The sequence below is a fragment of the Hymenobacter edaphi genome (assembly GCF_003258365.1).
GTDB lineage: Bacteria > Bacteroidota > Bacteroidia > Cytophagales > Hymenobacteraceae > Solirubrum > Solirubrum edaphi.
In genome coordinates, this window is sequence record NZ_QHKM01000001.1 from 801,052 (window position 1) to 912,734 (window position 111,683).

General features: G+C 65.8%; 103 protein-coding genes (2 of these 103 only partly in view). 43 read left to right on the top strand and 60 right to left on the bottom strand.

The genetic code is table 11. The annotated features are described in order from the left end of the window. The 3 genes from DLM85_RS03205 to DLM85_RS03215 form a co-directional block, all read right to left on the bottom strand. Positions 1-1,178, bottom strand: partial view of a T9SS type A sorting domain-containing protein gene (locus DLM85_RS03205; protein WP_111476614.1) — the beginning only. Its footprint begins 1,405 nt before the window's first position; 1,178 of the gene's 2,583 nt are visible here — the first part of the coding sequence; its start codon is at positions 1,176-1,178; the stop codon falls past the left edge of the window. A gap of 176 nt (positions 1,179-1,354) precedes the next feature. Then, positions 1,355-1,900 (bottom strand): hypothetical protein, encoded by a 546-nt coding sequence (locus DLM85_RS03210; RefSeq protein WP_111476615.1) that lies wholly within the window; start codon positions 1,898-1,900, stop codon positions 1,355-1,357. A gap of 13 nt (positions 1,901-1,913) precedes the next feature. Then, positions 1,914-3,068 carry a zinc-dependent alcohol dehydrogenase gene (locus tag DLM85_RS03215; protein ID WP_111476616.1) on the bottom strand — a complete coding sequence of 385 codons (1,155 nt, stop codon included), beginning with the start codon at positions 3,066-3,068 and terminating at the stop codon, positions 1,914-1,916. Positions 3,069-3,389: 321 nt separating this feature from the next. On the opposite strand from DLM85_RS03215, the gene DLM85_RS03220 reads away from it, so the two are divergent. Then, positions 3,390-3,992 (top strand): SET domain-containing protein, encoded by a 603-nt coding sequence (locus DLM85_RS03220; RefSeq protein WP_111476617.1) that lies wholly within the window; start codon positions 3,390-3,392, stop codon positions 3,990-3,992. A 76-nt stretch (positions 3,993-4,068) separates the two neighbouring features. Next, on the top strand, positions 4,069-5,430 hold the full coding sequence (locus tag DLM85_RS03225; RefSeq protein WP_111476618.1) for an MATE family efflux transporter: 1,362 nt from the start codon (positions 4,069-4,071) through the stop codon (positions 5,428-5,430). A 59-nt stretch (positions 5,431-5,489) separates the two neighbouring features. Here the strand turns inward: DLM85_RS03225 and fahA are convergent, their stop codons facing one another. Next, positions 5,490-6,770, bottom strand: coding sequence for a fumarylacetoacetase (gene fahA, locus DLM85_RS03230; protein WP_111476619.1), 1,281 nt, complete (start codon positions 6,768-6,770; stop codon positions 5,490-5,492). A gap of 396 nt (positions 6,771-7,166) precedes the next feature. On the opposite strand from fahA, the gene DLM85_RS03240 reads away from it, so the two are divergent. Beyond that, entirely contained in the window at positions 7,167-7,841 is a 675-nt protein-coding gene (locus DLM85_RS03240; RefSeq protein WP_111476621.1) for a hypothetical protein, read from the top strand. An 18-nt stretch (positions 7,842-7,859) separates the two neighbouring features. Further along, positions 7,860-8,144, top strand: a complete 285-nt coding sequence (locus tag DLM85_RS03245) for a hypothetical protein (protein ID WP_133256862.1) — start codon at positions 7,860-7,862, stop codon at positions 8,142-8,144. A gap of 111 nt (positions 8,145-8,255) precedes the next feature. On the opposite strand, the gene DLM85_RS03250 is transcribed toward DLM85_RS03245, so the two are convergent. Both DLM85_RS03250 and DLM85_RS03255 read right to left on the bottom strand, forming a co-directional pair. Further along, positions 8,256-8,585, bottom strand: a complete 330-nt coding sequence (locus DLM85_RS03250) for a NifU family protein (protein ID WP_243635854.1) — start codon at positions 8,583-8,585, stop codon at positions 8,256-8,258. 158 nt (positions 8,586-8,743) lie between these two features. Further along, complete coding sequence (locus tag DLM85_RS03255; protein ID WP_111476623.1) at positions 8,744-9,844, bottom strand: Mrp/NBP35 family ATP-binding protein; 1,101 nt, start codon at positions 9,842-9,844, stop codon at positions 8,744-8,746. Positions 9,845-10,357: 513 nt separating this feature from the next. Here DLM85_RS03255 and DLM85_RS24885 point away from each other — a divergent pair. Both DLM85_RS24885 and dnaG read left to right on the top strand, forming a co-directional pair. Continuing rightward, positions 10,358-10,873: a hypothetical protein gene (locus DLM85_RS24885; RefSeq protein ID WP_133256863.1), complete on the top strand. Its 516-nt coding sequence runs from the start codon at positions 10,358-10,360 to the stop codon at positions 10,871-10,873. Further along, positions 10,789-12,885 carry a DNA primase gene (gene dnaG / locus DLM85_RS03265; RefSeq protein WP_111476625.1) on the top strand — a complete coding sequence of 699 codons (2,097 nt, stop codon included), beginning with the start codon at positions 10,789-10,791 and terminating at the stop codon, positions 12,883-12,885. The genes DLM85_RS24885 and dnaG overlap by 85 nt, the downstream gene beginning before the upstream one ends. 12 nt (positions 12,886-12,897) lie before the next feature. Here the strand turns inward: dnaG and DLM85_RS03270 are convergent, their stop codons facing one another. Together DLM85_RS03270 and DLM85_RS03275 are read right to left on the bottom strand one after the other, a co-directional pair. Next, a complete protein-coding gene (locus DLM85_RS03270; protein WP_111476626.1) occupies positions 12,898-13,407 on the bottom strand; it encodes a hypothetical protein in 510 nt (169 codons plus the stop codon). 46 nt (positions 13,408-13,453) lie between these two features. Beyond that, a complete protein-coding gene (locus DLM85_RS03275; protein ID WP_165821987.1) occupies positions 13,454-14,620 on the bottom strand; it encodes a metallophosphoesterase in 1,167 nt (388 codons plus the stop codon). Between the two features lie 103 nt (positions 14,621-14,723). Here DLM85_RS03275 and DLM85_RS03280 point away from each other — a divergent pair, with 103 nt between their 5' ends. The 5 genes from DLM85_RS03280 to DLM85_RS03295 all read left to right on the top strand — a co-directional run bounded on the left by DLM85_RS03280 (position 14,724) and on the right by DLM85_RS03295 (position 20,281). Next, positions 14,724-15,746, top strand: a complete 1,023-nt coding sequence (locus DLM85_RS03280; protein WP_243635855.1) for a potassium channel family protein — start codon at positions 14,724-14,726, stop codon at positions 15,744-15,746. 190 nt (positions 15,747-15,936) lie between these two features. Next, positions 15,937-17,169 carry a glycosyltransferase family 4 protein gene (locus DLM85_RS03285; protein ID WP_133256864.1) on the top strand — a complete coding sequence of 411 codons (1,233 nt, stop codon included), beginning with the start codon at positions 15,937-15,939 and terminating at the stop codon, positions 17,167-17,169. Further along, positions 17,166-18,341, top strand: a complete 1,176-nt coding sequence (locus DLM85_RS03290) for a glycosyltransferase (protein ID WP_111476629.1) — start codon at positions 17,166-17,168, stop codon at positions 18,339-18,341. Before DLM85_RS03285 ends, DLM85_RS03290 begins: the two co-directional genes overlap by 4 nt. An 87-nt stretch (positions 18,342-18,428) precedes the next feature. Continuing rightward, the gene (locus tag DLM85_RS24890) at positions 18,429-18,863 is read left to right on the top strand and encodes a hypothetical protein (protein ID WP_165821988.1); all 435 of its coding nucleotides are present in this window, start codon (positions 18,429-18,431) and stop codon (positions 18,861-18,863) included. A gap of 149 nt (positions 18,864-19,012) precedes the next feature. Beyond that, positions 19,013-20,281 (top strand): bifunctional 3,4-dihydroxy-2-butanone-4-phosphate synthase/GTP cyclohydrolase II, encoded by a 1,269-nt coding sequence (locus DLM85_RS03295; protein ID WP_111476630.1) that lies wholly within the window; start codon positions 19,013-19,015, stop codon positions 20,279-20,281. Between the two features lie 86 nt (positions 20,282-20,367). Here DLM85_RS03295 and DLM85_RS03300 read toward each other — a convergent pair whose 3' ends face one another. Continuing rightward, positions 20,368-22,386: an FG-GAP-like repeat-containing protein gene (locus tag DLM85_RS03300; protein ID WP_111476631.1), complete on the bottom strand. Its 2,019-nt coding sequence runs from the start codon at positions 22,384-22,386 to the stop codon at positions 20,368-20,370. 186 nt (positions 22,387-22,572) lie between these two features. On the opposite strand from DLM85_RS03300, the gene DLM85_RS25310 reads away from it, so the two are divergent. Both DLM85_RS25310 and DLM85_RS03310 read left to right on the top strand, forming a co-directional pair. After that, on the top strand, positions 22,573-23,382 hold the full coding sequence (locus tag DLM85_RS25310) for a hypothetical protein (RefSeq protein ID WP_111476632.1): 810 nt from the start codon (positions 22,573-22,575) through the stop codon (positions 23,380-23,382). A 63-nt stretch (positions 23,383-23,445) separates the two neighbouring features. Then, a complete protein-coding gene (locus DLM85_RS03310; protein WP_165821989.1) occupies positions 23,446-24,174 on the top strand; it encodes a hypothetical protein in 729 nt (242 codons plus the stop codon). A 7-nt stretch (positions 24,175-24,181) separates the two neighbouring features. Here DLM85_RS03310 and DLM85_RS03315 read toward each other — a convergent pair whose 3' ends face one another. The 5 genes from DLM85_RS03315 to DLM85_RS03335 form a co-directional block, all read right to left on the bottom strand. Continuing rightward, complete coding sequence (locus tag DLM85_RS03315) at positions 24,182-24,721, bottom strand: hypothetical protein (protein WP_133256867.1); 540 nt, start codon at positions 24,719-24,721, stop codon at positions 24,182-24,184. 50 nt (positions 24,722-24,771) lie between these two features. Continuing rightward, a complete protein-coding gene (locus DLM85_RS03320) occupies positions 24,772-25,539 on the bottom strand; it encodes an ABC transporter permease subunit (protein ID WP_111476635.1) in 768 nt (255 codons plus the stop codon). 23 nt (positions 25,540-25,562) lie between these two features. After that, positions 25,563-26,468 carry an ABC transporter ATP-binding protein gene (locus tag DLM85_RS03325; protein WP_111476636.1) on the bottom strand — a complete coding sequence of 302 codons (906 nt, stop codon included), beginning with the start codon at positions 26,466-26,468 and terminating at the stop codon, positions 25,563-25,565. A gap of 83 nt (positions 26,469-26,551) precedes the next feature. Next, positions 26,552-26,893, bottom strand: a complete 342-nt coding sequence (locus DLM85_RS25315) for a hypothetical protein (RefSeq protein ID WP_111476637.1) — start codon at positions 26,891-26,893, stop codon at positions 26,552-26,554. A 2-nt stretch (positions 26,894-26,895) separates the two neighbouring features. After that, positions 26,896-28,659: a M14 family metallopeptidase gene (locus DLM85_RS03335; RefSeq protein ID WP_111476638.1), complete on the bottom strand. Its 1,764-nt coding sequence runs from the start codon at positions 28,657-28,659 to the stop codon at positions 26,896-26,898. Between the two features lie 188 nt (positions 28,660-28,847). Between DLM85_RS03335 and DLM85_RS03340 the strand changes: the two genes are divergently transcribed. After that, positions 28,848-29,249, top strand: coding sequence for a RidA family protein (locus tag DLM85_RS03340; protein ID WP_111476639.1), 402 nt, complete (start codon positions 28,848-28,850; stop codon positions 29,247-29,249). A gap of 15 nt (positions 29,250-29,264) precedes the next feature. Here the strand turns inward: DLM85_RS03340 and DLM85_RS03345 are convergent, their stop codons facing one another. Together DLM85_RS03345 and DLM85_RS03350 are read right to left on the bottom strand one after the other, a co-directional pair. Then, positions 29,265-29,699, bottom strand: coding sequence for a DoxX family protein (locus DLM85_RS03345; RefSeq protein WP_111477486.1), 435 nt, complete (start codon positions 29,697-29,699; stop codon positions 29,265-29,267). A 123-nt stretch (positions 29,700-29,822) separates the two neighbouring features. Beyond that, positions 29,823-30,488, bottom strand: coding sequence for a hypothetical protein (locus tag DLM85_RS03350; protein WP_111476640.1), 666 nt, complete (start codon positions 30,486-30,488; stop codon positions 29,823-29,825). Positions 30,489-30,628: 140 nt separating this feature from the next. Here DLM85_RS03350 and surE point away from each other — a divergent pair, with 140 nt between their 5' ends. Both surE and DLM85_RS03360 read left to right on the top strand, forming a co-directional pair. Further along, complete coding sequence (gene surE / locus DLM85_RS03355; RefSeq protein WP_111476641.1) at positions 30,629-31,504, top strand: 5'/3'-nucleotidase SurE; 876 nt, start codon at positions 30,629-30,631, stop codon at positions 31,502-31,504. A gap of 40 nt (positions 31,505-31,544) precedes the next feature. Next, on the top strand, positions 31,545-32,318 hold the full coding sequence (locus DLM85_RS03360; protein ID WP_133256868.1) for a hypothetical protein: 774 nt from the start codon (positions 31,545-31,547) through the stop codon (positions 32,316-32,318). A gap of 98 nt (positions 32,319-32,416) precedes the next feature. Here the strand turns inward: DLM85_RS03360 and DLM85_RS03365 are convergent, their stop codons facing one another. Both DLM85_RS03365 and DLM85_RS03370 read right to left on the bottom strand, forming a co-directional pair. Continuing rightward, positions 32,417-32,689 carry a hypothetical protein gene (locus DLM85_RS03365; protein ID WP_111476643.1) on the bottom strand — a complete coding sequence of 91 codons (273 nt, stop codon included), beginning with the start codon at positions 32,687-32,689 and terminating at the stop codon, positions 32,417-32,419. An 84-nt stretch (positions 32,690-32,773) separates the two neighbouring features. Continuing rightward, the gene (locus DLM85_RS03370) at positions 32,774-35,707 is read right to left on the bottom strand and encodes a hypothetical protein (RefSeq protein WP_133256869.1); all 2,934 of its coding nucleotides are present in this window, start codon (positions 35,705-35,707) and stop codon (positions 32,774-32,776) included. Positions 35,708-35,961: 254 nt separating this feature from the next. On the opposite strand from DLM85_RS03370, the gene DLM85_RS03375 reads away from it, so the two are divergent. From DLM85_RS03375 to DLM85_RS03400, 6 genes are all read left to right on the top strand, one after another. Continuing rightward, complete coding sequence (locus DLM85_RS03375; RefSeq protein WP_424321688.1) at positions 35,962-36,951, top strand: DUF1028 domain-containing protein; 990 nt, start codon at positions 35,962-35,964, stop codon at positions 36,949-36,951. Positions 36,952-37,032: 81 nt separating this feature from the next. Further along, positions 37,033-37,584 carry a histidine phosphatase family protein gene (locus DLM85_RS03380; RefSeq protein ID WP_111476646.1) on the top strand — a complete coding sequence of 184 codons (552 nt, stop codon included), beginning with the start codon at positions 37,033-37,035 and terminating at the stop codon, positions 37,582-37,584. Positions 37,585-37,594: 10 nt separating this feature from the next. Continuing rightward, complete coding sequence (locus DLM85_RS03385; RefSeq protein WP_111476647.1) at positions 37,595-38,770, top strand: RsiV family protein; 1,176 nt, start codon at positions 37,595-37,597, stop codon at positions 38,768-38,770. 153 nt (positions 38,771-38,923) lie between these two features. After that, complete coding sequence (locus tag DLM85_RS03390; RefSeq protein ID WP_111476648.1) at positions 38,924-40,315, top strand: M28 family peptidase; 1,392 nt, start codon at positions 38,924-38,926, stop codon at positions 40,313-40,315. A 65-nt stretch (positions 40,316-40,380) separates the two neighbouring features. Beyond that, the gene (locus tag DLM85_RS03395) at positions 40,381-40,878 is read left to right on the top strand and encodes a DUF4275 family protein (protein WP_133256870.1); all 498 of its coding nucleotides are present in this window, start codon (positions 40,381-40,383) and stop codon (positions 40,876-40,878) included. Between the two features lie 7 nt (positions 40,879-40,885). Next, positions 40,886-41,458 carry a 2'-5' RNA ligase family protein gene (locus tag DLM85_RS03400; protein WP_111476650.1) on the top strand — a complete coding sequence of 191 codons (573 nt, stop codon included), beginning with the start codon at positions 40,886-40,888 and terminating at the stop codon, positions 41,456-41,458. A gap of 75 nt (positions 41,459-41,533) precedes the next feature. Here DLM85_RS03400 and DLM85_RS03405 read toward each other — a convergent pair whose 3' ends face one another. After that, positions 41,534-43,477, bottom strand: a complete 1,944-nt coding sequence (locus DLM85_RS03405; RefSeq protein ID WP_111476651.1) for a sensor histidine kinase — start codon at positions 43,475-43,477, stop codon at positions 41,534-41,536. Positions 43,478-43,857: 380 nt separating this feature from the next. After that, positions 43,858-44,691, bottom strand: coding sequence for an OmpA/MotB family protein (locus DLM85_RS03410; protein ID WP_243635856.1), 834 nt, complete (start codon positions 44,689-44,691; stop codon positions 43,858-43,860). Between the two features lie 164 nt (positions 44,692-44,855). Here DLM85_RS03410 and DLM85_RS03415 point away from each other — a divergent pair, with 164 nt between their 5' ends. From DLM85_RS03415 to DLM85_RS03425, 3 genes are all read left to right on the top strand, one after another. After that, entirely contained in the window at positions 44,856-46,712 is a 1,857-nt protein-coding gene (locus DLM85_RS03415) for a S8 family serine peptidase (RefSeq protein WP_165821990.1), read from the top strand. A gap of 129 nt (positions 46,713-46,841) precedes the next feature. Next, the gene (locus DLM85_RS03420) at positions 46,842-47,552 is read left to right on the top strand and encodes a hypothetical protein (RefSeq protein ID WP_133256871.1); all 711 of its coding nucleotides are present in this window, start codon (positions 46,842-46,844) and stop codon (positions 47,550-47,552) included. 138 nt (positions 47,553-47,690) lie between these two features. After that, positions 47,691-48,296 carry a hypothetical protein gene (locus DLM85_RS03425; protein WP_133256872.1) on the top strand — a complete coding sequence of 202 codons (606 nt, stop codon included), beginning with the start codon at positions 47,691-47,693 and terminating at the stop codon, positions 48,294-48,296. A gap of 109 nt (positions 48,297-48,405) precedes the next feature. Here DLM85_RS03425 and DLM85_RS03430 read toward each other — a convergent pair whose 3' ends face one another. Next, positions 48,406-49,761, bottom strand: a complete 1,356-nt coding sequence (locus tag DLM85_RS03430) for a M23 family metallopeptidase (protein ID WP_133256873.1) — start codon at positions 49,759-49,761, stop codon at positions 48,406-48,408. A 466-nt stretch (positions 49,762-50,227) separates the two neighbouring features. Here DLM85_RS03430 and DLM85_RS25320 point away from each other — a divergent pair, with 466 nt between their 5' ends. The 5 genes from DLM85_RS25320 to DLM85_RS03455 all read left to right on the top strand — a co-directional run bounded on the left by DLM85_RS25320 (position 50,228) and on the right by DLM85_RS03455 (position 54,048). After that, positions 50,228-50,950, top strand: coding sequence for a helix-turn-helix domain-containing protein (locus tag DLM85_RS25320; protein WP_165821991.1), 723 nt, complete (start codon positions 50,228-50,230; stop codon positions 50,948-50,950). A 133-nt stretch (positions 50,951-51,083) separates the two neighbouring features. Beyond that, on the top strand, positions 51,084-52,058 hold the full coding sequence (locus DLM85_RS03440) for a hypothetical protein (RefSeq protein ID WP_111476656.1): 975 nt from the start codon (positions 51,084-51,086) through the stop codon (positions 52,056-52,058). An 86-nt stretch (positions 52,059-52,144) separates the two neighbouring features. Next, entirely contained in the window at positions 52,145-52,996 is an 852-nt protein-coding gene (locus tag DLM85_RS03445) for a hydroxymethylglutaryl-CoA lyase (RefSeq protein WP_111476657.1), read from the top strand. Positions 52,997-53,007: 11 nt separating this feature from the next. Continuing rightward, a complete protein-coding gene (locus DLM85_RS03450) occupies positions 53,008-53,280 on the top strand; it encodes a hypothetical protein (RefSeq protein WP_111476658.1) in 273 nt (90 codons plus the stop codon). Between the two features lie 30 nt (positions 53,281-53,310). After that, the gene (locus DLM85_RS03455; protein WP_111476659.1) at positions 53,311-54,048 is read left to right on the top strand and encodes a (Fe-S)-binding protein; all 738 of its coding nucleotides are present in this window, start codon (positions 53,311-53,313) and stop codon (positions 54,046-54,048) included. A 237-nt stretch (positions 54,049-54,285) separates the two neighbouring features. Here the strand turns inward: DLM85_RS03455 and dapA are convergent, their stop codons facing one another. After that, on the bottom strand, positions 54,286-55,173 hold the full coding sequence (gene dapA / locus DLM85_RS03460) for a 4-hydroxy-tetrahydrodipicolinate synthase (RefSeq protein WP_111476660.1): 888 nt from the start codon (positions 55,171-55,173) through the stop codon (positions 54,286-54,288). Between the two features lie 128 nt (positions 55,174-55,301). Between dapA and DLM85_RS03465 the strand changes: the two genes are divergently transcribed. Beyond that, complete coding sequence (locus DLM85_RS03465; protein WP_207890947.1) at positions 55,302-56,243, top strand: polysaccharide deacetylase family protein; 942 nt, start codon at positions 55,302-55,304, stop codon at positions 56,241-56,243. Positions 56,244-56,318: 75 nt separating this feature from the next. Here DLM85_RS03465 and DLM85_RS03470 read toward each other — a convergent pair whose 3' ends face one another. The 5 genes from DLM85_RS03470 to DLM85_RS03490 all read right to left on the bottom strand — a co-directional run bounded on the left by DLM85_RS03470 (position 56,319) and on the right by DLM85_RS03490 (position 61,241). Next, positions 56,319-56,918, bottom strand: a complete 600-nt coding sequence (locus DLM85_RS03470) for an IPT/TIG domain-containing protein (protein ID WP_165821992.1) — start codon at positions 56,916-56,918, stop codon at positions 56,319-56,321. Between the two features lie 65 nt (positions 56,919-56,983). Continuing rightward, the gene (locus tag DLM85_RS03475; protein WP_111476662.1) at positions 56,984-57,364 is read right to left on the bottom strand and encodes a rhodanese-like domain-containing protein; all 381 of its coding nucleotides are present in this window, start codon (positions 57,362-57,364) and stop codon (positions 56,984-56,986) included. Positions 57,365-57,446: 82 nt separating this feature from the next. Continuing rightward, the gene (gene ligA, locus DLM85_RS03480; protein WP_111476663.1) at positions 57,447-59,501 is read right to left on the bottom strand and encodes an NAD-dependent DNA ligase LigA; all 2,055 of its coding nucleotides are present in this window, start codon (positions 59,499-59,501) and stop codon (positions 57,447-57,449) included. 283 nt (positions 59,502-59,784) lie between these two features. Beyond that, positions 59,785-60,345 (bottom strand): DUF4920 domain-containing protein, encoded by a 561-nt coding sequence (locus DLM85_RS03485; RefSeq protein WP_111476664.1) that lies wholly within the window; start codon positions 60,343-60,345, stop codon positions 59,785-59,787. A gap of 50 nt (positions 60,346-60,395) precedes the next feature. Continuing rightward, on the bottom strand, positions 60,396-61,241 hold the full coding sequence (locus DLM85_RS03490) for a TapB family protein (protein ID WP_111476665.1): 846 nt from the start codon (positions 61,239-61,241) through the stop codon (positions 60,396-60,398). A 174-nt stretch (positions 61,242-61,415) separates the two neighbouring features. On the opposite strand from DLM85_RS03490, the gene DLM85_RS03495 reads away from it, so the two are divergent. The 3 genes from DLM85_RS03495 to DLM85_RS03505 all read left to right on the top strand — a co-directional run bounded on the left by DLM85_RS03495 (position 61,416) and on the right by DLM85_RS03505 (position 62,791). After that, a complete protein-coding gene (locus DLM85_RS03495; RefSeq protein ID WP_111476666.1) occupies positions 61,416-61,670 on the top strand; it encodes a hypothetical protein in 255 nt (84 codons plus the stop codon). Then, on the top strand, positions 61,663-62,001 hold the full coding sequence (locus DLM85_RS03500) for a hypothetical protein (RefSeq protein ID WP_111476667.1): 339 nt from the start codon (positions 61,663-61,665) through the stop codon (positions 61,999-62,001). Before DLM85_RS03495 ends, DLM85_RS03500 begins: the two co-directional genes overlap by 8 nt. Before the next feature lie 145 nt (positions 62,002-62,146). Then, positions 62,147-62,791, top strand: coding sequence for a cytochrome c oxidase subunit 3 (locus DLM85_RS03505; protein WP_111476668.1), 645 nt, complete (start codon positions 62,147-62,149; stop codon positions 62,789-62,791). A gap of 189 nt (positions 62,792-62,980) precedes the next feature. On the opposite strand, the gene DLM85_RS03510 is transcribed toward DLM85_RS03505, so the two are convergent. Beyond that, positions 62,981-65,230, bottom strand: coding sequence for a T9SS type B sorting domain-containing protein (locus tag DLM85_RS03510; protein WP_133256874.1), 2,250 nt, complete (start codon positions 65,228-65,230; stop codon positions 62,981-62,983). Positions 65,231-65,432: 202 nt separating this feature from the next. Here DLM85_RS03510 and DLM85_RS03515 point away from each other — a divergent pair, with 202 nt between their 5' ends. Next, entirely contained in the window at positions 65,433-67,505 is a 2,073-nt protein-coding gene (locus DLM85_RS03515; RefSeq protein ID WP_111476670.1) for a M1 family metallopeptidase, read from the top strand. Between the two features lie 76 nt (positions 67,506-67,581). Here the strand turns inward: DLM85_RS03515 and DLM85_RS03520 are convergent, their stop codons facing one another. The 4 genes from DLM85_RS03520 to DLM85_RS03535 all read right to left on the bottom strand — a co-directional run bounded on the left by DLM85_RS03520 (position 67,582) and on the right by DLM85_RS03535 (position 70,465). Then, positions 67,582-68,184, bottom strand: a complete 603-nt coding sequence (locus DLM85_RS03520) for a hypothetical protein (protein WP_133256875.1) — start codon at positions 68,182-68,184, stop codon at positions 67,582-67,584. 75 nt (positions 68,185-68,259) lie between these two features. Continuing rightward, positions 68,260-68,712: a DUF2147 domain-containing protein gene (locus DLM85_RS03525; RefSeq protein ID WP_165821993.1), complete on the bottom strand. Its 453-nt coding sequence runs from the start codon at positions 68,710-68,712 to the stop codon at positions 68,260-68,262. A gap of 126 nt (positions 68,713-68,838) precedes the next feature. Beyond that, positions 68,839-69,276, bottom strand: a complete 438-nt coding sequence (locus DLM85_RS03530; RefSeq protein WP_111477489.1) for a DUF2147 domain-containing protein — start codon at positions 69,274-69,276, stop codon at positions 68,839-68,841. A 655-nt stretch (positions 69,277-69,931) separates the two neighbouring features. Then, the gene (locus DLM85_RS03535; RefSeq protein ID WP_133256876.1) at positions 69,932-70,465 is read right to left on the bottom strand and encodes a C40 family peptidase; all 534 of its coding nucleotides are present in this window, start codon (positions 70,463-70,465) and stop codon (positions 69,932-69,934) included. A gap of 218 nt (positions 70,466-70,683) precedes the next feature. Here DLM85_RS03535 and DLM85_RS03540 point away from each other — a divergent pair, with 218 nt between their 5' ends. Then, positions 70,684-72,489, top strand: a complete 1,806-nt coding sequence (locus tag DLM85_RS03540; RefSeq protein ID WP_111476674.1) for a M61 family metallopeptidase — start codon at positions 70,684-70,686, stop codon at positions 72,487-72,489. Positions 72,490-72,604: 115 nt separating this feature from the next. Here the strand turns inward: DLM85_RS03540 and DLM85_RS03545 are convergent, their stop codons facing one another. After that, complete coding sequence (locus tag DLM85_RS03545) at positions 72,605-74,188, bottom strand: S8 family serine peptidase (protein ID WP_133256877.1); 1,584 nt, start codon at positions 74,186-74,188, stop codon at positions 72,605-72,607. 228 nt (positions 74,189-74,416) lie between these two features. Here DLM85_RS03545 and DLM85_RS03550 point away from each other — a divergent pair, with 228 nt between their 5' ends. After that, positions 74,417-74,875, top strand: a complete 459-nt coding sequence (locus DLM85_RS03550) for a hypothetical protein (RefSeq protein WP_133256878.1) — start codon at positions 74,417-74,419, stop codon at positions 74,873-74,875. Positions 74,876-74,953: 78 nt separating this feature from the next. On the opposite strand, the gene DLM85_RS03555 is transcribed toward DLM85_RS03550, so the two are convergent. The 4 genes from DLM85_RS03555 to DLM85_RS03570 all read right to left on the bottom strand — a co-directional run bounded on the left by DLM85_RS03555 (position 74,954) and on the right by DLM85_RS03570 (position 79,504). Further along, a complete protein-coding gene (locus DLM85_RS03555; protein ID WP_111476677.1) occupies positions 74,954-76,927 on the bottom strand; it encodes a KUP/HAK/KT family potassium transporter in 1,974 nt (657 codons plus the stop codon). 93 nt (positions 76,928-77,020) lie between these two features. Then, positions 77,021-77,581: a hypothetical protein gene (locus DLM85_RS03560; protein ID WP_111476678.1), complete on the bottom strand. Its 561-nt coding sequence runs from the start codon at positions 77,579-77,581 to the stop codon at positions 77,021-77,023. Positions 77,582-77,700: 119 nt separating this feature from the next. Continuing rightward, positions 77,701-78,333, bottom strand: coding sequence for a BamJ family beta-barrel-assembly machinery protein (gene bamJ, locus DLM85_RS03565; protein WP_111476679.1), 633 nt, complete (start codon positions 78,331-78,333; stop codon positions 77,701-77,703). A 166-nt stretch (positions 78,334-78,499) separates the two neighbouring features. After that, positions 78,500-79,504: an alpha/beta hydrolase gene (locus DLM85_RS03570; RefSeq protein ID WP_111476680.1), complete on the bottom strand. Its 1,005-nt coding sequence runs from the start codon at positions 79,502-79,504 to the stop codon at positions 78,500-78,502. 161 nt (positions 79,505-79,665) lie between these two features. Between DLM85_RS03570 and DLM85_RS03575 the strand changes: the two genes are divergently transcribed. Together DLM85_RS03575 and DLM85_RS03580 are read left to right on the top strand one after the other, a co-directional pair. Next, positions 79,666-80,553 (top strand): ABC transporter ATP-binding protein, encoded by an 888-nt coding sequence (locus DLM85_RS03575; RefSeq protein ID WP_111476681.1) that lies wholly within the window; start codon positions 79,666-79,668, stop codon positions 80,551-80,553. Between the two features lie 85 nt (positions 80,554-80,638). Further along, entirely contained in the window at positions 80,639-84,310 is a 3,672-nt protein-coding gene (locus tag DLM85_RS03580; RefSeq protein WP_111476682.1) for an ABC transporter permease/M1 family aminopeptidase, read from the top strand. Positions 84,311-84,409: 99 nt separating this feature from the next. On the opposite strand, the gene DLM85_RS25325 is transcribed toward DLM85_RS03580, so the two are convergent. The 4 genes from DLM85_RS25325 to DLM85_RS03595 form a co-directional block, all read right to left on the bottom strand. Further along, on the bottom strand, positions 84,410-84,547 hold the full coding sequence (locus DLM85_RS25325) for a hypothetical protein (protein ID WP_165821994.1): 138 nt from the start codon (positions 84,545-84,547) through the stop codon (positions 84,410-84,412). A 252-nt stretch (positions 84,548-84,799) separates the two neighbouring features. Continuing rightward, entirely contained in the window at positions 84,800-85,465 is a 666-nt protein-coding gene (locus DLM85_RS03585) for a methylated-DNA--[protein]-cysteine S-methyltransferase (protein ID WP_111476683.1), read from the bottom strand. 171 nt (positions 85,466-85,636) lie between these two features. Next, positions 85,637-86,458 carry a polysaccharide deacetylase family protein gene (locus DLM85_RS03590; protein WP_111476684.1) on the bottom strand — a complete coding sequence of 274 codons (822 nt, stop codon included), beginning with the start codon at positions 86,456-86,458 and terminating at the stop codon, positions 85,637-85,639. Positions 86,459-86,491: 33 nt separating this feature from the next. Next, entirely contained in the window at positions 86,492-87,391 is a 900-nt protein-coding gene (locus DLM85_RS03595; protein ID WP_111476685.1) for a DUF6438 domain-containing protein, read from the bottom strand. 200 nt (positions 87,392-87,591) lie between these two features. Here DLM85_RS03595 and DLM85_RS03600 point away from each other — a divergent pair, with 200 nt between their 5' ends. Next, on the top strand, positions 87,592-88,104 hold the full coding sequence (locus DLM85_RS03600; RefSeq protein WP_133256879.1) for a hypothetical protein: 513 nt from the start codon (positions 87,592-87,594) through the stop codon (positions 88,102-88,104). Further along, positions 88,101-89,501, top strand: coding sequence for a M64 family metallopeptidase (locus DLM85_RS03605; RefSeq protein WP_111476687.1), 1,401 nt, complete (start codon positions 88,101-88,103; stop codon positions 89,499-89,501). Before DLM85_RS03600 ends, DLM85_RS03605 begins: the two co-directional genes overlap by 4 nt. A 65-nt stretch (positions 89,502-89,566) precedes the next feature. Here DLM85_RS03605 and DLM85_RS03610 read toward each other — a convergent pair whose 3' ends face one another. From DLM85_RS03610 to DLM85_RS03640, 7 genes are all read right to left on the bottom strand, one after another. After that, entirely contained in the window at positions 89,567-90,718 is a 1,152-nt protein-coding gene (locus DLM85_RS03610) for an OmpA family protein (protein WP_111476688.1), read from the bottom strand. Positions 90,719-90,799: 81 nt separating this feature from the next. Then, positions 90,800-91,279, bottom strand: coding sequence for a hypothetical protein (locus DLM85_RS03615; protein ID WP_133256880.1), 480 nt, complete (start codon positions 91,277-91,279; stop codon positions 90,800-90,802). 27 nt (positions 91,280-91,306) lie between these two features. After that, positions 91,307-92,182: an aldo/keto reductase gene (locus DLM85_RS03620; protein ID WP_111476690.1), complete on the bottom strand. Its 876-nt coding sequence runs from the start codon at positions 92,180-92,182 to the stop codon at positions 91,307-91,309. A 40-nt stretch (positions 92,183-92,222) separates the two neighbouring features. Further along, on the bottom strand, positions 92,223-92,801 hold the full coding sequence (locus DLM85_RS03625) for a hypothetical protein (RefSeq protein WP_111476691.1): 579 nt from the start codon (positions 92,799-92,801) through the stop codon (positions 92,223-92,225). Between the two features lie 45 nt (positions 92,802-92,846). Beyond that, entirely contained in the window at positions 92,847-94,673 is a 1,827-nt protein-coding gene (locus tag DLM85_RS03630) for a peptidoglycan D,D-transpeptidase FtsI family protein (RefSeq protein ID WP_111476692.1), read from the bottom strand. Between the two features lie 231 nt (positions 94,674-94,904). Then, a complete protein-coding gene (locus DLM85_RS03635) occupies positions 94,905-96,686 on the bottom strand; it encodes an insecticidal delta-endotoxin Cry8Ea1 family protein (protein ID WP_111476693.1) in 1,782 nt (593 codons plus the stop codon). A gap of 290 nt (positions 96,687-96,976) precedes the next feature. Continuing rightward, positions 96,977-97,669: a hypothetical protein gene (locus tag DLM85_RS03640; protein ID WP_133256881.1), complete on the bottom strand. Its 693-nt coding sequence runs from the start codon at positions 97,667-97,669 to the stop codon at positions 96,977-96,979. A gap of 29 nt (positions 97,670-97,698) precedes the next feature. Between DLM85_RS03640 and DLM85_RS25330 the strand changes: the two genes are divergently transcribed. Then, positions 97,699-97,842, top strand: coding sequence for a hypothetical protein (locus DLM85_RS25330; protein ID WP_165821995.1), 144 nt, complete (start codon positions 97,699-97,701; stop codon positions 97,840-97,842). 270 nt (positions 97,843-98,112) lie between these two features. Here the strand turns inward: DLM85_RS25330 and DLM85_RS24895 are convergent, their stop codons facing one another. From DLM85_RS24895 to DLM85_RS03675, 11 genes are all read right to left on the bottom strand, one after another. After that, positions 98,113-98,736, bottom strand: a complete 624-nt coding sequence (locus tag DLM85_RS24895; RefSeq protein WP_207890948.1) for a hypothetical protein — start codon at positions 98,734-98,736, stop codon at positions 98,113-98,115. Positions 98,737-98,974: 238 nt separating this feature from the next. Then, entirely contained in the window at positions 98,975-99,850 is an 876-nt protein-coding gene (locus tag DLM85_RS24900) for a hypothetical protein (RefSeq protein ID WP_133256883.1), read from the bottom strand. Positions 99,851-99,981: 131 nt separating this feature from the next. Next, positions 99,982-100,773 carry a hypothetical protein gene (locus DLM85_RS24905; protein ID WP_133256884.1) on the bottom strand — a complete coding sequence of 264 codons (792 nt, stop codon included), beginning with the start codon at positions 100,771-100,773 and terminating at the stop codon, positions 99,982-99,984. Positions 100,774-101,067: 294 nt separating this feature from the next. Beyond that, a complete protein-coding gene (locus DLM85_RS03645) occupies positions 101,068-104,535 on the bottom strand; it encodes a methylmalonyl-CoA mutase family protein (RefSeq protein WP_111476695.1) in 3,468 nt (1,155 codons plus the stop codon). Positions 104,536-104,719: 184 nt separating this feature from the next. Further along, positions 104,720-105,208 carry a hypothetical protein gene (locus tag DLM85_RS24910; RefSeq protein ID WP_133256885.1) on the bottom strand — a complete coding sequence of 163 codons (489 nt, stop codon included), beginning with the start codon at positions 105,206-105,208 and terminating at the stop codon, positions 104,720-104,722. Between the two features lie 24 nt (positions 105,209-105,232). Beyond that, positions 105,233-105,835: a Uma2 family endonuclease gene (locus tag DLM85_RS03650; protein ID WP_207890949.1), complete on the bottom strand. Its 603-nt coding sequence runs from the start codon at positions 105,833-105,835 to the stop codon at positions 105,233-105,235. A gap of 62 nt (positions 105,836-105,897) precedes the next feature. Further along, the gene (locus tag DLM85_RS03655) at positions 105,898-106,644 is read right to left on the bottom strand and encodes a DUF434 domain-containing protein (protein ID WP_111476696.1); all 747 of its coding nucleotides are present in this window, start codon (positions 106,642-106,644) and stop codon (positions 105,898-105,900) included. A 129-nt stretch (positions 106,645-106,773) separates the two neighbouring features. Further along, positions 106,774-107,625, bottom strand: a complete 852-nt coding sequence (locus DLM85_RS03660; RefSeq protein WP_111476697.1) for a carboxypeptidase-like regulatory domain-containing protein — start codon at positions 107,623-107,625, stop codon at positions 106,774-106,776. A 114-nt stretch (positions 107,626-107,739) separates the two neighbouring features. Continuing rightward, a complete protein-coding gene (locus DLM85_RS03665) occupies positions 107,740-108,141 on the bottom strand; it encodes a GlcG/HbpS family heme-binding protein (protein ID WP_111476698.1) in 402 nt (133 codons plus the stop codon). A 27-nt stretch (positions 108,142-108,168) separates the two neighbouring features. Beyond that, entirely contained in the window at positions 108,169-108,522 is a 354-nt protein-coding gene (locus tag DLM85_RS03670; protein WP_111476699.1) for a hypothetical protein, read from the bottom strand. Between the two features lie 72 nt (positions 108,523-108,594). Beyond that, positions 108,595-110,442 carry a glycoside hydrolase family 15 protein gene (locus tag DLM85_RS03675; protein WP_111476700.1) on the bottom strand — a complete coding sequence of 616 codons (1,848 nt, stop codon included), beginning with the start codon at positions 110,440-110,442 and terminating at the stop codon, positions 108,595-108,597. 148 nt (positions 110,443-110,590) lie between these two features. On the opposite strand from DLM85_RS03675, the gene DLM85_RS03680 reads away from it, so the two are divergent. Then, positions 110,591-111,313, top strand: a complete 723-nt coding sequence (locus tag DLM85_RS03680; RefSeq protein ID WP_111476701.1) for a hypothetical protein — start codon at positions 110,591-110,593, stop codon at positions 111,311-111,313. Between the two features lie 6 nt (positions 111,314-111,319). Here DLM85_RS03680 and DLM85_RS03685 read toward each other — a convergent pair whose 3' ends face one another. Continuing rightward, a protein-coding gene (locus tag DLM85_RS03685) for a hypothetical protein (RefSeq protein ID WP_111476702.1) crosses the window boundary here: on the bottom strand, positions 111,320-111,683 show its 3' portion. 488 nt of this gene lie beyond the right edge of the window; only the last 364 of its 852 coding nucleotides appear in the window; its start codon lies beyond the right edge, outside the window; its stop codon occupies positions 111,320-111,322.

Here is a 111,683-nt window from a genome sequence, read left to right on the forward strand (position 1 = left end):
CCGCCGGTGCTCAGGCGGGCCAGGGCCGGCTGGCTGCTGCCGCCGTACTGCGTGAAGTTGCCGCCGATGAGTAGCTGCCCGCCGCTGGTTTCCGCCAGGGCCTGCACCATCCCGTTGGGCCCGGCCGCTGGGGCAAACCCCGCGTCGAGCACCCCGTCGGCGGATACGCGGGCCAGGCCGTTGCGGGGCACGCCGTTGTATTCGGTAAACGTGCCGCCCAGCAGCACCGCCCCGGAGCTTTGCTGCGTCAGGCACATGACTAAGCCGGGAGTGGTTCCGGCCCCGGCCGTAAACGTGTTGTCAACGGCGCCCGAGGACAGCAGGCGCACCAGGCTCTGCGCCAGGTTGTTGACGGTGAGCGTGCCCGCCACCAGCAGCTTGCCGCTGGCCTGGCGGGCGAGGCTGCGCACGAAACCAATGCTCATCCCGCCCGCGAAGCTGAAGCTGGTATCCAGCGACCCATCGGCGTTCAGGCGCATCAGGCTGCCAGTGAACTGGCCGTTGAACGTGGAAAACGAACCGCCCACCAGGATTTTGCCGTCGGGCTGCACCAGGAGGCTGTAGACGTAGCCGCTATCGGCCCCGGTGCTGGGCGTGAAGCCGGTGTCGCGGGTGCCGTTGGCGTTCAGGCGCACGAAGCTGCTCATGAACTCGGAGCGGGCCAGGTTATAGTCGGCGCCGCCTACCAGGATTTTCCCGTCGGGCTGCACGGCCAGGCTTGCGGAATAGACCGGCGCGCCGCTGCCCTGGCTGGAGAAAGTGTTGTCGAGGCTGCCGTTGGCGTTGAGCCGCACCACGCCCGTCACGGCGGTACCGTTGAAGGTATTGAAGCCGCCCGCCGCCAGAATCTTGCCGTCGGGCTGCACGGCCACGGCTGTCACCGGGGCGTTGGCGCCGGTACCGGCGTTGAAGGTAGCGTCCACGGTGCCGTCCGGGTTGAAGCGCTGCAGCTTGCCCGTGAGCGTGCCGCCCACGAAATCAAAGGCGCCGCCCACCAGAATTTTGCCATCGGGCTGCACCGCCAGCGTCTTCACCCCCGAATTGGAGGAGGCAGTGAAGGGCGCTTTGAGGGTAGTCGGCAGAAACGTGGGGTCCAGGCTCTGCGCCCGCAGGGCCGCGCCGGGGTAGAGCAATAAACCACCGCACAGCGCCAGGGCGAGGGGAAAACGTTTTCGCATAAAACAAGCAATGGAAGAATAACAACGGGCCCCGCAGAGCCGCCGCGCTACCGCACGAACGGGTAAAATTATCACGCGGGGCCGCAATTTTCATGGCCGGCCGCCGGGGAAAAGCACAAAAAAAGTCCGGCTGGCAAATGCCAACCGGACTTCGCAAAAAAGGACGCTGGGGCGGCCTACTCCTCGTAGTACGCGCCGCGGTAGTGCTTGCGCTTGTCGGCCTTCTTGTCGCCGGAGCTGAGCAGCACGACGGCGCCCGCAGCCACGGCGGCCACGGCCGAAAGCTTCAGGATCAGGCTGGTGCGGTTGTGCTTCCACTCCACGTCGTAGCCTTTCTCGGCCCAGATGTTGGGCAGCTTGCCGTGGGCCAGGTCTTCGATGATGCCCTCCACCACGTTTACGCGGTCGGCCAGCACCAGCGGCAGCCAGTGGCGGTAGCGGTTTTCGCTGTAGTGGAAGGCCGCCCGCCGGATCATGCCGCTCAGGCCGCTGGGCGGCTCGGGCGTGCCGAACACGGCCGACACGTTGGGCCGCTCGATGGAGCGCAGCACCTCGGTATCGACGGGCTGCAGCGACTGGGGGCGGTGCTTGCTGTCCGGGTCCTGGCCCACGTTCATGCGCTGGCGCATGGGGTAGGTCGGGTCGTTCTTAGGGTCGGCGTCGATGCCCCAGCCGGGAATCTGCTTGGGGTCGATGGGCGTGTTTATCACGTTCTGTTCCATGAGTCGGGCGGCGTTAGTGGCTGGCGGTAGGGGGCAGCAGCACGGTTTTGATGCAGTTGTCGAGCTTGGCGGAGAACATGCGGTAGCCATCGGCCACTTCCTCCAGCGGCAGGCGGTGCGTAATCAGCCCTTTGGGGTTGAGCACGCCGTTCTGCACGTGCTGAATCAGGCGGGGCAACAGGCGCTTCACCGAGGCCTGGTTGGCCCGGATGGTGAGGCCCTTGTTGAGCACGTTGCCGATGGGCACCAGGTTGTCGGTGGGCCCGTACACGCCCACGATGCTCACCACGCCGCCCTTCTTCACCGAGTTGATGGCCCAGTGCAGCGCCGTGGCCGAGCCGGCCTGCAGCAGCAGCTTGCGGCCGGTAATGGTCTGCATCGTGTTGCCAGCCGCCTCGGCACCCACCGCATCGATGACCACGTCGGCCCCGATCCAGTCGGTGATTTTCTTCACGAACACGACCGGGTCGTCCATTTCCTTGAAGTTGTAGGCTTCGCAGTAGGAGTAGTTGCGGGCAAAATCGAGGCGGTAGTCTTCCTGATCGATGATGATGACGCGGCCGGCGCCGAACAGCCAGGCGCAGCGGGCGGCCATGATGCCGATGGGGCCGGCGCCGAAGACCACCACCGTGTCGCCGTTCTGAATACCGGCCATTTCGGCGGCCTGGTAGCCGGTGGGCACCACGTCGGTGAGCAGCACGGCGTCGTCCAGGTCCATGCCCTCGGGCACGATGACCGGGCCCACGTTGGCGTAGGGTACGCGGCAGTACTCGGCCTGCCCGCCGTTGAAGCCGCCGGCGGTGTGCGAGTAGCCGAAGATGGCGCCCACGGCCGTGGCCTCGGTGTTCGACTCGTGGCAGTTGCCGAACATGCCCTGGCGGCAGAAGTGACACTCGCCGCAGGCGATGTTGAAGGGTACGATGACCCGGTCGCCGACTTTCACCTTGGTGACTTCCGCGCCGGTTTCCACCACTTCGCCCACGAACTCGTGGCCGAAGGTGCTGCCCACGCGGGTGTCGGGCACGTTACCGTTGTAGAGGTGCAGGTCGGAGCCGCAGATGCAGGTGCGCAGCACCTTCACGATGGCGTCCTGCGGGTGCTTGATTTCCGGCATCGGCTTCTGCACGGCGCGGACCCGTTTCGGGCCGCGGTAGTCCATTGCTAGCATATACTTGGTGTTTTGGGTGAGGGTGAAGCGCGAGGGAAGGACGCCGGGCCGGGGCAGCGGCCGGGAATCGGGCCTGGCCGGCACCGGCAGCGCCGCCGATGGGGGTAGTACGCCGGGAAGGTGAGAACCGGCGTTTCGGCAAGCGGAAATACGTGTTTCGCGCAGGGTTTTCGCGCGAAAGTCGTAGGCCGCCGCCGGCCGGGGCGCCACCGCTCCCCAACCGGCTGAGGGCGCCCGGGTTAGGGGGCAAAACGGACCGCTGGCACCGTCGCCGGCTTTTGGCTACTATTGCGTTTCTCCGCCTCCTGCTCTCCCTCTCTCATGATTCATCCCGACACCGAACTGCGCTTTATCTCCCCCGAAATCGGCTACGGCGTGGTAGCCACTCGCTTGATTCCGAAGGGCACCATCTGCTGGATTTTCGACGCCTTCGACCAGACCTTCAGCCCCGAGCGGGTGCGCGGGCTCGACCAGCTGCACAAGGACATCCTCAACAAGTACAGCTACCGCGACGCGCAGGGCGACTTCGTGCTCTGCTGGGACAACTCCCGCTTCGTCAACCACTCCTTCAACAGCTCCCTGGTGTCGACGGCCTACAACTTCGAGCTGGCCGTGCGCGACATTCACCCCGGCGAGGAGCTGACCGACGACTACGGCTACCTGAACGTGTGGGAGCCGTTCGACTGCCTGCCCGAGCCCGGCAGCGCCCGTACCCAGGTGCTGCCCGACGATTTGCTGAACTTCCACCCCGAGTGGGACGCCAAGCTCACGGACGCCTTCCGCCACTTCAACCAGGTGGCCCAGCCCCTGCGGCCCCTGCTCGAAGCCCGCTACCAGGCCAAAGTGGAAGCCGTAGCCGCCGGCCGCGCGCCCATGGACTCCATCCTGAACTGCTACTACCGCGGTGAGGTGGTGAAATTGTGAGGTGGTGAGTTGACGTTCAACGGGCCCATTTCAGAACATCAACTCACCATTTCACCACCTCACCACCTCACCGCCCATGTCCCGTCGCCGGCGCCCGGCGTCTTACCGCGCCATTCTCGACATTGCGGCGCCCATCATGCTGGGCAGCCTGGCGCAGAGCGCCATTTACCTGACCGATTCGGTGTTTGTGGGGCGGCTGGGCCAGGTGCCGCTGGCGGCCGTGGGCCTCGGCGGACTGCTGTTCTACCTGCTCACCACCGTGGGCGCGGGCCTGGCGGTGGCCCTGCAGATTCTCACCGCCCGCCGCATCGGGCAGGGGCGGCGCCGCGCCGTGGGCCGCCTGTTCGACAACACGCTGTACCTGAGCTTGGGGCTGGCCGTGGGGCTGGCCGGGCTGGGCTTCGTGTTGGCGCCGTGGCTGGCCGCCCGCCTCGTGGCCGATGCAGCGGTGAGTGGGCAGATGCAGCTGTACCTGCGCGCCGTGGTGTGGGCCCTGCCGGCCAGCTTTCTGTGGCACTGCCTGGCGGGCTTTTTCACCGGCATTGCCCGCACGCGCGTCATCAGCCTGAGTACCCTGCTGATGACCCTGGCCAACGTAGTGCTGAACTACGGCTGGGTGTTGGGCGGGCTGGGGCTGCCGCGTCTGGGCATTGCCGGCTCGGCCTGGGCCTCGGTAGTATCGGAGGCGGCGGGGGCGGCGGTGCTGCTGCTGGCGCTGCGGCGGCCCGGGCTGCGGCACCGCTACGCCCTGCTGCGCCACGCCCCCATGCGGCTGCCGCTGCGGCGCCTGCTGCTGATTGGGGCGCCCATTGTGGGCAAGCAGCTGGTGGAAACGGCCGGCTGGTTTGGCTTTTTCGTGCTGGTGGGTGAGCTGGGTAGTCAGGCGCTGGCCGTGTCCAACATCGTGCGCAGCGTGTACACCGTGGTCAGCCTGCCGTCGTTGGCCCTGGCCTCGGCCATCTACACGCTCACCAGCCGCTACCTGGGCCAGCGCCGCCCCGATTTGCTGGCCCCCGTCATTGCCCGCACCATCGTCCTGAGCCTGCTGGCGACCCTGCCGCTGGCCCTGCTCATCAGCCTGCTGCCGGTGCGCGTGGGCGGGCTGTTCACCTCCGAGCCGGCCCTGAACGCCGCCCTGGTGCCCCTGGCCCCGGTGCTGACGCTGATTCTGACCTTGTTTGCGGCCAGCAACATCCTTTACAACAGCATTATCGGCCTGGGCGGCGCGGGCCGGGCGTTCCAAATCGAGGTGGTGGCCATCGGGGCCTACCTGCTGGCGGCTTACGCGGCGGTGCACTGGCTGCGCCTGCCGCTGGCTGCGGTGTGGGCCACCGAGCTGGTGTACTGGCTGGTGCTGGGCGGGCTGGCCAGCAGCTTCCTGCTGCTGCGCCGCTGGCGCCGCCTGCGGGCGGAAAAGCGGCGCGAATCTGTGATTTAGTGAGTGATGCTCTGTTCGCGCGGACGCCAACGCCATTTCACTAAGTCACTAAATCACGCCTACTCCGCCGCCGGCAGCACCGTGCCGCGTACTTCGCCAAAGCCGATGCGCAGTTCGCCCTGCTGGCAGAAGCCGCGCATCACCACCGTGTCGCCGTCCTGGATGAACTTGCGCTGCGCGCCGTCGGCCAGGGTCAGGGGCTTGGTGCCGCGCCAGGTCAGCTCCAGCATCGAGCCGTAGGAATCGGGCGTGGCGCCGCTGATGGTGCCCGAGGCGTATAGGTCGCCCACTTCCAGCGGGCAGCCGTTCGAGGCGTGGTGGGTGAGCTGCTGGGCCATGCTCCAGTACATGTCCCGGAAGTTGGTGCGGCTGATGACGGTTTCGGGGCCGCCCTGCGGGGCCAGGCTCACTTCCAGCTGAATGTCGAAGTTGTGGGCGCCGGTTTGCTGCAGGTAGGGCAGGGGCTCGGGCTCCTGCGCCGGGCCCGCCACCCGGAAGGGCTCCAGCGCGTCCAGCGTCACCACCCAGGGCGAGACGCTGCTGCCGAAGTTTTTGCCCAGAAACGGCCCCAGCGGCACGTATTCCCAGCTCTGCAGGTCCCTGGCCGACCAGTCGTTGAACAGGATCAGCCCAAAGATGTGGTCTTCGGCCTCGGCCAGCGGCACCGTCTGGCCCATGCCGGTGGCTTGGCCCACCACCAGCGACACTTCCAGCTCGAAGTCCAGCTGCTGCGAAGGCCCGAAGGTCGGGGCGGCGGCATCGGGGGCCTTGCGCTGCCCGTTGGGACGGCGGATATCGGTGCCGCTGACCACGATGCTGCTGGTGCGGCCGTGGTAGCCGATGGGAATCCAGCGCCAGTTGGGCAGCAGGGCGTTGCTGGGGTCGCGGAACATGGTGCCCACGTTGGTCGCGTGCTCGATGCTGCTGTAGAAGTCGGTGTAGTTCTGGGGCTTCACCGGGCGCAGCATCTGCACGTCGCGCTGGCGCAGCAGGCACTCGCGCATGGCTTCTTCCTGGTCGCGCAGCTCGCCGTTGTCGTGGCGCAGAATCTCGCTCACGCGCTGGCGCACGGCCCGCCACGCCGGCCGCCCCAGCTTGATAAACGCGTTCAGGGACCGGCGCCGAAACACCTTGGGCTCGGTGGGCAAGTCCAGCCCGCGGAAGTAGCCGAACTGGCTTACCGCGTACAAATCCAGCACGTACTCGCCAATGGCCACGCCCACGCGGGTGCCGCGCTCCTCGGTGTAAAACACGCCGAACGGGAGGTTCTGGAGGGGAAAGTCGCTGTGGGGCGGAATGTCAATCCAGGAGTGCAGGGCGGGGTCGTTGGGGTTGGCCATGTGCGGAATCAGCAGGGTGGTGTGGGGGCAAAGGTAGAAGCGAGGCGGGAATTGGCAGAAACCGTGGCGCCGGAAGCTGAGGCTTGGTTCGAAAGCGGCTGGCTGGCTACCTTATGAGGCTGCCATTCGGGCGGATGGTAGGCTTTAGAGCCAGAAAATAAGTAGTCCCAACCCGGCTACTGCCGACTATCATCCCGCTAGAAAATGAAAAAAACATTGCTCCTGATCCTGGCTTTAAGCAGCTGCTGCAAAGCATATTCCCAGAAGATACTGACTTCGTGGAGTCAGCAGAACATAGAAAACTATACCAAAGAAATGTATGACCAAGCCCAGAGGCTAACGGCTGCCGAGCTTCTGCAGAAGAACCTGAATGATAAAAGCTGAAGCGAGGTATTTTTGACGCTGAATGCTTCCGCTAACAATTATGCAAAAGATACTGCCTATTTAAAGGCCCTTGCGGAGCGGATAACCAACAAAAAAGAAACGAAGCTTCAAGGCACGAGCAGATTAGTTATCTGGGATAGGATAACCAGCGGGGATATCACGTTCGAGGGCAAGGGCCTGGTTATCGATAACGATTTGTTTACGGTTGGCGGGCGGGCTAATCAGCTGCTGCAAAGCCTCACGAACAAGAATTTCGGCTTCGTAATCATTCATTCCAGCGACGTAGAGCTGAAAGCTATACGGGAAAAATGGCTTGGCTATTTGTCGGGTAAATCAATAGTGGAATATAAGCCTGCCGACCAGCCGAATGCCAAGATTTCGGAAATAAGTGGTCTGCCGGCAGTGGAGACCCTGATTATTTCGTTGCAGCCAAATTCAGTCAAAGATCAGCTTACCAAGAGCTGTCTGAAGCAACTCTATAATTTAGATGAAATGCCCAGGGAAAGAGGTGCACAGGCTAGCTATTGCAGCCCCGATACCTATACTTTCGCGTACCTTGGGATGTTATTCGGGGATAAGACACTGGTTGAATCCAAGGATGCGAAATGGTGGAATAACTTTTGGGCGACCAATCATGGTAAATTGGTGTGGAACCCGGGGGCTGGAATTTATGAGGTAAAGAAATAATCGGCTGAACTAAAAAACATGGCCCTAATATTCCTCGGCTCAACGTCCTGCGCCCTCTGCGGCAAAACCTTGCTGGAAGGCGACGACATCCGCGGCCTGCCGGCCTTTGCCCCCGCCGGCCACCCACTGTACGCGTATTCCGACGCGGGCTTTCACGCCGCCTGCTTTGAGGCCTGGCCGGAGCGGGAAGAAGCGCTGCGGCAGATTGAGGCCCTCGATCGGGAGCTTATCAACTCCGACCGATTCAAAGAATGGGTCGCCAAGCACGGCTGGCCCGACTGGCTGAAAAAGCGGGAAGGTTGAATAAGAAGGCTATTTTAAAACCACCGCGCCCCGCCTCCGCCGAAATTGGCAGAAGCGGGGCGCTGCTGTTGGTACTTTCGAAAAACGAAAAACCAACGACGAAAAGCGAATCTAGTTGGGCGTCGGTACGGGTGTGGGAGGCTGCGGGCGGCCTTCCTGCCCGGCGGGCTGCAGCGTCGCGTTGCCGTTGACGGCCTCCACGCTGCGGATTTCGGGCACGGCGCGCTTCACCGATTCCTCCACGCCGGCTTTCAGCGTCATCGGCGACATGGGGCAGGTGCCGCAGGCGCCGAGCAGCTCCAGGCGCAGCACCATGTCGTCGGTGATGTCGAGCACGCGGACGTTGCCGCCGTCAGCTTCCAGGTACGGGCGGATGCCGTCAAGCGCCTGTTCGATGCGCGGCAGCAGAGGATGTTCTAAAACGGGAGCAGTTGCAGACATAGTAACAAGACACGGGTCCGGGCCGTGAAGTTCGGAAAAAGAACGGGGATAAGCGGGCTCGGACTCCCGGATCTGCCCTGAATTCGCAAATCACGAAGCCCGGCCCCGCCCTACGGTTGAGCTTACAATCCCCCGAATCCGGGCCGTAAGCGGCGGATTTACTTCATTTCGACCACCTGGGTGCGCGGGGCCACGTTGTTGCGGATGGACACGGCCCGCGCCACCGACTCGGCCAGCTGCTCGAAGATGGGCGCCACCGCCGACGTGGTCTGCAACACCGCCGGAATGCCCTGGTCGCCGTTTTCGCGGATGCCCTGCACCAGCGGAATTTCGCCCAGCAGCGGCACCTCGTGCTTCTGCGCCAACGCCGCGCCGCCGCCCTGCCCGAAGATGTAGTACTTGTTGTCGGGCAGCTCGGCGGGCGTAAACCAGGCCATGTTCTCGATGATGCCGAGCACCGGCACGTTGATCTGCGGCTGCCGGAACATCTGCAAACCCTTCTGCGCGTCGGCCAGGGCCACTTTCTGCGGCGTCGTCACGATGACGGCGCCCGTCACGGGCAAGGTCTGCACCAGCGTGAGGTGAATATCGGAGGTGCCGGGGGGCATGTCGAGCAGCAGGTAGTCCAGCTCGCCCCAGTCCACCTCGGTGATGAACTGCTTCAAGGCCGACGAAGCCATGGGCCCGCGCCACACGATGGCCGACTCGGCCGGGGCCAGGAAGCCGATGCTCATGATTTTGACGCCGAACCGCTCGATGGGCTCGATCAGGTTGCGGCCGTCTTCGGTCTGGAACACGTGCGGGCGCGAGTCCTCCACGCCGAACATGACCGGCATCGAGGGGCCCGAAATGTCGGCGTCGATCAGGCCGACTTTGGCGCCGGAGCGGGCCAGGGCCACGGCCAGGTTGGCCGTCACGGTGCTTTTGCCCACGCCGCCCTTGCCCGAGGCAATGGCAATGATGTTTTTGACGCCGGGCAGCACGTCGCGGTTCTGGCGCATCGACGTCACGCGCGAAGTCATGTTCACCGTCACCTCGGCCTCTTTGTCGACCATCGTGTGGATGGCGCGCACGCAGGCGTTGTGAATCAGCTCCTTCAGGGGGCAGGCGGGCGTGGTCAGCACCACGGTGAACGAGACGCTGCGGCCGTCGACCTGCACGTCCTCAATCATGTTGAGCGTGACGAGGTCCTTGCCCAGATCGGGCTCCTCGACGTAGCTCAGGGCTTTCAGGACGGCGTCCTTGGTAATCGTGGCCATTGTATGGTAGGAGGGAAGAGACGAATGGAAGGCACAAAGATAACCAGCAAACGGGGGCAAGGTTAGGCCCGGGCTGCCCCGCCCCGGTGGCGGGGGCCTAAACGCGGCGCCCCAAGGTGTACGTGGCCGAAATCGACCGGTACCAGGCCCGCGACCTGAGCCGCCTGGCCGCCCAGTCCGGCCCGCCGACGGCGTTTTTGCGCCAGTACCCGATGGCTCTGTCGTGCTACAGCTGGGCCGAGGAATTTGAGCTGGCCCGGGCGCTGCGGGCGCGGGGCACGGCGCTGGTGGGGGTGGAGCAGGTGGGCTTTGCCGCCTCGGGCCGCCTGCTGGGGCTGATGGCCGACGAAACCAAGAGCAAGCCGGCCCGCCGCTACCTGCGCCGGCAGGCCGCCGCCACTCAGGCCCACGACCGCGCCGCCCTGGTGGCCGGCCACTACGGCGCCATCAGCATCAACGGGCTGCGCCCCGCTCGACAGCCTGCGCACCCTCACCCGCCAGGACGGACCCGCCGTGCAGCAGATGCTACGCGACCTGGAAGCCAGCGGGGCCATCTTCAAAACCAACGCCGCGGGCAAGCCCGGCGGCCACCAGGCCCGCATCAACCTGATGAAGCGCAACCTGCTCGCGGAGCTGCAGCCCTACCAGGTGCCCGGGCAGCCGCTGCCGCCTATGCTGTTTAAGTTTGGGGCCTACCACCTGGGCCGGGGCCGCAGCATCTGGGGCGACATCTACGACGTGGGCAACCTGGCCGTGAACCTGGTCGACGCCCACGACCAGAAAACCCTGCACATCTTCATCATCGGCAGGCCACCCTGCTCGGCTACGATTACGTGGTCATCATTCCCGAAACCACCGCCAGCCGCAACTTTCAAGCGGGGCCGGGACTTTGTGGGTAGCTTTGTAGTCCCGCCGCTCCTGTCACCACCTATTGCCCCCGCGTTTTGGCCCTCATCCCGAAAGAAACCATTGACCAGGTCCTCCACTACGCCGACATCGTGGAGGTGGTGGGCGACTTTGTGTCGCTGAAAAAGAAGGGCCAGAATATGTGGGCCTGCTGCCCGTTTCACCACGAAAAGTCGCCCTCCTTCTCGGTGGCGCCGGCCAAGGGCATCTACAAGTGCTTCGGCTGCGGCAAGGCCGGCGACGTGGTGCGCTTCGTGATGGACATCGAGTCGGTGAGCTACCCGGAGGCCATCAAGTGGCTGGCCAAGAAGTACGGGGTCGAAATCAAGGAGGAGGAGCGCACCCCCGAGCAGCAGCTGGCCCAGAACGAGCGGGACTCGCAGTACATCGTGTCCGACTGGGCCAAAAACCGCTACAAGACCCTGCTGCGCGACTCCGAAGAAGGGGAGAGTATCGGCTGGGCCTACCTCAAGGAGCGGGGCCTGAACCAGCAGACCATCGACACCTTCGAGCTGGGCTACTCGCTGGACAAGTGGGACGACGTGCTGAACGCGGCCCAGCAGGCGGGCTTCGACGTGAAGTATCTGGAGAAAACCGGCCTCGTCATCAAGCGCGAGGAGGACGGCCGGCGCTACGACCGGTTCCGCGGCCGGGTGATGTTCCCGATTCACAACATTTCGGGCCGCGTGGTGGGCTTCGGGGCCCGCACCCTGCGGCGCGACGAAAAGGCCGGGGCCAAGTACCTGAACTCGCCCGAGTCGGAGATTTATCATAAATCCGACGTGCTCTACGGCCTCTACCAGGCCAAGCAGGCCATCCGGCAGGAAGAGCTGTGCTACCTGGTGGAGGGCTACCTCGACGTTATCAGCCTGCACCAGGGCGGGGTCAAGAACGTGGTGGCCTCGTCGGGCACCTCGCTCACCGAGGGCCAGATTCGCCTCATTGCCCGCTACACCGACAACGTAACGGTGCTCTACGACGGCGACGCGGCCGGCATCCGGGCGGCTCTGCGCGGGCTCGATATCATCCTGGAAAACGGCCTGAACGTGCGCGTGGTGCTGTTTCCCGACGGCGACGACCCCGACAGCTACATCCGCAAAGTGGGGGACCAGCGGTTCCGGCAGTTCGTGGAAGAAAACAGCCAGGACTTTATCAGCTTCAAGACCCGGCTGGTGGCCAAAGACGCCGCCAACGACCCGGTGAAAAAGGCCGAGGCCATCCGCGAAGTGCTGCAGAGCATTGCCAAGGTGCCCGACCCGCTGAAGCGCCAGGTGTTTCTGCAGCAAACCTCCGTCACCTTCCACATCGACGAGCAAGTGCTCATCGACGCTTACAACAAGCAGGTGAAGCAGGCGGCGCCCGGTCCGCGGCCCGGCGGCGGCCATGCGGGCAGCGGCGCCGGCGGCACTCGCACCAGCGGCCCCGCCCCGCGCCCGGCCAGCAGCGGCGCCGCGGTGCAGCCCGGCGGCCAGCTCACCGGCCTGAATCAGCCGTCGGCCCCGCGGCCCGCCACCAGCCCCGGCTACGACGACTCCATGCCCGACGAGGCCTACGGCTTCATGGGCGACGAGGAGCCCGGCGAAGGCGACGCCCTCGACCTGGAGCCGGTGCCCGACGTGCAGCAGAGCTGCGAGCGGGAGGTTATCCGGCTGATTCTGAACTACCCCGCCCAGGCCCTGGCCGACGGCGTGCCCGTGGCCGAGTACCTGCTCAGCCAAGTGGACGAGACGCCTTTCCGCACGCCCATCTACGCCGACCTGCTGCACCTCTGCAACCAGGCCGTGCAGGCCGGCCGCTTCCCCGACGCCCGGGAGCTGGTGCGCCACGAGCGCGGCGACATCCGCGCCGCCATTACCGATATGGTGTCGGAAATGCACGAGCTGAGCCCGAACTGGATTACCCACCAGATTTACGTGCCCCGGGAGCTGGACCAGCTGCAGCAAGCCTGCGAAAACGCCATTCTGCGCCTGAACAAGTGCAACGTGGAGCGGGAGCTGACCGAGTGCCTGAACACCATGAATTCCCTCAATCCCAGCAACGTGGAGGAGTACCTGGCGCAGATGGCCATCTTCAAGAGCCTCAAGCAGCTGGACATGCAGCTAGCCGGGCTGCTGGGCACCATTATTTCGCGGTAGGAGTGGGGCTGCCTACCACCGCGGAAAGACGATGGGCAGCGTGAGCGTATCGGCTTTGGCGGCGGGGGCAAAGTGCAGGGCCCCCAGGACGCGCGTGGCCTCGGCTGCCAGGGCTTGCACCATGCTGGGCTTATAAGCCGATTCGGCCAGGGTCAGGGCGCGGGCGGTCAGCGTGGGGGGCTGCGTGCTGCCGTCGGGGTTCACTACGAACCGGAAGCGGAACAGGTCGGAGGGAATTGCCCAGCCCTCGGAGTCGCGAAGTACCTGCACCGGGTAGCGCAGCTGCTTCTGCAAGTGCGCGTGCAGCCGTCGGTAGGCCGCCACGCGTTGCGCGGAATCGGAAAGGGCCCAGTAGCGGGGCAATACCACCGGCGGCTTGGCCGGGCTGTAAGCTGCGGGCTGCCCCCGTTGCAGCAGCAGCGGCTTACCGGGGGCTGTGTGCACGCTGCCGGAGCGCGTTTGAGCCAGTAGGGGCAGGCTCGGCACCAGCAGACTCACCAGCAGAATAGTAGAAAGCTGCATGGCTGAAAAGACGCTTGGACAAACCGTTCAGAGAACTAGTGACCAGCTACAACGCCCGCTTCCGCCCCTGATTATCCACCACCGAAAACTTCCCGCTCTCAATCCACAGCGCCTGCATTAAGCCCTGGCCGGTAGTTTCCTGGTGCGGCAAATCAATGGCCACGACCTGCCCGTCGTAGAGCGGCGTAATCTGCTCAACGGGCGTGTGGGCAATGACCAGGCGCCTGGCCCCGTACTGCCGCAGCACCGCCGCTACGTGCGTCGCCGGGGCGTCTTCCTGGGCCAGGCCCCGGTACCAGTCGGGGCTGAGCTTGGGGTTGCGCGCCAGCTTTTCGGCGGCGTTGCGGCCGGTGGTATCGGGCGCGTCGAGGCTACGGCGGGTGAGGTCGTTCAGAGCCGGCAGGGGCAGGCGCAGGGCGGCTGCTTCGGGGCTGAGGCCGCCGTGCACGAACAACGTAGGGCCGATGCGCTCCACCACGTTCTTGGTGCGCAGCCAGCGGCCCAGCTCGGTGTCGGGGGCGTACCAGCGGGCGTATTCCACCCCGAGCGAGTCGGCGTTCTTGCGGTATTTGCGGCGCAGGTACTTGTAGTGGCCGGTCAGGTTCATCACCTCGTGGTTGCCCAGGATGAAATGCACCTTGCCGCCGGCCTGCGCGGCCTCGTGCTCCAGCTTGTAGAGCAGCCACAGGCACTCGGTCACCTGCAGGCCTCGGTCGAACAGGTCGCCGACGAACACCAGGTGGCCGCGGCCGAACCGCCAGCGGGCTTGCGCGTCCGTCACGCCGGCGCCTTGCAGGATCAGCTGCAGCCCCTTGAAGTTGCCCTCGATGTCGGACACCACCAGCATCTTTTCCGGCGCCGGGTACTCGGCGGCTTCGGCGGCGGGGAAGGCGTGGCGCGGAAAGCGGAACGTGAGGCCGGTTTCCTGCACGAAGCAGGTGAGCGAGTCGGTAGGATGGTGCAGTGTATCGAGCTGGATGGTGAAGCCCGCACCTTGCGGGACGATGCGCCGGCTCAGGGCCGTGCCATCGGGCCGGTACTGCACGAGCGGGCCGTCGGGGGCGAAGGTCGATTTGTCGGGCATGGGCCGCTTAATGGCAAAGCCCGGGAAAAAATAGACCCGGTCAATAACCTCCACATAAGCCAGGGCCAGGCCGCCCGCGAGGTAGAGGATATAAAGGCCGACCAGGGGCAGCAGGAGGCGTTTGGCCATGAAGGGATAGGTGAGGGCAGAATATTTGGCTGCGAGATACGCAAAGCCCGCGGCAGGCACAACAAAGCCCCGCCGCCCGCTACCTTCGCCTCCACCCAGCAATATGTGGAAACGCGCCAACCTCAGCCGGCTTATGCTGGCCATCATCCTCTCGATCCTCAGCATGGGCATCGGCATGGCCGGCTTCATGCTCATCGAAGGCTACACCTGGTTGCAGGCCTTCTACATGACGGTCATTACCATCAGCACCACGGGCTTTGAGGAAGTCAAGCCCCTGTCGGAGCGCGGGGAGCTGTTCGTCTCGCTCTACATCCTCTACAACCTGGTGGTGGTGGCCTACCTCGTGTCGGTGCTCACCCAGTACCTCTTCGACGGCGAGCTGCGCAACCTCTTCAAGATGTTTATGACCGATCAGGAAATCCGCCACATCCACGGCCACGTCATCGTCTGCGGCTTCGGGCGCAACGGCAGCAAGGCCTACCACGAGCTGCGCGCCAACGGGGCCAAAGTCGTCATCATCGAGCAAAGCCAGGAGCTGATGCGCGCCAATGCCGAAGCCCTGGGCAACAGCGCCGTGCCGGTGGTCTTCGGCGACGCCACGGCCGACGAGACGCTCAAGCAAGCCGGCATCGAGCGGGCCAGCGCCCTGATTTCGGCCCTGCCCAAGGACGCCGACAACGTGTTCGTGACCCTGACGGCCCGCGGGCTGAACCCGCAGCTGAAAATCATTGCCCGCGCCTCGCTCAAAACTTCCGAGAGCAAGCTGCTGCGCGCCGGCGCCGACTCGGTGGTGATGCCCGACGAAATCGGCGGCTCGCACATGGCCAACCTGGTGATGCGCCCCGAAGTCATCCGCTTCCTGGAAATGATCAGCGGCCTGGGCCCCAACCGCCTGCGCCTGGAAGAGCTGGCCTACCAGGACCTGCGCCCGGAGCTGCGCGGCCGCTCCATCCGCGAGCTGGACGTCCGCTCGCGCACCGGCGCCACGGTCATCGGCCTCAAGGACAGCGCCGGCCGCTTCGAAGTCAGCCCCGCCGCCGACTTCCGCCCCGCCCCCGGCGACATCCTGCTGCTGCTCGGCACCGACGAGCAGATCCTGCGCGTGGTGCAGGAGTTGCGGAGGTGATTGGGAGAGCGGTAAGAAGAACGTCATTCAGAGCGCAGCGCAGAATCTCGCGTGTTTGGTCAGATAGTAACCTTGGTGGAGAAATTACTATCGGGAGTCAGCAAGCGAGATTCTTCGCTGTGCTCTGAATGACGGTCAACCCTCATTCCCCTATTATCTTTGTAGTCCACCCGTCCAGCCGTTTCGGTCCGTGAACGTCCTTCAGCTCTGTCCCCGCGTCCCGTTTCCGCCCACCGACGGCGGCGCCATTGCCATGTACGACGTGGCCGCCGGCCTCGTGCGCGCGGGCCACACCGTCACGCTGCTGGCCGCCAACACGCCCAAGCACCAGCAGGCCGCCGACGCGCTGGCCCACCTCGGCCCCGGCCTGCGCCTGGTGACGGTGGACGTGGACACGAGCCTCTCGCCGCTCAAGGCCCTGCGCAACCTGCTCTTCAGCCCGCACCCCTACAACGTGGAGCGCTTTATGTCCGGGGCGCTGGCGGCCAGGCTCACCGAGCTGCTCACCACCGAGCACTTCGACGTGGTGCAGATGGAAGGCACGTTCGTGGCCTGGTACGTGGACGTGGTGCAGCGCGTGGCGCCCGGCGTGCCCACGGTGCTGCGCGCCCACAACGTGGAGCACGAAATCTGGGACCAGCTGGCCCGCAACGAGCGGCAGGGCCTGAAGGCCGGCTACCTGCGCCACCTGGCCCGCCGCCTCAAGCGCTTCGAGGCCCGCTACCTGCCGCGCTTTTCGGCCGTGGCCGCTATTACCGAGCCCGACCAGCGCCGTCTGCGCCAGCTGGGCTGCCCCGAGCCGGTGGTGTTTATCCCCGCCGGCGTCGATCTGACGCGGGTGCAGCCCGATGCGGCCATCAAGGCGAAGCCCAAGACGCTGTTTTTCCTCGGCTCCCTCGACTGGCGCCCCAACGTGGAGGGCCTGGAGTGGTTTCTGGAACACGTGTGGCCCGAAGCTCGCAAAAACCACCCCGAGCTGGAGCTGCAGGTGGCCGGCAAAAACATGCCCGCCCACATCCGCGCGCTGCGCGTGCCGGGCGTGCGGGTCCACGGCTTCGTAGCCTCGGCGCCGGTGTTCATGCAGGAGTACGAGGTGATGATAGTGCCCCTGCTCTCGGGCGGCGGCATGCGCGTCAAAATCATCGAGGGTATGGCCCTGGGCAAGTGCATCATCAGCACCGGCCTGGGCTCCGAGGGCATTGCCGTGCGGCACCTGCACGACATTCTGGTGTGCGACGACCCGCAGCAGTGGATTGAGGTGCTCGGCCAGTACTGCCACGGCGAGTTTTGCTACAAGGGCGTGGGCGAGCAGGCCCAGCGCACCGCCCAGCTGCTCTACGACAACGACAAGGTGGTGCAGCGCTTTGTCGAGCTGTACCGGCGCGTGGGTGCGGGCCAGGCCGTAGCTTTGCCGCCCCGATGAAGCTTCTCGTCCTGCTGTCCCGCTTTCCCTACCCGCTCGACAAGGGCGACAAACTCCGCGCCTTTCACCAGCTGCGCTACCTGGCCCGTCACTTCGAGGTCTGCCTTTTCGCCCTCTCGGACGAGGACGTGACGCCCGAGGCCCACGCGGCCGTGGCCCCGCTCTGCCGGGGCGGCGTGCACGTGCACCGGCTCCGGAAGCCCGGCATTGCCGCCAACATGGCCCTGGCCGCCGTGCAGGGCCAGCCCTTCCAGGTCGGTTACTTCCACGACGCGGCGGCCCAGCGCCGCCTGGCCGAGGTGGTGCGGGCGTTCCGGCCCGAGCGCGGCTACTGCCAGCTGATTCGCATGGCCGAGTACGCCCGGCCCCACGCCACGGCCGTCCCGTTCACGCTCGATTACATGGACGTGTTTTCGACCGGCATGCAGCGCTGGGCGGGCAAGGCCCCGCTGTGGCAGCGTCCCGTCATGGCCCTCGAAGCCCGCCGCCTGCAGCAGTACGAGGCCCGCGCCTTCGACTGGTTCCGCCACCACACCATCATCAGCGACCAGGACCGGCAGCTCATCGACCACGAGCAGCGGCAGCGTATTCAGGTGGTGCCCAACGGCATCGACACCGAGTTTTTCCGCCCCGGCGCCGTGGCGGCCGACGAGCCGTTTGAGCTGGTGTTCTGCGGCAACATGGCCTACCACCCCAACGTGGAAGCCGCCGAGTGGCTGGCCGAGGGCATTTTGCCGGCCGTGCGGCGCCGCCACCCCGCGGCGCGGCTGCTGCTGGCCGGCACCACGCCCGCAGCCCGGGTGCTGGCGCTGCAGTCGGAGCACGTGCGCGTGAGCGGCTGGTTGCCCGATATCCGCACGGCCTACGCCTCGGCGCGGGTGTTCGTGGCGCCCATGCGCACCGGCACCGGCCTGCAAAACAAGCTGCTCGAAGCCATGGCCATGGCCCGCCCCTCGGTGACCACCCCGCTGGCCAACAACGCCCTCGGCGGCACCCCCGGCCAGCACCTGCTCGTCGGGGCCGATACCGACGGGCTGGCCGAGAGCATCTGCCAGCTGCTCGACCATCCTGCCGAAGCCGAAGGCCTGGCTGCGCAGGGCCGCGAGTTCGTGCGCGAGCGGTACACCTGGGAAGGCACCACCGAGCGGCTGGTGCGGCTGTTGGCGCAGTAGGAGCGGTGCCACGAATTCCAGTTCCGGCACGACTACGTTTATAACAAACAACTCAGCGGGCTGAACAGCCCGGCGTTACTGCCTATGATGGGTGTCGAAATTCACGGCGATGTAAACAGCCCGTTCCTCACGGTGAATCTAAAAGACGTTCTGCCCTGCCTTATTGTGCCCGAACCGGTGCAGTGGCATTTGTTGTATCTGAACGTCTGGGGTGAAACGGGCATAGCTGATTATGGGGACCACGGCGAAACAGTCAATACGTCTCCCGAGGGGTTGTCTATTTCGATGCAAGGGGTCCGGCAGCTTGCCGACGCACCAGCCCAAATAGTAGACCTGATATTGCTTGGCAGCGCGGACGTTACCAGCCTGCATCGGTATAGAACAGGTAGGGGGCAGATGTATAAAGCCTGTGAATACGTAATCGAAGTAGTTGATTCTTCATACTTGATTGTTCACAGTCACGACGAGGCATTCATTACATGTTTATGCAACAGCTTAGAAGGAGTGAAGCCAGTTGGGTAACCGCCGCTCAGCATTCCGTTCGAAGAGCCTAACAACTGTTCGGTAACTACCGCCAACGATTCCGAACGGGCCGTTAACTTTGTAGGGCCGCTGGCGGTTGTCAGCCCAAACCCAACCCGCGGCCCGCTCCCCCCGGCCGGCCGCAATTCCTGAAGCAAGCCATGCTTGACCCCATCGAAGACGCCATTGCCGACATCCGCGCCGGCAAAGTGGTGGTAGTAGTGGACGACGAAGACCGCGAAAACGAGGGCGACTTTATCTGCGCCGCCCGCTGCGCCACCCCCGAAGTCATCAACTTCATGGCCACCCACGGCCGCGGCCTGGTGTGCGCCCCGCTCATCGAGGACCGCTGCGAGGCCCTGGGCCTGGAGCTGATGGTGGGCCGCAACACCGCCCTGCACGCGACGCCCTTCACCGTGTCCATCGACCTGCTGAAGAACGGCGTGACCACCGGCATTTCGGCCTCCGACCGCAGCAAGACCATCCTGGCCCTCATCGACCCCGACACCAAGCCCGAGGAGCTGGGCAAGCCCGGCCACATCTTCCCGCTGAAAGCCCGCAAGGAAGGCGTGCTGCGCCGCGCCGGCCACACCGAGGCCGCCATCGACCTGGCCCGCCTGGCCGGCTTCGAGCCCGCCGGGGTGCTGGTCGAGATTCTGAAGGAGGACGGCGAAATGGCCCGCCTGCCCGAGCTGCGCCAGATTGCCGATAAGTGGAATCTGAAGCTGATTTCGGTGCAGGACCTGATCAAGTACCGCCTCCAGCAGGAAAGCCTCATCGACCGCGAAATAGCGGTGAAGATGCCCACGCAGTGGGGCGAGTTTGAGCTGATTGCCTACACCCAGCGCAGCACCGGCGCCCAGCACCTGGCCCTGGTCAAAGGCGACATCTCGGGCGACGAGCCGGTGCTGGTGCGCGTGCACAGCAGCTGCGTGACGGGCGACATCTTCGGCTCCTGCCGCTGCGACTGCGGCCCCCAGCTGCACCACGCCATGCAGCAGATCGAGCGCGAGGGCAAGGGCGTGCTGGTGTACATGAACCAGGAAGGCCGCGGCATCGGGCTGCTCAACAAGCTCCGCGCCTACAAGCTGCAGGAGCAGGGCCGCGACACGGTGGAAGCCAACCTGGAGCTGGGCTTCGGCATGGACGAGCGCGACTACGGCGTGGGCGCCCAGATCCTGCGCGACCTGGGTATCTCGAAGATGCGCCTGCTCACCAACAACCCCCGCAAGCGCACCGGCCTGATCGGCTACGGCCTCGAAATCGTGGACACGGTGCCCATCGAGATGACGCCCAACGAGCACAACGAGCGGTACCTGACCACCAAGCGCGACAAGCTGGGCCACACCATCCTCACGAAGGACCGCGGCCCGCACCCGGCCCAGGCCGCGGCCGAGCTGCTTTCGTCGGCCGAGTAGCCCGGCGGCTGCTCCCCGCGCCGGTTATACAAAAGCCCTCGTTCGCGCGCGAACGAGGGCTTTTGTATAACCGGCGCGGGGAGCAGCTACTCCACCGCCAGGCGCAGGGTGCTGCTGTGCGTGGCGGTCCGCAGCTTCAGGGTGTAGAGCGCGGGAGCCAGGCCCGTCAGGTCGAGCGGCGCCTGGCCCGCCGCGGGCATCAGCCGGACGCGGCGCACCAACTGGCCCAGCGGGCTGTACAGCTCGGCCTGCACCGCCCCGGTGCCCGTGGGCAGTTGCACCTGGGCCTGCCCGGTGGCCGGGTTGGGGAATACGGTGGCGGCCAGGGCCGCGGCGGCCCCGCGGCCGGCCAGTACCAGGGCGAACCGCCCGCTGGTAGCCGTGCCCGTGGGCGTGATGACGCTGATCAGGCCGTGGGGCACGCCCGCGGGCACGGCGAAGGTGATGGTGCCGCCCGGTGTGATAGTATACGGCACCGACACGCCGCCGACGAGCACGGCCGTGGCGCCGGTGAAGTTGGTGCCGGTGAGCGTGACGAGCGTACCCGGGGCGCCGCTGGTCGGGCTCACGTTGGTAATGGTCGGGGCCGTGGCCAGGGGCGAGTTGAGGCGTAAGCTGACTTCGCTGCGGCGGAAATAATCGCCCGTCATGACAAAATCTATCGTGCCGTCGTTGTTGACGTCGCCGGCGGCAAACAAATTATACCACATACTCTGCGGTCGGGCGGCGGAATAAGCGTTTTGCCCTTCGTTGATTTGGAGCATGACGAAGGAGCTGGATGATGCTCCGCCAGTGCCTTCTATCATGTCAAGCCGACCATCCCCGTTGATGTCAGCCAGCACGATATTACTGACGTACTGATAGCCGCTTACCGGCAATGTCCCCCCGGCTGTAATGCCAGTGCCGAAAGTACCCTGTCCCGTGCCCGGATAAACCTTGACGTACCCGCGGACAGTGGGATTGGTACCGTGGTTCCAGGGAAAATTGGGCATGACCAGATCGATAATGCCGTCACCATCCATATCGCCCAGGCCAAACTGGGAAAGCGGGTAGGAATTGTCGACGCCAGCGGCCGTCACCCGGGGACCAAAAGTACCCTGCCCCGTCCCCAGGAAGGTGTAGATACTCGTACTCGTATAGAAGGAGTAAGTCAGTAAATCCAGCTTTCCGTCGTTGTTCAGGTCCTGAACGTAGAAGGTGCGCGTATCTGGCGGAGCGGCCAGGGGCAGGGGCGCGGCAAAACCACCCAGCCCGTCGCCCAGCAGCACGATTACCGCATCCAGGGTCGTACCCGCCGCTGCCTGCTGCAGGTAAAGCAGGTCCTGGTTGCCGTCCCCGTTGACGTCGGCGGCCCGGGGGTGCCGGGCCTTCCGGCCCGCGGCCACAACGGCGGGCGCGGTGAAGGTGCCGTTGCCGACGCCCAGCGACAGGGTCACGCCGTACGCGTCGTCGGCGGAAGCGGTAGCCAGGTCCAGGCGGCCGTCGTTGTTGAAGTCGGCCAGGGCCGCGCCCTGGGGCGAAGTGCCCGGTACCAGCTGCTGCCCCGTGGTGGCGAACAGGCCCTGGCCGTTGCCCAGATACAGCAGGCCGAAGTTGGCGCCTCCGTCGGTTACTACCATGTCCAGCCAACCGTCGTTGTTCACGTCGCCGAGTATGGGAGGAATGCCCGGCGTGATCGGGCCGGTGCCGTTATGCGCGCTGCCACCACTGAATACGTAGCTGGCCGGGCCGCCCGCCACCTGAAAGCTCATAACCTGCCCGCTGCTCAGGGCCGTGCCGCTGGTGCTCTGCACCGTGGCCGGAATGGTGAGCATCAGTTGCTCACCGGCGGCAAAGGCCTGGGTAGGCTGCAGGCTGAGCGTGGTGGTGCCGTTGCCGCTGGGAGTAGCGGCGAGGTAGCCGCGGGTCGAGCTGCTGAGGCGCAGCCCGGCGGCGCCCGTCACGGCCTGCGAGAACGTGGCGCTGAGGCTGCTCAGGCGCCCTACGGTGGTAACCGACCGAACGGGGCTGGTGCTGACCAGCGTGGGCGCTTGGGCCCAGCCGGGCGCGGCCAGCAGCAGCGCGCCGCCGAGGAGGGAGTGAGCAAAACGAGTAGCGGTGGGCATAGAAAACGGCTGAAGATAGATGGGTTGATTCACCAAGAAACGCAGCCAGGCCAGGCGCTGCCTGGGCCGGTTGTGCGAAGCGTTTTGCAGCGCACAGCGTGACTTCTGCGCCACCCCGAGCGGGCGTGAACGGAGCGGGCTAAAGTTAGAATAAGCTCGGGAAATTATGCGTACCTTATATAGGCTATGAAAGCCCACGTTGCGCACTCCTTGGTGGCCGGCACGGCGGCCCTTTTTCTGCTGGCCCACGCGGCCTGGGCCCAGCGCCCCCTGGTGCAGCAGTTCGCGGCCAGCACCGTGCTGCTCACTTCCGGCGACACGCTGCGCGGCCCGCTCACCCTCTACGCCGACCGCGACGTGCTGCTGGTGCAGCAGCCCGACCAAACCGTGCGCACGGCCGCCGCGGCCACCGTGCGGGCCTTTGCCGTGCGCGGCGAGCTGACCGGGACGGGCGACTACCTGGAGCTGACCAACGACCTGCCCGAGCCCCGGCGCAGCGCCGCCTACAGCACCACCCAGGCCGGTCCGCTGCCCGCCCTGCTCCCGCAGCGCCCCGTCGAGGCCACCCGGGTATTCCGCTGCCTGCGCTGGAACCACGGCGACGACTACGCCGATTACCGCACCCCGGCCTTCTTCGAGCAGCTCAGCGCCGGCCCGGTGCTGCTGCTGCGGCGCCAGCAGCTGGTGGAGCGCCCCGTATCCTCCACCGACCCGATGTTTCTTTCGGCTTACCCGGCCGGCGGCCTGCCGCGCGGCACGGTGGGCTACTTGGTCACGGCCCGCAGCCAGTTTTTTCTGGCCACCCCCGCGGGCGAAATTCGGCCTCTGCGCAGCCCGCGGCGGCACCTGCTGGCGTATTTTCGGGCCGAGGCAGCGCAAATCGAGCAGTACGCCCGGCAGCATCGGCTGAGCTTCTGCACCTCCGAGGGCCTGGCTCGCATCGTTACCTACGCCAACTGGCTGCGGCGCAATGACGCCGATAGTATCTTCGAATAGCTACTCACCAACTCCGGCGGCCCTGCGCCGGCCCCCGTGCTAGCCATGCCCCACGGTTACCGCTTGTTACTTGGACTTACGGCCTGCCAGCTGCTGGCCCGGCCCGCCACGGCCCAGCAGCTCGTGCGGCGTTTCGCCGGCAGCACCGTGCTGCTGACGTCCGGCGACACGGTGCGCGGCCCGCTCACCCTGTACAGCCAGCCGGAGCTGCTGGTGGTGCGCACCGCCGGCGGGGTGCGCACCCTGGCCCCGCCCGCGGTGCGGGCGTTTGCCGTCAAAGGCGAGCTGACCAACCACGGCGCGGGGGGCGCGCGGCTGCCTGCCCCGCTCGGAGCGGTGCCGCAGCCGGCCAGCCTGATCGAGCGCACCCTCACCGCCCTCGTCGATACGACGCAGGTGCGGCTGTTTCTGAGCTACCGCGTGCCGCCCCGGCCCGGCGCCGACCCTGACTGCGCGCCCGGCTTTTACGAAGTGCTGTGCGAAGGGGCCATCAGTCTGCTGCGCCGCGAATCGGCGGGGACTAAGCACGTGCCCCGGCCAACGCCCCCGGACCGCGCCGACAGCACCCGCCGTGCCTTCCGGCACGAAGGCCTGAGCAGCACGTACTTCATCTTCACGCCCTGGGGCCAGCTGCGGCGCCTGCGCTACCCCAGGCAGGAGCTGGCCCAGCTGCTGGCCGCCCGCCATGGGCAGCTAAGCCAGTACATTGCCGCGCACCGGCTGGACTACCGCCGCCCGCAGGATCTGACGGCCATCGTCGGCTACGCCAACAGCCTGCTGACGGCGGAGTAGGCCCGGGCTACTTGCGGCCGCAGCCGCAACTCCAGTTTTGGGTGCCGGTGCCGGTGTTCAGCTCGAGGTCGAGCTGCCCGGCCTTTTCGACGACGGAAAAGGTGGTCTTGGCCGCGCCGCGCTCGGCGAAGTAGCCGGTAAGCCAGGTGAGCTGCCGCGTCACGGCGTCGTAGGTGTAGCGGCCGGTGGTGTTGCCGTCGAGGTAGCGGTAGGTGCCGTTGGCGTTCAGCTGAATGACGCCTTTCGCAATGAAGTTCATGCGCTTACCGGCCGCGTCCCAGGCATTCTGGGTGCAGCTGTAGTCGCCGTAAATAAGCTGGGCCGAGGCCATAGGCGCGGTCATGCGCGGGCCGCCGGCTTTGGCGGCGGCTTCGGCTTCGGTGCGGGCCTGCATGGCGGCCGTGGCGCGGGCGCGCACGGCGGCCGCTTCGGCCTGAGCCCGCTCCTGCGGGCTGGGGGCCGGGGCGGCGGGCGTAACGGTTTGGGCGGCAGCCGCCCCGGACAGCGCCAGGCAGGCGCCGGTAAGCAAAGTAGTAGTCAGACGCATCAGCATCGGGCGACGGTGGAAAAGCCTCCGTCAGGAAGTAAAGGTAGCGGCTATAGGTCGCGGGTGCGCAATACGGCCGCGCTCAGCAGCCAAAACCCGGCGGCCCAGGCCAGGGCCACCGGCACGGCCTCGCCGGGCAGCAGCGCCCCGCTCGGGCCCAGCACCGTGTCGAGCGTCTGCGCGAAGGGCGAGGGCGTGAGGATGTCCAGGGCCTTGATGGGCAGAAACCGGTCGATGCTGTCGGGCAGGAAGTAGCGGATCAGGCGCTCCACCACCCACACGTAGAGCAGCAGCGCCACGATGGCCGGGGTGCTCTTGCGGATGAGCACGGCCAGCAGCGCCGCCAGCGAGAGGTAGCCCAGCAGCTGGGCCGCGTAAAGCAGCAGGGGGCGCGGCGCGGCGGCCAGCACCGCGGGCAGCGAGGCATTGGGCGCCCGCGTCAGCCCGAAATACGCGCCCACCAGCAGCACCGACAGCAGCGCCCACGCCACCAGCAGTCCGGCCACCAGCAGCTTGTCGAGCACCAGCTGCTCGCGCGAGGCCCCGTCGATAACCTGCTGGCGCAGGGTGCGGTACTGAAACTCATCGGTGATGAGCATGATCAGCAGAAAGGCCGGCAGCAGCGAGAAGTAGCTGGCCAGGTAGGTCAGGTTGGGCCACAGCCCCGGCAGCGCGTACAGCGCCTGCCCGAGCTGCTGCCCGTTGACGTTGACGCCGCCCGCCCCGGCCACGGTGGCGGCCAGCAGGCCGGTAAACAGCAGCAGAATCACCCAGGCCGTGCGGTAGGGCAGCAGCTTGCGAAGCTCGGTACGAAGCATAAGTTGGAATGCTGAATGCGGAATTAGGAATTCTGAATCAGCTGCAGGAACTGGTTTTCCAGGCTGCGCTGCTCGGTGCTGAGGTGGGCCAGCGCGAGGCCCTGGGCGAAGAGGGCGCGGTTGAGGTCGGCGGGGGAGTGGCCGGGGGCCAGGGCGAGCGAGCAGGCCCCGCCGGGCGCGGGCTGCACGTCCTGCGCAAACGGCACGGCCGCCAGGGCCCGCAGCAGGGCTTGCGGGTCGGCGTCGGGGGCCAGGCGCAGGTGCACGCGGTCGGTGGCGGCCAGGATCTGGCCGACCGGGCCGGCGGCGCGCAGCTGGCCCTGGTGGAGCACGGCGGCGTGGGTGCACACCTTCTGCACTTCGTCGAGCAGGTGGCTGGCCAGGATGATGGTGCGGCCTTCGGCGGCCAGGCGCTGAATGAGGCGGCGCACGTCGGCAATGCCCTGGGGGTCGAGGCCGTTGGTGGGCTCGTCGAGCACCAGCACCTCGGGCTGCCCGAGCAGGGCGGCGGCCAGGGCCAGGCGCTGCTTCATGCCCAGCGAAAAGCCGCGCACCGGCTCGTGCTGGCGGCCGGCCAGCTCCACCGTTTCCAGCGCCGCGTCGATGGTGGCCGGGCTGGCGCGCTTGGTGTCGGCGCTGATCTGCAGATTTTGGCGGGCCGTGAGGTAGGGGAAGAAGTTGGGCGTTTCGAGCAGGGCCCCCACCCGGCGGCGGGCCTCGGCTGTGGGCGCCGCCCCAAACCAGCGCACCGCGCCGCTGCTGGCCCGCAGCACGCCCAGGGCAATGCCGAGGGTGGTGGTTTTGCCCGAGCCGTTGGGGCCTAGCAGGCCGAAGACGCTGCCGGCGGGCACGCTCAGCGAGAGGTCCTGCACGGCGGTGGTGCGGGCGTAGCGCTTGGTCAGGCGCTGGATGTCGAGGATGGCGGACATGGGGGCAATTAGCAATTAATAATGAGCAGTGAACAGCGGTAGTTTCCGCATCATGACCAAGAAGTGGCCTCCTTCTTTTTCAATTAGGCGGTGCCGGCTTGAGGCCTGCGCACCAGCACGTTTTTACTGTTGCCTCGGTACCAAACGAACCCGTGTTGCCCATACCAGCTAACCTCTTGTGTATCCACGAATACCACCAAGCGGCAGTGGGCAGCATCAGCTAACTGCCCTAGTTTCTGTAGGGCTTCGCTCTCGTACCCTTGCCCATCAGTAGAACTGACAATATCTGCGATGAAAACTTCTTTGTCCGAGTTTGGCAAAGCTGTGATTCGGACTTCAGGAGTGACGGACGCACCAAAGTCTTCCTCGGACCAGGACTCCAGCAAGCGGAAGAAACAGGCAGATGGGGTAAGCTGCTCAGGCATATTTACTCATTACTTATAGATAATTGCTCATTACCCGTCAGCCGCAGCACCGGGTAGCGGCGGTAGCCCGGCTCCGAGTACTCCGAGCGGCGGTACACCCAGTCCAGCTGGGCGGCGGCGTCCTGGGCGAATTTCGGGTCGGCTTTTTTCTTCTCCTCCAGCTGCCGGCGCAGCTCCGGCTGGCGGCGCAGCACCGCGGCGGCCAGGTCCTCAAACACGTAGTCGGAGAAGTGCTCCTTGCTCTGCAGGATGCTGTCGAAGAAGCCCCAGGCGAAAAACGAGTCGACGGCCTGCGGCTCCAGCGTTTCCACCAGGTAGCGGGCGGCGGGCTGGTCGAGGCGGGCCACAAAGTCGCCGCGGCGCAGCTGCTGCGGCTGGCGCACCGGGCGCAGCTGCACCTGGCTGTGCACGTAGTGGCCCTCGAAGGGGCGGGCCGTAGTCTGGAAGTCCTCGATGTACTGGGCTTCCACTTCCACGGTGGCGTCCTGGGTGAGGCGCTGCAGTTGCACGCCGTTGCGCCGCAGCCGCTCGATGATGGTTTCCCAGGCCTGCGGAATCAGGTAGGCCGCCGGTTTCGGCACCGACACCGCCGGGCGGTAGGTGTTGTAGTACTTCACCGGGCGGGTGTAGGGCGCGGCGCGGTCGTAGTATAGCCGGGGCAGGCCGCTGACCTCGCTGGGCTTGGTGCGGCTTTCGTAGCCGCGGAACTGCAGCTCCTCCACCTGCGCCTTATCCAGCTGCCAGGTCAGGGGAAACAGCGTCTGGGTGAGCAGCTGCCGGTCGGCCTCGGCGCGGGCGGCCCCGAGGGCGTCGGCGTCGCGGTGCACGAAATGGATGACCTCGTCGAGCAGGGCGTAGGTGGATTCCACGCGCGGCCGGAAGGGCTTGAGCATGTGCGTTTCGGGCATGAAGCCGATGCAGTTGAACAGCGCCGCGTAGCCGGTGGAGTAGCGCGGCGAGTCGGAGAAGCCAATCAGGCCGCTTTCGGGCGTCGGGCCGTCGAAATCCACGTAGGGCGTCATGGGCCAGCGGCGCTTTTCCATGCCGCCGTAGAGGGCGGGCAGCAGGCGCTGTTGCAGGTACTGGCCCAGCGCCGGGTGCAGCTTGTCCTTTTGCGAGGCAATGAGCGTCATGGTGTACTGGTAGTCGGCCCCGTTGGAGGTGTGCGTTTCCACGAACACCTCGGGCCGCCAGCGCTGAAACAGCGCGGCAAACGAGCGGGCGTTGCGCGACTCCTGCTTGATGTAGTCGCGGTTCAAATCGTAGTGCCGGCCGTTGCCGCGGAAGCCGTACTGCTCGGGCCCGTTCTGGTTGGCGCGGGTGTGGCGGTTGCGGTTCAGCATCCCGTCCACGTTGTAGACGGGCACCACCACCAGCGTCACGTTTTGCAGCTGCTCGCGCAGCTTTTTCTGCTGTAGGTAGTCGCGCACCAGCATCATGGAGGCGTCGATGCCCTCCGGCTCGCCGGGGTGAATGCCGTTCTGGATAAAGACCACGCGCCGGTTTTTGCGGCGCACCGAGGCCGGATCCGCGTCGCCGTCGAGCGAAACGACTACCTCGTGCAGCGGTTCCCCGCTGTCGGTGGGCCCGGCTTCGCGCAGGGTCACTTCGGGGTAGGCCGCGTCGAGCTTTTTGTAATACTCAAGGCACTCGGCGTAAGTGGCGGTAGTGTTGCCGTTGCCCTTCTCGAAGGGCGTTTGCCAGTCGGGTTTGTCGGCGGCGGGCGTGGCGTGCAGGGCGGCGGCTAGCATAAGGGTCGCAAGCATGGGGGAAACGTTCGGGGCGGCAAGATGCCACGGATGCCGGAAATCAGGCGGTTGGCGGTTTCAAAAGTTGGGAACCGGCCGGAACACCGGAACCGGCTCCAACTCGGCCTCACGGCCTGACGTAGGCATCCGAACCGCCACTCCTGCGGCGCGGCACCCTTCTCAAACCCGTTTTCCCGCCCAACGCCATGAGCATTCAGCGCCTCAACCCCGGCGGCCTCTTCCAAAGCCCTGCTTTTTCCCAGGCCGTCGTGACGCGGGGGCCGGGCCGCACCATCTACGTCGGCGGGCAGAACGCCGTGGATGCGCAGGGCCAGCTCGTCGGCCCCGACGACCTGGCCGCCCAGACGCGGCAGGCGCTGCTGAACGTGCAAACGGCCCTGGCAGCCGCTGGCGCTGGCTGGAACGAGGTGGTGCGGCTGGGCATCTACCTGGTGCAGGGGCAGGACGTGCAGGCGGGTTTCCGGGCTGCGCAGGAAGTCATGGGCCCCAGTGCCGCGCCGCCGACCATCACGGTGCTGTTCGTGGCGGCGCTGGGGCGCCCGGAGTATGTGGTGGAAATCGAAGCCACGGCTTTCGTCGAAGGCTAAAGGCTGGCCAGCTGCTTAGTACCGCTTCCGGCTGGGCGGAAACACCTGCTGATCTACGCTGTAGCGGCCCGGCCCGGTGAGCAGCAGCCCGAGGAACACGATGCCGTTTTCCACCGCGTGCGAGTAGGCCCCGAACCCTTCGCCCACGGCCAGGTGCGACACGGCCGCCACCAGCATGGTGAGGAGCAGCCCCGCGCAGGCCCCGCGAAACAGCAGCCCCAGCGCCAGCAGCTGCCCGCCGATGGTTTCGGCCACGGCCGCCGCCAGGCCCCAGGCCGCGGGGGCGAAGCTGATGCCGAGGTGCCGCATTTCCGCGCCCAGCGCCGCCCACTTTTCCGGCCCGCCCATGAGTTTGGGGTAGCCGTGGACGACCATCATCACGCCCAAACCCAGGCGCAGCACGAGCAGCCCGAGGTCGGCGTAGCGGTAACGGTTTTCGAGCAGGGGCATGGCGGCGGGCGAGGTGTGGGGTGAGGGCGACCGGCGCGGGAGGCCGCTAAGAACGGAAGCGGTGGGCCGGCGCCGGCCAAAGTACACAAACGTGCGCTGATTCGCACCGCCAAAAGCCAAGTTCTACTGGTAAAGTATAATGCCGGTGATGCGCGTGGCGGGTGGAATATCATCCTTGCGCAGCGCCCTATTCAGGTTCAGACCGGTTTTGTCGAGCACCCAGGTCATGCCCACGCGCTCCGACACGGCCACCAGCCGGCCCTCGGCCCGCTCGATGGTCTGCACCCCGTAGGCCCGCCGGGCCTCGCCGTAGGTGCTGCCCACCCCGATGCCCTCGGCCGTGCGGTAGCGCGCGTCCTGCAGCTGCACGCGCCAGAGGCGGTTGCCGCCGTCCTCCACCGCGCCCACCATTTCCAGCAGCAGCGGGGCCGAGCCGGCCGGCGCGTCGTCGGGGCGGTACTCGTACACAGGGTACTCAATGCCTTCGAGGCTGCGGGTGGTTTGGGTGAGCGTGCTCGGCGGCAGCAAGGTCAGCAGGTCGGCTTCTTTCATGTTGAGCCGCAGCGGCCCCACGTAGCCGGGCTTGAGCAGCAGGTGCTCGTCTTTGGCCGTGGGAATGGGGGCAGTGGAGGCCACCGAATCCGCCCGCTCGGAGGCGGCCGGAGTGGGGGCAGAAGCGGCCGGGGCCGCCGGCGCGGCGGTGGGGTTGGCGGCGGGCCGCTCGGTGGGGCCGCAGGCGGCCAGCAGCAGGGCCAGACCGGCGGGCAGGGTAGAGGAGAGGCGAAGCATGGCCCAAACCTACGATACTTGGCCGCCGACCGTTGAGCCGCGGCCCACCGTTCGGCGTCCGTTGGCACTGGTTAATTATCCGTTCCCGTCCCCGCTCTACCTTTGCCGCCGTATCTACTGCCGACCAACCCGTTTTTGCCGTGAGCCTCGACACTCCCAAGCAGCCGCTGATTCTGATTTCCAACGACGACAGCATTGCCGCCCCCGGCATTGCGGTGCTCGTGCGTGTGATGCGCCGCCTGGGCGAAGTGGTGGTGGTGGCGCCCGCCGCCCCGCAGTCGGGCATGGGCCACGCCATTACCCTCAGCGAGCCGCTGCGCCTCGACCGCAGCCAGCTGTTCGAGGGCATTGAGGCCTACACCTGCTCGGGCACCCCGGCCGACTGCGTCAAGATTGCCAAGCACCTGGTGCTGAAGGGCCGCCGGCCCGATCTGGTGGTGTCGGGCGTCAACCACGGCTCCAACGCCTCGGTGAACGTGATTTACTCGGGCACCATGTCGGCGGCGCTGGAAGCGGCCATCGAGGGGCTGCCCGCCATCGGCTTTTCGCTCTGCGACTTTTCGCACCAGGCCGACTTTTCGCACGCCGAGCCGTGGATTGAGCACGTGGCCCGTGAGGCGCTGAGCAAGGGCGTGCCCGCCGGCACGGCCCTGAACGTGAACATTCCCAAGAAATCCGACGACCCCATCGTGGGGGCCAAGGTGTGCCGGCAGGCCCGCGCCAAGTGGCAGGAGGAATTCGACACCCGCCAGGACCCGTACCGCCGGCCCTACTACTGGGTGCTCGGCAACTTCCTCAACGAGGAAATCGAGGCCGAGGACACCGACGAATGGGCCCTGGCTCACAACTACGTGAGCATCGTGCCCTGCCAGTTCGACTTCACCCACCACGCCGGCCTGCGCGAGCTGCACGGCGCCTGGGCGCTGCAGCTGCCCGGGCGCCCTACGCCCGCCGAGCCCGAGCAGCCCACCCCCGTCAGCCCCGGTGACTACGGCCCGGCCAACCCGCAGGGCTAAGCCCGCCTGCTCCGGCTACAACACGTGTCGGGTTGTGCTGATGCGCGCATTGACCGGCGGCGTATTCCTCTGCTTGGCCGGCAGCAGCTGCGAACCGGCCGCACGGTCGGGGCCTGCCAGCCCGGGGCTGCCGGCCGCCCAGCCCCCGCGCCGCTTCGTCGGCCGCCTGCCGCCGCCGCTGATGGCCGTGGAGTGGATAGGGGCAGCGGCGCTGCTGGCCGAAGCGCGGGCAGCGTTTTACCGGCTCGATACGGTAGCAGACCACTGGCTGGTGGCGCACCTGGAAGGTGGCGGCATTCAGCTGCTGTACCGTCCGCACCCGTACGACACCACGTGGACGCGCCTGGCGGTGGACCCGGCTGAAACGAAGTTCAGTCGGAACGACACGGAGGTCCGGCTCCAGACTGCGGATCTGGACGGCCAGGGGCAGCCGGAAGTCCTGCTTACCCTGCACGCCACGGATTATGCCAGCGGCGGCGACCAGTACTGGGACCATGCATACCTGCTCGACGTGACGCCCCGCAGGCCCCGGCTGCTGCTGCGCGCCTTTACCGGCGACTACAGCCGAGCATCCATTGCCTATGCCGCCCGGCACGGCGATACGCTGACCGGGGCGGAGGCTTATGCGGGGTGCATCCGCCGCGTCGAGCTGAACGGCCGCGAACTGGTGGTTGATCCTGTGCGCCAGGTCGGCGCGGAATACAGCGTGCGTCAGGGAGGCGCGCAATCCTGCCAGGCTGGTAGTACGCTGACGCCGCTGCCCGCTGGCCGCTACCGTTATCAACATGGCGCATTAGTCCGGGTCGTGCGCTGAAAAAACCGCGCAGCCAGGCTACCTTCCTGCTCAGCCCCGGCTGCATAAAAACGCCCCGACCAGCCGGCCGGGGCGTTTTGCGTCTGCGCCGGTTGGCATTACTGCTTCACCCGCGCCTTGGTGGCCGTGCTCGACGTTTTGGTCTGCGTAACGCCGCTGGGCGTGGTGTGCGTCATCGTCCGGTGATGCTGCGACGACGACTTGTACTGGCCCGAGGTCTTGGTCTGGCCGCTGGGCGTGGTCATGGTTTTGGTGCGCGTCGACGTCGCGCCCGACTGGGTGGTCGTGGTTGTTTTGGTGGGCGTGGTCTGGGCCGTGGCGGCGGGGCTGAGCAGGGCGCCGGCGGCGAGCAGCAACAGGTACTTTCTCATGGCAGGGGCGGGCAGAAGTGGAAGGTATAGCTTGAACGCACAACGGCCCGGCCGGGATACCGCCGGGCCTGTGCTGAAGCAGGCTTAGCGCAACCCGCTCCGCCGCTGTATCGGATCTGGGGCAATTACGCCGGGCGGGGCTTCCCGCTTCGGGCCGAATACGTCAAACTGAAATCCGGTCTGAATCTGAAAAAAGGTGCGGCTGCTGCGGTAGAGCAGGTGGGAAAGCTGAGGCCGAACGAAGTACTCCAGGTTTTCCGCAATGCGCAGCCGGCCGGTCATTTCGTACTGAATGACCCCTTCGTACCAGTACCGCTGCGCGAATTCGCCGAACGTGGTGCGGCCGTCGCGCCCGACGTCGCGGGCCTGCGGCTGCTGATCGATGAACGGCTGATTGTCCCGGTCGTTGAGCAGGGTGTAGCGGAAATAGCCCAAGCGCACCATCAGGCCGTAGCGGGAATCAGGGCGGATGCGCGCTTTCAACGATACGCCATAGCTCCCCACGTTCAGGGTACTGTCGAGGGTGGGCCGGTTCGCCACGGTCGGACGGCCAATGCGCGTGAGCGTGTCGCGGATAGCTACGCGTTGCAGGGCAAAACCCAGGTCCAGCCCAAAATCGGACTTGAAGCGGGGCAGGCGCAGCCCCACCAGATTGTAGTCCCCCCCGACGCGAAAATTCGTGTATCGCACCAGGTCAATAGTCTGCACGATGTAGCGTCCGCGTTGCTCGGTGCGCTGCAGTGGCAAGTAGCGGTTCTGCTGCTCCAGCTTGTTGACGGACACAAATGGGGTGAAATACCCGAAGACCTGCAGTTGGAGATTGGGGGAAAACTTCGACCAGGGCGCTCCGAATACGAACTTGCGGCTGATTTCCAGTTGCACCAATCCATTGGGATTTTCGCTCTTAACCCCGGCCAGATCCGTGTATAACCGGCCTTGCAGGATCTTCTGGGTGGCAATTTTGGTAAAGGTGCGCTGGGGGAGCGGGTCGCCCGGGTGCACCACGTACACGCCATCGGCCGGGCTTCGGTCGCCGGCCTGCGGGGCTAGGTTGGGGTAGTAGCGCAGCACGTCCGTCAGGCGCACAAACGAGGCTTGGTGCGGGCCGTGCTCGTGCAGCGGGTACTGCAGCCACAGGCGTTGGTGGTGCCACTCCTGATACAGGTCGCGGTCGGCGGAAATGCCAACGGGAGCACGGCTTTCAAACACCACCTTCTGGTTATCGAGGCAGCGGTGGCCGGTGGCTTTCAGGCCAAGGACCATTCCGTCTTCGATTTCGATACTGACGACGTCGGGGCGGAACCGCCAGTGCGGGCGCGTCACATTTGGTACGTACACATTGGCTTCGTCCAGCACATCGAGCGTGCCGGCCTGCGGAGCGGCCAGAAACACAATCTGCTGCTGGGCCAGCTCCAAATACATGTCGGTCAAAGCGCTGCGTAGCGTGCTGGTCGGCGCAGTATTGGCACTGGGGCTAATGGTCAGCAGGGCGCTGGCCGCGGCGGCATCGGCCGGCAGCTTCGCCCCCACCGATGCTTTGCGGAGCCGCGCTTCCTGCTGCACAATGGTGTCTTGCACAGCGCGTAGCTCCTTTTCATTCTGGTTGGTCGTCAGCGTAGCCCGCCCCAGGGAGGCCGTCGTGATGTTGTACTTCTGCAGGAGTTGCGCTACCTGCTGACGCCTGGTTGTCAACGCGTCAAAAAACCGCTGCAATTTCTGCTTCTCCTGCCGCAATACGCTGGCTTTTTCCTGCGCCGCACGGTATTGTGCTTCCAGGGTTTGCAATTCGGCGATGCTGGGGCCCGCGGACTGCGCTTTGCGGCTGGTGTTCCGGCGCTGCTTTTGGGCGGCGTCCACGTTGCTTTTTAGCTGTTTGGCGCTTATTTCAGCGGCTTGCAGCTCTTCCGCAACCTTGGGCTGACGAGCCTTAAGCTCGTCGAAAGTCTGGTTGCCCAACTGGGTGGCGCGCTGCAGCGAATCAGCTTTGGCCTCGCGTCTGGCTGCCGTCAGCGCGTCGAGTTGTTCCTGCTGCTGCAGCGTGTACGTCAGAACGGAATCGGAAAGACGCAAGCTGGAGGATTGCAACTGCAAGCTGCGGCTGATTTGCTGCTGCAGCTTGCGGCGCAGCAGTTGAGCTGGTCCGTCCAGCACCATTAGATTGTTGAGCTGAAAGGCCATCAGCAGCTTTTCGACGAACAAAGAGCGCTCCAGCCGCGCCATGGGAACGGTGACGGTAGCGTAGCCGGCCTGCGGCGGGCACTCGTTGTCGGAGGGGACAACGGCCACGTAGGCTTTGCCGTCGGTGCTGGAATACCGGGCGCAAACGGAATAGCGCACCAATGCCCCTTCCCCCTGGTCCGTGAGCGTGACACCCAGAATGCGCTGGTCGGGAGAGGTCGGTAGCACCGTTTCTTCGGCAAACACGACTTGGTGCACGGCTTGGCCGGGTAGGGTGGCCGTACTGCCCTGGGCCGTCAGTTCGCGCTGCAGGCGGGGCTCGTTGCAGATCAGATTGGTGGGCTCCCGCAGCCGGGCACTGTCGAGCAAGTACTCAATGCGCAGCTGCACCGTTGCCAGAAATGCGCTACGGGTGTGGCGCCGGCCGGTGGTGAATTTGCGGGCGAGGAGGTGTTTCTGGGGGAGCAACAGGGGTTTCCACTCGGGGTTGTAGTCCCGGATGACGAGGCGCATTGCGGGGTCGCGTCGAGCCGCCCGCCGCATTTCGCGCAGGAGCCGATGAGAAAGTTCGTAGGGCGTATCGGCGTATAGATCAACCGGAATAGGACGCACCGGCAAAACCGCCGTCCCCGTGGAGTCGTCGCGTATTACCAAGTCGCCGACCACCAGCTGCAGGGGCGCCAGGGTGGCCTGCATCTTTTCCGGGTAGGGCCCGCCGGCTGGGCCGTAATTGAGCGCAAGGCGAACCTGAATGGGGGCCTCCGGGCCGCTCGCGCTGTAAGCCCGGGCGTAGGAAGCGAGCAGCAGGCAAAGAAGAATACCAAGGGAGCGGAAGTGCATACGCAGGAGGGTCAAGGGAACGGTTCGGGTTAACAGTCAGGAAAGCTGCGGGCGAAGCCCAGGCCAGGGCCTCGGGCTCGACTTTGGCCTGGGGCGTAGGCAGCGGCCACGTGGCTCCGGGCGCAGGACAAGGTGCACTGCTAAGTCAAAGGGCAAATCAGTGCCGGCACTGAATTATTCGGACTCCCTCGTGTCGTTTCACGTCCCGAAGCCCGGCGGCGTGCTACCTTGACGGCATGTTGTTGAATCGATTACTGCTTTTGGCCGCCTACCTGCTAGGCATTCTGCTGCCCGGGGGCGCCCGGGCCCAGCAGCCCTATCTCGCCCAGGAACCCTTCGCCCACACCTACTCCATCGTGGCGCGCGACCCGAACACCGGCGACCTGGCCGTGGGCGTGCAAAGCCACTGGTTTTCGGTGGGCACGGCCGTGTCGTGGGCCGAAGCCGGGGTGGGCGCCATTGCCACCCAGTCGTTTACCAACAAGAGCTTCGGCCCGCGCGGACTGGCCCTGCTGCGCAGCGGCAAAACCGCGCAGCAGACCCTCGACGAGCTGCTGCGCACCGACGAAGGCCGCGACGTGCGCCAGGTGGCCATCGTCGACAGCCAGGGCAACGTGGCCACGCACACCGGCCAGAAGTGCGTCGACATGGCCGGGCACCAGCAGGGCGCGCAGTTTTCGGTGCAGGCCAACATGATGCTCTCCGACAAAGTGTGGCCCGCCATGGCCCGGGCCTTCGAGCAGAACGCCCAGCTGCCGCTGCCCGAGCGCGTGCTGGCCGCCCTCGACGCAGCCCAGGCCCAGGGCGGCGACATCCGCGGGCGGCAGTCGGCGGCGCTGCTGGTGGTGCGGGCCAAGGCCTCCGATGCGCCCTGGGACGACCGGCTGGTGGACCTGCGCGTGGACGACGCCGCCGAGCCCCTCAAGGAGCTGCGCCGCCTGCTGCAGCTGCAGCGCGCCTACGACCACATGAACGCCGGCGACCTGGCCGTGGAAAAAAACGACATGCCCGCCGCCGTGCGCGAGTACGAGACGGCCGAAAAAGCCTTTCCCAACAACCTGGAAATGCGCTATTGGCACGCCATCACGCTGGCCAACAAGGGCCAGGTGGCCGAAGCCAAAAAGCTGCTGCTGCCCATCTTCCGCCAGGAGCCCAACTGGCGCACCCTCACCGAACGCCTACCCAAAGCGGGGCTGCTGACGGTGTCGGCGGCCGAGCTGCGGCAGATTCTGGCCCTGAAATAAAGCCCGCCGCTCCCCGCGTGCCACCTGCGGCCCCGCGGACGCGTCTGTGGCTCACCCGCCCGTTATCGACCTCCCTGCCTTATGACCTCCCTGATTCGTTTGCTTTGCCTGCTGCCGCTGCTCGGTGCCGCCGCTTTCGTCGCCCCCGACGCGGCCAAGCCCAAGGCCGTAACCGTGTACCTGGTGCGCCACGCCGAAAAAGGCCCGCTGGCCGACCCGCAGAAGCCCACCGAGCAGCCTCTGAGCGCCGCCGGGGCGCAGCGCGCCCTGGCCCTGCGCGACGTGCTGCGCAAGGAGCCCGTCGTGGCCGTTTACAGCACCGACACCAAGCGCACCCGCGACACGGCCGCGCCCCTGGCCACGGCCCGCAAGCTCAGCCCCGAGTCGTACGTAGCCGACGCGCCGGGCCTGGCCGCCCTGGCCACCCGCATCCGCCAGGTCACGCCCGCCGGCAAAGCCGCGTTGGTGGTGGGCCACTCTAATACCGTACTCGAAACCATCGAAGCGCTGGGCGCCCCGCGGCCCGTGAAGGCCATTGCCGATGACGAGTTCAGCTACCTGTTTGAGGTGAGGCTGCCGGCCAGCGGCGGCCCGGCCACGGCCACGGTGCGCCGCTACGGCCAGCCCAGATAGGCCCCGCCCTGTGCCGATTACCCGCCACCCGCTGACCAGCAGCCTGCTTTTGCTGAGCCTGCTGACGGCCTGCGACGCCCGCCGCCCCGCCACCGGAACGGCCGCAGCACCTGCTGTCAAGTCCCCCAATCCGTCCGCTGCCGTGGCTGCGGATTCGGACGCGGCGGAGCCCGAGCCGTCGGCCGCCACGGCCCGCCCCTCACCGACGGTTCGCACTTACCTCCGCTACGCGGGCACCGTGGGCCCAACCCCGGTGGTGCTGGAGCTGACGGTGGCCGATTCGGTGCAGGGCCACTACTATTACCAGCGCCGGGGCGGCCTGCTCACCCTGAGCGCCGCCCGCCCGGCCGCCGGACAGCCGCTCACGCTGCGCGAAACCGAGGCCGGCCGCCTGACGGGCCGTTGGCAAACCCAACAGCCGCTCGGCCCGACGCTCAGCGGCACCTGGCTCAGCCCCGACGGCCGCCGCCAACTGCCCTTCGAGCTGCGGGAAGACTATACCGGGGCCGTCCGCTACACCATCAACACGTATAACAGGCGCACGAAACCAGGGGACTGCGGGCTGGACGACGGACAGAAGCATAGTTCCAGCGAGCAGTGGGATGCGGTGTACCTGCTCCCGCCCGTTTCCGCTGCGCTGGCCAAGGTGCAGCGCCAATTCGACAACCGGGTGCGGGCGTTCGAAGCGTGCACGGAAACGGAAGAATCGGCCTGGGTGACGTACAACGCGGATTTTCTGCTGTCCATCGAGCGGTTTAGGCACACACATGTCTATGGCACACCGCATCCCACCGGGTACTACCGCCCTACCACGTTCGATTTGCGCACGGGCCGGCTGCTGAAGTTGTCCGACCTGCTGAAACCGGGCTTCGAGCTGCCCCTGCGCCGGCTGCTGAGTGTCCGCCTGCGCACCGATTATATATACGGCGAATTTTACCAGGACGAAATCGAGGGCGACTCCACCCAAACCCGCTGGCCGCCCGGCCCCGACGGCAAGCCGCTGGCCCCGCTGCCGCGGAACGGTTATTACCTCACGCCCGCGGACCTCGGCTTTCAGTACGATATGTACGAAATAGCGCCTTACGTCATGGGGCCGATACTGGTGGAGCTCGGCTACCGGGAAATCAAACCCTTGGTAAGGTCCGGCTCGCCCTTGGCCCAGCTGCTGCACCGCGGGCTGTGGTAGCCGGCTCCTCGGGTGCCCGGTTTGGCCGGCTAGGCGCGGCGCTGTTTCTTTGGGGCCGCCGCTTCGCCCAAAGTGGCGGCCTGCAACTTCCGGCCCGCGGGCGGCGTCTCTGACTGCCGCGCCCGATTGGGCCGCCACTTTTTCTCCGCTTTCATGTTCCACCGCTTCCGCTCCGCCGCGGCCGGCCTGCTGCTCGCCACGGCGCTGACCGTTCCCGCCCAGGCCCAGACCGCCGCCAAAACCGATTCCCTGAACCTGCGCAAAATCTACGACGAGGCCCTGCTGCGCGGTCAGAGCTACGATAACCTGCGCTACCTCTGCCAAAACATCGGCGCCCGACTCAGCGGCTCGCCCCAGGCCGAGCAGGCCGTGCAGTGGGGCAAGCAGACCATGGAAAAGCTGGGCTTCGACCGGGTGTACCTGCAGGAGGTGATGGTGCCGCACTGGGTGCGCGGGGCCAAGGAAAAAGCCTCTTTCAAGGCTGGCAAGGGCAAAAGCCAGGACGCGGCCGTGTGCGCCCTGGGCGGCTCGGTGGGCACTGGCGGCAAGCTCAAAGCCAAGGTGGTAGAGGTGCGCAGCTGGGACGAGCTGGCCAAGCTGCCCGACGACCAGGTGAAGGGCCGCTTTGTGTTCTTCAACCGGCCCTTCGACGACCGGCTCATCGAGCCCGGTTCGGCCTACGGCGGGGCAGTGGACCAGCGCGGCCGCGGGCCGATTGAGGCCGCCAAGCGCGGGGCGGTGGGGGCTTTGGTGCGCTCCATGACCTCGGCCAAGGACGACTTCCCGCATACCGGCACCACCCGCTACGACGACAAAGTGACCAAGATTCCGGCCGCGGCCCTGAGCACCCTGGCCGCCGACCGCCTCAGCGCCGCCCTCAAGCAGGACGCGGGCCTGGAATTTGAGCTGGAAATGGCCTGCCAGACCCTGCCCGACGTGAAATCCTACAACGTGGTGGGCGAAATCAAGGGCGCGAAGTTTCCCGCCGAAATCATCACCGTGGGCGGCCACCTCGACAGCTGGGACCTGGCCCAGGGCGCCCACGACGACGGCACCGGCTGCGTACAGAGCATGGAGGCCCTGCGCCTGCTGCTGGCCACCGGCCTGCGTCCCGAGCGCACCGTGCGCGCCGTGCTCTTCATGAACGAGGAAAACGGCAACCGCGGCGGCATCAAGTACGCCGAGCTGGCGAAGGCCGCCGGCGAAAAGCACCTGGCCGCCATCGAGTCCGACGGCGGGGGCTTCACGCCCCGCGGCTTCAGCGTGGAGGGCAGCCCGGCCACCGTGGCCAAGCTGCAGCGCTGGGCCCCGCTGCTGGCGCCCTACCACGCCGACGGCATCGGCCCCGGCCACGGCGGCACCGACATCGGCCCGCTGAAAGACCAGGCCCAGGCCCTCATCGGCTACGACTGCGACTCTCAGCGCTACTTCGACCTGCACCACACGGCGGCCGACACCTTCGACAAGGTGCACCGCCGCGAGCTGGAGCTGGGTGGTGCCGGCATGGCCTCGTTGATTTATTTGCTGAGCAAGTACGGGCTGTAAGGCCTGGTGCCGGCCGCGTCAGGGCGCTACCAAAGACCCCGCTGAATTCCGGCGGGGTCTTTTCTTTGCGTGTTCCTATCAGCAACATCAGCCCGCCCATGACCAACGCAGACCCGGCCCGGCAGCAGTGGCGCGCGCTGCTGCAAGCCACCGCCCAACGGGTGGAAGACCTTGATGCGGAGACGATAAAAGTCTTGAAACGGCGCTGGCAGCAGCAGTATGCGGCCGCGCAACGGCCCGCGTTTCTGTGGCACGGCTTCAGCTTTCGGCTGCACCCGCACCTGGTGGGCGCCCACGCCGTAGCGGCTTACGAAAGGCAGCCGGTGAAGTCCTTCCTGGTGTTTTTCGAGCAGACTGATTGGGGCTTCCGCTGCCACGCTCGGCAGTTGCCGCCCTGGGCGCAGTTGCGGGAACTGGCCGCCCACGGCCCAGCTCGGGGGCGCGACGTGTACCTGGCCCAGCCCCAGTTGAGCTGGGTTTTCTGCCAGACCCACGAACCCGATTTTGGGCCGTACTTCGCCCAGGCCCGTGCGGTACCATCGGTGAGCAGCGGCGGACGTTGAAAGGCTTATGACACCATCCGCCGCTCCCCCTCAACCCGCCCTCTACCTGCTGGCCACCCTGCCGCCCGAGCCCGTCTTCGCCGACGTGTGGGCGCTGAAGCAGGAAGTCCACCGCCTGACCGGCTCCCGCAACGCCGTGCGCCTGCCCCCGCACATCACGCTGCTGCCGCCGTTTCGCCTTCTTCCGGCGGAGTTCGAGTCGGCGGCGGCGGCCGGAGCCGTGCTGGCCGACTTCGCCGCCGCCCAGCCGCCGGTGGAAGTTGGGCTGCGGGACTTCGCCTGGTTTGGCGACCGGACGCTGTTCGTGCGAGTGGTGCAGGCCGAGGCGCTGCAGCGGCTGCACGCGGCTCTGCTAGCCCGCTGCCGCACCGACTTGCCCGCGGTACCGCAGGAAACGCGCCCGTTCACCCCGCACCTGACCCTGGCCACCCGCGACCTGCCGCCCGCGCAGGTGCCCGCGCTGCAAGCCGACTTTGCCGGCCGCCGCTACCAGGCTGCGTTCCAGGTCACGGCGCTGACGCTGTTTCGGCACGACGGGCGGCAGTGGCAGCCGGTCGGGGAGTTCAGGCTTGGGAGCTAATGCCAGCCGGTTCGTAGAGCTGCCGTCCAACGCGGCTCCGACGGCTTGCGGCGGCCGGCCCGGGGCCCAGTCAGGCTAGCGCGGAAAGTACACCCGGAAGGTAGCCCCCTGGTTGAGTGTGCTTTCCACCTCTATCCGCCCGCCCGCGTTTTCGACGATTTTCCTGACCATGTACAAGCCCACGCCCGAGCCTTCCACGTGCGGATGCAGGCGCTGAAACATGCCAAAAATCTTTTCCCGGTCCTGGGCCACGTCCAGCCCCAGGCCGTTGTCCTGCACGGCCAGCATGTGCTGGTCCTCCAGCGGGGTGTAGGTAATGGACACCCGCGGCGCGCGGTCGGGGTGGTGGTACTTGAGGGCGTTGCTGAGCAGGTTGTACACGACGGAGCGCAGGTTCTTTTCCGAAAAGTTCAGCGTGACGTCCGCCGGAATGCGGGCCTCCACCCGGGCCCGGGTCCGCGCCACCAGCGGGGCCATATCCAGCTCCACCTCGTGCACCACCTGGGCCAGCAATACGTGCGAAGCGGGCTGGTTGTGCTCCTGCTGCAGGCGCGAAATTTCCGTCAGGTGGCCAATGGTGCGGCCAAAACGCTCAATGGCGGCCTGCATCAGCTTAAGCATGTGCGGCACTTCCCCGACCCGACACTGCGGAGCCAGCTCGTGCTGCACGGCGTGCAGCAGGCCCTCAATGTTGGCAATGGGTTGCTTTAAATCGTGCGAGGCCGTGTAAATGAAGTTGTCCAGATCCACGTTGGTGCGCCGCAGTTGCTCGTTGGTCTGCTTGAGCTCGGTGATGTCGATGGCCGAGCCCACGTAGCCGTACAGCTCCCCGTTGGCATAAAAGCTGGGCGCACCCTGGGCCAGCAGCCAGCGGTACTGCCCGTCGTGGCGGCGCATGCGGTGCTCCAGCACGTACAGCGTGCGGGTGCGAATGGCCGTTTCCAGCGTGGCTTGGGCCAGCTCCAGCTCCTCGGCCGGCAGGTAGGCCGACCAGCCCGTGGCCACGTACTGCTCCAGGCTCACGCCCACGAAGTCCAGGAACGCCTGGTTGGCGTAGCGGATGGTGGAGTCCGGATTAACGGCCCACACCTGGTTGGGCGCCGCGTCGGCCATGATGCGGAAGCGGGATTCGCTTTCCTGCAGGGCGGCCGTGCGCTCCTGCACCCGCGTTTCCAGCTCCTGATTCAGCTGCTCCACCTGCTGGCGGGCCCGCACGGCGCTGGTCACGTCGTAGGAGAAGTTGAGCACCCCCGTAACCTGCCCCTGGGCGTCGCGCAGGGCCAGGAAAAAGAAGTCGTAATACACCTCCTCCAGCTGCCCGGTGCGCGTGAAATCGGCCTGAACCGGCATGCTGGCCGCGCTGAACGTTTCGCCGGTCTGGTACACGCGTTCGAGAATATCGAGGATGCCGTGGCCGGCCAGCTCGGGCCAGACCGTGCGAATGGGCTGGCCCAGCAGCTCGCGCCCGTTGGCGACGCGCTGGTATCCGGGGTTGACGAACGTAAACACCTGCTCGGGGCCCTCGTGCACGGCCACGTGGGCGGGCAGCTGCATGAGTACCTCGTAGAAGCGCTGGCGCTGGATTTCGGCTTCGGCGCGGGCGGCCTTTTCGCGGACTTGCGCATCGCGCAGGGCTACTTCCACGGGCGAGCGGGGCTGGTCGGCCGTGTCGGTGAAGCTCACCCACAGCCCGTCGCCGGAGCGGCGGGCGGCCAGGCGGTAGTAGTTGTCGTAGCCGTCGGCCTGGTAGTTGATGTTGTACTCGCGGGGCTCCCCGCTCACGTAGGCATCGACGTGAAACGCGAAGGTGCCGTGGGCGATGCTGTGGGGCCACTGCTCGTTGTGCGTCACGGTGGGCACTTCGGGCATGCTCATCATGCGCTGCGCCGTGGGGTTGAGGTACTCGAAGCGAAAGTCCACAATCTCGCCCGCGCCGGCCGGGTCGTAGATGGGCGTGTAGTAAATGACGCCGGTCATCGATACCGCCAGCAGGTCGCCCAGCAGGTCGTCGGCGGGCAAGGCTCTAAGCGGAAGAGGTACGGACGTGGCAGGTATGGTACAAGTGGCGGGGATGCACGGAGCAGTGCGGGAGTAAAGATGATAAATCTACGTGCAGGTAGCGGATACTCCTGAACGGATAGTGCCCGACCGGCAGCAGCCTCGCCCTGATACAGCCCCTGCGGAAAATGCACCAGCCCACCGGCGGGCTAGTCCGCCGGTGGGCTGGTGCATTTTCCGCAGGGGCTTGCCCGGTGCCACGGCAGGAGGGAAGCCCCTGCTGACTACCGACCTCCGCTGCGTCGACTACGGACGGCTGCGTATGCCTGTAGTGTTGCTCAAGCAGTAAAGGGGCCTCCAACTGGCCGCTGGACGGCGTGTTCGCCGCTGGCCCACAACTCCTAGTTCTGCTCCAGCAGCTGAAACAGCTCGTCGAGCTTGGGCGTGAGAATGATTTCGGTACGGCGGTTCATGGCCTTGTTCTGGGGCGAGTCGTTCTGGGCCACCGGCACGTACTCCGAGCGGCCCGAGGGCGTCACCTGCCCGGGCGCCATGCCGGCTTCGGTGAGGATGCGGGTAATTTCGGTGGCGCGCAGCACCGACAAGTCCCAGTTGTCGCGCATGCCGGCCGTGCCCTTCGTGATGGGCACGTTGTCGGTGTGGCCCTCCACCAGCACGTTCACGTCCTGGTTGCCCTTCAGGGCGGTGGCCAGCTTGCGCAGCGCGTCCTGCCCGCGCGGGTCCACCTTGGTCGAGCCCGATTTGAACAGCAGCTGCTCCGACAGCGACACGTACACTTTGCCGTTGCGCAGGTTCACCTGCAGGTCCTGGGCGTTGAAGCCCAGCAGGGCATCGGCCACGCGCTTGCGCAGGGCCTGCACGGCCTGGTCTTTCTCCACCAGCTTTTTCTGCAGCTCGGCCAGGCGCTGCTCCCGGTCCTTAAGGTCGGCCGAGAGCTGGGAGTTCTGGGCTTCGGCCCCGCTCAGGTTCTGGTTGAGCTGATTCACCTGCTGGCTGCGCGAGGCCAGGCGCTGGCGCAGCTCTTCTTCGGTGCGGGCCTTGTCCTGCTGCAGGGCGGTTTTTTCCACCTGCAGCTGGTCGCGCGACTTGCTCAGCTCGGCGTTCTGGCTTTGCAGCTCGGTGTATTTCTTCTGCGACACGCAGCCGGGAGCCAGCAGGGCCGTGGCCAGCAGCGAGGCGGCCGCCAGGCGGCCCGGGAAAGGAAAGGGCATCATGGTGTGGGATGGTGAATGAGGAGGCGCGCGGCCCGCGGGGGGGGGGGCGCCCGGGGCGGGTTACGCAGCCCCTGCGGCGGAAGTTTTGGCCGGGAGCGGCCGGCGGCTGGCAGCGCGGTTATTTCCACCGTATTTTCGCCCCCGTTTCTCTTTCTGTCCACCCGGTGCTCTTTCGCCTGATTTTCGCTGGTTTGCTGGCCCTGGCCGCCCAGCCGCTGTGCCCGGCCGCGGCCCCGCGGGCGGCCGCGTGCCCGCCCGCCGCGGCCCCAGCCCAGGGCGCGGCCAAGTACTGGGTGTTTCTGCGCGACAAGCACGGCGTCCAGTTCGAGCCGGCCGCCTATTTCAGCCCGCAGGCCCAGGCCCGCCGCCGCCGCCAGCACCTGCCCGCCGCCGATACCTCGGACTTTCCGCTGCGCCCCGATTACCTCGGCCAGGTGCGGGCCGCTGTCGACTCGGTGACGGGCACCAGCCGCTGGTTCAACGCCGTGGCTTGCCGGGCCACGCCCGCCCAGGTGGCCATCCTGCGGCAACTGCCCGGGGTGCGTGCCGTGGAGGTCATGCCCGGACACCCGCTGCAGCCCGCCCGGCGCGGCGCGGCGCCTTCCGGTCATTCGGCTGCTTTTGCCCGGGCCGCTTTGCGTCGCCGCGCCGCCGCGCCCGACAGCACCCCGCACCTGACTTCGGCGGAGCGCCAGCTGGCCCAACGCCAGACGCGCACCCTCGGCGGCGAGCTGCTGCGCCGCCAGGGCCTCGACGGCCGCGGCCTGCGCATTGCCGTGCTCGACGTGGGCTTCAGCGGCGCCGACGAGCACCCGGCCCTGGCGCACCTGTGGCGCGAAAAGCGCGTGGTGGCCACCCAGGACTTCATGCGCCACCGCCCCGATGCCCTGCACGGCGGCTCGCACGGCACCGAGGTGCTGGCCTGTCTGGCCGGGCGGCTTTCCGAGGGCATTCCGCTGGGCCTGGCCCCGCAGGCCGAGTACTTGCTGGCCCGCACCGAAGCCCTGCGCCGTGAATCCTTTGCCGAGGAAGAAGCCTGGCTGGCCGCCGCCGAGTGGGCCGACCGCCTCGGGGCCGACATCATCAACTCCTCGCTGGGCTACACCGACACGCGCTATTTCCGCGAGCAAATGAACGGCCGCAGCAGCCTGGTGGCCCGCGCCGCCAACCTGGCCGTTCGCAAGGGCATGCTGGTGGTGTGCGCCGCCGGCAACGACGGCGACGACGACCGGTGGCGCCTGATCGGCACGCCCGCCGATGCCGACTCGGTGCTGGCCGTGGGCGCCCTCGACCCCGATACCTGGCTGACCACCGACTTCAGCTCCTGCGGCCCCGCCGTGGGTGGCCGCCTGAAGCCCAACCTGACGGCCTTCGGGGTGGTGATGACGGCCACGCCCGGCGGCGACGTGCAGGAGCTGGAAGGCACCTCCTTCGCCTCGCCGCTGGTGGCCGGGCTGGCCGCCTGCGTGTGGCAGCAGCGCCGCGAGCTGAAGGCCATGGAGCTGTTTCGCCTGCTGGAGCACTCGGCCACGCTCTACCCGTACTTCGACTACGCCCACGGCTACGGCCTGCCGCAGGCCAGCCGCTGCCTGCGCCCCGCCGCCCCCGCGCCGCCCGCGCCCACGCTCGACATCGTGGCCGGAGCCCAGGTGGTGCAGGTCGTCATCCGGCCCGAAGCCACGCTGGCCCTGCAGCCGCTGCCGCTGTTCACCGACTCGGTGGCGGCCGTGGGCGCCCTGGCTGAAAGCAGCCGCAACGCCCCCCCGGTGCCGCGCGCGGGCCGCGAGCGTAGCTCCGCGGTGCGGCCCACGCCCTCACCGGCGCCGGGTCTGCCGCTTCCGTTGCCGTACCCCGATTACTGCTACTGGCACCTGGCCGATGCCTGTGGCCGCCTGCGCCGCTACGAGGTGCTGGAGGTGTCGCAGCGGGCGGTGCTGCGCCTGCCCGCCGGCAGCTGGCAGCCTGGCGACGTCCTGCGGGTGCACTACCGCGGCTACACGGCCGAAAAATCCTTGCCCTAGCGTGGTATGCAGCATATAACACTCAGCAATTGGAGGCCGATAGCGGCGGTGGCCGGCAACGCAACCACCCGGCAGGCAGGGCCGCAGGGCCGCGGGCCCCGGGTGGGCGGGCGCGGCCGGTGGGCAGGCTTGGCCCTGGCGTCGACGCTGGCCGCACTGCTGCTGGCCGCCTCGCCCGCCCGGGCGCAGCGCCCGTTGCTCAGCACCGACGTGGCCGCCGACACCGCCCGGCAGACCTACGGCCCGCACCGGCGGCATTTTCGGCACCTGTACCTGGCCTATATGCCCGTGCTGGGCCAGCCCGCCGGCCGCGGGGCCGACCTGCGCCCCTGGGTTTCGGCCGAAATGGTGCTGGGCCTGCGCGAAAAGCTGCGCCTGACCCCGGTGCTGGCCATCGGGGCCGATGCGCGCTACGTGTACCTGCGCTACGCCCTGGCCCAGCACCCCGACAAAGTGCTGCCCGACGCCGCGCTGCACCACCGCGAGTCCTTGGCCCTGCACCGCGCCGACCTGGAAGGCTGGGCCCGGCTGCGCTTCGGCCGGCAGGGCAACACCGTGGGGCGCTACCTCGACGTGAGCGGCTGGGGCGGCTGGGTGGCCGCCACCGCCCACCACACCGAGGACGAGCCCAACAGCGCCCGCGCCAAACGCGTGAAAACCACCGAAACCGGGCTGCCTTACCTGCGCCGCTGGGCCTACGGCGCCGGAGCCCGGCTGGGCAGTCAGCGCCTGGTGCTCACGGCCCGCTACCGCCTCAGCGACACGTTTCGGGGAGTGGCGGCCGGCCTCTATCCCGAGCTGCCGCGCTGGACGGTGGGCCTCGAAATCGGGGTGCTCTGAGCCGGCTCCCAGGCAACCCCGACAATATCCTTGCGTACCGGGCAGAAAAACATGCCTTTGCTGCGATATTCGCAGCTTATTGCCCGCCGCCGCCGCCGTTTGCGTATACGGCGTACTCCTCCTGACTTCACCATTCCAATGAAACACCTATTGCTCCCCGCTGCGCTGCTGCTTCTGCTGGCCCAGTCGTCGTGCGTGACGACGGACCGCGAAGTGGGCACGTCGAGTAACCCCGAACGCGTGTACACGCCCAAGCCCGAGGCCGAGCGCAGCCGCCTCACCAGCCGCACGGTGCTGCGCACCGTGCAAACCCAGCACGCCTTTTCCGACCGCGGCAGCAAGGACAAGTTTGTGCTGCTGCTGCAGGGCCCGAAAATCATCGACGCCAACGCCCGTTTCCTGATCATCTCCGCCAAAGGCGACACCCTGCGCAACGAGGTCATCCCGGCCAAGGCGCTCATCGATGAGCGCGCCATGCAGGACGACCCGCAGGCTTCCTCGGTGCGCAGCCGCGAGCTGGCCATTCTGCAAGGCATGAACGGCTTCTTCGCCGACGACAAATTTACCTCGCCCGCCATTCCGCGCACCGCCACCACCGCCCCCGAAGGCAGCGACCCGGAAGGCTGGAGCGCCGTGCAGGCCGACGGCCGCGCCGTGGGCTTCGACTACATCGACGCCTCGGGCCGCGAAAAGCGCATTGCCTTCGCCAAAAAGCTCAACAAAGCCGTCATCGTGGCGGATTAGAAGTAAATAGCTAAATGGCGGGTCGTTCAATCGGCAGCCAACAAAAAAAGGCCCTTTCCGCGCGGAAAGGGCCTTTTTCTTGTAACCGTTGTTAAGCAGGTAGTACACTTTAGCCGTTTAGCGGCAGCCAGCCCACGCGGCCGGCAGCGTTGCGCACCAGCTGGTAGCCACTCCATTCGCCCAGCACAGCCACGCGGCTGCGGGCAGGCAGCGTATCCAGCGGGGCGGCAGTGGGGGCGGGGCGGCTCAGCAGGTCGGCAGTGGTGGCCAGGGCCTCGCGGCGCAGGGCCTCGGTGGCCACGGCTTTGGCGGGTACGTAGCCGAGGCGGCCGTTGGGGGCCTGCACCCGCAGCCAGTCGGCGGTAGCGCCCACCACCAGCAAGGGGGCGTTTTTGGGCAGGGCTGCCGGCTGCTTTTTCAGGGCTACCGGGGCCGGCTGCAGGGCGGTGCGGGTGCCGGTCAGGCGCACCCACTGGCCCAGGCGCTCGGCCGGGGTGCGCGGGGCGGCGGGCTCCCGGTCGGCGCGGCGCACGAAGGGGTAGGGGTCGACGGCGCCGCGGCCGCCGCGGTACACGCCGAAGTGCAGGTGCGGCGGGGTGGTGCGGGCATTGCCGGTGTTGCCGACCAGGCCTAGCGTGTCGCCCGCTTTCACCACCTGTCCTGCCTGCACCAGCTGCCGCGAAAGGTGGGCGTAGTAGAGGTGCTGGCCGTGGATATCGGCCAGCCACACCACCAGCCCGCCGCGGGGCGTGTCGCCCACGCGCGTGACCATGCCGGGCGCGGCGGCCACCACCGGCGTACCCTTGGCGGCGAAGATGTCGATGCCCTCGTGGCGGCGGGCGCCGTTGTCGCGGTCGGCTCCCCAGAACGAGCCGGCCGCCGCGTCGCTCTTGCCCTGCACCGGGAAGGCCAGGGAGGGCGCGCGCTGAATGCGGATGGTGAAGCGGCCGGGGCGCAGCAGCTCGGGCTGCACCCGCAGCAGGTGCTGCCGGTCGTCGGCGGCCACGTAGCTGAAGCTGCGGGCGGCGGTATCGGCCGAGGCCAGGGGGCGCGGGCTGTTGTTGGCCGGGTCCAGCTCGAAGGCGTCGACGAACACGCGCACGTCGGCGGAAGCGGGCTCCACCGTCAGCGTGATGTTGACTTTCTCGCCCGCGCGCACGGCGTAGCGGTAGGAAGCCGCAAAGGCCGCATCGGCCCGGAAGATGCCGGTTTCGCGGAAGGGCAGCGCGACGACCAGCGAATCCTGCAGGGCGCGGTCGGCGGCGGCCAGCCAGTCGCGGCCCAGGGCGGTCTGGTCGAGGCCCGTTTGGCGCAGCTGCCGGGCGTAGGCCTCGTGCGGGGTGCGCGGCTGGCTGAAAAGGCCCTGCAGCGTCTGCTGCTTGCCGCAGGAAATCAGGAGGAAGGATAACAGAAAGCAGGGGAGAAGCCAGCCCAGCGGCCGGCGCGTCGTCATCAGTTGGCGCATAGGTAGGGGCAGAACACCAGCCGGCCGGGCTTCGTTCGGACTACTCACTCCGGCCGGCTACCCGGCGAAATGCGGGTCAGGCCGCGCCGCGCGAAGGGCCATGCCAACGCCCGAACGACCAGGTACTCGCGCGGTGAGGCCCTGCGCGGGGCGCCGCGTAACGGTCTGGCTTTTCGACGCCTGTCCGGCCGCCCGCTAGCCAATCCTCCGGTACGGTCCCGCGTTTCTGCGGCACGTGCTTATCCGCATCCGGTACGGGCCCCTTGCCTTTCGCTACGCCCCGCCTCCTGCCGACCAGTCCGCGGCACCGGTCGATACGTTGCCGCGGGCTTCCGTCGCAACCGCCCCAGGAGCCTCCGGGCCTTGCCCAGAAGCAATTAGTGCGGCTGGCGGTGGGGCCGGGCCGGGGGCGCCGCAAGCGCCGCGGAAGCCGTAATATTGGCCCTTTGCTTCGCGTGCTACCCGTATGTTTTCCGCCGACCGTATTCAGACTATTCGTAAGAGCCGGGGGTTGTCCCAGGAAATGCTGGCCGAGCAATCGGGCGTGAGTTTGCGCACCATTCAGCGGGTGGAGCAGGGCGACACTGTGCCACGGGGCCACACCCTGCAGGCGCTGGCCGCCGCCCTGGGCGTGGCGCTGGACGATTTTCGGGCCGCGCCGGCAGCCGTTCCGCCGAGCCCGCCGCTGCCGGCCGCCCAACCCGCCGAACTGCCCGCACCCGAACCGTGGCAGCACCTCACCGAAGTTGCGCTGCGGCCCGCCACCGAGGTGGCGGTGGCCAGGCCGCCGTCCCTGCTGGTCACGAGTCCGGCGGCCCCGGCTCTGCGCCCCGACCCGCACTTTCTGCAGCTGTTGAACCTGAGCGCCCTGAGCTTTCTGCTGCTGCCGCTGCTCAACATCATCATCCCGCTGCGGCTCTGGCGCGCCCGGCGGCACGAGGTGGAGCACGCGCAGGAGGTGGGGCGGCGGGTGCTCGGCTTTCAGATCCTGTGGCAGGTGAGCACCACCGTGACGTACCTGCTGCTGGTGCTGGCGCACTGGGTGGCGGCCAAGTACTTTCAGGCCAAGCTGCCGGGTACGTTTCTGGGTGTGTTCATCGTGTCGTACGTGCTCAACGTGCTGGTGGTGGGCTACGAGGCCCTGCGGCTGCGGCGCGGCCGGCTGGACATTTACCCGGTGCGGCTGTAATGGCAAATATTGGTAGTCAATGTGTTAGCGGAAGTGGCGGCGAAGTGGCGTAGAAGTGGCGGGTAAATGACGCCGGGCCGGGCGCGGTGGGCTGGTAAGTTTGAGCCAGTCTTCCAGCCCAACTACCGGCCCCATGAAAACCCTCGCCACAATCCTGCTGTCCGTACTCTTGCTGCTCGTGCTGGGCGGCGTCGGCGGCTACTTTTACATGCAGCGCAAGTTTGCGCCCCCGGCCAATCAGCTCACGGTAGGCGGGCTGCCAGCCCAGGCTGCCTTCGTGTGGCAGGCCGACAGCAGCGCCCAACCGGTGCAGGCCCGGGCCCATCAGCTGGTGCCCGTGCGGGTGCCGGGCTGCTCCCGCACCTGCTACCTGCAGTTCGACACCGGCGCCCCCTACACCCTGTTCTACGCCCACCCGCTGGCAGCATTGCGCGCTGAGTACCCCGCCGTCGGGGCGGCCCTGCAGCCCCGGGCCGATACCGTCCGCAACGTGCAGTTCCGGCTGGGCGGGGCCGCGGTGCAGGTGCGCCGGGCGCCGGTGCTGCGCTACGGCGCCCACCAGCTGCCCGCCGATACCGCCGCGCCCTTCGTCATCGGCACGCTCGGCGCCGACGTGCTGGAGGGCCGCGTGCTGGTTGTCGACTACCCCCGCCGGCGCCTGAGCCTCTTCGCCGCCCTGCCCGACAGCCTGGCCGGCCGCGCCGACTTCGTGCCCCTGGAGCTGAAGGGCCGCCGGGTGATGCTCCGCGCCGAGCTGCCGGGGCAGTCGGGCCCGCTGCTCTTCGACAGCGGCAGCAGCGCCTTTGCCCTGCTCACCAGCCAAAGCCGCTGGCAGGAGCTGGCCCAACCTGCCGCCCCCGTGCGCACCAACGCGGTGAATTCCTGGGGCAAGACGCTCACCACCTACACCACGCCCACCGTCGCCGCGCTCCGGCTGGGCTCGACCAAGCTGCCGCTGGGTACCGTGAGCTACATGACAGGCATGAACCTGATGCAGCAACTGCTGACGCGAGTTTCGGGCATGGCCGGTATGCTCGGCAACGAGCCGTTCGTGGGCCGCACCATCATTCTCGACGCGCCGGGCGGCCGGTTTGGGGTGGTGCGCTAGCCTCGGTGCCAACCCCGGGCGGGGCCGGGCGGTTGTCAGTAGGGCCGCTACCTTTACGGCCCATTCCCACTACCCGCTCCCCGCCCATGAAGCTCATCGAGTGCCCCCGCGACGCCATGCAAGGCTGGCCGGACTTCATCCCGACTGAAACCAAAACTGCCTACCTCAACCAGCTGCTGCGCGTGGGCTTCGACACGCTGGACTTCGGCTCGTTCGTGTCGCCCAAGGCCATTCCGCAGCTGCGCGACACGGCCGAGGTGCTGGCCGGGCTGGATCTGAGTCAGACCAAGACCAAGCTGCTGGCCATCGTGGCCAACCTGCGCGGGGCCGAAACGGCCGCGGGCTACCCCGAAATTCAGTACCTGGGCTTCCCGCTGTCGGTGTCGGAGACGTTTCAGCAGCGCAACACCAACAAGAGCATCAGCGAGGCGCTGGCCGAAGTGGCCCAGATGCAGAACCTCTGCCAGCAGCGCGGCAAGGAACTGGTGGTGTACCTCTCGATGGGCTTCGGCAACCCCTACGGCGACCCGTGGAACCTCGAAGTACTCGGCCAGTTCACCCACAAGCTCGACGCGCTGGGCGTGCGCATCGTGGCCCTGTCCGATACCATCGGCGCCTCCACGCCCGAAACCATCATTCCGCCCTTCCGCGAGCTGACGGCCGCCTTCCCCCACATCGAATTCGGCGCCCACCTGCACACCACCCCGCAGAGCTGGCGCGAGAAGGTGGAAGCCGCCTACAGCGCCGGCTGCCGCCGCTTCGACGGCGCCTTGGGCGGCATCGGCGGCTGCCCGATGGCGGCCGACGAGCTGACCGGCAACATGGCCACCGAAAACCTGGTGCAGTACCTGCAGGCGCAGGGCGTACCCACCGGCCTGGACCAAGCCGCCTTGCGCGAGGCGCAGGTGATGAGCCAGCAAGTGTTTGCCGGGCATTGATACCTTTAGTTATGGATAATATCGTCGGTATTGAGTTTTATAATCGGACCGCCACCACCTTGTGGATCGAACCGTTCTGTATAGAGGTTGAATTGCAGCCTGAGTTTGAGTATCGGGTCGAATCAACTGAAACCGAGTATGGATTAAAGATGGATCATGATACCATCACTTTCTACCTGCAAAAAGCTTACAGTCCCAAGGTGTACCGCAGGCCGGTGGTTGCCAACGTGCAGGAATCTATCCCCTGGGAATTGATAGAGGATTATTCTTTCCTTGACCTATAATCTACAGTTTGACTTCTAAGCCACAGCCCTATGCCCGCCGCCCTCGTTGACCTTTTCATCCCCTGCTTCGTCGACCAGCTTTTCCCCGATACCGCCATGAACATGGTGAAGGTGCTGGAGGCCGTCGGCTGCCAGGTGAACTATAACCCCGCCCAGACCTGCTGCGGGCAGCCCGCCTACAACGCCGGCTACCGCAAGGAAAGCCAGCAGGTAGCCGAAAAATTCCTCACCGACTTTGCCGGCCCCGCCGAACGCTACGTGGTGGGCCCCTCGGCCTCCTGCGTGGGCATGGTGCGCAACCACTACGGCGAGCTGCTGGAAGACTCGCCCCGTTGCGCGGAGTTTCCGGCCCTGCAGCGCCGGGTGTTCGAGTTTACCGAGTTTCTGGTGGGCGTGCTGGGCGTGACGGAAATTCCGGGGGCCCGACTCAGCGGCAAGTACACCTACCACGACTCCTGCTCGGCTCTGCGCGAGTGTCAGATCCGCGAGGAGCCGCGGCAGCTGCTCGATTCCGTGACCGGCCTGGAGCGCCTGGAAATGGCCGAAACCGAAACCTGCTGCGGCTTCGGAGGCACCTTCGCCGTGAAGTTCGAGCCGATTTCCGTCGCCATGGCCCAACAGAAGGTGGAGCACGCCCTGGCCACCGGCGCCGAGTACCTCGTCAGCACCGATACCAGCTGCCTGATGCACCTGGACGCCTACATCCGCAAGGAAAAACTACCCCTGCGCACCCTGCACGTGGCCGATGTGCTGGCGAGTGGGTGGTAAAGGCAGCGGCAGAATCAGCCGTCATTGCGAGCGAAGCAAAGCAATCCTTCCTCCAGTAGCACCGCCGACACAACTGGCAGAAGCCGAAAGCAGCACCGCCCGAAATCTGCATCTGCAGTTTCGGGCGGTGCTGCTTTTATTCAGTCGACTTTCGGTCAGCAGGCATTGTCTCGGCGGCCCATTGGCCAGGACCGATTGCTTCACCCTTCGTCCTCGCAATGACAGCCAGTGGGGCTGTTACAGCAGCGCCTTAATCCGTGCCGTCAGCCCCTCCGAAGCCTCCATCAACGGCAGGCGCACGGCGCCGGGAATCACGCCCAGCAGCTCCAGCGCGGCTTTCACGCCCACGGGGTTGGCCTCCTCGTACATCAGCGGGTTCAGCGGCAGCAGCCCGAACAGCAGCTGGCTGGCCGCCGCGTAGTCGCCGGCCAGGGCGTGGCGGGTCATGTCGGAGAAGCGGCGCGGGAAGGCGTTGGCCAGCACCGAGATGATGCCCACGCCGCCGAAGCTGATGAGCGGGGTGGTGAGCATGTCGTCGCCCGAGATGAGCAGGAAACCCTCGGGCTTGCCGGCGGCAATCTGCAGGCACTGCTCCACGTTGCCGCTGGCTTCCTTGATGCCGATGATGTTCGGGTGCTGGGCCAGCGTGAGGGTGGTTTCGGCCGTGATATTCGAAGCGGTACGGCCGGGCACGTTGTAAAGGATGACCGGCACCGGGGCCGCGTCGGCCAGGCGCTGGTAATGGGCCACGATGCCGCGCTGGGTGGGCTTGTTGTAGTAGGGCGAAGCCGAGAGGATGGCCGCAATGCCGTCGAGGTCGGTTGCCTGAATGGTGCGCTCCACGGCCGCCGTGTCGTTGCCGCCGATGCCGTAGACCAGCGGCACGCGCCCGGCCACGTGCTCCTTGGCCACGCGCAGGATTTCGGCTTTTTCGGCCGCCGTGGTGGTCGGCGACTCGGCCGTGGTGCCGTTGATGACGATATATTCCACCCCGCCGTCGATGACAAAATCGAGCAAACGGCGCAGGGCGGGGTAATCGACGGCGAAGTCGGTGGGGGAGAAGGGCGTAACCAACGCTACGCCGGTGCCGTGCAGCGCAGGAAGACGGGAATCAAGTTTGTGCATGAGGGGCCGAATCCGTTAGTTTTGTGGGAACAACCGGCCGCGCGAAGGTACGAAGGCGTCAGGCTTTGGCCGGTTCTCTCAGTTCGATTTACCTCTCTCAGGCCGCGCTGGCCGCCCTCTTCCCCCGCATGTCCCAACGTTTCACCTCTCTTCTGCTGGGCACCGCCGCCCTGGCCGCCGGCCTCGCCGTGTCGTCCTGCAACACCGAAAAAGCCTCGGCTTCCGAAGGTGAAAACCCCACGGCCGCCGCCGAAGCCATGTCGGGCGCCGCTGCTACGGCCGCGGAGGAAAAAGCCGCCACGCCGGCCGACGTGACTACCACGGCCCCCGACCCGAGCAGCATCCCGGCCTCGGCCGCGGGCAACGCCGCCGCCATCCTGGCCCGCCCGCAGGTGCCCATCCTGTGCTACCACCAGATCCGCGACTGGCGCGCCAAGGACTCGAAAGGCGCCAAGGACTACATCGTGCCGGTGGAGCAGTTCAAGGCTCAGATTAAGATGCTGGCCGACTCGGGCTACCACACCATCCTGCCCGACCAGCTCTACGCCTACCTGACCACCGGCGCCAAGCTGCCCAGCAAGCCGGTGATGCTCACCTTCGACGACACCGACCTCGACCAGTTTACGGTGGCCAAGCCCACCCTCGACAAGTACGGCTACAAGGCGGTGTACTTCATCATGACCGTGAGCCTGGGCCGCCCCAACTACATGAGCAAGGCGCAGGTGAAGCAGCTCTCCGACGAGGGCAACGTCATCGGCTCGCACACCTGGGACCACCACAACGTGAAGAAGTACCAGGGCCAGGACTGGGTGACGCAGATTGAGAAGCCCACCAAGACCCTGGAGGAAATTACCGGTAAGGACATCAAGTACTTCGCCTACCCCTTCGGCCTGTGGAACCCCGAGGCCATTCCGCAGCTCAAGCAGCGCGGCATGGTGGCCGCCTTCGTGCTGGCCGAAAAGCGCGACCAGCAGGACCCGCTCTTCACCATCCGCCGCATCATCGCCTCGGGCTACTGGAGCCCCAAGACGCTGCACAACAGCATTGTCAACAGCTTCGACGGCAAGTAAGCCGCCACCGGGCAACGCACAGCGCCCCCGCCGAATCCCGGCGGGGGCGCTGTGCGTTTCAGAGCCAAGGAGAAACTAGGGCGTGACCGTAAATTCGACGGGGGCGTACTGGGCCACGTGCTTGGAACCAGCCCGGCCAATGTGCCGCGAAACGTAGTTATAGAGCATCACGGTGCCGGTTTTGGCATCGGCGGGCACTACCACCTGTAAGCGCGTGGGCGAGGTAAAGGTGGGCGCGACCAAGGTGGTGGATTGCCAGAACATAACCCGGTTGCGTTCGGGCGACGCGGCGAAGTGCGTGCCGGTGAGGGTGACGACGGTGCCCGCCGGCCCGCGCGTGGGCGCTATGGCCGTAATCTGCGGGTACTGCTCGGAAAACACCTGCGCCGGCCCGCTCTGCCGCCCCCGAGCGGTGACGGTCAGCTCGCCGTAGGGCAGCGAGTCATTGTAAATGCCGGCGGGTACTTCGACGGTCAGCTCACCGGTGCTGGCGGCCGTTACCGTCGCCGCTGCCCCGTTGATGCGCACGTCGTTGGCAGCGGGGTTGGGGGCGAAATTGCTGCCTTCCAGCACCACCTTGCTGCCCTCGGCCGCCCCGGCGGGCGTTACTCGCCGCACGGCAGGCGGGCACTTACAATCGGCGTCTTGCTTGCCGCAGGCGGCCAGCAGCGGCACAAACAGTAATAGGGGATTGAACCGTAGGAACATCAAGGTAAAGCGTTTGACCACGCTACCGGATGCTACTCCGCCGCCAGCCCGCCGGCCTTCAGCGCCTCGAAGCCGCCGGCGTTGACCACGTTTTTGAAGCCGTTTTGCAGCATCAGCGTGCCGGCCTGGGTGGAGCGGTTGCCCGATTTGCAGTAGAGCACGTAGGTCGCGTTCGGGTCGAGCTTGGCTACCTGGTCGGCAAAGTCGGTGGAGAGGAAGTTCACGTTGCGGGCGCCGCGCAGGTGGCCGGCGGCAAACTCGGCGGGCGTGCGCACGTCGAGCAGGATCACGCCGGGTTTGGCCAGCTGCTGCTGGGCCTGCGGGGGCGTCAGGATGGGGGCCGTCTGGGCCTGGGCGGCGGCGGCGGCAACGGCCAGCATCAAGGTCAGGCCGTAGGGTAGAAGCTGTTTCATAGCGAGAATGAAAAAAAGCGGACGCGCTGCCAAAGTAAACAACGCGTCCGCCGCATAACGTGCCGGGGTAGATTAAATTTTGCTACAGCCCACCGTCCGATACCATGGCCAGCAGGTCGGTTTCGCCGATGATGGGCACGTTCAGCGCCGTGGCTTTTTCGCGCTTGGCCGGGCCCATTTTGTCGCCGGCCACCAGGTAGCTGAGCTTTTTGCTGATGGAGCCCGTGACCTTGCCGCCGTTGCGCACAATCACCTGCTCCAGCTCCTCGCGGCTGTGCTGCTCAAACACGCCCGACAAGACGAACGTGAGCCCGTTGAGCCGGTCGCTGAGGGGCTGTGGGGCCTCGCCGGTGAGCTGCAGCTGCACGCCGGCCGCTTTCAGGCGCTCTACCAGGGCCAGGTTGGCCGCATCCTGCGCCCAGGCGGCCACGCTCTCGGCAATGACGCCGCCCACCTCGGGCACGGCCGCCAACTCGGCCACCGAAGCGGCCAGCATCGTGTCGATGCTGCGGTAGTGCGCGGCCAGCTTTTCGGCCACCGTCTCGCCCACGTAGCGGATGCCCAGCCCGAACAGTACCCGGTCGAAGGGCACTTCCTTGCTGGCTTCGAGGCCGGCGAACAGGCGCTGCACCGACTTTTCGCCCATGCGGTCCAGGTTCACCAGCTTCTCACGCTGGTCGGGCAGGGTGTAGAGGTCGGCCGCGTCGCGCACCAGGCCCAGGTCGAAGAAGCGGCCCACGGTTTCGGCGCCTAGGCCGTCGATGTTCAGGGCCTTGCGCGAGACGTAGTGCTCCAGCTTGCTTTTGAGCTGGGGGGCGCAGCCCCGCTCGTTGGGGCAGCGGAAGTGGGCCTCGCCCTCGGGCCGCACCAGCGGGGTGCCGCAGGCTGGGCAGGCCGTGGGATACACGATGGGCACGGCATCGGCTGGGCGGGCCGAGAGGTCGACGCCGGTGATTTTGGGAATGATTTCGCCGCCTTTCTCCACGAACACCAGGTCGCCCAGGCGCAGGTCGAGGGCGGCAATCTGGTTGGCGTTGTGCACCGAGGCGCGCTTCACCACGGTGCCGGCCAGCGGCACCGGGTCGAGCAGGGCCACGGGCGTGACGGCCCCGGTGCGGCCCACCTGGTAGATGATTTCATTAAGGCGGGTGCGGCCGGCTTCGGCCGGGTACTTGTAGGCAATGGCCCAGCGCGGGCTCTTGGCCGTGTAGCCCAGCAGCTCCTGCTGGCGCAGGTCGTCGATTTTAATCACGATGCCGTCGGTAGCCACCGGCAGCTCGAAGCGCCGCTTGTCCCATTCGTGGATGAAGGCCAGCACCTCATCGATGCTGCCGCACAGGCGCCAGGTGTCCGACACGGGCAGGCCCCAGCGCTTGAGGGCCTGCAGGGCGGCGCTGTGGGTGGGAAAGTGGCGCCCGCCGCTCAGAAAGCTGTAGGCGTAGAAGCGCAGGCGCCGGGCCGCCACCACGGCCGAGTCCTGCAGCTTCAGGGTGCCGGAGGCGGCGTTGCGCGGGTTGGCCAGCAGGGCCTCACCGTTTTGCTCCCGCTCGGCGTTCAGGTCGTTGAACACGCCCAGGGGCATGAAAATCTCGCCGCGCACCTCAAAGTCCTGGGGCTGGCCGGCGTCGTCGCGCAGGTGCAGGGGCAGCGTCTTGATGGTGCGTACGTTGTTGGTCACCACGTCGCCGCGGGTACCGTCGCCGCGCGTCACGCCCTGGGTGAGCTGGCCGTGCTCGTAGCGCAGGCTCATGGCCACGCCGTCGAACTTCAGCTCGCACACGTACTGGTACTCGGCGCCTTCCAGCCCGCGCTGCACCCGCTCGTCGAACTCGCGCAGGTCGGTTTCGGAGTAGGTGTTGGCCAGGCTCAGCATCGGAAAGCGGTGCTCCTGGGTGGGAAACTGCTTGGTGATGGTGCCGCCCACGCGCTGGGTGGGCGAGTTGGGCTGGGCGTAGTCGGGGTACTGCTTTTCCAGGGCCTGCAGCTCGCGCAGCAGCTGGTCGAACTCCTGGTCCGTCACCTCCGACGTGTCGTTCTGGTAGTACTGGTGGTTGAGGTAGTGCAGGCGCTCGGTGAGGGTGCGGATTTGGTCCTGGGCGTCACGCGGAGCGTCGTGGGTGGCAAATAGGTCGAGCATGGAAGGCAAAGAAAGGGGCGAAGCCGGGTTCGGTGGGGTAAAAATACCCCGAACCGTCCGGCTAAAAATAGTAGCCCCGGTACTTTTAGCGCAGTTGCCTTTTGTGAATTGAAAGCCAGTCGCTTAGTGCTGGATAGGCCGTGTGGCTCGATGCGGCGGGCATTTTCGCGCTGTTACGGCCCGGGTAAAAACACTGGTGCCACGACTCCCAAAGTCGTGGCACCAGTGCGGACAATCGTCCACAAAATCCGTGAAATCCGGACGAATCCGTCTAAATCCGGGGTCAGTTTTTGATCAGCACGCCGTCGGCCATGAAGGTCAGCTGCTGCTGGGGCTTGGTAATGGCGGCCACTTCCTTGTCCGACTTGCCGGCGTCTTTGGCGTAGTGCTGCTGGTCGGCCACCGAAATTTCCTCGCGGTGCGCCCAGCCGTCGACAACCACGGTCTTGCCCTTGGAGTCTTTGGGCACGAAGAAGGCGTAATCCTTGAAGCGCACGCGCATCGGCTTGCCGTCGGCGGTTTGCAGCGTCATCCAGCAGCCCTTGGCCTGGCACACGTCGGTGGCCTCGCCGATCAGCTTGACCCGGGCCGAGTCCTGCTGGCCGAGCACCACGGGCAGGGCCGACATGGGCTGGGCCCCGTCTTCGGTTACTTCCGCGCCGTAGACTTTGCCGGCGGCCGTAGTCTTGGCCTGCGGGCCTGCCGAGTTGGCTTCGGCCTCGGCCTCGGCTGCGGATTCGGTGGCCGGCTTGTTGTCGGCGGCAGCGGTGTCGGCCGGCTGCTGCTGCTGGCAGGCGCTGAAGAGGGCCGTGGCGGCCGTGAGGGCGAGTAGCGTGCGTTTCATGCGGAAATGGGGTAGGACAAACCGCCCCAAACTTACGCATTCAGCGGGAGTTAGCGCGCGGTGCCGGCCGTGCGTTTCAGGAGCACGGCCACGTGGTCGGGCTCCCGGTCGGCGTCGCGCATTTCGGAGCGCACCATGCCCACGCCGGGCGCGTAGTAATCGACGACGCGCTTGACGGAGCGGCGGGCCATGTCGGCGCGGGCCTGCGTCACGTACTCGTAGCGCGCCTCCACTTTATAGCACTGAAACGTGCCGGCTGGCGTGGTCACGCTCTCGGGCCCGCTGATTTTGCGCTCCGTGACGCTGGTCATCACCTGCGCAATGTCGACGCTGGGGCTGCTGACCTGCACCGTGAGCTTGCCGCCGGGCAGGGCGCCGGGGGTGGGCTGGTTGGGCCAGGCCAGGTGCACCGGCTCGAAGGCGAAGCGCCGGTCGCGGAAGGAGCGGAGCATGGCCGGATCGAGCAGCAGGCGCCCGTCGGTGAGCACCGTGTCGCGGCGGCACAGGTACACGTACTCGTCGTTGCGCTGCAGGCGGTTGTTGGCGTCGTAAAGGCTGCTTTTCAGCAGCACTTCGGTGTAGGCCGGCGCTTTTTTGGCCGCTTCGTGGGGCGTGATGCGGGCCACTTTGAGCACCTGCAGACCTTCGGGCTTGTTTTTCTCGTTGAGCAGCTGGTAGGTCAGCTCGGTGCCGTCGTCGAGGCCGAAGGGATGCTCGCAGCTGGCGGCGCTGCCCGTGGGAGCCGGCGCGGCGGCGGCCTGCGTATCGACCGGTGGAGTGCCGGCGGGAGCGGCCGTCGTGGGCGCCTGCGGGGCATCGGCGGAACGGGCGCAGGCAACGGCGGCGAAGGCCAGGGTGGAAAGGAGCGTGGGGAGGCGGAAGGGGAGGTGCGGCATAGGGCGAAAGGTGGCTCGGCAACTGGGAGGCAGCGGGGCTGCCGGGCTTGCATACGCAAAAGCCCGCCGCGGGGTACGCATCGCCCGCGCCGGGCTTGCGTATGGAGGAATGCGCCCGCGGTGCTTTCTTGCGCCCGGTTTGCGCCTTCGCAACCCCTTTTTCGCCGCTACGCTATGGCTGATTCCACCCAATCCTCCGCCAACTGGGCCGACATGGCCGCTTCCCTGCTCTCCAAACTCTCGGGCGGCGTGGAGCTGGCCTGCACCTTCGAGCAGATGGAACTGCAGATGCCCAACCCGCAAAACCCCGCCGGCTCGCCCACTACCTGGCGCCTGAACGGCTCCCTGCGCATCCGCACCCGGGGCGAAAACCCGCCCTCGGGCCAGCTGCCCGCGCCAGCCACCCCGAACCCCGGCATCGGTGGCTAGCGGCCTCGACCTGGAGGCCCGCCTCGTCATCAGTTGGAACGGCCACGACCTGCAGCTGGCTGCTTCGGGTACTTACGTCATCCTGAACCTGCCCAGCGCCCAGGTGCTCGACGAGCTGACCGGGGCCGGCAAACCCAAGGACCCTAACCGGCCCAAAGGCCCCAAGGGCCCCGACCCGCTGCAGCAGCTCAACGATTTGATGCGTCGCCTCGGGCTGGTGCTCGACCTGCGCGTGGCGGGCAAAACCTGGGTGACTTTTGGGGCCGGGCGCGGGCCCAAAATCACGCTGAACGCGGTGCTGGGCAAGATTGGTTCGTTTTTCCGGGGGTGAAAATTTCCGGCCGGAAAAAGCGTGGGTAACGCTGGCTACCCGCGCCCTTTTTGCGTACCTTGGAGGGAAGCACCACCCTGCTTGGCCGGCCAACTATTTGGATTGCGCGCGGTTATCCGGCTTGGTGGCATCCCCACCGTCGGCCATGAATTCGGACAAGGAACGCAAGGACAAAGTAGGCGCCGGCCGCCCCACCCCCACCTCCGCCCGCCAGGCGAGGTTGCCGCTGCTCGAGCTGGTGCTCTACCTTACCCTGGCCGGCGTCACGATGATGTTTGCGGCCCTGGTGGCGCTCTACCTCTACACCCGCGCCCGTGAGGGCGACGTGGGCAGCCCGCACCCGTTTCCGCGCTGGTTTTCGCTGAGCACGGTGGTACTGCTGCTCAGCAGCTACGTGCTGGCCCAGGCCCCGCGCCTCTACCGCGCCGACGAGGTGCCCGCGCTGGTGCGCTGCCTTGGGGCCACGCTGCTGCTCGGCTGCATCTTCGCCGGGCTGCAGGTGCTGGGCTGGCGCGAGCTGCAGCACCAGGGCGTGTTTTTCACCCAGGAGCCCTCGGGCACCTACGTCTACCTGATTTCGGCCCTGCACGTGCTGCACCTGCTCGGCGGCATGATCTTTCTGGGCGTATTGCTGGGCCACGCCCTGCGCGCCTCCCGCGACGGAATCCGCACGCTGGTGTTCATCCGCAACCCTTACTGGCGGGTCCGTCTGCGGCTGCTCGGCATCTTCTGGCACTTCGTGGATGCGCTCTGGGTGGCCCTGTTCACCATTTTCCTGTTCCTGTTCTGACCGCTGTTTCGGCCAGTCAGCTCAACCTTGCACAACGCAATCGGGCCCGGCAGCAATGCCGGGCCCGATTGCCCTTTTAGGGAAGCAGCATTTGCATCAGCCGCTTTTACCGCTAGTCAGTACGCCAACTGGCAACTGGCAACTGGCAACTGGCAACTGGCAACTGGCAACTGGCAACTGGCAACTGGCCTACGGCATTACCGTCACGGTGCCTTTGAAGCGGCGGCCGTCGGTGTATTCCACCAGGTAGTAGTACACGCCCTCGGCCACGCCGCGGCCGTCCCAGCGAAAGTCACGGTCGGGCGACTGGTACACCTGGTTGCCCCAGCGCGAGAAGATGGTGACGGAGGCAAACCGCTGCTCGCAGAAATCGGGCGGCAGGGTGGACAGGGCGAAGTAGTCGTTGCGGTCGTCGTTGTTGGGCGTGATGATGTTGACGGGCAGGAATTCCGGTGCCCCCGGCCGCTCTACCTCAAAGCGCACCACCTGCTGCCGCGGGGCCGGCACGCAGGTATTGTCGGTCACAGAGAACGTGACGACCAGCGGCTCCAGCCGGGCGGCCTCGCAGCTGGGCGTCCAGCTGAACGCACCGCTGGCCGATCCGACCCCGCCGCTGGCGCTGAAGCTCATGCCCGCGGCTCCCAGGTCGAAGCCCGCGGGCGTGGCCGTCAGCGCGAGGTTGTCGCGGTCGGCGTCGCTGCCGGCCAGGGTGGCGGAGAAGGTGTCGCCGAGCCGGCGTTTGATGACGATGGTGTCCGGGGGCGCCGGGGCGGTGGCGAAGGTCGAGGTCAGCAGCGGCGGCGTGTTGGCGTACTGCACCCGGATGGGGATAACCGCGGCGGGGCTGGCCTGCCGGTCGAGGCAGGGCGAGGCCGCGGCCACTACCTCAAACTCGTGCAGCCCCCGCGCCACGGCCCGGCAATCGACGCGCCAGCGCAGGCGGGCCACCGTGCGCCCGGGCACCGCACTCACCGCCACCAGCTGCGCGCCCACCGCGGCCGGGGCGAAGCCGCGCCCGTTCAGCTCCAGGCTTACCACGTCCAGGTCGAGGTCGACACCCTCCACATCAACCTCCACCAGGTCGCCCACGCGGGCGCTGATGGGAAATTGGGTGGGCGGCGACACCAGGGCCACTGAGGGCGGCTGGTTGGGCGGGCCGACGGCGGTGAAGGCCACGCGCACCGTGTCGCGGCGGGGCAAGGAGCAACCATTGTCGGCCACCACCACGTCGAGCAGAAACACCCGGCCGCGCGAGTTGAAGCATTCCGGGAAGCACACCGTCGAGGTCAGCGTATCGGGCATGCCGGGGGCGCGCACCATGCCCTGGGTGAGCGTGGGCGCGGGCACCATGGCCTGCGGGAAGTTCACGGCCAGCAGCTCCACCCGCAGCTGCGAGGTCGGGTCGGGGTCGGTGAAGCTCAGGCGCAGGCAGCGGTCCTGGCCCGGCAGCAGGTGCAGGGTGTCGCGGTCGGGGCGGTAGGCGCGGGGGCCGGTGCCGCGCACCACCATCTGCGGCGTCTGGTTGGCCTGACAGGCCACCACCAGCAACTGAAAGTCGCGGCGGGTTTCCCCGATTTTGATGCCCTGCCGGTACTCCGAGCAGCGCACCCCGAACACGTAGAGGCCCAGGCGGGTGGGGCGCACCGTCAGCCGGCCCGTGCGCCCGTCGATGCCCAGCGTGGGCGTGCCGGGCATCTGGTTGGCGCGGTTCAGGCCGGTCGACCAGGTGACTTCGGAGTACGGGGCCGCCGTGGCCTGGGCGGGGCGGGGCACGTTGGTGTTGGCGTGGCCGTTCAGGGGCGTCACCATGTCGTAGGCCAGCGAGTCGCCGTCGGCGTCCTGCCCGCCAAAGTCAAAGTAAAACAGCTCGCCCACGCAGGCGTAGTCGCTCAGCGGCGGAAAGATGCGCGGGGTGGAGTTGCGGAAGGCCTGCCCGTTGCGCACCACGGCCGGAAACTCCAGGTAGTACGCCTGGCCGGCGTTGCCGGGGTTCACGATGTTGTTGATGACGCCGTTGCGGCAGCAGCGCTCCACGGCCACGTAGTAGCCGTTGGGGCTGTCGTAAACCGTGGCCGGCAGGGCCAGCAGGGCCGAGTACACCAACCGGCGGGTGCTGAGCGTGCCGATGGCGCAGGCCATGTTGGTGTAAGGCACGAAGCTGTTGCCGGCCGCGCTCAGGGTTACGTCCTGTATGCGGCGGTTGGTGCCCTTCTCGAAAATACCGGCGGTAGCGTCGGGGTCCAGGGCGCCGGTGCTGCCGTTGATGGCGTCGAAGTACAGGTTCAGGGTGAGCCGGTACACGCTGCCGCTTTGGTACTGCAGGTCCAGCTCGCCGCCCACGATGTGCGTGGCGCAGGCCGGCCGCAGCAGGCCCAGCAGCAGGGCCAGCAGCAGGGCCAGCAGGGGCAGCAACCGACGAAGGTAAACGTGTAAGCGCATAGAGGTAAGGGGAAAAAGCGGTCCGTCGGCGGGCCGCCCGCGTATGAGATTGGCGCCGCCGACGTAGCTTGCAAATTACAACCGAATCGGGCTGAATTGGCCGGCTCGGGGCGTTTTCCTGAGCGGGTTTGGCAACGAGCGGGGGCACTACCCGGGCGGGGCCGGTTCCAGCTTTCCGCAGAACCTTTTTCCCACACTGTTTATGCGACTTATTTATCAGTTTACCGCAGGCCTGCTGTTCGTTGCCGGGGTGGCCCGCGCCCAGCAGCCGGCCGCCCCGCGCCTGAGCACGGCCGAGCTGGCCCTGGGCGGCGAGAAATGTGCCCAGGGCCACATTCGGGCCGCGGCGCGCACGGCCAGCACCTCGGTGCGGCACCGCCAGAAGATGGACCGCTACGACGTGCTCTGGTACAAGCTGGACCTGAACCTGGAAAATACCTCGCGCAACGTGAGCGGCTCGGGCCTGATCCGGGCCCGCAACGTGTCGGGGCAGCCGCTTGATTCGGTGGCCTTCGAGCTGTTCAACCGCGACGCCGTCAACAACTGGGGCTACTTTATCGACTCGGTGGTGGTGGACCGCCGCCGCAGCAGCGGCTGGCGCCGCGCCGGCCACGACGTGACGGCCGCCTTGCCGCAGGCGGTGGCCCCCGGGGCCACCTTCGAGGCCCGCGTTTACTACCGCGGCACGGCCCCGCACGGCGGCACGGCCGCCATCGGCAACGCCCTCGACACCGACTCCGACTACGGGGTGAACGTGACGTGGAGCCTCTCCGAGCCCTTCAGCGCCCACGAGTGGTTCCCGGTCAAGCAGGTGCTCACCGACAAGGCCGACTCCTCGGCCGTGTGGGTGACGACCACCAACCCCAACAAGGCGGGCTCCAACGGCGTGCTGCGCCGCGTGACGCCGCTCAGCGGCAACCGCAGCCGCTACGAGTGGCACTCCCGCAAACCCATCGCCTACTACCTGCTGTCGGTGGCCGTGGCGCCGTACGTGGAGTACGTAAACTACGCCAACCCCGCGGGCGGGCCGCGCATTCCCATCGTCAACTACGTCTACAACCAGGCCGCGCTCAACGACTACCTGACCGAAATCAACCGCACGCCGGGCTTTGTCGAGAACTTCTCCAACCTGGTGGGCCTCTATCCCTTCGCCACCGAGAAGTACGGCCATTGCACCGCGCCCATCGGCGGGGGCATGGAGCACCAGACGATGACCACGCAGGACGGGTTCAGCTTCACGCTGACGGCCCACGAGCTGTTTCACCAGTGGTTTGGCGACAACGTAACCTGCGCTTCCTGGGAGGATATCTGGCTGAACGAGGGGTTTGCGTCCTACGGCGAGTACCTCTCGCTGGTGCAGTTCGGGGGCACTGCGGCGCCCCGGCAGTGGCTGAACCTCACGTTTGCGCAGGCGCAGAATGGCTACAACCCGAGCACCAGCGCCTACGACCTGTTTCAGCCCGGCGGCTCGGTGCGCGTGCCGGATACCACCAACGTGGGCCGCATTTTCAGTTCGCGCCTGAGCTACAAGAAGGGCGCCGCCGTCATTCACATGCTGCGCTACCTGCTCGACGACGACGCCAAGTTTTTCAACGCCCTGCGCACCTACCAGAGCACCTACAGCGGCCGCACGGCCCGCACCCGCCAGCTGCAGCAAGTGTTTGAGCAGCAGGCCGGCCGCTCGCTGCAGTATTTCTTCGATCAGTGGTACAGCGGGCAGGGCTACCCCTCGTTTGCCGTGCGCTGGAACCAAGTGGGCACCAACCTCTACCTGCGCGTCAACGAAACTGTGTCGATGCCCACCGTTACGCCCTTTTTCCGCACCGACGTGACCTACCGCGTGCGCTACACCAGCGGCCAGTCTACCCTGCTGCGCACCACCCAAAGCCAGGCCATTACCGAGGTGGTCAGCACCGTGCCCGCCGGCCAGACCGTGGCCGGCATCGACGTAGACCCCGACCAGTGGCTGCTCGACTACAACAGCACGGCCTCCCGCGACAACACCCTGGTGCTGGCGGCCCGCGCCGCGCAGATTGCCGCCGCGCTGCCCGCCTACCCCAATCCCTGCCGCGACGAGCTGCAGCTGCCCGCGCTGCCGCCGCACGCCGCCACGGCCGAAGTCACCGACCTGGCCGGCCGCGTGGTGCTGCGCCAGCCGCTGCACGGTACGGCCGCCCGGCTGCGCGTGCAGCCCCTGGCCCCCGGCCTCTATCACCTGCGCCTGCGCCGCGCCGACGGCTCCCCGGCCGGCTGGACGCGCTTCGTGAAGGAATAGCCCTTCCGCTACCAACGCCGCGCCCCGGCTGCCGCAAGGCAGCCGGGGCGCGGCGTTGGTAGCGGAAGGGCAGGACTTAGCCGGCCGCCGGTTGCGGCACCTGATTGAACAGCGCGTCCATCAGCTGATCAAAGGAGTATGCCTCGCAGAACATGCTGTCGGCAATGGGGTTGCAGGCCACGCGGATAAAGCCCGGGCGGCCGTTCAGGCTGATCAAATCGATGGTGACGGTACCGAAGCGCTGCTGGCAGCGGCCCGTGTCGGGGCAGTCCGAGGGGCTGGGCTTAAGGAAGTGCTTGGCAATGGTTTCGGTGCACTGGGGCAGCCGGCGGGTGCGCACATCCGAGGCGGCCAGGTGGTAGCCGAGCGGCAGCGTCCGGTCGCGCAGCAAATCGAACAGGTGCTGGAAGTTGGCGGCGCCGATACCGGGGTCGAAAAACAGCAGGGCCCCGGGCTGGCCGCAGGCTTCGAGGCGCTGCACGCGGGGGCCGCCGTGGCAGGGGGGCAGGCCGGCTTTGGCGTAGTGATAGGCCTTGAAGTAGGCACCGAGCCAGGGGCGGTAGGCGGCCTGCTGCTGCCACTGCTCATACGCCCGCAACTCGGCCGCTGAGCGGTGCAGCGGCTGCCAGTCGGCGTCGGGCCCCGGGCCCTTAAGCAAGCGGCGGATAAAGTGTAGCAAGGTGGGAAAGGTGCGCGGAACGAGCTGAAAACACGCATTTCCCGAAATAGTTTCGGCCCCGCGGCCGGCCGCGCGTTAGCGCACCCGCTTCCACACCTGCGCCCGGCCCACCAGCGCAAAGCCGATGTAGCCTTTTACCTCCAGCAGATCGGGGGCCACCGTGCGCACGTAGCAGGAATACGTGCGGCCGTTGTCCGGATCGTAGATCTGCCCCCCGTCCCAGCGGTTTTCCTCGCGGTTGTAGTGCAGGTCGTGAATGATGGTCAGGCCCACGTGCGGCTGGTTGCGGCGTTTGGGGTCGGGGTTGTGCACGTCGAGGCGGGGCTTGCCTTCGGCGTCGGTGGCGTGCAGCCGCTGCACGATGCGCCCGCACAGCTGTTCGCCGCAGCGGTAAAACTCCACCTGGGTTTCGCCCGGCTCGTCGGCCCACACGCCCAGGGGCATGGCCGGGGGCGCGGCCGTTTGGGCCCGCAGCGCCGGGGGGGCGGCCAGTAGCAGCGTCAGAAGCAGAAAACGAAAAAAGCGCACGGCGGGAGGCATTAGGCAGGAGGCCCAAGGTACGCAACGCCCCGCAGAACGGCTCACCCCCAAACGAACAGCCGCCGGCTCCGTTTGCGGAACCGGCGGCTGAGCCAGTCAGAAAGGGCTGGGGGCTTATTTCACCCGCGTCCAGGTCTGCGAGCGGCCAATCAGCGAAAAGCCGATGTAGCCTTTCACTTCCATGGTATTGGCGTTGAGCAGCTTCATGTAGCAGGAGTAGGTCTTGCCGCTTTCCGGGTCGTAGATTTTCCCGTCGTCCCACTTGTTGTCGTCGTCGTACTCGAAGCCCTGCATAAACACCAGGCCCAGGCGCGGGCGGGTGCGCAGCTTGGGGTCGGGGTTCTGCGAGTCGGTTTTGGGCTTGCCGGTAGCCGGGTCGTTGGGCACCGTCAGCGACACGATTTTGCCGCAGAGCTTGTTGCCGCACTTGTAAATCTCGAAGGTGGCTTTCTTCTCACCGTTGGTCCACACGCCCAGCGGCGAGAGACTTTGGGCGGAGGCCACGCCGAGCGCGCCTAGCAGAAACACCAGGCACAGGAGGAGCTTTTTCATGGGCTGAAAAGGGTAGGAAATGAGGTTGGTGGGGAAAATATACAAAACCAGCTTGAAGACGCAACAAGACCTTCTACGAGCACTTGGCAAGGAGTGTACCAAGCCCGCCGCCCAGGCGCCAAAAACGTTGGCGCAGCTAAAAAAAATAGCGCTGATAATCAGGAATATGCTGCTGGATCAGCCCCAGGCTAGAAAAAAAGCAGCTTTTTGTTTTGAACCATTCGTTAGGCGTATAACTTTAGTCATCGTAGCGAGTGCTACAGCCCCGGCCAGCGGACCTAAGTTGTTGGTAGCGCCCCCGACGGTTATGTTTCACCAAAAAGAAAGGAGGTACAAAATGTCTGATAGTCCCAAATCCATCCTGCCAAGCCTGAGTAATGTCGTTCGCTTCACCGCCGAACGCGCGTAGCACTCAAGTGTCGCGGGGGAGCGTATGTTTCCCTGCATTACGGCAGGTCTGAACTGAGATGGCCGCACCGGTATCCCCGGTGGCCGGTCGCTTGGTAAGATGGCCCCAGGATTAGAGGCCCGGCTACCTGTGAAGGCAGCCGGGCCTCGCTGTGTTTAGATAATCGACCAAATAGCTTGATAGCTGAATGGCTGGTCGTTCCGACGGTTTCGTTGAACGATCAGCCATCCAGCCATCAAGCTATTTCTACAATACCCGCCGGATGCCCAAAAAGCGCCGTTCGTAGTCGGTGCCGTCGACCTGGCTGATTTTTACGCCCGGGTCGCGCCTGGAGGACGAGGAATGCACGAAGCGCAGGGGCTGGCCGGGCTCGGAGATGACGATGCCGGCGTGGCCGGGGGTGGTGGCGTCCTTGGCCGTGCCGGTGAAGATGATCAGGTCGCCCTTACGGGCTTCGGGGCGCGCCACGGCGGTGCCGGTTTTGTACTGCAGCGCCGAGGAGTGCGGCACGTCGATGCCGAACTGGCCGTAGACGTAGGTGAGGAAGCCGGAGCAGTCGAAGCCGCCCTCGGGGGTGGTGCCGGCGTAGCAGTAGGCCTTGCCGAGCTGGCGCAGGGCAAAGCTCACGAGCTGATCGGCGCGGCCTTGGTCGGCGTGGCGGCGGGGGGCGGTGGCGGCGCGGTACACCACGGCGCGCACGGGCGGCAGGTCGCCGCTGGCGGGCACGGGGGCGTCGGGGCGCAGCTGCTGCCAGCCCAGTACGCCCAACAGCAAAGTCATCAGGGCTCCAAACATGAGCCAAACAGTACGCATAATTCGGGCCAGCCCGGCGCGGTGTGGAACGCCGGGCGGCTGCCTGCGCTAACGTAGCCGGGCCGGCGGGCGTTACGCGGGGAGCGGAAGCGGGCTTTTTCAGGCTTACCTTGCAGCCCCGTGCCGCGCGCGGCCGTCAGTGGCGGCACGCCGCAGCTGCGGTTTCACTCACTCCACCGTTTTTCATGCTGACCACTACCTGGCGCCGCCTCGGCGCCGCGGCGGCCCTGGGCCTGCTCGGCGCGGCCCCGGCGCTGGCCGCCCCCACGCTGCGCTACGTGCTATCGATGCCGGCGCCGCAGACGCACTACTTCGAAGTTGAAATGCAGCTCAGCGGCTTCTCGGGCCGCAGCACCGACGTGAAGATGCCGGTGTGGGCGCCGGGCTCCTACCTGGTGCGCGAGTTTGCCAAGAATGTGGAGGGCTTCGCGGCCCAGGCCGGCGGCAAGGCGCTGGCCGTCGACAAGCTCAACAAGAACACCTGGCGCATCACGCACGCGGGCCAGAAAGACTTCACGGTGCGTTACCGCGTGTACGCCAACGAGCTGAGCGTGCGCACCAGCTTCGTGGACGCCTCGCACGGCTACCTCAATGGCACCAGCGTATTTATGTACCCCGAGGGCCAGAAGCAGCTGCCCGCGCAGGTGGAAGTGCGGCCCTTCGAGGGGTGGAAAGAGGTGTCGACCAGCCTGAAGCCGGCTACGCAGGCCGGGCCGTCGTTTACGTTCCTTTCCTCGAACTACGACGAGCTGGCCGACTCGCCCATCGAAATCGGCAACCACAAGGTGCTCAGCTTCGAGGTGAATGGCACGCCGCACCGCATTGCCATGTACGGGCAGGCGAATTACGACGAGCAGCGCGTGGTGGCCGACTTTAAGCGCATCTGCGAGTCGGCGCAGAAGGTGGTGGGGCAGAACCCGCTGGACCGCTACCTGTTCATCATCCACAACCTGGAGCGCGGCGGCGGGGGGCTGGAGCACCTGTTTTCGACCACCCTGGAAATTTCGCGCAACGCCTACACCACGCCGGTGGGCTACGAGGGCATCCTCGGGCTGGCCGCGCACGAGTACTTCCACCTCTGGAACGTGAAGCGCATCCGCCCCATCGCGCTGGGGCCCTTCGACTACGACCGGGAAAACTACACCCACATGCTCTGGCTGAGCGAGGGGGGCACCGAGTACTTCTCCAACCTCATCGTGCAGCGGGCCGGCTTCCAGAAGCCCCAGCAGTACCTCGACCAGCTGGCCACCGGCATTACGCGCGTCGAGAATACGCCCGGCAACAAGGTGCAGTCGGCCGCTGAAGCCAGCTGGGACGCGTGGATCAAGTACTACCGCCCCAACGAAAACTCGCCGAACTCGACCATCAGCTACTACGACAAGGGCGAGGTTATCGGGGCGGTGCTGGATCTGATGGTGATTAACGCCACCAAGGGCCAGAAAAGCCTCGACGACGTGATGCGCTACCTCTACGCGCAGTACTACCAAAAGCTGGGCCGGGGCTTTACCGACGCGGAGTACCAGGACGCGGTGGCCAAAGTCGCCGGCCGCCGCTTCGATGAGTTCTTCCAGCAGTCGGTGTACGGCACCAAGCGCCTCGACTACGAGGGCGCGCTGGGCTACGCCGGCCTGCGCCTGGCCACGGCCCCCGGCCCGGATGCCGCCCTGGGCGCCACCATCAGCACTACCAGCGGCAAGCCCGTGGTGAGCAGCGTGCTGCGCGACGGCAGCGCCTGGCAGGGCGGCCTGAACACCGGCGACGAAATTCTGGCCGTCGACGGCCTGCGCCCGCCCTCCGACATCAGCCAGACGCTGGCGGCCCGTCCGGTGGGCAGCACGGCGCGCCTGCTGGTGCTGCGCGACGGACAGACGCGGGAGCTGCCGATTGCGCTGCTGGCCGGCACCGCCGCCCGCTACCGCATCGAAATGGCGCCGGACGCCACCCCCGAGCAGCTGGCCGTGCGCCGCAAGTGGCTGCAGCTGGCCCCGTAACGCACGGTTCAGCATGACGCAAAAAAGCCCCGTCGGATGGTTCCGGCAGGGCTTTTTTGCGTGGCGGGCGCTGCTTATACTCGCTTCGTGCGCTAAACCGGCGCCCGGTTGCTGCCTACTGTACCAGCGCCCCCACGGCGCGGGCCAGGTTCACGCGGCCGTAGCCGAAGTTCGGGTCGCGACGGGTCGCGTTGGAGCTGGCGGCCACGAGGCGGGCTTTGATCTGCTCCCGGGTTTCGGCGGGGTACCGGCTCCAGACCACGGCGGCCATAGCGGCCATGGAGGCGGTGCTGACGGAGGAGCCGCCCACGGTGCTGGGCGCGTCGCCGCTCATGGCCAGGGAGAGGGGGCGCAGGTTGTTGCTGTTGCGCTGCATCACCACGGTGAATTCCACGTCGGCGCCCACGTGGCACTCGTCGCAGCGGGTGGTGAGGTTGTCCTTTACGCCCGTCACGGCCACGGCTTCGGCCAGGCTGGCGGGGAAAATGACGCCCACCCAGCCGGCCGACCAGTCGAAGGACGTGCCGGCGGCGCAGAAGATAAGCTTGCCGCGCCCGTAGGCGTAGCGGATGGCATCGGCAATCTGCGAAGAGCTGGTGACACGGCCCATGCTCATGGAGACAATGCGCACGTCCGGCCGGCCGGCGGCCAGGGTGTAAGCATCGGCCACGCCCTGCACTTCGCGGGAGGCGTCGATGAACACGTCCTCGGCGGCGCGGATGGTAATCAGGCTGGCACCGTAGGCAATGCCCACCGAGGCGCCGTCGGTGCCGCGGGGCGCGGCGGCGGCGCCGGCCATGCTGGTGCCGTGGCCGCAGGGGTCATTGGGCGTTTCGGCCGCGCCGTAGGGAATGCCGAAGATGCTGTTGCGCGGCAGCGTGACGAGCCGCTCCACGGTACGGCCCGTGCTCAGGCCCTGGTTGAAAGCCGCGCCAAGGTTTTCCTGGGTATCGGACGAGCCAGTGTCGATGATGACCATTTTAACGCCCGCGCCGGTGCTCTGCGTCCAGGCCGTGCGCACGCCGTGGTACTGGTCGGCCTGGTTCCACGACGACTTGCTGCCGCCCGTAAGCACCGTGTAGTCGGAGCCGGCCACCAGGCCGGCGGTGGCGGTGTTGTTGCCGCAGCCGCTGCTGCTCAGGCTGGCGGTGGTGCGGCTGGCCGCGCCGGCGGGGTGGTAGGGCTCGTAGCCCATGGGCTCGGCGTAGCGCACCAAGCCGGAGCGGCGCAGGGCCCGCACGGTGGCCAGCTCGCGCACCCGCACCGTGAGCACCGGCAGGGCCGACTGCTGAAAGATGATGAGGTTATCGGCCGTTACTTCGGGGTGGGCGGCGCGCTCCGAGGCCAGCACCAGGTCGAGCACCTGCTGGCGGGCGCGGGCGTAGTCCGGGTCGGCGGCGGCATCGGCGGGCAGGGCGGCATCCTGGCCGCAGCGGCCGGCGGGGGCGTAGCCCACGCTCAGCACCTGGTCGGAGCGCTGCAGGGCGCTCCACACGACGTGGTCGGTGGCCTGGCGCCAGTCGTAGCTGCCGGTCTGGCGCACGCGGGTCCAGATCTGCTCGTCGAGCTGGGCAGCACTCAGGGCTTCGCCGGCTAGCTCCGGCTCGGGCTGCAGTTGGCTCAGCTCCTTGTCGGCCGATTGGCAGGCGCCCAGCCACAGCAAGGCTGCAGCCGCGGCATAGCGGGTAAAATGGGGCATAAAAGGGTGTTTTGGGGTGAGAATGAGAACATTCCGCCAAGGCACGAAAAATCAGCGACTATTGCAACATGCATAACAAATATCCCCTTGGGCTTCAGGCTTCCCCGGTGCAGGACTGAGTCCTGCTGGCCAGATTCGGCGGGCGAAACCCGGCCATTCGGGCGGACTGCGCGTAGGAGGTAGCGCCGCCGGCGGACCTTGCGCCAGGCCCGCCGCCCGTCTTTGCCGATGAATCCACTCTTTCGAATTGTGCTGCTGGCCGGTGGGCTGGCAGCGGCCACTGCCGCCCGGGGCCAGAACCGCCCGGCCATTGTCGTCAACGGCGCCCCGTTTCAGGACTGCCAGCCGCTGCGGGAGCTGCGCAGCCTGGCGCTGCCCGTCGGCCGCCCCGATACGCTGATGGTGGAGTTTATCGTGGTGCGCGGCTACCGGCCCATCGGGGTGCGGCAGTTTCCGTCGGTGGCCGCGTTCAACCAGTTCGACGTACTGGCTTGGCTGAACACGCCCGGCGTGGCCCCGCCGTCGGCGCAGCAGGTGCCGCGCCGCTACGAATTACCCATGCGGACGAAAGTGCAGGGCGGCGACCAACTGGTGGTGACCGTGGGCCGGCTGGCCAAGGGCCGGCGCATCATGGACGACCGGCAGCTGATTGACCAGACCTACCACATTCTGCTCTGCGACGAGTAAGATGGACTAAAAAGCGCCGGCCCGCTGCCCGAAAGGGAAGCGGGCCGGCGGCCGTAACGAGCAGGAGCAAATCCGGGGTTAGTACACCCGCTTCAAGGACACGTTGCGCGTGGGCGTGATGATGAGCGGCACCTTCTCGATTTTCACCGACGAGGTATCCAGCCCGAAGTACTTGTCTTCGGAGGCAATGAACTGCTTGATGTAGAAGTAGGCCTGCATCACCAGGTTTTCGACGAAGGGCAGCTCGTTTTCCACCGAGAGGAACTTCTCCAGCACCACGAAGCGGAAGTCGCCGGTGACGTGCTGCTTGCTCAGCGACTCGTAGCGCGAGGTGATGTCCACTTCCTTGTTGCGCACCAGGTCTTCCACCACCTTGCGGAAGTAGAGGTTGATGCGCTGCTCGACGCGGAAACCCAGGCGGAAGGTGACGCGGAAGGCGTCGTTCTGGGCCAGCTCGGTCACTTTGTACTCCATCGTGTACGGCTCGTCGGTGGTGTCCACGTGCACGAACCAGTAGATGTCGGCGCGCTTGGGGCGCTTCTGAAAGATGCTGTAGATGATTTTCGACTCGATTTCGGACTGCCGCTCGGCCGAGGACATGAACACCAGGTGGGTGGCGTACTTGGGCACGGTTTCGTCGTTGCTGAGCTCCTTGAGGGCGTCCATGTACGGCTCGATTTTCACGAATTCCGTCAGGCGGCGCTTGATGAAGTAGGCCCGCATCCAGATGTACATCACCGAAATCAGGCAGAGGCTGATGGCCACCGACACCCAGCCGCCGTGGGGGAACTTGATGAGGTTGGCCACCAGGAAGGAGCCCTCGATGCCGCCGTACACCAGCACGAACAGGGCAATCAGGGCCATTGGGGCACGCTTGGCCCGCAGCCACATCGAGAGCAGCAGCGTGGTCATGAGCATGGTGATGGTAATGGCCAGGCCGTAAGCGGCTTCCATGTGCTCGGAGCGCTGAAAGTAGAGCACCACCGCAATGCAGCCCAGCAGCAGCAGGCGGTTCATGGAGGGCACGTAGAGCTGGCCCTTCACGTCGGTGGGGTAGTTCAGGCGCACCTTGGGCCACATGTTCAGGCGGATGGCCTCGGCCACCAGCGTGAAGGAGCCCGTAATCAGCGCCTGCGAGGCAATGATGGCGGCAATAGTGGCAATGCCGATGCCGATGAGCAGAAACCACTCGGGCATCAGGGCGAAGAAGGGGTTGCGGCCGTTGAGCTGCTCCCCGGCGTGGCTGACCAGCCAGCCGCCCTGCCCGAAGTAGTTCAGCAGCAGGCACGCCTTGACGAACACCCAGCTGATGCGGATGTTGCCCTTGCCGCAGTGGCCCAGGTCGGAGTACAAGGCCTCGGCCCCGGTGGTGCAGAGGAACACGGCGCCCAGCAGCCAGAAGCCGCCCGGCGTGTTCACCAGCATGTTGTAGGCGTAGTAGGGGTTGATGGCCTTCAGGATTTCGGGGTGCTGCACGATGCCGTGCACGCCGAGCACCGCCAGCATGGTGAACCAGAGGAACATAATCGGCCCGAAGGCCTTGCCTACAATCTGGGTGCCGAAGCTCTGCAGCAGAAACAGCCCGCACAGAATGGCAATGACGATGTACATCGTCGGGATGCCGGGGTACACCGCTTCCAGTCCTTCAATGGCCGAGGACACCGAAATGGGCGGGGTGATGACCCCGTCGGCGAGCAGGGCCGCGCCACCGATGATGGCCACCGCCGACAGCCAGGCGCCGCGGCGGCGCACCAGGGCGTAGAGCGAGAAAATGCCGCCTTCGCCGTTGTTGTCCGCATTCAGCGTGAGCAGCACGTACTTGATGGTGGTCTGCAGCGTGAGCGTCCAGAGCACGGCCGAGATGCCGCCGTACACCAAGTCCTGGGTGATGACCTCGGGCACGATAGCCTTCATCACGTACAGCGGCGAGGTGCCGATGTCGCCGTAGATGATGCCCAGGGCAATGAGCAGACCCGCCGTGGAAATGGCGGTGTGGGCGTGGGGCGCGGTGGCAGTAGCCTTGCCGTCGACCAGGGTTTGGGTGTCACTCATAAGGGCGCGACAACGAAGAATAGGTGAGCCTCTGAAATGAGGCGCGCAAAGGTAAGGATGCGGCCCGAACCGGACCGCGCCGGCCGAGCGGGGCTATAAAAGCCCGTTGGTCGGGGCCGGGTCATCCGGCGAGGCGGGACCGGCTTCGGCGGCGCGCAGGGCTGCGGCCTGGGCGGCTTCGGCTTCCTGGGCGGCCAGCAGCGCCAGGGCTTGCTGCGCGGCGCGCTGGTGGCGCAGGTGAATGCGGATGTTGGTTTCGGCCCCCAGCTGCTGCCAGCCGGTTAGCTCGCCGGGCAGGGCGTGGTGCTGGTCGTCGAGGCCGAGGCGGGCGAGGCGCACGCGGTTGGCCCCGCGCTGCCCCCAGGCCAGCATCAGCGCGCCCGCCACCATGCCCAGCATGGCCGAGGGGGTGCGCAGCCAGTTCTGCAGAAAGGCCAGCGCTACGCCGCCCAGCGTGAAGGCGCCCAGCAGAATCCACAGCAGCCAGCGCACGTGCTGCACCGTCACGCGTTCCAGCTCCAGCAGGCTGTAGTGCCGCCCGTCGAGGATCAGCTCGTCGTCGGTGAGGCGCCAGCGGCCGTCGGCGCTCTGCACGGGCGGGCGGGGCGGCGGCAACGGCGGGGGCGGCGCGAAGCTGTAGTAAGGCTGTTCCATGGCGTCAGGTAACAGGTGACAGGTAACACGTCGGGGGCCGCCGGTTTGAGCGGCCTGGCGGGGCAGGTGTCGCACCTGCTGCCGTTCGACTTGTCACCCGTCACCTGTTACTTCATCACCTACCCGTTGACTTTCAGCAGCTCCACGTCGAAAATCAGGGCCGAGTTCGGGCCGATGTCGCGGCCGGCGCCGCGGGGGCCGTAGGCCAGGTTCGAGGGAATGTAGAGGCGCCACTTCGAGCCCTCGGGCATCAGCTGCAGGGCTTCTGTCCAGCCGGCAATAACCTGGTTGACGCCGAAGGTGGCCGGTTCGCCGCGCTGGTAGCTGCTGTCGAACACTTTGCCGTCGGTGAGCGTGCCGTGGTAGTGGGTCGTCACCGAGCTGCGCGGGCCGGGCTTGGGGCCCGAGCCTTCCTGCAGCACTTCGTATTGCAGGCCGCTGGGCAGGGTGGTCACGCCGGGCTTCTTGCCGTTTTCGGCCAGGAAGGCTTCGCCGGCGGCTTTGTTGTCGTTGCCGGCGCCGGGGGTGTCGTCCTCTTCCTCTTCGTCGGCGCCGCCCATCTGCTGCTGAAACTGCTGCATGGCCTGCTGCATCTGCTCGGGCGAGAGTTGGCTGGGCTTGCCGCTGAGGGCTTCTTTGAGGCTGGTGGCCAGCACGTCCACGTCGAGGTCGAGGCCCTGCTGGGCGAAATTACGGGCCAGGTCGCGGCCGATGATGTAGCTGATTTGCTGCTTGAGCGAGGTCAGTTCCATGGAGTTGGGGTTGGATTGAAAAGGACGGCCGCAGCCGCCAAACGGACGGTTATACGACGGCGGGCGCGAAGGTGCGCAAAAAACGCGGGCCGCCGCGGTCGGGCCAGCCGCTGGCACTTTCCGCGCCAGCCTGCCCGGCCCGCCACATTGGCATGAGGTGCCCCGCCTACTGGCCAAATACCCGGCGCAGAAACGCCACCGTGTACTCCACCGTGGGCTCAAACCAGGGATTGAACAGCGGGAAGGGGTGGGGCGCCTCCGGGAAGCTCTGCACCTCGCTGTAGATGCCCAGCGCGTCGAGCTGCCGGCGCATGTCGTCGCGGCCGGCGTGCATGCGCGCCACGCCGCTGTTGATAAAGAGCACGGGCGGCGTCTGGGCCGAGACGTGGTTGAGCGGGGCGGCCTGCTGCCAGAGGTCGGGCCGCTCAGTCTTGCTCGCCCCAAACCACAGCGTGGCCGCCGAGGGGCCCTTTCGGTCGTCGCCCTCGCCCGATTCGGGGTGAATGAAGGCCAAGGTGCCGTCGGCATCGACGATGGCCTGCACCCGGCTGCTGCGGCTGCGGTAGCAGGCGCCGGCCTCGAAGAGCGGGTCGCCGGCGGTGGTGCCGACGAGCGTGGCCAGCTGACCGCCCGCCGAAAAGCCCCAGATGGCCACCTTGCTGGTATCCACCTGGTAGGTGCGGGCGTGGGCGCGCAGCCAGCGCAGGGCGGTTTTCAGGTCCTGCACCGCCGCCGGGTAGGGCGCCTCGGTGCTCAGCCGGTACTCGGCCGTGACGGCCACGTAGCCCCGCGCGGCCAGCTGCTGGGCCAGCGGCACGTGCTGGCTTCGGTCGCCGCTGCGCCAGCCGCCGCCGTGCACGATGAGCACGGCTGGGAAGGTTTGCTTACGCCTGGCCTTTGGGTAAAACACATCGAGCCGCAGCGCCCGGCCGCCTTCCAGCGTGCAGTACGGCAGGTTCGGGGCGGTGCGGATGGTTTTCGGCGCGGCCGGCCGGGCTACCGTGATGGTGGGGTGCTGCTTGCGGGCCTTCACGTAGGCGCTGTGCGTGGTGAAGGAGGTGTCGCGCGGGGCGGGGGCGGGCTGCTGGGCCAGCGCCGGCCAGGACAGGAGGCCGACAAAGCTGCCCACGAGCCAGCCGCGCCGGCCGGGAAAGGATAGGGAAAAGCGCATGGGCGGGCAGGTTAAAGTAAACGCGGGCAAATCAAACCCGGCCCAAAGCTACGCGGGCGGGCCGGAACCCGGCCCGCCCGCGGGCCTATCACCCGTTTATGTGATTGCGCCGTGTTGCCGGGCGGTGGTTATTGATTCGAAATCATAACTCCTTCAGCCGCATGGAACTACGCATACAGAATCTTTCGAAAACCTACCCCAACGGCGTGCGGGCTCTGCGCGACGTGTCGCTGACCATTCCCAACGGCATGTTCGGCCTGCTGGGCCCCAACGGCGCGGGCAAATCCTCGCTGATGCGCACCATTGCCACCCTGCAGGAGCCCGACAGCGGCAGCATCACCCTCGGCGACATCGACGTGCTGCGCGAGAAGGAGCGGGTGCGCCGGGTGCTGGGCTACCTGCCCCAGGAGTTCGGGCTGTACCCGAGCGTGTCGGCCGAGGTGCTGCTCGACTACTTCGCTGGCCTCAAGGGCATCCGCGCCGGGGCCGAGCGCAAGGCCGCCGTCGACAACCTGCTGCAGCAAACCAACCTCTGGGACGCCCGCAAAAAGGCCGTGGGCGGCTACTCCGGCGGCATGCGCCAGCGCTTCGGCATTGCCGTGGCCCTGCTCGGCTCGCCGCAGCTCATCATCGTCGACGAGCCCACCGCCGGGCTGGACCCCACGGAGCGCAACCGCTTCCTCGACCTGCTCAGCGAAATCGGCGAAAACGTAGTGGTGATTCTGAGCACCCACATCGTGGAGGATGTGACCGAGCTGTGCCCCCACATGGCCATCATTGCCCAGGGCGAAGTGGTGGCCACCGGCTCGCCCACGGACGTTATCGGCGAAATCCGGGGCAAGGTGTACCGCACCAAAACCGAAAAGGCCGCCCTGGCCCAGCTGCGCGAGCAACACGAGGTTATCAGCTCCAAGCTGGTGGCCGGGCAGCCGGTGGTGCGCGTGTTCAGCGAAACGCCCATCAACGGCATCTTCCAGCCCGCCGAAGCCACGCTGGAAGACGTGTATTTCCACCGCCTGGCACGGAAGGCGAAAGGAGTTGAGGCTTAAGTCCTGAACGTCCTGTCGCGCCTCAAGCGAGGATCGATCCTCGCTTGAGGCGCGACAGGACGGCCTATTCTAAATCTGGATTCCCATGTTCGCCCATATCTTCCGCTTCGAGCTGCGCTTCCGCTTCACGCAGCCGAGCACCTACCTGTACTTCGGCGTCTTCGCGCTGGCGGGCTTTCTGTCGCAGACCGTCGACGACTTCGGCTTCGGCTCGGCCAAGGTGCACGTCAACTCGCCCGATGCCCTGGCCCAGCTGCACACCATTGCCTCCATTCTGGGCATGTTCGTGACGGCGGCCATCCTGGGCACGCCCATCTACCGCGACGACAAGGACGGCATGACCGGACTGCTCTACACCACGCCGCTGGGCAAGCCGGGCTACCTGGCCGGGCGCTTTCTGGGCTCCCTGCTGGCTATCTGGTTTATCCTGACGGGTATTTCGGTGGGGGCGCTGCTGGGCATGCTGATGCCGTGGGTGGAGGCCTCCAAGCTGGGCCCGGTGCAGCCGCTGGCCCTGCTGGTGCCGCTGCTGGGCGCGGCCTGGGTGAATGCCTGGTTTGCCGGCTGCGTGTTTTTTGCCGCCTACCTCGTGTTTCGCTCCCCGCTGGTGGTGTACCTGGGCGGGGTAGTGCTGTTCGTGTGCTACCAGGTGGCCATGAACTTCACCGGCAAAATCAGCTCCGACCACCTGTTTGCCTTGCTCGACCCTTTCGGCCTGGCCGCCAAAGGCATCGACGCCAACTACTGGACCATTGCCGAGCGCAACACCCGCATCCTCGACTACCTCGGCGGGGAGCTGGGGCAGAACCGCCTGCTCTGGAGCGGGGTGGGGCTGGTGATACTGCTGGCCGGCTGCGCCTACTTCCGGCTGGGACTGCCGCGCGTGCGCCAGAAAAAGCAGGCGGCCGAAGCCGCTCCGGCCCCGGCCGCCGCCGGGCTGCGCCGCTCCCCGCAGGAATTCGGCAGTGGGCTGGGCTGGTGGCAGCTGCGGCGCCTTACGCGGGTGCAGTTTCTGAACGTCGTGGGCGCCTGGCCGTTCCGGGCGCTGGCCCTGCTGGGCGTCGTCTTCGTGCTCTTCAACGCCTACTACACCTACGAGGACCCGCGCGGCATTCAGATGCCGGTAACCTACCTCATCCTGAATCTGGTCAACGATAACTTCACGCTGTTTTTCCTGATTATCACCACCATCTACGCCGGGGAGCTGGTGTGGCGCGAGCGGGACGTGCGCCTGCAGCTGGTGTTCGATGCCCTGCCCTACGCCACCTGGCTGCCCTTCGTGAGCAAGCTGCTGGCCCTGCTGGGCGTGCAGCTGCTGCTGAGCCTGGTGCTGCTGCTGGTGGGCGTGGGCATTCAGCTCTACCGCGCCCCCGAGCTGGTGGAGCCCGTGCTCTACCTGCAGAATTTCGGGCTGCAGGCCGCCAATCTGCTGGTGCTTAGCACCCTGGCCGTGGTCGTGCAGACAGCTGTCAACCACAAGTACGTGGGCCACGCGCTGATGATGCTCTACTACGGGGTGGTGTTTCTGCTGGCCGACGCGCTGGGCCTGCACCACGCCCTGCTCAAGTTCGGGGCCGGCGTCACCTACACCTACTCCGACATGAACGGCTACGGCCACATGGTGGCCCCGCTGCTGGCCCTGAACCTGTACTACCTGGCCGGGGGGCTGCTGCTGGCTTTGCTGGCCTCCCTGCTCTGGGTGCGCGGCACCGATACCGCGTGGCGCAGCCGCCGGCACCTGCTGGGCCAGCGCCTGCGCACCCCCGGGGTGCGGCCCGCCCTGGCCACGGCTGCGGGGCTGCTGCTGACGGCCGGCGGCTGGGTGTTCTACAACACCAACATCCTCAACGAGTACCTCACGCCGAAAGACCTGGAAGCCCGCCAGGCCAACGCCGAGCGGCAGTACAAGCGCTACGCCCGCCTGCTGCAGCCCAAAATCGTGGCCATTGACCTCGCCGCCGACCTGTTTCCCACGGCCAGCCCCCGCGGCTACCGCATGCGCGGCACCTTCACCCTGCGCAACAAGGAGCCGCGCCCCATCGACACGCTGCTGATCAACTACGACCCGAGCCGCAGCGTCGCCACCCAGCTCGGCCTGAGCCGCCCCGCCCGGGTGCTGCACGACGACCCGGTCAGCGGCGTGCGGCTCTACCGCCTGCAGCAGCCCCTGGCCCCGAACGACTCCCTCGACCTGCGCTTCGACGTGGGCTACCGCGCCCGCGGCTTCACGTCCCGGCTCAAGGGCAGCGGTGTGTTCGACTGGGCCACCATCTCGCCCGAAGACCGGCTGACGTCCAACGGCTCCTTTCTCAGCGACGCCGGCCTGCGCATCGGCTACCAGGCGGCCGCCGAGCTGGAAGACGACGACGTGCGCCAGCGCAACGGGCTGCGGCCCAAGGACCGCGCCCTGCGCCTCAACGACCCGCGCGGCCGCCGCATCGCCGATTTCGGCCCCGACGCCGACTACGTGCGCTACCAGGCCACCATCAGCACCGACGCCGACCAGCTGGCCGTCACGCCCGGCTACCTGCAGCGGGAGTGGGTGCAGAACGGCCGCCGCTACTTCCAGTACAAGATGGACCAGCCCATGATGCCCATGACCGGCATCCTCTCGGCCCGCTACCGGGTGCACCGCGAAACCTGGCAGCCTAAGGGAGGCGGCCAGCCCGTAGCCATCGAAATCTACTACGACCCGCACCACCCCTACAACGTGCGCCGCATGGCCCGGGCCCTGCGCGACGCGCTGCCGTACTACGCGGCCGCCTTCGGGCCTTACCAGTACCGCCAGATCCGCATCCTGGAGTTTCCGCGCTACAAGAGCTTTGCCCAGAGCCAGCCCAACACGGTGCCCTTTTCCGAATCGGCCGGCTTCATCGACGACCCGCGCGACCGGAACGCGCCCGACTTCACCTACTTCATCACCAACCACGAGCTGGGCCACCAGTGGTGGGGCCACCAGGTCTGCGGGGCCAACGTGCAGGGCAGCAGCATGCTCGTCGAGTCCCTGGCCGAATACTCGGCCCTGATGACCTGCAAGCACCGCTTTACGCCCGCCCAGATGCAGCAGGTGATGCGCCGCGAGCTGGACAACTACCTGCGCGGCCGCCGGCAGGAGCGCAAAAAGGAAATGCCGCTGATGCTGGTCGAGTCGCAGCCCTACATTCACTACTACAAGGGCGGCATGGTGTTCTACGCCCTGCAGGACTTTATCGGGGAGCAGAAACTCAACAAAGCCCTCGGCGACTTTGCCGCCGCCCACCGCTACAAAACCGACCCGTACCCGAACTCGGCCGACCTGATGGCCTACATCCGTCGCGAAACGCCCGACTCGCTGCAGTACCTGATCCGGGACATGTTCGAAACCATCACGCTCTACAAAAACGAGCTGAAAACCGCCACCTACACCCCGCGCCCCGACGGCCGGTTCGACGTAGCCCTGACCATCAGGGCCGAAAAGCTCCGCGCCGACTCGCTGGGCAACGAAACGTCCACGCCCGTGCTCGGCGACTACGTCGACGTGGGCGTGTTCGGGGCCGACCGGGCGCCCGGCGAGGCCTGGGACGTGCGCGGCAAGGCCCTGGTGCTCCGAAAAGTCAAGCTGACCCAGCCCGAAACCACCCTGCGCTTCGTGGTGGCCGAAAAGCCCGCCAAAGCCGGCGTCGACCCCTACCAGAAGCTCATCGAGCGGTATTACATCGACAACGTGAAGCCGATGACCGAGCTGCCGGCGGCCGCCAAGCCGGTGGCCATGCAGTAGCGGGGCCCTGACCGGCCGGCCAGGTCTTAACCCGCAAAACGGCCCCGTTTCCTGGGTAGGAAACGGGGCCGTTTGCGTCGGCCAGCAACCCGCTGCTGCCTAGCAGCAGTAGTCGCTGTAATCCTCTTCGAGCGAGTCGATGCGGAGCGAGAAGTTCAGCGTGCGGGCGGCCCACAGGCCCAGGCTCCCCAGGCCACCCAGCAGCAACAGCGTCGAAACGGCGGTGGTCTTTTTCATTGTCTATGTTGTATGGTGGTGTTTTTCAGAATCTTGCTGCAAAGATACTACGCAAATGTTACATGATTGTTATGCATGCATCATTATTTGTCGGAGCCCGATGCTCCCGCAGCACCCGGGCAGGCGGCGCCGAACCGCCGCCGCAAGCAGCCGGCCGGTCCGGGCGCGGCTCGTTGGGCGGCCGCAGCCGCGGGCGAAGGAAATTGCCCGCGGCTGCGGCCGCCGGGCCGGCGGCGCGTTTGCTGGGCCGGGCTAAAACAGGGCAATCTGCTGGCCGGCCACGGGCTGCCGGTGCTGCTGCTCCAGGGCCAGCAGCCGCTGCTTGCGCCAGAGGCCGCCGGCGTAGCCCGTCAGCTTGCCGTCGGCGCCGATAACGCGGTGGCAGGGAATGACAATGGCAATGCGGTTCTGCCCGTTGGCGGCGGCCACGGCCCGCACGGCCTCGGGCTTTTTCAGCGCTAGCGCCTGCTGCCCGTAGCTGTGGGTGTGGCCGTATGGAATCTGCTGCAGCGCCTGCCACACGGCCTGCTGAAACGCCGAGCCGGGCGTGACCAGCGGCACCGTAAAGGCCTGCCGCGCGCCGGCGAAGTACTCGCTCAGCTCGGCCCGCAGCTGCCGCAGGTGGGCGTTGTCGCGCTCCACCACGCGGGCGTTGAAACGCTGGGCCAGGTCCTGCAGCTCGGTTTGCAGCTCCCGCCGCTCGAAAAATTCCAGCAGGCACACGCCCTCGGCGGTGGCACCGGCCATCATCGGGCCCAGCGGTGTTTCCAGCCGGGTCAGCTCCAGCACGTGCGGCGCGGGGCTGGCTTCATCGGCAGCGGGCAGGGGCCAGGGCCAGTCCGTAGCGGGGCTGGCCGGTTCACTGGGGCGGTCGAACCGAAGCTCGAACTGACTGGGGGCGGGCTGGAAGTGGGGCATGGGGCAGGGGCAGCGTCAGACGGAAATATAGGGCGGCTCAGGCCAATTACGGCTGCTGGCTGCCAGCCGGCGGTAGCGCCGGCCTTTACACCGCTGATTCGTAGCTGTTGGTGAGCGTGACCGACGTAGTGGCCCGGGGTAGCGCCGGCCTTTGCACGGCTGATTCCGGTTTCAGCGGGCCGGTGCGCTGCCCGCCGCGGCAGTTTGCTGTGCCTTTACGCGTTCGGCCACTTCCACCAGCGGCGCCACCCAGATGTCCCGCTCGTGGGCCTTGAGGTAGCGCAGCAGCTGGCGGTGGGCATTGGCGTCGACGTTCAGCGCGTGGCCGCCGCCCACGCCGTGAAACAGAAACACCAGCAGCGTGTGCGTCTGCCGGGCCTGTTTGACCAGGTCAATCATGTAGTCAGCCGACTGCCCGTTGATGGAGTAGCAGGCCAGGTTTGTGAGGTCGGCCTGGGCGGCAGTGGGCAGGCCCTTGGTCACGCCGCGGGCCGCCACGAAGTCGCTCCGCAGCGGCTCGTAGAAATTGACGCCGCCGATGGTCCGGTCGCCGCAGGGGTAGGCGAAGGTGCGGCGCGTGCGGCCGTCGATGGCGGTAAGCAGCGTATTGGTGGCCCGGATTTCGCCGACGGCCCGTGCCACGGTGTACTTGCTCAGGTCGTTGTCGGGGGTGACGAACGAGCGGCCGGGCAGCGTGCCGTCGCAGGGGTGCATGAGGGCGTGGTTACCTAGCTCGTGGCCTTTCTGGGCGGCCTTGCGCCATTCGCCGAGGCGCCGGGCCACCACCGGCGACGAGCCGATGAGGTAGAACGTGCCGCGCAGCTGCAGCGAATCCAAGGCCGGGATGACGCGGTCCAGGTCGGCGTCGATGGCGTCGTCGTAGGTCAGCACCACGGCGCACTGCTTGCCCTGCCAAGCGGTGGTTTGGGCCTGAGCATTGACGGCCAGCGAACCAGATAGCAAGAGTGGGGCAACGAGGTAGCGGAAAAGCATAAACCGAAGATGGGGTTTTTCGAGCGTTGGTACCTACCGGGGCTGGTACTGCTGCCACAAAAACTGGTAGAGCACCGCCAACCCGTAGGTGCCCTGCATGCCATAGTCCTCAATATGCTTAGCCCGGCCGTCGGCAAACATTACCCCTAGGTAACAAGTCGGACCATCAGACCAATGCATTTGGTACTTGTCGGCTAGTTCGGGCAGGTTCAGATTACGCAATAGCTCGCTCAAGTAAGCTAAATCAGTCGCCGACATGCGCAAGCGGTACTTGCCCCGGGGACGAGCGTCAGCCATGCCAGCGTACTCCACCACGCCGTTGGGCTTGATGACAACCCGAAAAGCAGGGCAGATGCCAAAGCATTGCGTCGTAGCATAGGTTATCCGCGTCACCGGAGCTGTCGGGGCGGGGTGGGTGGTGAACAGCATGGGCCGATTGGTCTGCAGGTAGAGGGTGTCTTGGCTGAACCGACGGAACAGCTGCCGCCTCGTCTCGATGGTCTGCAGAGCTGCGTAAATCAGGTAAACCTTGTTTGCTAGCGTAATGGGCCGAACCGTGCGCCACATTGCATCTGGTGAAGAGTAGTAGCCGTTATCCAATTGCACCAGTTGAGGATTGGTCCCGCCGGTTAGCACCAGAAATTTGTCGTGCGGGGATGTTGTAGGCTGGCGACGGATGTTGGCTCGTACAAGCAGATCATCAGCCCCGTCGTGGTTGAAATCAGCACGCGACCAGTAGGTCGGGACCGGCGCGGGTATTGCTGCACTGTCGCCCAGCACTTGATTAACTGCCATCAACTCCACGGCTGCGTAGCCGCCCCGCGCCTTTACATAAGCTTCGATGCCGCTTTTGTGGCGCAGCGTATCGATTTGACCGAAAGCATGGAAAGTCAACAGGAGGCACAAAAACAAGTGCAAGAGCCGAAAGCGCATAACTGGTTCGAAAGACAAACGAATACCCCTTCGATGCTGGCTACCTCTGTTTTCCACACGTCCGCTCCTTAACGCTGCTCACTGTACTGTGCCCGTTGCCGCCCGGCGGTTGCGAGCGGCTGAAGAGAAGATACCCAGGCGCAGCACTAAAACGACCCGTTTGCTGATACCTTTAGCTCACTGCTTTACCGCTTCATTTTATGCCGGCTTTATCTCACGCGCTGGGCCTGATGCTGCTCGGCGGCCTGCTGACTGGCTGCCAGCGTCCGCCCGCGGCGCAGCACCAGTTTACGGCGCCCGCGTTGGCAGCGCCTGCCGCGGCGGCCCGGCCCGAAATGGTATTTCTGTCCTTCAAGGTCACTGCTACCACCGCTGGCCCGGCTACGATTACTTTGCTCAAGAGCACCGTGGCCGCCGGAGCCCCGAAGGCGGCCCCCACGGGCGCTAGCGAAATGCCGGATTACCTGACGGTGACCACGCGCGGAGCCAGTCGGGAAGTGCTCAGCTCGACCACCTTGGAACATCCGCTGCGCCGGGCCGTGGAAACGGCCGGCACCGACGGCCAGCTGCGGCGCCAGGAGGTGAGCCTGCCCGAAGCCGAGTTTTTTGTGCGCCTGACCCTGGCCGCCCAAGCCAGCTCGGTGCGCGTGGAGGAGTTTATCAACCACCGGCCGGTGAAAACCACCGACTTCGCCTTACCAACCCGCCCATGAAAACACGCTACTCACTTTTCCTGCTATTCAGCCTGCTGCTCAGCCGCGCGGCCCTCTGCCAGACCTTTCCCGTCGATACCCTGGTGAAAACCGGGCCGCTTAACCAGCGCATCAACCTGGTTTTCCTCAGCGACGGGTACCAGCCGACCCAGCTGCCGCAGTTTCTCAGCGACGTGCGCGGGGTGGTGACGGGCATGTTTGCCCAGTCGCCCTTCCGCGAGTACCAGGGCTATTTCAACGTGTTTGCCGTGCAGGTACCTTCGGTGGATGCCGGGGCCAAGCACCCGCGCACCGCCGCCGACTGCAGCGCCCTGCCGCTGGCCACGCCCAACAACTACTTCGGCAGCAGCTTCGACCAGGGCGGCATTCACCGGCTGCTGGTGCCCACGCGCAGCAGCGCCGTGGCCAGCGTGCTGGCGGCCAACTTCCCGCTCTACGACCAGGCCTTCGTGCTCGTCAACTCCGCGGAGTACGGTGGCTCGGGCGGGGCGCTGGCCACCTCGTCCGTCAACGTCAACGCCCGCGAAATCAGCATCCACGAAATCGGCCACTCCTTTGCCTCGCTGATCGACGAGTACTGGGCCGGGGCCAGCTACGCCCGCGAAGGCCTGAACATGACGGCCCAGACCAACCCCGCGCTGGTGCGGTGGGCGGCCTGGGTGGGCACCGGCAGCGTGGGCGTGTACCCGCACGCCGAAAACCCCGTCTGGCAGCGCCCGCACCAGAACTGCAAGATGCGCTTTCTGGGCGTGGCCTTCTGCAACGTGTGCCGCGAGGCTTTCGTGGAGCGCATTCACGCGCTGGTGCGGCCGGTGCAGGGCTTCAGCCCGACCGCTACCACCATCAGCAACCCCACGGCCGCCGTGCCCTTCGCCCTGACGCTGCTGGCGCCCGCCCCGAACACCCTGCGCGTGACCTGGCAGCGCGACGGCGCCCTGCTGGCCCGCAACACCAGTCAGGTGACGGTACCGCTGGCCGCGCTCAGCACCGGCACGCACACCATCCGGGCTGAGGTGACGGACACCACCGCCATGACGCGGGCCGGCGCCCACCTCAGCCAGCACACCTACGTGACGCAGTGGACCGTGACCAACACCGCCACCGGCACCCACCTGCAGGCCAGCACCTTTGAGTACCAGCTCGAAACCTACCCCAACCCGATGACCGACGCGCTCAGCCTGAGCTACAGGCTCAGCCGCCCGGCCCCGGTGACGGTAACCGTGCTCGACGCCGCCGGGCGCCGCCTGCGCACGGTGGTGCAGGAGCGGGCCGCCGCTGCGGGCACGCACCAATGGCGCTTTACGGCCGCCGAGCTGGGCCTGCGCCGCCCGGGCAGCTACCGGCTGCTGCTCGACATCGACGGGGCCCGCATCAGCCGGCTGCTGGTGAAAGAGTAACGGTGACAAGCCCGCTACGCAAACGGCCCGGCCCGGTAGTTCCGGGGCGGGCCGTTTGCCGTTGCTTACTGCACCTCGGCCACTTCCACGCGGCGGTTGCGGGCGTCGGGTGAGGGGAAGAGCGGGCGGGCGTCGCCGTAGCCCACGGTGCGCAGGCGGGTGGCATCCACGCCGACTTTTACCAGGTAGGTTTTTACCGCCTCGGCCCGCTGCTCGCTGAGCACCAGGTTTTTTTGCGGCTCGCCGATGCGGTCGGTGTGCCCGGCAATCTGCAGACGCAGCGCGGGCCGCTGGCGCAGCTCGGCGGCCAGCTGATTCAGGGCCGGAAAGGCTTCGGCCAGCAGCTCGGCCGTGCCCAGCCGGAAGAGCACCGTGGGCAGCACCACCGGCGTTTCCGTCACCACGGGCGGCGGGGCGGGCACGCGGCGGGCGGTGTCGAGCGGGGGCAGGGGCGGCGCGGTGGGCGGGGGCGGGGCAGCCACCGGCGGGGCGGCGGTCTTGGGCGGGGCTGGTTTCGGGGCCGTGCCGCTCACCCGCACGGTGATGGGCACGGCGGCGCTTTCGCGGGTGGGGTAGTAGCCCTGGGTGAGGTAGAAGGTGGTGGTTTTGCTGAGTTTGGTGCGGTACTCATTGCCGCTGGCCAGGGGCTGCTTCAGCTCGGCATCGGCGTACCAGCGCACCGCGCGGCCCGATACGCGGATGGTGGTGGCCACGGCGGCCGGCACCGTGGCGGCCGATTTCAGCTTGACGCGGTAAAGCGTGAAGCTGCCGTGGTTGCAGTCGCCGACGGGGTCGTAGGTGGCACGGCCGGTGAGCTTTTCCTCCTGCGCGTCGTAGCTGAAGGTGATGGCGCCCTCGCACCAGTAGCTGGAGCGGCTGCGGCCGGTTTCGTTGAGCTTGCGCACCTGGTCGAGGCGCAGGCCGGTGGCCGTGCGCGAGGCCTGCACCTGAAACATCACCGAGACGCCCGGCCGGTTGCCCGCTTCCTGGTAGAGCACCCCGAACAGGCTGTTTTCACGGCCGTTCTGCAGGCGCATCAGGGCCGGCCAGGTGGCGCCCGGTTCGTCGCTATCCGTCTCGACGCCCTGCCAGATGCCGGCCAGGGAGGTGGTGGACTGGGCCCGCGCCGGGGCCGCCAGCCAAAGCGGCGCGGCCACCAGCCAGAGCAGGTAGGGGAAGAAGCGAACGGGAAGCAGGGAGCAGGAAACGCTGGTCATGGGGTAATGGGGGCCTCTGGCTAACACACCGGATGTCAAAAATGACTCCACGGGGCCAGCAAGGGCTGCAAACGCTCCTTCTTAGCGCCGTAGTACCAGTTCCGCTTTGCGAATGTCGGGGCCGTGGGCGGGGGCGGCCAGCAGGCGCCCCCGAAAGGTGTAGCGGCCATCGGCCGGAATGGTCAGCTCGGTGTTTTTGCCGGTGAAACTCCAGCTGACGTCGCCGTTATTATCCGCCTTGATTTCCTTGAGGCTGAGGTTCTTGTCGCGCGGGTCGAAGGCCAGCTGCTGGAAGGGCTGCCCGTTCTGCAGCACCGTCAGCTGAAACTCCAGCCGCTGCTCCCCTTTGTAGCGCATATCCATCTCCGACCACACGGCCACGGTTTCGCCCTTTTTCAGCGCCACGGTCACTTCCTGAGGCTGGTCCTTGCCTGGGGCGCTGAGGGCGTTGATGGGCAGGCGGGCCACTTCCTGGCCCAGCAGGGCGTCGCAGGCGGGCAGAAAGGCGGCGGCGAGCAGCACGGCGGCCGGAACGGGCAGGAGGCGGGCAGAACGAGGCATCGGCGTAGGGCGTTGGAAGCGGCGAACTTAGCCCAGGTAGGCCATATCCTCCGCGCTGAGCCGGATAGCGGCGGCGGCCAGGTTTTCGCGCAGGTGCGCCAAGGACGACGTGCCCGGAATGGGCAGCAGCCAGGGCGAGTGGTGCAGCAGCCAGGCAATGTTGACCTGGGCGGGCGTGGCCTCGTGCCGGCGGGCCACTTCGGCCACGCGGTCGAGCGGCTTGGGCAGCGCGTGCAGCAGCGAGAAGAACGGAATCAGCGGCAGCTGGTGCTGCGCGCAGAGGTGGAGCACTTCCTCGCCGCCGGGGTTGGCGCCGTGGGGCAGCTGCAGGGTGGTGCGCTGGGCGTAGCTGAACATGTTCTCGACGGTGGCAACGGGGCCGAGCCGCAGGCCGGCTGCCAGCTCCTCGGCCGTGACGTTGCTCAGGCCCACGTGCAGGATTTTGCCCTGCTGCTGCAGCTCGAACATGGCGCCGAGCTGCTCGTCCAGCGGCACCGGGCCGGGGCCCATCAGGCGCAGATGCACCAGCTGCACCTGCTCCTGGCCGAGGGTGCGCAGGTTGTTGTCGATGCTCTGGCGCAGCTGCTCGGGGCGGTTGAAGGGCACCCAGCTTTTGTCGGGGCGGCGGGTGGCGCCCACTTTGGTGCAGATGACCAGGTCGGCGCGGTAGGGGTGCAGGGCCTCGCGGATCAGGCGGTTGGTCACGTCCTGGCCGTAGTAGTCGGCCGTGTCGAGGAAGTTGACGCCCGCTTCCACGGCGGTGCGCAGGATCTGCAGGGCTTCGGCGCGGTTGGCGGGCTCGCCCCAGATGTCGGGGCCGGTGAGGCGCATGGTGCCGTAGCCGAGGCGCGAAACGGTGAGCGGCCGGGCGGAATCCGGGGCGATGGTGATGGTGGCGGGCATGGGGCGGGGGCGGAAGAAGCTGACGGGGAAATACTACCCGCTACCGGCCTTTTTGTTCGCGCAGCACCTGCGCCAGAAATTGCTGCGGGCTGGTCAGAAAGCGCACCGCGCTGGATTCTTTGATCGACGGATAAACCGCGGCCAGATCGGGCGGCATCAACCGGCCTTGGGCATCCAGCACCAGCAGGTCGTATTGCTGACAAAGGCCGAGCATGGGCAAGAGGAAAGCGGCCGCTTTGCTGACGTCGCGCAGATCGGTTCTAAACTGAAATTCTTCTATCGTGTGCGCGTTTGGCCGGACGGAAATCCAGCAGTCATGATCCTGCTGATGGTCTTCATTGCCTTTCCACGACCAGCTTTCGGGCTTCGACCAAGCGGCCCGTTGGATCAACTGGTCGATCTGCGCGGCAACGGGCGCGCCGACCACGCTCACGCCCTCCCACCAGTCGGTGGTATAGGCGTCGTCGATGGCGGGTGCGGCCAGCGAATCAGCCGGCGGCGCGGCCCAATGCTGTTTCCGGGCTTCGTGGTCGATGAAAAGCCGGGCGGGGAGGTGGCCGCACCGGCGCCGGATTCCGGCGGCGGGCAGGGCAGTTAAGCGGTATTGCCAGATAGCCATAAGGGCGTGCAAGATAAGCGCCGGGCCCGTGGGTGCCGCCGCCGGTTATTCGCCCCGGGCCCGGCGCTGGATGCGCTTTTCCCAGTGCTTGCGCTTGGGGGCGATGTAGCCGCGCAGGTGCTTCTCCATCACCATCACGGCGCAGGGGGCGGCGGCCGTGGCCCCGAAGCCCCCGTTTTCGAGGTACACCGCCACGGCTATCTTGGGGTGGTCGGCGGGGGCGAAGCCGACGAAGGCGGCGTGGTCGTCGCCCTCGTCGTTTTGCACGGTGCCGGTTTTGCCGGCCACGGTGATGCCCACGTCGGCCAGGCTGGAGGCGTCGGCGGTGCCGCCGCGCTGCAGCACGGCCACCATGCCGGGCACCAGGGCGGCGAAGTGGGCGCTGTCGACGAGGGTGCGGTGCTTCTGGCGGAAGCGCGGCAGCGGCCCCCCCGCGCCGATGCCGCGCACCAGGTGGGGCGGGTAGTACCAGCCGCGGTTGGCCACGATGGCGGCCAGGTTGGCCATTTGCAGGCCAGTCAGGTTGATTTCGCCCTGCCCGAGGCTGAGCGAGTAAATGGAGCGGTACGACCAGCTGCGGGTGCGGCGGGCCTTATCGTAGTACGCCGGCGTGGGCAAGAAGCCGGGGGCTTCGCGCGGCATGTCCACGCCCAGCGTCGCATCGAGCCCGAACGAGCGTACGTAGCGGCGCCACTGGGCCAGGTTGGCGTGCCGGGCGGCCACGGTGTCGCCGGCCAGCGAGTCGGGCACGCACTCAATCAGGTTGCGCATCACCTGGTAGAAGTACGGATTGCAGCTGTACTTCAGGCCCTTGGCCAGGCTGGTGGCCTTGGGGTGGTGGTGCACGCAGCTCACCAAAGACTGGTCGCAGCGAAACGAGGTGGCGGGCGTGATGGCGCTGAGCTGCAGGGCCACGGCGGCATTCACCAGCTTGAACACCGAGCCGGGCGGGTTGGCCAGCATGGCGGGCCGGTTCAGCAGCGGCAGGTCTTCGTGCTCCAGCAGCTCGGCGCGCACCCCCGCCTGGTCCGGCGCCGTGATGGTGGCCGCCGGGTACACCGGCGCCGATACGTAGGCCAGGATTTCGCCGGTGCGCGGGTCTAGGGCTACCAGGTAGCCGCGGCGGTTGCCCATCAGCTTCTCGGCGTAGGCCTGCAGCTTCGCGTCGATGGTCAGGTGCAGGTCCTGGCCCTGCTGAAACAAGGTGTCCTTGGCCCAGCTGCCGTGCTGCCGGCCCTGCTGGTCCACCAGCGGGTGCAGGTAGCCGCGGTGGCCGCTGAGCAGGCCGTTGTAGTACGCTTCCACGCCGCCGTTGCGCAGGCGGTAGAAGCGGCCGCGGCCGCTGCGCTTGGCCTGCCGGAAAAAGGGCTGGGCCTCGGCGGCCAGGTAGCCGAGCACCGGCGCGCCCGCCGGGGTGGTGTACACGCGGCGGCGGCGTTCGGTCCAGCTCAGGGCAGGCCAGTTGGCGCTGTCGCGGCGCACCCGCTCCAGCTCGGCCGGGCTGAGGCGGAGCTGCACGGCGTAGCCGGGCCGGGCATCCGGGTAGGGCAGGGCCTCGGCAATGCGCCGCCGCACGGTGGTGGAGTCCCAGCCCAGCAGCTCGCCCAGCTTCAGGGTATCGAGCGGGGGGCGGCGCGGCAGCTGCAGCAGGTACTGGGGGCGGGTGGCCACCAGCACCGAGTCGTGGCGGTCGAGGATGCGGCCGCGCTGGGGCACGTCGGGCAGCAGCACGCGGCGGGCGGTGTAGCGCACGCGCACGTCGCCGGGGCCGGCCGCGGGGCCGCCGGCTTGCTGGTCGGGCGAGGAGCAGGCAACCAGACCCAGGAATAGTGCCAACAGGCCCTGTCTACAACGATTGTAAGCCGTGCGCATACCGGCAAAGCTAGGCAATTGTGGGGCGGCTGGGCGGGCGGTTCGGTGAACAGGCCGGGATTGTCGCCGAGCGTTCTGCTTCGCTCCCCGGCCACGGGCGGCAAAGAACGGGCTGGTAGCAGCGGGCAAGGCCGGGGCAGGCTCCAGGAGCACCAACGGCCCGCCCCCAGCAGGTGGGAGCGGGCCGTTGGCATTGGTTGGCGCACCGAAGCGCCGGGGCGGCAGGCGCGGTTACTCGTCGCGCAGGTACTCCCAGTGCAGCGTGAGGGCCTCCAGGTGCGCCGCGCCGTTGCGGCCTTCCACCCGGGCCAGGTGGGCGTGCAGGCCCGCGGGCGGTTCCGACTCCCAGAAGTAGCCGGCGCCCTGCCCGCCGCCCACCACGCGGCCTTCGCTGGTTTCTACCCACAGCGCCGTCAGGCGGTTGTTGGAGCGGCCGTACACGGCCACGATGGTTTCGCCCGGGTGCAGCGTCAGATCAAAGCAGTTGCCGCCGGCGTGGCCGTGCAGCCCCCCGGATACGCCGCCGTAGAAGACCTCCAGGCCATCGACGTACAGCCCGGCGTGGATAACCACGCGCGTGATGGGCTGGCCCCCGGCGTCGGCGAAGGCCGCGTGTTCCTTGCCGCCGTAGGGCCCCAGGGCCAGCGTCTGGCGGGTGCGCACCAGGGCGGCTTTGCCGGCCTTGCCGGGGTGCAGGTGGGGCCAGATGTAGGTGGGCGCCAGAACGTCTTCCAGCTCGGCGCTGAACTCCGACCGAATGCGCTGCTGGTGGTTGTTGTCGGCCTCGCGCACCAGCAGCTCGGCCTTGGGGTTGCTGCCGTTGGTGGTGTTTTCCAGGGAGAATTCCCAGCCGCTGTAGTTATCGTAGGCGGTGTAGGTATAGAGCGTGTACAGCACCCGGTTGCTGCTCTTGTAGCGGAAGCCGCACTTGGTCAGGCGCCAATCCAGGGCGCGCTGGCGGCTGATGGCCACGGCCCGCGTGTACCGGGCCAGGGCATCTTCGAAGGCCTGCAGGTGCACGTTGGGCTGGCTGTCGTTGCGGCCGTAAATCTGGTACCAGAACAGGCACTGCTCGCGCAGGGCCGTCAGGGCCGTGGTGCCCAGCGACACGAGGTAGGTCAGGCGGGTTTCGGGGCGGTTCAGGTCGAAGAAGTAGGGCTCGGCGCGGTTGATGTCGCCCAGCACGTTGCCGAAGGCCGTCTGCTTTTTGGGCGAGCCGTCGACGGCCGGCTTGCCGGCGCTGGCGGGCTGGTACGCGTCTTCCTTTTCGTAGTCGCGGATGTTGGTGTAGAGGCCCTCCAGGATGTTCTTCAGGGTCTGGGTGTTGTTCTCGTCGATCAGGTCCCGCACCAGCGTCACCACGTAGTCGCGCATCTGCTGGAAGGCGTCGCTTTTGCGCTCGGGCCACATAAAATTCAGCAGCCCGCGCAGCCCCTTGCCCACCTCGGGCACGGCCCCGGCAATGTTCATGACCATGTCGCGCATGCGTTCGGGCGTTTCCTGAATCACGAAGGGCAGGGTCGACGCGGGGGTGAAGCGGCTGGCCGCCGGCGACACCGGCCGGAACAGCTGGTTGGCCGACTGGCCGTTGGCCCGCGGCTTTTGCCCGTGCTGGGTAATTGGGGCTTTGTCGGCTTTCGACTCGCCCAGCACGTCCCACACCTGCCCGCTCTCCACGCACTGGATGTAGTAATACCCGTCGCCGCCGTGCAGGAACTTGAACCGCAGCTCGGGCGTGTTGCCGTTCCACCCGCCGATGCCGATGGGCGCGCCTTCGTGGTGGGCCTTGTTGAAGAGGCACACGTGCGGCTCGGAGCCCTGGCCCTTGGGCCGGATAAACACCTGCCGGTCGTCGGTGGGGTAAAACTCGAACTGCTGGGAGTCCGGCAGGTTGGGGTCGAAGGTCTGCTGCTCAAGAACAGCGCCGTGCCCGCGGCGGCTCACGCCCAGCACCAGGCCGCTGTGCTGCGCAAACAGGTGAAACGGCTGGCCGGTGAATGCTTTAAATGCCATGCGTGCGAAGAAATTGGTGGAAGTGGTTGAGCGGGCAAGGTAGAAGCCCGGGCGGCGCGGTTTTGTCGCATGTTGATGCGACAACGCCGCGCCGGCGCGGCCCGCGAAGCCGTGGTGGCGGGCCGACGAAGTCGGGGTAGTCGAATAAGGTGGAAATGCGAGCCGGCCCGCCCCTCGGGCAGAGGGGCGGGCCGGTTCTGTGTTTGGGGGGCGCGTGCCGCGACGGCGGATACGATAAGAAGGCCCCCACCGCCCAGCCGGCCCTGAGGGGCCGCGGACCGCAGCAGTCCTTACCGAACTTGCAGCAGCGTCAGGGTGCCGCCGTACACTTGCGCGGTGCCGGAGTAGAGAGCTGTTTTCAGCGCGATGACGTCACCTGCGTTGAGCGTGTACAGGCCGTCGTCGCTTACCCAGGATACGTTTTGGTTTTGGCTCATGAAGAGGGTACTAGCCCGACCAATAACGCTGCCGTTTTTGTGGAGTAATCCCACGGCGTTGCCGGCGTTGATAAAATAGAGCCCCATGCTGTAAGAAATGCGGTACAGCCCCGGAGTGGTAACCGTGACTGTACTTGCACCAGCTGCGTACGTCAGCCCCGACGACTCCAGGGCCGTGGGCAGGTTGACGGTGACCATGCTGCCGTTTGAGACCAGCTGTTGGAACGTATTGTTGATGTAGTGCCCGTAGGCTGGCTGGGCCTGCGCCGCGAGTTGCTGCCACAGCGGGGTGGCGGGCGTGCCGTTGTTGCAGTACAGGCCCGGAGTCCCGTCCGTCTGATACACCACGAGCCCGGTGGCCGGCGAGGTAATAGCGGTGCGCTGGGCCTGGGTCATACGCGGCGGCAGCAGCCCTTTGGTGGTGGAGCTGACGTCGAGCATGGCGCTGGCGTCGGGTGTTGTCCCGCTGGTATTGATAGATACCTGCGCCCGCAGCGCGTAGGGCAACCCAATAACAGCCAGTGTCACGAGTAGGGGTTTTCTCATAACCGGCAATTTATCCTTCCTGATCGAATATGGCGAACGACGAATGTTGTTCTGGCCGCCTGGCGGAGGAAGTGCGCCAACCCGACGCGGACGTGAAGGCCTTCAAGCTGCTGAACCGGGCGCTGTTCGACGACTGCCAGCAAGCCCGCAAGCTGGTAACGACGAGTGGGTAGGGCGTGAAGGTGGAGCCGCACTAGCCTCATTGGTAGTGAAACGCCCCACGCCTGAATCCCAGGCGCGGGGCGTTGTTTTGTAGAGATGTAACCTTGCGTCTCGTCGTTGAACGATAAGGCCAGAGTAAATAACATCAGCAACGAGTGCGACGCAAGGTTGCATTTCTACATCGCCCCGCGCCGCCCGGACGACTCCGCGCGGCGCGGTACCGGCTGGCCGCTGCGGCGGCTTAGGGAGGCTTAGGGCTTCTGGGTTATTGCCGCATGAATCTATTGTTTGAATCCAGTTACAAAGTCAGGATTAAAGTAATTGTAATAATTATTTTTGCTTTCCAGTTCTTTGTGAATCTTGCTTATTACCTCTGGTCCATTTTCAAAGTGATGTTTTCCATAGTAAAGGAATGATACTGGTATATTGTGCTTTTGCTTATACGCTTCATGTTTTTCTTCTGCCTTCTTCATTGCTTCTCTGCTTTTAGAAAAGTGCTTGAATCTTTTTGATTTTACTTGTATGCCATAAAACGATTCTTTAGTTTTTGGATGGCATAGGAAGAAATCAATTGCATCTTGTTCGTCCGTTTGAGCGTCATAGCAAATTTCGATAGTTGGAAAAGTTATTTGCAAAAGTTTTTGTGCCTTTTTCTCCCATTTGAATCCAGGTATTTTATCCGTAATGAGTGTTTTTAATACAGCTGCTCTCATCTGATTGTAATCAAAATTATATATTTCATCACGTAAATTTCTCATCTGAAAGCACTTGTCAATTATGTCATTGATAGTATAGTCATGATGTTTTTTTAAATGATCATTGATGACTTGGGCAAACTGTCTTTCATTCTGAATGTTATTGCTGGCATATAGTCTTGCCATTGGCAACTTGTTCAGAGTAGTCATTTTAGTTCTGTTAATTAAATCCTGTATTGGGTCAGACATGACGATGCTGTTTGATGGCGGGAGGTGCGACGTTAACAACCTATGTGAGGGAAATGCAAACAGCTTCACCTGTTGCCAGTTTTGTACAACGTGGGGAGCTGCATCTCCCAGACAGAACAGCCCGGACGACTCCGCGCGGCGCGGTACCGGCTGGCCGCTGGGGCGGCTGGGGGAGGCTAGAGCTTCGTCAGGACGAATGCTAAATTTTGTTCCTTCTTAAATTGAAATACTCTTTTGCGATACTCTCTTCTCTAATATCATATGGTAGCGAGGCTCCATTCATTATAATTTTATAAGCTTCTGTTGCATGTTCAAGTATGGTTCTAAACTTTGATACGAAGGCAGTATGTGCCTCAGATCTTATGTCGCATTTAAGATAAAAGGATAGTCGTCTAATAGCCTGGTAAGTTCTGCTTATAGATATTATTAATATAGTCGCTTTTATAGGCATATCTTCTTCTCTTGTATCAGGTAGAGACATAACAACATAAGGTTTGTTGTCAAGTGCAGTGCTTTGAGAATCGTGTAGTACAGATCTTAAAGTTGGGTGCTTGATCTTGCATAGGAATTTGTACGCCGAGTATACCTCTAAACAAATTAGCCTTTCATCCAGTTGATCGAAAGATTTGTTAATAATAATTGATTCTTCTTTCATTTGATTTGCAAATAGCTTTGCTAGTTCCATTGGAGACCAAGGTAAGTCACCGGAAGAGCTGTTTTTTAGTAGCCTGCATTTGTCTGGATTGCCTGCTATTGCATTTATAGATAGAGCGTGTTCATAAAGTGAAGCTGCTATAGAAGCTGCCTGAGAAGTATATCCTGATAGCAGTGTAATCCAGACTGTTCTTAAATCATTTAATACTCTTTTAAGTAGTAAAGCTGATATCAATACGTCATCAAGGTGATGTCGCTGCCCTGGCAATGTGAGAACTTCTACTCCTGACTCGTATAAATTGCCTATAACCTTTGAAAAAGGTTGCATCTTTTCTTCAAGTGTGGTAATGGCAGCTAACTCTGTTTGAGTACAAGCAGCCCACAACCCATCAGGTTTATCTTTGTTATAATCGTTGCCCATGTGTCAAACTGTTTTTCTTATACATGTTGTGTGGAATTAGGTTCAAATAGAGCAATATTCTTAGATTCGAGTCTTTTTATCGTGCCGTACAGCGTGATTAAAATTTGATAATGGCTGGTTTGTGGCAATGATTATAAGGCCTCATAATATTTAACAACTTCTTTACAATAGTCTTTGCTACGAGGAACTGCTGCTGCTTTGCCTATGCTATTCTTGAACAATAACGCTTTGTCATTCAATGTAAGCCCAGAAGATATTTTTTCGCTTACTTCATGGTAATGATATAAAGTTTCGTAATCACCAATGTGATTGGTAAGTAGAAATTTATCGATTCCTAGCACTACTAAATTGACTACACCCAAGACCTCTTTGACTCGCTTTAAGCTTATTCTGTCGCTTGGCAAAATACTTCTGCTTCCTTTTTTTCTCGACTCCTCTATATCTCGCCCAAAAGCATGACCAATATTGTTTCGTAGAATGCGTAACTTTTCAAGTTCTCCTACATTAGCCTCTAATTCAGTTGGAGCTGATCCAAATATATTTTTGAATTCTGAAATACGTTTAGACCATTCACCAATAATACACTTGCTTGCTTGATACAAGTAGTTGTAATTTCTTGAATTTTTAAGTATGACAGCTCCATCAATCTTTTTAGAGGCATTATGGAGTATACCTGGGTCTGATTCGATAGCTGTTGATATGATTGATGATAGATAAATTTCAAGATATGAATTTAAGCTCATCATAGCATTGAGCCTAGTCCAGTTATTGAATTCTCTATAGTCCTGCTTCCAATCTATTTTGTCTTTTCTTATTGTGAAAGCATCTTCAGGTTTGCAGGACAAAATCGTTTGCACATCGCCTGGTGTTATTGCAACATGCTTCTCTGTGAAGTCTATCACAGGTATTTGTGACCATAACATTCGGTTTAGTAAAGTGTGGTGCCGTTTAAATACTGCGTATGACCATGATTTTGATTCATGGTTAATCCATCTTTTGAAGCTCATTTTTATGTATGTTTTGTGGAGTCTACTTCTTTACCTTGCTTATGTGACCATAGATAAGGAAAGGAAGTGATATGTCTGAGAGGTGAATTTTAAATGTTCTACGATGGGGGAATATACTAGATATTCTTGAATGTGGATTTTTGCATTAAAAAACGGGTGCTACCTCTCACAAGGTAGCACCCGTTTCCATTCAGCCAAAGCCGCCCCAGCTTACATATTCCGCCGGTACTGGCCGCCTACTTCGAACAGGGCATTGGTAATCTGCCCCAGGGAGCAGGACTTCACCGTGTCCATCAGCTCCTCGAAGAGGTTGCCGTTTTGCACGGCCACCTGCTGCAGGCGCTTCAGGGCGTCGTCGGCCTTGTCGCGGTTGCGGGCGTGCAGGGCCTGCAGCATGGTGATTTGGTACTGCTTTTCGTCCTCGGTGGCGCGGATGACCTCGGCGGGCTGCACCGTGGGCGAGCCTTTGGAAGAGAGGAAGGTGTTCACCCCGATGATGGGCAGCTCGCCGGTGTGCTTCTGCATCTCGTAGTAGAGGCTTTCCTCCTGGATTTTGCCGCGCTGGTACATGGTTTCCATGGCGCCCAGCACGCCGCCGCGCTCGGTGATGCGGTCAAACTCCAGCATCACGGCTTCCTCCACCAGGTCGGTCAGCTCCTCGATGATGAAGGAGCCCTGGATGGGGTTTTCGTTTTTGGCCTGGCCCAGCTCCCGGTTGATGATGAGCTGAATGGCCATGGCCCGGCGCACCGATTCCTCGGTGGGCGTGGTAATGGCCTCGTCGTAGGCGTTGGTGTGCAGCGAGTTGCAGTTGTCGTAGATGGCGTACAGCGCCTGCAGCGTGGTGCGGATGTCGTTGAAGTCGATTTCCTGGGCGTGCAGGCTGCGGCCCGAGGTCTGGATGTGGTACTTCAGCATCTGCGAGCGGGCGTTGGCGCCGTACTTCAGCTTCATGGCCTTGGCCCAGATGCGACGCGCCACGCGGCCCATCACGGCGTACTCGGGGTCCATGCCGTTGGAGAAGAAGAAGGAGAGGTTGGGCGCGAAGTCGTTCACGTCCATGCCCCGGCTCACGTAGTACTCCACGAAGGTGAAGCCGTTCGACAGCGTCAGCGCCAGCTGGGTGATGGGGTTGGCGCCGGCCTCGGCAATGTGGTAGCCCGAAATCGAGACCGAGTAGAAGTTGCGGACCTTCTCCTTGATGAAGTACTCCTGCACGTCGCCCATGAGGCGCAGGGCAAACTCGGTGCTGAAGATGCAGGTGTTCTGGGCCTGGTCTTCCTTCAGGATGTCGGCCTGCACGGTGCCGCGCACCTGGCTGAGCGTCCGCGCCTTGATGGGCCCGTACACCTCGGCCGGCAGCACCTGGTCGCCGGTCACGCCGAGCAGCCGCAGGCCCAGGCCGTCGTTGCCGGCGGGCAGGGCGCCCTGGTAGCGCGGGCGCTCCTGGCCGCGCTCCTGGTAGATGGCGTCGATTTTCTGGTCGATTTCGGCTTCGAGGCCCTGCTCCTGGATGTACAGCTCGCACTGCTGGTCGATGGCCGCGTTCATGAAGAAAGCGGCCAGGGTGGCGGCGGGGCCGTTGATGGTCATCGACACGGAGGTGACCGGGTCGGCGAGGTTGAAGCCGGAGTAGAGTTTCTTCGCGTCGTCGAGGCAGCAGATGCTCACCCCGGCGTTGCCGATTTTGCCGTAGATGTCGGGGCGGTGGTCGGGGTCTTCGCCGTAGAGCGTGACCGAGTCGAAGGCCGTACTCAGGCGCTTGGCGGGCAGCCCGGCCGACACGTAGTGGAAGCGGCGGTTGGTACGCTCGGGGCCGCCTTCGCCCGCGAACATGCGGGTGGGGTCTTCGCCCTCGCGCTTGAAGGGAAACACGCCGGCGGTGTAGGGAAACTCGCCGGGCACGTTTTCCTGCAGCTGCCAGCGCAGCAAATCACCCCAGGCCGAGTAGCGCGGGGTGGCCACCTTCGGAATCTGCAGGTGGGAGAGGGTTTCGGAGTGCGTCTGGATGCGGATTTCCTTGTCGCGCACCTTGAACACGAACTCCGGGGCTTTGTAGGCGGCTACCTTTTGCGGCCAGGTTTCCAGGAGTTTCCAGTTCTGCCCGTCCAGCCGGAGCTTGATTTCCTCGAAGGCTTGCGCCAGGCCGGCTGCGAGCTGATCGGGCTGGAATCCGTCGCGGCTGCTCCCCCCGGTTCCGTGGGCGGCGCCAAGGCTCCGGACGGCGTCAAGGCTTTGCTGGATTCCGTAGAGCTGCTGAGCGGTTTCGGCTTGTTTATCGACCCACTGGTCATATTGGCGGATGGTTTCGGTGATTTCGGAGAGGTAGCGCGTGCGGTGGGGCGGAATGATGTACACCTTCTCGCTGGCGTCTTCCGAAGTTTCGAGGTGGGAAAGGAAAGCCGCGCCGGTTTTGCGTTCGATGGTGCTGAGCACGGCCCGGTACAGGCGGTTCATGCCCGGGTCGTTGAACTGCGAGGCGATGGTGCCGAAGACGGGCAGCTCGTCGAGCTTGGTTTCCCAGAGCTGGTGGTTGCGCTGGTACTGCTTGCGTACGTCGCGCAGCGCGTCGAGGGCACCGCGCTTGTCGAATTTGTTGAGGGCAATGACGTCGGCGAAGTCGAGCATGTCGATTTTCTCCAGCTGGGTGGCCGCCCCGTACTCGGGCGTCATCACGTACAGGCTGGCGTCGCTGTGCTCGATGATTTCGGTGTCACTCTGCCCGATGCCCGAGGTTTCGAGGATGATCAGGTCGAAGTCGGCGGCGCGCACCACGTCCACCGCGTCCTGCACGTAGCGGCTCAGCGCCAGGTTGCTCTGCCGGGTGGCCAGGCTGCGCATGTACACGCGCGGGTTGTTGATGGCGTTCATCCGGATCCGGTCCCCGAGCAGGGCCCCGCCCGTCTTGCGCTTGGAGGGGTCGACCGAAATGATGGCAATGGTCTTGTCGGGGAAGTCGAGCAGGAAGCGGCGTACCAGCTCGTCCACGAGGGAGGACTTGCCCGCGCCGCCGGTGCCGGTGATGCCCAGAATCGGGGCTTTCTTGGACGTGGCGGAGGCGTCGCTCAGGCGCTGGTCGCCGCCGAACTCGGCCCGCTGGAAGTCGGAAATCAGCTGACCCTTCACGAGCTCAAACTCCTGGGGGAAGTTTTCGGCGGCCGAAATCAGGCGGCCCAGGCTGCGGGCGTCTTTTTCCTTGACGTGGCCGGCTTCGCCGTTCAGGTTCTGGCCGGTGGGGAAGTCGGCTTGCTGCAGCAAATCGTTGATCATACCCTGCAGGCCCATGGCGCGGCCGTCGTCGGGCGAGTAGATGCGGGTGATGCCGTAGCCCTGCAGCTCCTCGATTTCGGAGGGCAGGATGACGCCGCCGCCGCCGCCGAAGATTTTGATGTGACCCGCGCCGCGCTCGTGCAGCAGGTCGTGCATGTACTTGAAGAACTCGTTGTGGCCGCCCTGGTAGCTGGTAATGGCAATGGCCTGGGCGTCTTCCTGGATGGCGCAGTCCACGATTTCCTGCACCGAGCGGTTGTGGCCGAGGTGAATGACCTCCGCGCCACTGCTCTGGATGATGCGGCGCATGATGTTGATGGCCGCGTCGTGGCCGTCGAACAGCGCCGCCGCGGTGACGATGCGGACGTGGTTCTGGGGTTTATAGGGAGCTACGGGAGCTGGGTGCATGGCAGAATCCGAACGAGTGGGAAATGGGCGGCTAAAGTACGAAAAAGCCCCGGCGGGGATGACACGCGGGGCTAACGGGTGTTAGGGTTGCTTCATTCCCCTCACAAAGATCTGCTCACTTCGGGAAATGATTGACTGTTATTAAAGTTCATTCACCCAGTATGGCTCTCTTAATTGCCAGAACTTATTCTACTCTATGTTGTGAGCCATCAGGTAGCGTCATCAATTTGGTGCTGGAGTATTCAGAGAAAGACGAAGGAGGCACAAAAACGAATAGTACCGAGCTGTCTTGGCTAGCACTTCGCTTCTTTACCTCGATCCGGAACTTTCCATTTCGGTCCCAGCGACGGCGGAAGCCTATATCGGAAGCGCTGATATGGGGAATATTTCTTACCAGCACCCGCTCATTCCAAAACCAACCGTCATGAACATAATACACTTTCAGCCAATCATAACCGTCTAGAAATCCTTCGCCATGGTTGGAAGTAACAGCTTCCAGGTATGTATTTTCATCGTCTGAAACCAAGAAAGAACGCGGGCTGAGCCCATTTACAGCATATATCACAAGCGTTACAAAAAACAGCACCACCAACCCGAAGGCTCCTGCGGCAATGACGCCTATGTACCATAGAAAGCCGCGCTTAGGACGGGCAGGTCTGACTGTTGATGCCATAGAGATTGAATTTACCTTAAGATTTCAGCGCAGCTCCGCCAGCCGCAGCCGGAAGCCAGGCAGCACCGCTTCGCCGGACAGCTCGTTGTCGAAGCCTTGCACGGTTTCGGGCTCGGGCTGGCCGGGGCGGTAGACATAGGCGGTTTCGGTGTCGGGGTCGAGCAGCCAGGCCAGCTGGGCGCCGTTGCGCAGCCAGTCGTGCATTTTGGCTTGCAGGTCTTTGAGCGAATCTGTTTTCGATTTCAGTTCCACCACGAACTCCGGGCACACGGGTGCAAACTTGTCCTGCTGGGCTGGCGTGAGGGCGTTCCACTCGGCGGCCGACACCCAGGAGGCATCCGGTGAGAGGATAGAAGTATCGGGTAATGTGAAGCCGGTATTGGAGTCGAATATCTCACCAAGCTCGCTGTGGTGACTAAACCAAGAGTAGAGCTGCCCATTCAGGCGGGCATTGCGTTTGCCGGAGCGGCTGCCGGTAGGCGACATAAGCAGGATTTCGTGGTGGGCGGTGCGCTCAATGCGCAGGTCGGGGTGCTGCTGACAGAAGTCGAAGAATTCGTCGTCGGTCATGCGGCCCAGGTAGGAGCCGCCCAGCAGAATGCCACCAGAATCAAAGGAATTACGCATAGGCTAAAGATACGCGGAAATAGCCCTGCCGGCCAGCTGAGAGGGCAGTACCCCGACTCTGGCTAAAACGCTGCCGTTGTATCGATACCGCTCGGCCCCAAATCCAGAAGCCACTGCGGTGGCTCGGCCTCCAGGGCCAGGGCGGCCAGGTTCAGCCAGCTGCCGGCGCGGTCGAGCACCACCGAATCGGAAGTCACGACGGTATCCGTAGTGGCGGCCAGCACCGTATCGGGGTTCATCACCACTTCGGCCGTCCACGGCAGGCCCAGTTCCGCGCCCAGGTCGCGCAGGCGGGCTGCCAGGCGGCCGCTGTTGGATACGGGCTGATCGAGCAGCCAGCGGACGGAGCCGGGGTTCAAGGGGCGCAGCGCGGCGGCGGCCAGGCGGATGGCGCGGTCGGTTTCCTGCACGGCCCGGTAAGTGCCGTGGATGCTCGACAGGTCGCGCAGCGCGCCGTCGCGGCCGCGCAGCACCACGCCGCCGCTCAGGGCCGTTTCCAAGGTGATGAGCAGGTTGAAGCCATCGATGGCCACGGGGCGGCCGCCCAGGTCGGCGGCGGGCAGCTGCTTGGCGCTGCGGCTCAGGTACTGCTCGTCGGTACAGGCGGCGCGGCCCACGGCCCAGCGCTGCCGCTCGGTGAAGGCGTACCGGTCGCCCACCAGCTTCAGGGTGCCGCCGGGCGGGTAGCCGCGCGTCAGCAGCCACGACATTTCCGCCACGGCCCGGCGCAGCTCCGGCAGCCAGCGGGGCGCGAATAGCTCGGTATCGGCGGGGTGGGGGCCGCGGTGGCGGGTATCGGCAGGGCGCATAAGAAGGGTGAAAAACGGTAGCCGCGGCAAGTTGGGGATGCAGCGCAGAGCGTTGACTGATTGCCAGCCGGCATCGGCCCGCCAGATGCCGCAACAAGCTCGACCTGCCGTTTTACCGGGGCATTCCCGCTACTCGGTCAGCAGCGAGAAGTACAGGCTGGGCTGTAGTGGGTGAATGGTCCAGAGCGCCTGGCTGTTTTCGCGCTCCACCATCACCTGCTTTGGGTCGCGCCGGACAGGAATGCTGAAGTACTTGTTTTCGGGCTTGCTGGTCTCACTCTGCAGCCACTGAACGGTGGCCACCACCGGCTGGGCGGGCAGGGCAATATGGTAGGGGCGCAGGTCCACCGTCAGCCAGCCTTTCTGCCAGCGGCCGGTGGTCAGCTGCACGTCCTGGCTGAGCAGGGCCTTGCCGGGGCGCCCGTTTTCCAGGGTGTAAAGGTTGAGGCGGAAGCGCAGGTGGTCGTAGGTGTTGTCGAAGAGGAACAAATGGAATTCTTCGAGCAGAGAGGGGGCTTTGGGCGTGAGCACCGCGCCCAGTTCCCAGCCCCACTCATTGTCGACGGTTTCTTGGCCCGAGGAGCCGGCCATCCAGCGCACGTCGCCCTTGTCCTGGGTGCGGCCCAGGGTTGCGGGGCGCACGGGGCGGTGGGCAATCTGCACGGTTTGCAGGGTAGTGGGCTCGGGCCGCAGCCTGACTTCCCGCTGCCCGGCGGCCAGGGCGGCGGGCGGCACCACCTCGCGCGAAAACCCCACGCTGGTCACGATAACCGTGTCGGCCAGGGAGGGCAGGCGCAGCACGTAGCGGCCCTGCTCGTCGGCCACGGTGCCCAGGCCGCGGCGCGGCACGCCGAGGGTGGCGAAGGGCACGGGCTGGCCGGTGTGGGCATTGAGCACCTGCCCGGTGAGCGGCGGGATTTGGGCAGCCGTCAGCAGCGGGGCGGCGCCACAGGCGAGGCAGGTAAGAAGCCGTCGGAACATTAAATACAGGAAGCGGATCGGGCAGCGAAGATAGACCAGGAACAGGCTCAGCGGCAACGCAAAAAAACGCCGGACCCGGGGCCCGGCGTTTCGGCAGCGGGAGCGGGGCCGGGGCTAACCCAGCGCCGCGGCGCCCGCGCGGGCCACCAGATCGTCGTTTTCCACCGAGCTGCCCGACACGCCAATGGCGCCGATGATGTCGCCGCTGCCGCTCTGGAGCAGCACCCCGCCGGGAAAGCTGATCAGGCCGCCGTTGGAGTGCTCGATGCCGTAGAGCGACTCGCCGGGTTGGCTGAGCTTGCCCAGCTCGCCGGTGGGCATGTCGAAAAAGCGGGCCGTGCGGGCCTTCCGCATGGCAATGTCGACGGAGCCCAGCCAGGCGCCGTCCATGCGGGCAAAGGCCACGAGGTTGGCCCCGGCGTCGACCACGGCAATGTTCATTTTCAGGGCCTGGTCCTGGGCTTTGGCCAGGGCGGCCTGCACTACCTGCTGGGCCTGGGCGAGGGTGATATTCATACGATGAAGATGGTTGGGTAAGCGGCGTTACTTGGCGGCCTGCCGTTCGAGCGCCTGTTCCAACTCGGCGGCGGCCTTTTCGATGTCGTGGTAGCCCTGCTGGGCGGCGCGCTCCTTGGCCGCCAGCAGCCCGTCGCGGTGCACGGCCCGGAAGTCGCCGAAGGGAAATTTGTAGCGGCCCTTGGTGTCCTCGCCCAGGCTGGTGTCGAGGCCCAGGTGCCAGCGGGCGTACTCCTCGATTTCGTGCTTGGCGAGGTAGCGGTTTTCGGCCGCCGTATCGGGGTTGTGCTCCCGCCAGTGGCCGGAGTCGTTCTTGAACTTGCCGTCCCGGATCAGTTGCTGGGCGTAGCGGACGGCATCGGGGTTGAGTTTGACGGACATGGCGCTTGGCGGGAGTAGGTGCAACCCCGCAGTACGCGCCCCGGCCGCCGGGCGTTAACGTCGAGCTGCCGGCTACACGTACTGGTGGCCCGGGTCGGGGCCCTGGCGGCGGGCGTCCAGGTCGCGGTTCAGCTGAAAGGCCGCGCTGATCAGGGCCAGGTGGGTGAAAGCCTGCGGGTAGTTGCCGAGCTGCTCCCCCTCGGGCCCGATCTGCTCCGAGTACAGCCCCAGCGGACTGGCAAAGCCCAGCAGCTTCTCAAACAGCAGCCGCGCCCGGTCGACCTGCCCGGCGCGGGAAAGGTTCTCGATGTACCAGAACGAGCACATGGTGAAGGCGCCTTCGGCCCCGCTCAGCCCGTCGGTGGCCCCGCCCTCGGCCCGGTAGCGAAACAGCAGCGAGTCGAGCACCAGCTCCCGCTCGACGGCGCGCAGCGTGGCCTGCCAGCGCGGCTCGGCCGGGCTGAACATGCGCACCAGCGGCAGCAGCAGCACCGAGGCATCGAGCACGTGGCCGCCCTGGTACTGCACGAAGGACTGTTTTTCCTCGCTCCAGAAGCCGTGATACACCTCCTCGTAAATCTCGTCGCGGACGCGCAGCCACTCCACCAGCGGGGCCGGAAACGACCGGTCGCGGGCAATGCGGATGGCGCGGTCCAGGGCCACCCAGCTCATCATCTTGCCCGACAAAAAGGCCCGGTCCTCGTCGCGCACCTCCCAGATGCCGTGGTCGGGCCGGCGCCAGTTGTCGGCCACGAAGTCGACCAGCCGGCTCAGGTGCTGCCAGAAGTCGTAGGTAATGGCCCCGCCGTGGCGGTTGTAGAGGTACACCGTGTCGAGCAGCTCGCCGTAGATATCGAGCTGAAACTGCCGGGCGGCGCCGTTGCCGATGCGCACCGGCCGCGAGTTGCGGTAGCCGCTCAGGTGCGGCAGCTCCTGCTCGGGCAGGTCGGGGTTGCCGTCGACGGCGTACATCAGCTGCAGGTCGCCGGCGTCGGGCAGCTGCTCGCAGCGCTCCATAATCCAGCGCAGAAAGGCCTTGGATTCTTCCATGAAGCCCAGGCGCAGGAAGGCGTACATGGTGAAGGCCGCGTCGCGAATCCAGGTGTAGCGGTAGTCCCAGTTGCGGGCGCCGCCCACCGCCTCGGGCAGCCCGAACGTGGCCGCGGCCACCGTGGAGCCGTGTTCCAGCGAGGTGAGCAGCTTCAGCGTAATGGCCGAGCGCAGCACCGTCTCGCGCCAGCGGCCGCGGTAGGTGCTTTGCTCCACCCAGTTCTGCCAGAAGTGCAGCGTGTCCTGAAAGGCGCCCTCGGCGTAGTGCGCCAGCGCGCCGGGCGTGAAAGCCGGGTCGTCGGCGTGCGTGGCCTCGATGACGAAGCTGGCCGTGTCGCCGGCGCGCAGCGTCCACTGGCCGGTGGCGGCCCCGTCGGCGGCGGCCAGGGGCTGGTCGGCGAGCAGGCGGAACTGCTGGCCGGCCGGCCCCGCGCCGCGAAACAGCAGGCTGCCGTCGGGCTGGGGCTGCACCTCGTGGGGCTGGCGGCCGTAGTCGAAGCGGGGGGCGCAGCGCAGCCGGAACGTCAGCTCGCCCTTCACCAGGCGCAGCTTGCGCACCACGGCGCAGGGCTGCCCGGGCTGCTTGACGGGCATAAAATCGGTGAGCTCGGCAATGCCCGCCGCGCAGTAGAAGCGGGTGAGCAGCACGCCCGTGTCGGGCAGGTACAGCTGCTTGCTGCGCACCTGCGCGTCGGTCGGGCCGATCAGCCAGGAGCCGCCCCGGTCCGCGTCGAGCAGGGCCGCGAAGATGGTCGGCGAATCAAACCGGGTGAAGGGCAGGTAGTCGAGCGAGCCGGCTTTGGACACCAGCGCGACGGTGTGCAGGTTGCCGATCAGGCCGTAATCTTCCAGCGGGGGGTAGGGCGGCATAAGCAGGGGGGCAGGCGAGGAGTACCCGCCTTCCTACGCGCGGCGCGCTCAAAAAGCCGCTTGCGCCCGGCGGGCCGCCCGGCCCGCGCGGCAATTGCCGCCGGAAAGTGCTTATTTGCCGGCTCCTGATTATAATCCAACAGCGCGTATGGTTCGTTTACTGATTCGTTTTGGCAGCGCTGGGCTGCTGGCCGGCCTGCTGGGCTGCGCGCCCATGGTGCGGCTGGTTTTCGGCTACCAGAATCCCAAACCCGAAACCGATGCCAGCCGGCTGGCTTACGCGCAGCAGCTGGGCATGAACCCGGCGCAGGTGGCCCTGGCCCGGCCCGCTTTCGTGCTCGATCATCGCCGCGACACGCTGCTCTACCCCAACCCCAACGTAACCGGGGGAGTGCGCTTCGAGGGCGGGAAAGTGCAGCGCCTCGACACCCTGCCGGTGGATTTTGCCCTGCCGAGCGTGCTGCTCTTCGATGCCCAGGGCCGCGGCCTGCGCCTGAGCCCCGACAACCGCTGCGAGCCGGGCAAGTACAGCATCATCAAGCCGGCCGTGGCCCAGCTCAACGAGCCCCTGCGCATCGATGCCCGCAAGTACAACGCCGACTTCGACGCCGTGGCGGCGGGCTTCACCACCGCCGACGGCCAGCCCCTGCGCTTCGAGCAGGTGCAGGACGGCAGCCGGCTGTACGTGGGCCTGTTCGGCATCAAGTACTGGGACCGGGAAACGCGCAAGCAGCTGGCCCTGGTGCAAAGCGAGCTGCGCAAGCTGCCGCCCGGCCAGGCCCGGCTGCTGTACTTCAACTGCGACCTGAGCCCCGAGGCCTGGGCCGAGATGCAGCAGCGGGAACGGCAGCGGAAGGGCCGGCCCCAGTAGGCAGCCCTAGCCGAAGTGCAGGCCGTGGCCCAGCACCACCCGCGCCGCCACCAGGGCCAGCACTACCAGCACGACCAGGCCGCCCGCCACCCGCGTTTTCTGCGGCATCTCCACCGTAAACTCAAACAGCTCGTTGGTGCTGCCCACCGCCAGCGGCACCAGGGCCAGTATCAGCGTGGCCAGGTGCAGCCACTCGTTGGTGCTCATGTCGGGGTACTTGGCCAGGCCGATCAGGGCCGAGCCCAGCAGCCAGGGCGCAAACAGCGTGGCCCACAGCAGCCGGCGGCGCTGCTCGTAGCGCATGAGCGTGCGCGAGTCGTGGCTCTGCAGAAACAGCGGGGCCGCCAGGTAGCCCAGCGCCAGCAGCGTC

What these genes read in the sequence shown, in the direction of transcription:
- DLM85_RS03210 (WP_111476615.1), bottom strand. Translation starts at nt 1,900, where the DNA reads ATGGAACAGAACGTGATAAACACGCCCATCGACCCCAAGCAGATTCCC.
- DLM85_RS03215 (WP_111476616.1), bottom strand. Translation starts at nt 3,068, where the DNA reads ATGCTAGCAATGGACTACCGCGGCCCGAAACGGGTCCGCGCCGTGCAG.
- DLM85_RS03220 (WP_111476617.1), top strand. Translation starts at nt 3,390, where the DNA reads ATGATTCATCCCGACACCGAACTGCGCTTTATCTCCCCCGAAATCGGC.
- DLM85_RS03225 (WP_111476618.1), top strand. Translation starts at nt 4,069, where the DNA reads ATGTCCCGTCGCCGGCGCCCGGCGTCTTACCGCGCCATTCTCGACATT.
- fahA (WP_111476619.1), bottom strand. Translation starts at nt 6,770, where the DNA reads ATGGCCAACCCCAACGACCCCGCCCTGCACTCCTGGATTGACATTCCG.
- DLM85_RS03245 (WP_133256862.1), top strand. Translation starts at nt 7,860, where the DNA reads ATGGCCCTAATATTCCTCGGCTCAACGTCCTGCGCCCTCTGCGGCAAA.
- DLM85_RS03250 (WP_243635854.1), bottom strand. Translation starts at nt 8,585, where the DNA reads ATGTCTGCAACTGCTCCCGTTTTAGAACATCCTCTGCTGCCGCGCATC.
- DLM85_RS03255 (WP_111476623.1), bottom strand. Translation starts at nt 9,844, where the DNA reads ATGGCCACGATTACCAAGGACGCCGTCCTGAAAGCCCTGAGCTACGTC.
- DLM85_RS03270 (WP_111476626.1), bottom strand. Translation starts at nt 13,407, where the DNA reads ATGCAGCTTTCTACTATTCTGCTGGTGAGTCTGCTGGTGCCGAGCCTG.
- DLM85_RS03275 (WP_165821987.1), bottom strand. Translation starts at nt 14,620, where the DNA reads ATGGCCAAACGCCTCCTGCTGCCCCTGGTCGGCCTTTATATCCTCTAC.
- DLM85_RS03280 (WP_243635855.1), top strand. Translation starts at nt 14,724, where the DNA reads ATGTGGAAACGCGCCAACCTCAGCCGGCTTATGCTGGCCATCATCCTC.
- DLM85_RS03290 (WP_111476629.1), top strand. Translation starts at nt 17,166, where the DNA reads ATGAAGCTTCTCGTCCTGCTGTCCCGCTTTCCCTACCCGCTCGACAAG.
- DLM85_RS24890 (WP_165821988.1), top strand. Translation starts at nt 18,429, where the DNA reads ATGGGTGTCGAAATTCACGGCGATGTAAACAGCCCGTTCCTCACGGTG.
- DLM85_RS03300 (WP_111476631.1), bottom strand. Translation starts at nt 22,386, where the DNA reads ATGCCCACCGCTACTCGTTTTGCTCACTCCCTCCTCGGCGGCGCGCTG.
- DLM85_RS25310 (WP_111476632.1), top strand. Translation starts at nt 22,573, where the DNA reads ATGAAAGCCCACGTTGCGCACTCCTTGGTGGCCGGCACGGCGGCCCTT.
- DLM85_RS03315 (WP_133256867.1), bottom strand. Translation starts at nt 24,721, where the DNA reads ATGCGTCTGACTACTACTTTGCTTACCGGCGCCTGCCTGGCGCTGTCC.
- DLM85_RS03320 (WP_111476635.1), bottom strand. Translation starts at nt 25,539, where the DNA reads ATGCTTCGTACCGAGCTTCGCAAGCTGCTGCCCTACCGCACGGCCTGG.
- DLM85_RS03325 (WP_111476636.1), bottom strand. Translation starts at nt 26,468, where the DNA reads ATGTCCGCCATCCTCGACATCCAGCGCCTGACCAAGCGCTACGCCCGC.
- DLM85_RS25315 (WP_111476637.1), bottom strand. Translation starts at nt 26,893, where the DNA reads ATGCCTGAGCAGCTTACCCCATCTGCCTGTTTCTTCCGCTTGCTGGAG.
- DLM85_RS03335 (WP_111476638.1), bottom strand. Translation starts at nt 28,659, where the DNA reads ATGCTTGCGACCCTTATGCTAGCCGCCGCCCTGCACGCCACGCCCGCC.
- DLM85_RS03340 (WP_111476639.1), top strand. Translation starts at nt 28,848, where the DNA reads ATGAGCATTCAGCGCCTCAACCCCGGCGGCCTCTTCCAAAGCCCTGCT.
- DLM85_RS03345 (WP_111477486.1), bottom strand. Translation starts at nt 29,699, where the DNA reads ATGCCCCTGCTCGAAAACCGTTACCGCTACGCCGACCTCGGGCTGCTC.
- DLM85_RS03350 (WP_111476640.1), bottom strand. Translation starts at nt 30,488, where the DNA reads ATGCTTCGCCTCTCCTCTACCCTGCCCGCCGGTCTGGCCCTGCTGCTG.
- DLM85_RS03360 (WP_133256868.1), top strand. Translation starts at nt 31,545, where the DNA reads ATGCGCGCATTGACCGGCGGCGTATTCCTCTGCTTGGCCGGCAGCAGC.
- DLM85_RS03365 (WP_111476643.1), bottom strand. Translation starts at nt 32,689, where the DNA reads ATGAGAAAGTACCTGTTGCTGCTCGCCGCCGGCGCCCTGCTCAGCCCC.
- DLM85_RS03370 (WP_133256869.1), bottom strand. Translation starts at nt 35,707, where the DNA reads ATGCACTTCCGCTCCCTTGGTATTCTTCTTTGCCTGCTGCTCGCTTCC.
- DLM85_RS03380 (WP_111476646.1), top strand. Translation starts at nt 37,033, where the DNA reads ATGACCTCCCTGATTCGTTTGCTTTGCCTGCTGCCGCTGCTCGGTGCC.
- DLM85_RS03390 (WP_111476648.1), top strand. Translation starts at nt 38,924, where the DNA reads ATGTTCCACCGCTTCCGCTCCGCCGCGGCCGGCCTGCTGCTCGCCACG.
- DLM85_RS03400 (WP_111476650.1), top strand. Translation starts at nt 40,886, where the DNA reads ATGACACCATCCGCCGCTCCCCCTCAACCCGCCCTCTACCTGCTGGCC.
- DLM85_RS03410 (WP_243635856.1), bottom strand. Translation starts at nt 44,691, where the DNA reads ATGATGCCCTTTCCTTTCCCGGGCCGCCTGGCGGCCGCCTCGCTGCTG.
- DLM85_RS03425 (WP_133256872.1), top strand. Translation starts at nt 47,691, where the DNA reads ATGAAACACCTATTGCTCCCCGCTGCGCTGCTGCTTCTGCTGGCCCAG.
- DLM85_RS03430 (WP_133256873.1), bottom strand. Translation starts at nt 49,761, where the DNA reads ATGCGCCAACTGATGACGACGCGCCGGCCGCTGGGCTGGCTTCTCCCC.
- DLM85_RS25320 (WP_165821991.1), top strand. Translation starts at nt 50,228, where the DNA reads ATGTTTTCCGCCGACCGTATTCAGACTATTCGTAAGAGCCGGGGGTTG.
- DLM85_RS03440 (WP_111476656.1), top strand. Translation starts at nt 51,084, where the DNA reads ATGAAAACCCTCGCCACAATCCTGCTGTCCGTACTCTTGCTGCTCGTG.
- DLM85_RS03445 (WP_111476657.1), top strand. Translation starts at nt 52,145, where the DNA reads ATGAAGCTCATCGAGTGCCCCCGCGACGCCATGCAAGGCTGGCCGGAC.
- DLM85_RS03450 (WP_111476658.1), top strand. Translation starts at nt 53,008, where the DNA reads ATGGATAATATCGTCGGTATTGAGTTTTATAATCGGACCGCCACCACC.
- DLM85_RS03455 (WP_111476659.1), top strand. Translation starts at nt 53,311, where the DNA reads ATGCCCGCCGCCCTCGTTGACCTTTTCATCCCCTGCTTCGTCGACCAG.
- dapA (WP_111476660.1), bottom strand. Translation starts at nt 55,173, where the DNA reads ATGCACAAACTTGATTCCCGTCTTCCTGCGCTGCACGGCACCGGCGTA.
- DLM85_RS03465 (WP_207890947.1), top strand. Translation starts at nt 55,302, where the DNA reads ATGTCCCAACGTTTCACCTCTCTTCTGCTGGGCACCGCCGCCCTGGCC.
- DLM85_RS03475 (WP_111476662.1), bottom strand. Translation starts at nt 57,364, where the DNA reads ATGAAACAGCTTCTACCCTACGGCCTGACCTTGATGCTGGCCGTTGCC.
- ligA (WP_111476663.1), bottom strand. Translation starts at nt 59,501, where the DNA reads ATGCTCGACCTATTTGCCACCCACGACGCTCCGCGTGACGCCCAGGAC.
- DLM85_RS03485 (WP_111476664.1), bottom strand. Translation starts at nt 60,345, where the DNA reads ATGAAACGCACGCTACTCGCCCTCACGGCCGCCACGGCCCTCTTCAGC.
- DLM85_RS03490 (WP_111476665.1), bottom strand. Translation starts at nt 61,241, where the DNA reads ATGCCGCACCTCCCCTTCCGCCTCCCCACGCTCCTTTCCACCCTGGCC.
- DLM85_RS03495 (WP_111476666.1), top strand. Translation starts at nt 61,416, where the DNA reads ATGGCTGATTCCACCCAATCCTCCGCCAACTGGGCCGACATGGCCGCT.
- DLM85_RS03505 (WP_111476668.1), top strand. Translation starts at nt 62,147, where the DNA reads ATGAATTCGGACAAGGAACGCAAGGACAAAGTAGGCGCCGGCCGCCCC.
- DLM85_RS03510 (WP_133256874.1), bottom strand. Translation starts at nt 65,230, where the DNA reads ATGCGCTTACACGTTTACCTTCGTCGGTTGCTGCCCCTGCTGGCCCTG.
- DLM85_RS03515 (WP_111476670.1), top strand. Translation starts at nt 65,433, where the DNA reads ATGCGACTTATTTATCAGTTTACCGCAGGCCTGCTGTTCGTTGCCGGG.
- DLM85_RS03530 (WP_111477489.1), bottom strand. Translation starts at nt 69,276, where the DNA reads ATGAAAAAGCTCCTCCTGTGCCTGGTGTTTCTGCTAGGCGCGCTCGGC.
- DLM85_RS03535 (WP_133256876.1), bottom strand. Translation starts at nt 70,465, where the DNA reads ATGACTTTGCTGTTGGGCGTACTGGGCTGGCAGCAGCTGCGCCCCGAC.
- DLM85_RS03540 (WP_111476674.1), top strand. Translation starts at nt 70,684, where the DNA reads ATGCTGACCACTACCTGGCGCCGCCTCGGCGCCGCGGCGGCCCTGGGC.
- DLM85_RS03545 (WP_133256877.1), bottom strand. Translation starts at nt 74,188, where the DNA reads ATGCCCCATTTTACCCGCTATGCCGCGGCTGCAGCCTTGCTGTGGCTG.
- DLM85_RS03550 (WP_133256878.1), top strand. Translation starts at nt 74,417, where the DNA reads ATGAATCCACTCTTTCGAATTGTGCTGCTGGCCGGTGGGCTGGCAGCG.
- DLM85_RS03555 (WP_111476677.1), bottom strand. Translation starts at nt 76,927, where the DNA reads ATGAGTGACACCCAAACCCTGGTCGACGGCAAGGCTACTGCCACCGCG.
- DLM85_RS03560 (WP_111476678.1), bottom strand. Translation starts at nt 77,581, where the DNA reads ATGGAACAGCCTTACTACAGCTTCGCGCCGCCCCCGCCGTTGCCGCCG.
- bamJ (WP_111476679.1), bottom strand. Translation starts at nt 78,333, where the DNA reads ATGGAACTGACCTCGCTCAAGCAGCAAATCAGCTACATCATCGGCCGC.
- DLM85_RS03570 (WP_111476680.1), bottom strand. Translation starts at nt 79,504, where the DNA reads ATGCGCTTTTCCCTATCCTTTCCCGGCCGGCGCGGCTGGCTCGTGGGC.
- DLM85_RS03575 (WP_111476681.1), top strand. Translation starts at nt 79,666, where the DNA reads ATGGAACTACGCATACAGAATCTTTCGAAAACCTACCCCAACGGCGTG.
- DLM85_RS03580 (WP_111476682.1), top strand. Translation starts at nt 80,639, where the DNA reads ATGTTCGCCCATATCTTCCGCTTCGAGCTGCGCTTCCGCTTCACGCAG.
- DLM85_RS25325 (WP_165821994.1), bottom strand. Translation starts at nt 84,547, where the DNA reads ATGAAAAAGACCACCGCCGTTTCGACGCTGTTGCTGCTGGGTGGCCTG.
- DLM85_RS03585 (WP_111476683.1), bottom strand. Translation starts at nt 85,465, where the DNA reads ATGCCCCACTTCCAGCCCGCCCCCAGTCAGTTCGAGCTTCGGTTCGAC.
- DLM85_RS03590 (WP_111476684.1), bottom strand. Translation starts at nt 86,458, where the DNA reads ATGCTTTTCCGCTACCTCGTTGCCCCACTCTTGCTATCTGGTTCGCTG.
- DLM85_RS03595 (WP_111476685.1), bottom strand. Translation starts at nt 87,391, where the DNA reads ATGCGCTTTCGGCTCTTGCACTTGTTTTTGTGCCTCCTGTTGACTTTC.
- DLM85_RS03600 (WP_133256879.1), top strand. Translation starts at nt 87,592, where the DNA reads ATGCCGGCTTTATCTCACGCGCTGGGCCTGATGCTGCTCGGCGGCCTG.
- DLM85_RS03605 (WP_111476687.1), top strand. Translation starts at nt 88,101, where the DNA reads ATGAAAACACGCTACTCACTTTTCCTGCTATTCAGCCTGCTGCTCAGC.
- DLM85_RS03610 (WP_111476688.1), bottom strand. Translation starts at nt 90,718, where the DNA reads ATGACCAGCGTTTCCTGCTCCCTGCTTCCCGTTCGCTTCTTCCCCTAC.
- DLM85_RS03615 (WP_133256880.1), bottom strand. Translation starts at nt 91,279, where the DNA reads ATGCCTCGTTCTGCCCGCCTCCTGCCCGTTCCGGCCGCCGTGCTGCTC.
- DLM85_RS03620 (WP_111476690.1), bottom strand. Translation starts at nt 92,182, where the DNA reads ATGCCCGCCACCATCACCATCGCCCCGGATTCCGCCCGGCCGCTCACC.
- DLM85_RS03625 (WP_111476691.1), bottom strand. Translation starts at nt 92,801, where the DNA reads ATGGCTATCTGGCAATACCGCTTAACTGCCCTGCCCGCCGCCGGAATC.
- DLM85_RS03630 (WP_111476692.1), bottom strand. Translation starts at nt 94,673, where the DNA reads ATGCGCACGGCTTACAATCGTTGTAGACAGGGCCTGTTGGCACTATTC.
- DLM85_RS03635 (WP_111476693.1), bottom strand. Translation starts at nt 96,686, where the DNA reads ATGGCATTTAAAGCATTCACCGGCCAGCCGTTTCACCTGTTTGCGCAG.
- DLM85_RS03640 (WP_133256881.1), bottom strand. Translation starts at nt 97,669, where the DNA reads ATGAGAAAACCCCTACTCGTGACACTGGCTGTTATTGGGTTGCCCTAC.
- DLM85_RS25330 (WP_165821995.1), top strand. Translation starts at nt 97,699, where the DNA reads ATGGCGAACGACGAATGTTGTTCTGGCCGCCTGGCGGAGGAAGTGCGC.
- DLM85_RS24895 (WP_207890948.1), bottom strand. Translation starts at nt 98,736, where the DNA reads ATGACTACTCTGAACAAGTTGCCAATGGCAAGACTATATGCCAGCAAT.
- DLM85_RS24900 (WP_133256883.1), bottom strand. Translation starts at nt 99,850, where the DNA reads ATGGGCAACGATTATAACAAAGATAAACCTGATGGGTTGTGGGCTGCT.
- DLM85_RS24905 (WP_133256884.1), bottom strand. Translation starts at nt 100,773, where the DNA reads ATGTTATGGTCACAAATACCTGTGATAGACTTCACAGAGAAGCATGTT.
- DLM85_RS03645 (WP_111476695.1), bottom strand. Translation starts at nt 104,535, where the DNA reads ATGCACCCAGCTCCCGTAGCTCCCTATAAACCCCAGAACCACGTCCGC.
- DLM85_RS24910 (WP_133256885.1), bottom strand. Translation starts at nt 105,208, where the DNA reads ATGGCATCAACAGTCAGACCTGCCCGTCCTAAGCGCGGCTTTCTATGG.
- DLM85_RS03650 (WP_207890949.1), bottom strand. Translation starts at nt 105,835, where the DNA reads ATGCGTAATTCCTTTGATTCTGGTGGCATTCTGCTGGGCGGCTCCTAC.
- DLM85_RS03655 (WP_111476696.1), bottom strand. Translation starts at nt 106,644, where the DNA reads ATGCGCCCTGCCGATACCCGCCACCGCGGCCCCCACCCCGCCGATACC.
- DLM85_RS03660 (WP_111476697.1), bottom strand. Translation starts at nt 107,625, where the DNA reads ATGTTCCGACGGCTTCTTACCTGCCTCGCCTGTGGCGCCGCCCCGCTG.
- DLM85_RS03665 (WP_111476698.1), bottom strand. Translation starts at nt 108,141, where the DNA reads ATGAATATCACCCTCGCCCAGGCCCAGCAGGTAGTGCAGGCCGCCCTG.
- DLM85_RS03670 (WP_111476699.1), bottom strand. Translation starts at nt 108,522, where the DNA reads ATGTCCGTCAAACTCAACCCCGATGCCGTCCGCTACGCCCAGCAACTG.
- DLM85_RS03675 (WP_111476700.1), bottom strand. Translation starts at nt 110,442, where the DNA reads ATGCCGCCCTACCCCCCGCTGGAAGATTACGGCCTGATCGGCAACCTG.
- DLM85_RS03680 (WP_111476701.1), top strand. Translation starts at nt 110,591, where the DNA reads ATGGTTCGTTTACTGATTCGTTTTGGCAGCGCTGGGCTGCTGGCCGGC.